The sequence below is a fragment of the Eleftheria terrae genome (genome assembly GCF_030419005.1).
Lineage (GTDB): Bacteria > Pseudomonadota > Gammaproteobacteria > Burkholderiales > Burkholderiaceae_C > Caldimonas > Caldimonas terrae.
Genome location: NZ_CP106951.1, coordinates 742,542 through 857,884, shown reverse-complemented (window position 1 = coordinate 857,884; position 115,343 = coordinate 742,542). Strand labels below are relative to the sequence as shown.

Annotated in this window: 83 protein-coding genes and 1 riboswitch (2 of these 84 cut by a window edge); of the genes, 42 read left to right on the top strand and 41 right to left on the bottom strand. The window is 69.0% G+C overall.

What is annotated here, in order from left to right; genetic code table 11:
* The 3 genes from N7L95_RS03855 to N7L95_RS03845 form a co-directional block, all read left to right on the top strand.
* Positions 1–1,260 carry the 3' portion of a bifunctional diguanylate cyclase/phosphodiesterase gene (locus N7L95_RS03855; RefSeq protein WP_301258503.1) on the top strand. It extends 669 nt beyond the left edge of the window, so 1,260 of the gene's 1,929 nt are visible here — the last part of the coding sequence; the start codon falls outside the window, past its left edge; it ends in the stop codon at positions 1,258–1,260.
* 405 nt (positions 1,261–1,665) lie between these two features.
* Positions 1,666–1,809, top strand: coding sequence for a hypothetical protein (locus N7L95_RS03850; protein ID WP_301258502.1), 144 nt, complete (start codon positions 1,666–1,668; stop codon positions 1,807–1,809).
* On the top strand, positions 1,806–2,027 hold the full coding sequence (locus N7L95_RS03845; RefSeq protein WP_301258501.1) for a hypothetical protein: 222 nt from the start codon (positions 1,806–1,808) through the stop codon (positions 2,025–2,027). Before N7L95_RS03850 ends, N7L95_RS03845 begins: the two co-directional genes overlap by 4 nt.
* Positions 2,028–2,208: 181 nt before the next feature.
* Here the strand turns inward: N7L95_RS03845 and N7L95_RS03840 are convergent, their stop codons facing one another.
* The 4 genes from N7L95_RS03840 to N7L95_RS03825 form a co-directional block, all read right to left on the bottom strand.
* A complete protein-coding gene (locus N7L95_RS03840; RefSeq protein ID WP_301258500.1) occupies positions 2,209–27,549 on the bottom strand; it encodes an Ig-like domain-containing protein in 25,341 nt (8,446 codons plus the stop codon).
* A 506-nt stretch (positions 27,550–28,055) separates the two neighbouring features.
* Entirely contained in the window at positions 28,056–29,504 is a 1,449-nt protein-coding gene (locus N7L95_RS03835; protein ID WP_301258499.1) for an HlyD family type I secretion periplasmic adaptor subunit, read from the bottom strand.
* Positions 29,501–31,693, bottom strand: coding sequence for a type I secretion system permease/ATPase (locus N7L95_RS03830; RefSeq protein WP_301258498.1), 2,193 nt, complete (start codon positions 31,691–31,693; stop codon positions 29,501–29,503). Before N7L95_RS03830 ends, N7L95_RS03835 begins: the two co-directional genes overlap by 4 nt.
* 48 nt (positions 31,694–31,741) lie before the next feature.
* Positions 31,742–32,287, bottom strand: coding sequence for an NUDIX hydrolase (locus N7L95_RS03825; RefSeq protein WP_301258497.1), 546 nt, complete (start codon positions 32,285–32,287; stop codon positions 31,742–31,744).
* Between the two features lie 90 nt (positions 32,288–32,377).
* On the opposite strand from N7L95_RS03825, the gene N7L95_RS03820 reads away from it, so the two are divergent.
* Positions 32,378–33,076, top strand: a complete 699-nt coding sequence (locus N7L95_RS03820) for a fumarylacetoacetate hydrolase family protein (protein ID WP_301258496.1) — start codon at positions 32,378–32,380, stop codon at positions 33,074–33,076.
* Here the strand turns inward: N7L95_RS03820 and N7L95_RS03815 are convergent.
* Positions 33,045–33,617 carry a chorismate--pyruvate lyase family protein gene (locus N7L95_RS03815; RefSeq protein WP_301258495.1) on the bottom strand — a complete coding sequence of 191 codons (573 nt, stop codon included), beginning with the start codon at positions 33,615–33,617 and terminating at the stop codon, positions 33,045–33,047. The two genes, N7L95_RS03820 and N7L95_RS03815, sit on opposite strands and share 32 nt — an antisense overlap.
* A gap of 95 nt (positions 33,618–33,712) precedes the next feature.
* Between N7L95_RS03815 and maiA the strand changes: the two genes are divergently transcribed.
* Together maiA and pgeF are read left to right on the top strand one after the other, a co-directional pair.
* Positions 33,713–34,354, top strand: coding sequence for a maleylacetoacetate isomerase (gene maiA, locus N7L95_RS03810; protein WP_301260059.1), 642 nt, complete (start codon positions 33,713–33,715; stop codon positions 34,352–34,354).
* 80 nt (positions 34,355–34,434) lie between these two features.
* The gene (pgeF, locus tag N7L95_RS03805; RefSeq protein ID WP_301258494.1) at positions 34,435–35,190 is read left to right on the top strand and encodes a peptidoglycan editing factor PgeF; all 756 of its coding nucleotides are present in this window, start codon (positions 34,435–34,437) and stop codon (positions 35,188–35,190) included.
* Here the strand turns inward: pgeF and N7L95_RS03800 are convergent.
* A complete protein-coding gene (locus N7L95_RS03800) occupies positions 35,110–35,406 on the bottom strand; it encodes a hypothetical protein (RefSeq protein WP_301258493.1) in 297 nt (98 codons plus the stop codon). The two genes, pgeF and N7L95_RS03800, sit on opposite strands and share 81 nt — an antisense overlap.
* A 181-nt stretch (positions 35,407–35,587) precedes the next feature.
* Here N7L95_RS03800 and phaC point away from each other — a divergent pair, with 181 nt between their 5' ends.
* The 3 genes from phaC to phbB all read left to right on the top strand — a co-directional run bounded on the left by phaC (position 35,588) and on the right by phbB (position 39,393).
* Positions 35,588–37,300, top strand: coding sequence for a class I poly(R)-hydroxyalkanoic acid synthase (phaC, locus tag N7L95_RS03795; protein ID WP_435870085.1), 1,713 nt, complete (start codon positions 35,588–35,590; stop codon positions 37,298–37,300).
* Between the two features lie 67 nt (positions 37,301–37,367).
* Positions 37,368–38,549 carry an acetyl-CoA C-acetyltransferase gene (locus N7L95_RS03790; RefSeq protein ID WP_301258491.1) on the top strand — a complete coding sequence of 394 codons (1,182 nt, stop codon included), beginning with the start codon at positions 37,368–37,370 and terminating at the stop codon, positions 38,547–38,549.
* A 106-nt stretch (positions 38,550–38,655) separates the two neighbouring features.
* Entirely contained in the window at positions 38,656–39,393 is a 738-nt protein-coding gene (gene phbB / locus N7L95_RS03785) for an acetoacetyl-CoA reductase (protein ID WP_301258490.1), read from the top strand.
* 154 nt (positions 39,394–39,547) lie between these two features.
* On the opposite strand, the gene N7L95_RS03780 is transcribed toward phbB, so the two are convergent.
* Positions 39,548–40,204, bottom strand: a complete 657-nt coding sequence (locus N7L95_RS03780; RefSeq protein WP_301258489.1) for an arylesterase — start codon at positions 40,202–40,204, stop codon at positions 39,548–39,550.
* Between N7L95_RS03780 and N7L95_RS03775 the strand changes: the two genes are divergently transcribed.
* The 6 genes from N7L95_RS03775 to N7L95_RS03750 all read left to right on the top strand — a co-directional run bounded on the left by N7L95_RS03775 (position 40,203) and on the right by N7L95_RS03750 (position 45,087).
* Entirely contained in the window at positions 40,203–40,892 is a 690-nt protein-coding gene (locus tag N7L95_RS03775) for an ABC transporter ATP-binding protein (protein ID WP_301258488.1), read from the top strand. The genes N7L95_RS03780 and N7L95_RS03775 overlap by 2 nt on opposite strands.
* A 19-nt stretch (positions 40,893–40,911) precedes the next feature.
* On the top strand, positions 40,912–41,643 hold the full coding sequence (gene rlmB / locus N7L95_RS03770) for a 23S rRNA (guanosine(2251)-2'-O)-methyltransferase RlmB (protein WP_301258487.1): 732 nt from the start codon (positions 40,912–40,914) through the stop codon (positions 41,641–41,643).
* 10 nt (positions 41,644–41,653) lie between these two features.
* Positions 41,654–42,400: an SIR2 family NAD-dependent protein deacylase gene (locus tag N7L95_RS03765; protein ID WP_301258486.1), complete on the top strand. Its 747-nt coding sequence runs from the start codon at positions 41,654–41,656 to the stop codon at positions 42,398–42,400.
* A gap of 79 nt (positions 42,401–42,479) precedes the next feature.
* Positions 42,480–43,112 carry a uracil phosphoribosyltransferase gene (gene upp / locus N7L95_RS03760; RefSeq protein ID WP_301258485.1) on the top strand — a complete coding sequence of 211 codons (633 nt, stop codon included), beginning with the start codon at positions 42,480–42,482 and terminating at the stop codon, positions 43,110–43,112.
* A gap of 194 nt (positions 43,113–43,306) precedes the next feature.
* Complete coding sequence (locus N7L95_RS03755; RefSeq protein WP_301258484.1) at positions 43,307–44,521, top strand: glycerophosphodiester phosphodiesterase; 1,215 nt, start codon at positions 43,307–43,309, stop codon at positions 44,519–44,521.
* Between the two features lie 110 nt (positions 44,522–44,631).
* Positions 44,632–45,087, top strand: coding sequence for a DUF302 domain-containing protein (locus N7L95_RS03750; protein ID WP_301258483.1), 456 nt, complete (start codon positions 44,632–44,634; stop codon positions 45,085–45,087).
* Positions 45,088–45,118: 31 nt separating this feature from the next.
* Here N7L95_RS03750 and N7L95_RS03745 read toward each other — a convergent pair whose 3' ends face one another.
* The 3 genes from N7L95_RS03745 to N7L95_RS03735 form a co-directional block, all read right to left on the bottom strand.
* The gene (locus tag N7L95_RS03745) at positions 45,119–45,652 is read right to left on the bottom strand and encodes a chromate transporter (protein WP_301258482.1); all 534 of its coding nucleotides are present in this window, start codon (positions 45,650–45,652) and stop codon (positions 45,119–45,121) included.
* Positions 45,649–46,281, bottom strand: a complete 633-nt coding sequence (locus N7L95_RS03740) for a chromate transporter (RefSeq protein WP_301258481.1) — start codon at positions 46,279–46,281, stop codon at positions 45,649–45,651. Before N7L95_RS03740 ends, N7L95_RS03745 begins: the two co-directional genes overlap by 4 nt.
* 62 nt (positions 46,282–46,343) lie before the next feature.
* Positions 46,344–47,354 (bottom strand): D-2-hydroxyacid dehydrogenase family protein, encoded by a 1,011-nt coding sequence (locus tag N7L95_RS03735; protein ID WP_301258480.1) that lies wholly within the window; start codon positions 47,352–47,354, stop codon positions 46,344–46,346.
* Between the two features lie 200 nt (positions 47,355–47,554).
* On the opposite strand from N7L95_RS03735, the gene N7L95_RS03730 reads away from it, so the two are divergent.
* Entirely contained in the window at positions 47,555–49,960 is a 2,406-nt protein-coding gene (locus N7L95_RS03730) for a penicillin acylase family protein (protein WP_301258479.1), read from the top strand.
* Positions 49,961–49,988: 28 nt separating this feature from the next.
* Here the strand turns inward: N7L95_RS03730 and N7L95_RS03725 are convergent, their stop codons facing one another.
* Genes N7L95_RS03725 through metE form a run of 3 tightly spaced genes read right to left on the bottom strand, consistent with a single transcriptional unit; the run spans position 49,989 to position 54,179 of the window.
* Entirely contained in the window at positions 49,989–50,705 is a 717-nt protein-coding gene (locus N7L95_RS03725) for a hypothetical protein (protein WP_301258478.1), read from the bottom strand.
* A gap of 42 nt (positions 50,706–50,747) precedes the next feature.
* Entirely contained in the window at positions 50,748–51,833 is a 1,086-nt protein-coding gene (locus N7L95_RS03720; protein ID WP_301258477.1) for a DUF72 domain-containing protein, read from the bottom strand.
* Between the two features lie 60 nt (positions 51,834–51,893).
* Positions 51,894–54,179 (bottom strand): 5-methyltetrahydropteroyltriglutamate--homocysteine S-methyltransferase, encoded by a 2,286-nt coding sequence (gene metE / locus N7L95_RS03715; RefSeq protein ID WP_301258476.1) that lies wholly within the window; start codon positions 54,177–54,179, stop codon positions 51,894–51,896.
* 126 nt (positions 54,180–54,305) lie between these two features.
* Here metE and N7L95_RS03710 point away from each other — a divergent pair, with 126 nt between their 5' ends.
* The 4 genes from N7L95_RS03710 to N7L95_RS03695 all read left to right on the top strand — a co-directional run bounded on the left by N7L95_RS03710 (position 54,306) and on the right by N7L95_RS03695 (position 58,712).
* On the top strand, positions 54,306–55,232 hold the full coding sequence (locus N7L95_RS03710; RefSeq protein WP_301258475.1) for a LysR family transcriptional regulator: 927 nt from the start codon (positions 54,306–54,308) through the stop codon (positions 55,230–55,232).
* Between the two features lie 181 nt (positions 55,233–55,413).
* Positions 55,414–56,313, top strand: a complete 900-nt coding sequence (locus N7L95_RS03705) for a FecR family protein (RefSeq protein ID WP_301258474.1) — start codon at positions 55,414–55,416, stop codon at positions 56,311–56,313.
* A gap of 38 nt (positions 56,314–56,351) precedes the next feature.
* Positions 56,352–57,224, top strand: coding sequence for a c-type heme family protein (locus N7L95_RS03700; RefSeq protein ID WP_301258473.1), 873 nt, complete (start codon positions 56,352–56,354; stop codon positions 57,222–57,224).
* Between the two features lie 6 nt (positions 57,225–57,230).
* A complete protein-coding gene (locus tag N7L95_RS03695) occupies positions 57,231–58,712 on the top strand; it encodes a serine/threonine-protein kinase (RefSeq protein WP_301258472.1) in 1,482 nt (493 codons plus the stop codon).
* A 35-nt stretch (positions 58,713–58,747) separates the two neighbouring features.
* Here the strand turns inward: N7L95_RS03695 and N7L95_RS03690 are convergent, their stop codons facing one another.
* The 10 genes from N7L95_RS03690 to N7L95_RS03645 form a co-directional block, all read right to left on the bottom strand.
* Positions 58,748–61,579 (bottom strand): response regulator, encoded by a 2,832-nt coding sequence (locus N7L95_RS03690; protein ID WP_301258471.1) that lies wholly within the window; start codon positions 61,577–61,579, stop codon positions 58,748–58,750.
* Positions 61,576–62,034 (bottom strand): response regulator, encoded by a 459-nt coding sequence (locus N7L95_RS03685; RefSeq protein ID WP_301258470.1) that lies wholly within the window; start codon positions 62,032–62,034, stop codon positions 61,576–61,578. The genes N7L95_RS03690 and N7L95_RS03685 overlap by 4 nt, the downstream gene beginning before the upstream one ends.
* Entirely contained in the window at positions 62,027–64,276 is a 2,250-nt protein-coding gene (locus N7L95_RS03680; RefSeq protein WP_301258469.1) for an ATP-binding protein, read from the bottom strand. Before N7L95_RS03680 ends, N7L95_RS03685 begins: the two co-directional genes overlap by 8 nt.
* Entirely contained in the window at positions 64,273–64,917 is a 645-nt protein-coding gene (locus tag N7L95_RS03675) for a biliverdin-producing heme oxygenase (RefSeq protein ID WP_301258468.1), read from the bottom strand. The genes N7L95_RS03680 and N7L95_RS03675 overlap by 4 nt, the downstream gene beginning before the upstream one ends.
* Before the next feature lie 352 nt (positions 64,918–65,269).
* On the bottom strand, positions 65,270–67,555 hold the full coding sequence (gene mdoH, locus N7L95_RS03670; protein WP_301258467.1) for a glucans biosynthesis glucosyltransferase MdoH: 2,286 nt from the start codon (positions 67,553–67,555) through the stop codon (positions 65,270–65,272).
* Entirely contained in the window at positions 67,528–69,045 is a 1,518-nt protein-coding gene (locus N7L95_RS03665) for a glucan biosynthesis protein G (protein WP_301260058.1), read from the bottom strand. The genes mdoH and N7L95_RS03665 overlap by 28 nt, the downstream gene beginning before the upstream one ends.
* A 352-nt stretch (positions 69,046–69,397) precedes the next feature.
* Positions 69,398–70,756 (bottom strand): sigma 54-interacting transcriptional regulator, encoded by a 1,359-nt coding sequence (locus N7L95_RS03660; RefSeq protein WP_301258466.1) that lies wholly within the window; start codon positions 70,754–70,756, stop codon positions 69,398–69,400.
* 24 nt (positions 70,757–70,780) lie between these two features.
* Complete coding sequence (locus N7L95_RS03655; protein WP_301258465.1) at positions 70,781–71,383, bottom strand: DUF3450 domain-containing protein; 603 nt, start codon at positions 71,381–71,383, stop codon at positions 70,781–70,783.
* 39 nt (positions 71,384–71,422) lie between these two features.
* Positions 71,423–72,844, bottom strand: coding sequence for a sensor histidine kinase (locus N7L95_RS03650; protein ID WP_301258464.1), 1,422 nt, complete (start codon positions 72,842–72,844; stop codon positions 71,423–71,425).
* Between the two features lie 155 nt (positions 72,845–72,999).
* Positions 73,000–75,171, bottom strand: a complete 2,172-nt coding sequence (locus N7L95_RS03645; RefSeq protein WP_301258463.1) for a VTT domain-containing protein — start codon at positions 75,169–75,171, stop codon at positions 73,000–73,002.
* Positions 75,172–75,279: 108 nt separating this feature from the next.
* Positions 75,280–75,411, top strand: a riboswitch (TPP riboswitch).
* 91 nt (positions 75,412–75,502) lie between these two features.
* Here N7L95_RS03645 and thiC point away from each other — a divergent pair.
* The 7 genes from thiC to N7L95_RS03610 all read left to right on the top strand — a co-directional run bounded on the left by thiC (position 75,503) and on the right by N7L95_RS03610 (position 83,102).
* The gene (gene thiC / locus N7L95_RS03640) at positions 75,503–77,404 is read left to right on the top strand and encodes a phosphomethylpyrimidine synthase ThiC (RefSeq protein ID WP_301258462.1); all 1,902 of its coding nucleotides are present in this window, start codon (positions 75,503–75,505) and stop codon (positions 77,402–77,404) included.
* Between the two features lie 14 nt (positions 77,405–77,418).
* Positions 77,419–78,507 (top strand): FAD-dependent oxidoreductase, encoded by a 1,089-nt coding sequence (locus N7L95_RS03635; RefSeq protein WP_301258461.1) that lies wholly within the window; start codon positions 77,419–77,421, stop codon positions 78,505–78,507.
* Entirely contained in the window at positions 78,504–78,764 is a 261-nt protein-coding gene (thiS, locus tag N7L95_RS03630; RefSeq protein ID WP_301258460.1) for a sulfur carrier protein ThiS, read from the top strand. The genes N7L95_RS03635 and thiS overlap by 4 nt, the downstream gene beginning before the upstream one ends.
* Before the next feature lie 6 nt (positions 78,765–78,770).
* Positions 78,771–79,559 carry a thiazole synthase gene (locus N7L95_RS03625; RefSeq protein ID WP_301258459.1) on the top strand — a complete coding sequence of 263 codons (789 nt, stop codon included), beginning with the start codon at positions 78,771–78,773 and terminating at the stop codon, positions 79,557–79,559.
* 3 nt (positions 79,560–79,562) lie between these two features.
* On the top strand, positions 79,563–81,131 hold the full coding sequence (thiD, locus tag N7L95_RS03620; RefSeq protein ID WP_301258458.1) for a bifunctional hydroxymethylpyrimidine kinase/phosphomethylpyrimidine kinase: 1,569 nt from the start codon (positions 79,563–79,565) through the stop codon (positions 81,129–81,131).
* 30 nt (positions 81,132–81,161) lie between these two features.
* Positions 81,162–82,157, top strand: coding sequence for a biotin synthase BioB (bioB, locus tag N7L95_RS03615; RefSeq protein WP_301258457.1), 996 nt, complete (start codon positions 81,162–81,164; stop codon positions 82,155–82,157).
* An 84-nt stretch (positions 82,158–82,241) separates the two neighbouring features.
* A complete protein-coding gene (locus N7L95_RS03610) occupies positions 82,242–83,102 on the top strand; it encodes an SDR family oxidoreductase (RefSeq protein ID WP_301258456.1) in 861 nt (286 codons plus the stop codon).
* Between the two features lie 75 nt (positions 83,103–83,177).
* Here the strand turns inward: N7L95_RS03610 and egtB are convergent, their stop codons facing one another.
* The 3 genes from egtB to N7L95_RS03595 all read right to left on the bottom strand — a co-directional run bounded on the left by egtB (position 83,178) and on the right by N7L95_RS03595 (position 86,154).
* Positions 83,178–84,488 (bottom strand): ergothioneine biosynthesis protein EgtB, encoded by a 1,311-nt coding sequence (egtB, locus tag N7L95_RS03605; protein ID WP_435870056.1) that lies wholly within the window; start codon positions 84,486–84,488, stop codon positions 83,178–83,180.
* A complete protein-coding gene (gene egtD, locus N7L95_RS03600; protein WP_301258455.1) occupies positions 84,466–85,509 on the bottom strand; it encodes an L-histidine N(alpha)-methyltransferase in 1,044 nt (347 codons plus the stop codon). The genes egtB and egtD overlap by 23 nt, the downstream gene beginning before the upstream one ends.
* Before the next feature lie 210 nt (positions 85,510–85,719).
* Positions 85,720–86,154 carry a CBS domain-containing protein gene (locus N7L95_RS03595; RefSeq protein WP_301258453.1) on the bottom strand — a complete coding sequence of 145 codons (435 nt, stop codon included), beginning with the start codon at positions 86,152–86,154 and terminating at the stop codon, positions 85,720–85,722.
* 360 nt (positions 86,155–86,514) lie between these two features.
* Here N7L95_RS03595 and N7L95_RS03590 point away from each other — a divergent pair, with 360 nt between their 5' ends.
* Both N7L95_RS03590 and N7L95_RS03585 read left to right on the top strand, forming a co-directional pair.
* Positions 86,515–87,999: a S8 family serine peptidase gene (locus tag N7L95_RS03590; protein WP_301258451.1), complete on the top strand. Its 1,485-nt coding sequence runs from the start codon at positions 86,515–86,517 to the stop codon at positions 87,997–87,999.
* A gap of 7 nt (positions 88,000–88,006) precedes the next feature.
* Positions 88,007–88,255: a hypothetical protein gene (locus tag N7L95_RS03585; protein WP_301258450.1), complete on the top strand. Its 249-nt coding sequence runs from the start codon at positions 88,007–88,009 to the stop codon at positions 88,253–88,255.
* 19 nt (positions 88,256–88,274) lie between these two features.
* On the opposite strand, the gene N7L95_RS03580 is transcribed toward N7L95_RS03585, so the two are convergent.
* Positions 88,275–88,697 (bottom strand): four-helix bundle copper-binding protein, encoded by a 423-nt coding sequence (locus N7L95_RS03580; RefSeq protein WP_301258449.1) that lies wholly within the window; start codon positions 88,695–88,697, stop codon positions 88,275–88,277.
* A 134-nt stretch (positions 88,698–88,831) separates the two neighbouring features.
* On the opposite strand from N7L95_RS03580, the gene N7L95_RS03575 reads away from it, so the two are divergent.
* The gene (locus N7L95_RS03575; RefSeq protein WP_301258448.1) at positions 88,832–89,299 is read left to right on the top strand and encodes a hypothetical protein; all 468 of its coding nucleotides are present in this window, start codon (positions 88,832–88,834) and stop codon (positions 89,297–89,299) included.
* A 127-nt stretch (positions 89,300–89,426) separates the two neighbouring features.
* Here N7L95_RS03575 and flhC read toward each other — a convergent pair whose 3' ends face one another.
* The 7 genes from flhC to N7L95_RS03540 form a co-directional block, all read right to left on the bottom strand.
* Positions 89,427–89,966: a flagellar transcriptional regulator FlhC gene (flhC, locus tag N7L95_RS03570; protein WP_301258447.1), complete on the bottom strand. Its 540-nt coding sequence runs from the start codon at positions 89,964–89,966 to the stop codon at positions 89,427–89,429.
* Between the two features lie 65 nt (positions 89,967–90,031).
* Entirely contained in the window at positions 90,032–90,361 is a 330-nt protein-coding gene (gene flhD, locus N7L95_RS03565) for a flagellar transcriptional regulator FlhD (RefSeq protein WP_301258445.1), read from the bottom strand.
* Positions 90,362–90,676: 315 nt separating this feature from the next.
* Entirely contained in the window at positions 90,677–90,856 is a 180-nt protein-coding gene (locus tag N7L95_RS03560; protein ID WP_301258443.1) for a hypothetical protein, read from the bottom strand.
* A gap of 135 nt (positions 90,857–90,991) precedes the next feature.
* Positions 90,992–91,384: a TraR/DksA family transcriptional regulator gene (locus tag N7L95_RS03555; protein WP_301258442.1), complete on the bottom strand. Its 393-nt coding sequence runs from the start codon at positions 91,382–91,384 to the stop codon at positions 90,992–90,994.
* 111 nt (positions 91,385–91,495) lie between these two features.
* The gene (locus N7L95_RS03550) at positions 91,496–93,406 is read right to left on the bottom strand and encodes a serine/threonine protein kinase (RefSeq protein ID WP_301258440.1); all 1,911 of its coding nucleotides are present in this window, start codon (positions 93,404–93,406) and stop codon (positions 91,496–91,498) included.
* Positions 93,407–93,719: 313 nt separating this feature from the next.
* Positions 93,720–94,103, bottom strand: a complete 384-nt coding sequence (locus N7L95_RS03545) for a hypothetical protein (protein ID WP_301258439.1) — start codon at positions 94,101–94,103, stop codon at positions 93,720–93,722.
* A gap of 365 nt (positions 94,104–94,468) precedes the next feature.
* Positions 94,469–95,287 carry an N-acetylmuramoyl-L-alanine amidase gene (locus N7L95_RS03540; RefSeq protein WP_301258438.1) on the bottom strand — a complete coding sequence of 273 codons (819 nt, stop codon included), beginning with the start codon at positions 95,285–95,287 and terminating at the stop codon, positions 94,469–94,471.
* A 255-nt stretch (positions 95,288–95,542) separates the two neighbouring features.
* Here N7L95_RS03540 and N7L95_RS03535 point away from each other — a divergent pair, with 255 nt between their 5' ends.
* From N7L95_RS03535 to N7L95_RS03525, 3 genes are all read left to right on the top strand, one after another.
* Positions 95,543–96,157, top strand: coding sequence for a hemerythrin domain-containing protein (locus tag N7L95_RS03535; protein ID WP_301258437.1), 615 nt, complete (start codon positions 95,543–95,545; stop codon positions 96,155–96,157).
* A gap of 39 nt (positions 96,158–96,196) precedes the next feature.
* Positions 96,197–96,841 carry a phosphoribosyltransferase gene (locus N7L95_RS03530; protein WP_301258436.1) on the top strand — a complete coding sequence of 215 codons (645 nt, stop codon included), beginning with the start codon at positions 96,197–96,199 and terminating at the stop codon, positions 96,839–96,841.
* Between the two features lie 458 nt (positions 96,842–97,299).
* Complete coding sequence (locus tag N7L95_RS03525; protein ID WP_301258435.1) at positions 97,300–98,949, top strand: glycerol-3-phosphate dehydrogenase/oxidase; 1,650 nt, start codon at positions 97,300–97,302, stop codon at positions 98,947–98,949.
* A gap of 28 nt (positions 98,950–98,977) precedes the next feature.
* Here the strand turns inward: N7L95_RS03525 and fghA are convergent, their stop codons facing one another.
* Both fghA and N7L95_RS03515 read right to left on the bottom strand, forming a co-directional pair.
* Positions 98,978–99,841, bottom strand: coding sequence for an S-formylglutathione hydrolase (fghA, locus tag N7L95_RS03520; RefSeq protein WP_301258434.1), 864 nt, complete (start codon positions 99,839–99,841; stop codon positions 98,978–98,980).
* Between the two features lies 1 nt (position 99,842).
* The gene (locus N7L95_RS03515) at positions 99,843–100,949 is read right to left on the bottom strand and encodes an S-(hydroxymethyl)glutathione dehydrogenase/class III alcohol dehydrogenase (protein ID WP_301258432.1); all 1,107 of its coding nucleotides are present in this window, start codon (positions 100,947–100,949) and stop codon (positions 99,843–99,845) included.
* A 1,035-nt stretch (positions 100,950–101,984) separates the two neighbouring features.
* Between N7L95_RS03515 and N7L95_RS03510 the strand changes: the two genes are divergently transcribed.
* The 5 genes from N7L95_RS03510 to N7L95_RS03490 are packed head-to-tail and all read left to right on the top strand — an operon-like array spanning position 101,985 to position 106,638.
* Positions 101,985–102,692 (top strand): ABC transporter ATP-binding protein, encoded by a 708-nt coding sequence (locus tag N7L95_RS03510; protein ID WP_301258431.1) that lies wholly within the window; start codon positions 101,985–101,987, stop codon positions 102,690–102,692.
* A complete protein-coding gene (locus tag N7L95_RS03505; protein ID WP_301258430.1) occupies positions 102,689–104,098 on the top strand; it encodes an ABC transporter permease in 1,410 nt (469 codons plus the stop codon). The genes N7L95_RS03510 and N7L95_RS03505 overlap by 4 nt, the downstream gene beginning before the upstream one ends.
* 16 nt (positions 104,099–104,114) lie before the next feature.
* The gene (locus tag N7L95_RS03500) at positions 104,115–104,918 is read left to right on the top strand and encodes an outer membrane lipoprotein-sorting protein (protein WP_301258429.1); all 804 of its coding nucleotides are present in this window, start codon (positions 104,115–104,117) and stop codon (positions 104,916–104,918) included.
* Positions 104,919–104,925: 7 nt separating this feature from the next.
* Positions 104,926–106,197, top strand: coding sequence for a hypothetical protein (locus N7L95_RS03495; protein WP_301258428.1), 1,272 nt, complete (start codon positions 104,926–104,928; stop codon positions 106,195–106,197).
* A 39-nt stretch (positions 106,198–106,236) separates the two neighbouring features.
* Entirely contained in the window at positions 106,237–106,638 is a 402-nt protein-coding gene (locus tag N7L95_RS03490) for a RidA family protein (RefSeq protein ID WP_301258427.1), read from the top strand.
* A gap of 25 nt (positions 106,639–106,663) precedes the next feature.
* Here N7L95_RS03490 and N7L95_RS03485 read toward each other — a convergent pair whose 3' ends face one another.
* The 3 genes from N7L95_RS03485 to N7L95_RS03475 are packed head-to-tail and all read right to left on the bottom strand — an operon-like array spanning position 106,664 to position 109,312.
* Complete coding sequence (locus N7L95_RS03485; protein ID WP_301258426.1) at positions 106,664–107,620, bottom strand: amidohydrolase family protein; 957 nt, start codon at positions 107,618–107,620, stop codon at positions 106,664–106,666.
* Complete coding sequence (locus tag N7L95_RS03480; protein WP_301258425.1) at positions 107,617–108,264, bottom strand: N-acetyltransferase; 648 nt, start codon at positions 108,262–108,264, stop codon at positions 107,617–107,619. The genes N7L95_RS03485 and N7L95_RS03480 overlap by 4 nt, the downstream gene beginning before the upstream one ends.
* 28 nt (positions 108,265–108,292) lie before the next feature.
* Complete coding sequence (locus N7L95_RS03475; protein ID WP_301258424.1) at positions 108,293–109,312, bottom strand: PLP-dependent cysteine synthase family protein; 1,020 nt, start codon at positions 109,310–109,312, stop codon at positions 108,293–108,295.
* 35 nt (positions 109,313–109,347) lie between these two features.
* Between N7L95_RS03475 and N7L95_RS03470 the strand changes: the two genes are divergently transcribed.
* Positions 109,348–109,497, top strand: a complete 150-nt coding sequence (locus N7L95_RS03470) for a hypothetical protein (protein ID WP_301258423.1) — start codon at positions 109,348–109,350, stop codon at positions 109,495–109,497.
* A gap of 32 nt (positions 109,498–109,529) precedes the next feature.
* Here the strand turns inward: N7L95_RS03470 and N7L95_RS03465 are convergent, their stop codons facing one another.
* Together N7L95_RS03465 and N7L95_RS03460 are read right to left on the bottom strand one after the other, a co-directional pair.
* Positions 109,530–111,440 (bottom strand): alpha/beta fold hydrolase, encoded by a 1,911-nt coding sequence (locus tag N7L95_RS03465; protein ID WP_301258422.1) that lies wholly within the window; start codon positions 111,438–111,440, stop codon positions 109,530–109,532.
* 78 nt (positions 111,441–111,518) lie between these two features.
* Positions 111,519–111,785 (bottom strand): acyl carrier protein, encoded by a 267-nt coding sequence (locus N7L95_RS03460; protein WP_301258421.1) that lies wholly within the window; start codon positions 111,783–111,785, stop codon positions 111,519–111,521.
* 304 nt (positions 111,786–112,089) lie between these two features.
* On the opposite strand from N7L95_RS03460, the gene N7L95_RS03455 reads away from it, so the two are divergent.
* The 3 genes from N7L95_RS03455 to N7L95_RS03445 form a co-directional block, all read left to right on the top strand.
* A complete protein-coding gene (locus N7L95_RS03455) occupies positions 112,090–112,854 on the top strand; it encodes an iron-containing redox enzyme family protein (protein ID WP_301258420.1) in 765 nt (254 codons plus the stop codon).
* A 25-nt stretch (positions 112,855–112,879) separates the two neighbouring features.
* Complete coding sequence (locus tag N7L95_RS03450) at positions 112,880–114,376, top strand: AMP-binding protein (RefSeq protein WP_301258419.1); 1,497 nt, start codon at positions 112,880–112,882, stop codon at positions 114,374–114,376.
* A gap of 77 nt (positions 114,377–114,453) precedes the next feature.
* Positions 114,454–115,343, top strand: the 5' end (the start) of a protein-coding gene (locus N7L95_RS03445; protein ID WP_301258418.1) for an AMP-binding protein. 1,303 nt of this gene lie beyond the right edge of the window; only the first 890 of its 2,193 coding nucleotides appear in the window; it begins with the start codon at positions 114,454–114,456; its stop codon lies beyond the right edge, outside the window.

The window sequence follows — 115,343 nt, the reverse complement described above, 5'->3', positions numbered from 1 at the left end:
GGCCAGGTGGAAGCCCTGCGCCGGCAAGCCAACTGCGACCCGGCCACCGGCGTCTCGCACCGCCGGCATTTCATGACGCGGCTGGAATCGGAGCTGGAGCGCGAGGATGCTGCACCACGTGGGGTGCTGGTGATGGTGCGCATCGTGGAGCTGGCGCGTGTCAACGCGGAGCTCGGCCGGCGTGAGACCGATCGGTTGATCCAGCAGGTGGCGCAGGTGTTGCAGGACGGCGCGCACCGCTGCCCCGGTGCCTGGGTGGGCCGGCTGAACGGCTCGGACTTCGCCCTGTGCCTGCCGGCGCCGGAGGCGGCCGGCGCCGAGGGGGGCGTGACAGCCGAAGCGCTGGCGAACGAGCTGGCGCAGGCCTGCCGGCCTTTTGGCGAAGCCCAGGGGGTGGTGCTGGGGGCGGTGGACTACCGCAGCGGCACGCCGATGTCGCAACTGCTCTCGGCCGCCGACGAGGCACTGGCGCGGGCCGAGGCGCAAGGCCTGTTCGCCTGCGTGGTGCAAGGCGGCCCGGACGCCACGCATGCGGCCGAGGGCGAGGAGGGCTGGAAGCGGCGCATCGAGGCGGCCTTGCAGCAAGGCCGGGTGCAGCTGGCCCGGTACCCGCTGGTGGACCGCCAGGGTGCGCTGGTGCACTCGGAGAGTCCCCTGCGGCTGCAGCTGGAGCCGGGCGGTCCCTACGAGTCGGCCGCGCGCTGGCTGCCGCTGGCGGTGCGCACGCAGACCGTGGCAGCCGTGGACCTGGCAGTGGTTGCCTTGGCGCTGGCCGATATCGGCCGGGGCGCCGGGCCACTGGGCGTGAACCTGTCGGTGGCCTCGGTGCTGGACCCGGGATTCGCCGCGGCCCTGCGCGAGCGACTGGAGAAAGCGCCCCAGGCCGCGCAGCTGTGGCTGGAGGTTCCCGAATCGGCCGCGGTGCGCCACCACGGGCTGGTGCGGGAGCTGTGCCAGCAGGTGCGCCACACCGGGGCCCGCTTCGGCATCGAGCATGCCGGGGAGCAGCTGTCGAGGATCGAGCGCCTGTACGAGATCGGGCTCGACTACATCAAGCTCGATGCGCGCTTCGTGCGCGGAGCGGCCGATGACCAGGCGGTGCGCAACTTCGTGCAGGGCACCGCGGCGATGGCGCACGGCCTCGGCATCCAGCTGTATGCCGAAGGCGTAACCCGGGCGGACGACGCCGAGGCGTTGTGGGCCTGCGGCGTGGACGGCATCACCGGACCCTGGGCCGGCTCCGCGGTGCGGCAGGGCTAGCAGCGCCGCGGCAGCTCGTCGCCATGACCGGTGGCGCTGGAGTGCAGCCTCCCGCAGCGGCTGCCGATGCTGTCGCCTTCCCGCTGCCGGGGCCCGTGAGTCCCCCTGTGACTTTGCGGTATTGCCGCTTCGCGGCGACGGGCTTACCGTGGTTCGGCGACCCTTCGCTTCGAACCGCGGCAAGGCCGGCGGGCCGGCGACCGCTGCCGTTGCCGACCGTTGCCGGTGGCTTGTTTCCCACTGCAAAGGAGGTGAATCATGTCAGTCCTTGATGAGGGCGCCGGTGGAGGTGTGAAGCCTGCGCGATCGCAGGGCTTCGACCCGGTCCTGCTTGCGGCAGGGGGCCGCACCACCTGGTGGTACACCTGAGGAGACAATCGCGGCCCGCAGTATGCGAGCCCCAATGTGACCTCCCCCGGCATCCTGATGTGGGCGCTGCGGCAGGGCAAGCGGCTGGAGCCGAACGGCAGCGCCACCTACTTCGTCGAGATCCTCAACGAAGGGCCGCAGGCGGGCTACCACAACCTCGAGGGAGGGACCTTCGCATGAAGATGACCGTCATCATCGACGCCGGCGGCACGCTGGTGGCCGCCGCGCGGGTCATGGGCCCCGATCCGAAGACCGGCCTGCGAGCCGGTTTGATGGCCGGCCCCGGGCAGCAGGCCCGGGAACTCGATGTGCCGGACCTGTGGTCGTCCTGCACGAGCGCACAGGAGCTGCATGACCAGCTGTGCGCCCACCTGGCGCAGCACCACGCGAAGGGCTGAGCACCAGCGAGGAGGCCGAGGCGCCACCCGGTGCCGCCCGCTGTTCAGCGGCGGCCCAAGGCGCCGCTGCAGGGTTTTGTAGGCGCTTGGCACAGCCGCCGTGACGGCGGCGCAAAAGAAAGAGGCGGGCCATGGCCCGCCTCTTTGCCCTGGAGCGCCGCCGCAGCACGGCGCCAGGCGCTCAGTCGGTCAACAGCTTGCCGCGGTTGATCAGCTCCTCGATGATCTGCTTGTCGGTGGCTGTGCTCGACAGGTTCATGTCGACGCGCAGGTCCACGTTCTCCAGCACGATGCGCTGGTCGGCCACCGTCGCCGAGTTGGTGCCGGTGAACTTGCCGGTGGAGCTGATCAGGATCTCGGTCTGCCCGCTGCTGATGTTGATGTCGATGAAGCCCGTGAGGTTGCCGGCCGTACCGTTGGGGCTGGCATCGCTGGCAGCGCCCTTGACCTCGCCACTGAGCAGGTCCCGCAGGTCCAGCACATCGCCACCGTTGCTCACCGGGTCGACGTTGAAGTCCTTGATGATGTCGTTGGCGGTGGTGGACGCACTGCCGGCCGTGCCACGGTCGGCCAGCTCCCAGCGGAACACGTCGGCGCCCGCATCACCACGCAGCACATCGTTGCCCGAACCGCCGGTGATGACGTCGGCGCCAGCGCCGCCGCGCAGGGCGTCGTTGTCGTTGCCGCCGTGGATGATGTCGTCGCCGGCACCGCCATAGATGAAGTCGGTGCCGCCCTGGCCGAAGATGCGGTCGTTGCCGGTACCGCCGTTGGCGACATCGGCCACTTCATTGATGTCGGACCTGCTCGAGTAGTAGAGCGCGTAGGTCGACAGGCTGCCGTCGGCGTCGAGCATCAAGCTTTCATCGATCGTCATGAACTGGCGAGTCGAGAGCGTGGTCGTGAGGGCATCGGAGTCGCCCATGTAGATCACGTCGGCACCCGCGCCGGCTTCGACATAGTCGTTGCCTTCCTTGGTGTCGAACACCTGTGAGGTGGTGGCGCTGGCGTCGGTGCCCGAGATGGCCGACACGGTGGTGGTGGCGCCGTGCGTGATGGCCACGCTCAGGCCGGTGCCGCTCTCGCTGACGAAGAAGCTGTCATCGCCGGACTTGCCCAGCATGGTGTCTGCACTGAAGGCCAGTGTGGTGGGCAGGGTGGTGGCGACCACCGTCACCGGGATGCTGATGCTGGAGCTTGCCGTGCTGGCGCTCGACGCTTCGCTGCTGGTGGCCTCCGCGGTCAGCGTGAAGCTGCCGCTGTAGCTGGACGGTGCCGTGACCCGCAGGGACGACAGGTTCCAGCCGCTCACGTTGACCGAAGTGACGCCGCCGCTCGCGGTGAAGGTGTTGCTGCCATCGCTCAGCGTGACGCCCACCGGGATGTTGGAGACACGCACGGCCAGGGTTTCGGAACCATCGGTGTCCGCCAGCGCGGCGGTGATGGGCGCCAGCCGCACGGTGCTGCCTTGCATGCCGGTGTTGTAGGCCACCGGGTAGTAGCCGCCTTCACCGGTGGCGACAAAGGCGCCGTGCTGGCCGCCGAGGGCTTCGACCTGGCCGATGCTGCCGTACAGCGGGATGTTGGCGGTCGACACATCGACCGCCGCCTTGCCGTCGATGCTGACGTTGAGGTCGAAATCGCCCGGGCCGCTGGTGTTGTAGACGAAGAACTCCAGCGAATAGTAGCCAGTGGTGGCCACCGTCATCGCGCCGGTGGAGAAAGTGCCGCTGTCGGCCTGGCCGCCGCCGCCCCAGCGGCCGGAGATCAGCGTGTTGCCGCCAATCTCCAGGCGCACCGTGTCGTCCGCGTAGCCGGTGAAGTTGTAGGTGCGGCCGGCTTCCAGGTAGATGAGGCCTTGCACTTTGTAGGCATCGTCGACCGCGACCGTGATGCGGGCGCTGCCGGTTTCGCCTGCATTGCTGACGGCAGCGCTGCTGGTGGGCACCGCGTTCTCGATGGCGGTTTCCATCGAGTCGGGCGCGCTGCTGCTGCTGGTGGAGCCGATGCCGGGCAGGGCCTTGAAGTAGTCGCGCATCAGGGTGCCGGCGCCGCCTGGCACCAGCACGGTGCCCGGGTTGACGGCCGAGCTCTGCGTGAGCGTCGGTGTGTCGGCCACGGGGGTGATGTTGATCACCGCCGTTTGCGTGCTGCCGGCGGCCGAACCGTCCGTGGGCGTGAAGTTGAAGCGGGCGTAGTCCGACTGCCGGTTGCCAGCGGCGCTGCCGCCGTAGGCGTCGGCGCCGCTTTCGTTGCTGTCTGGCACGAAGCGGAAGTGGCCGGCATCGATGGCTGCCTTGCTGATCACCGAGTTGACGGTGACGGCTGTCCAGGTGCTGCCGTTGGTGGACATCTGCAGCGTGCCGTCGGCCGGCAGGCTGGTGATGGTGATGCCGAGCGTGGTCGCTGCGCTGTCGACGTCCGTCACGCCGAACTGGGCCCAGGTGAGCGTGAGCGGAGTGTCTTCGGTGCCGGTGACGGCCACCGGCGTGGCAACCGGCGCGTCGTTGACGGCGCTCACCGCGATGCTGGCCGTGTTGGGCGTGGCATCGACCAGGCCGAGGTGGTCCTTGGCGGCGTACTGGAAGCTGGTGTTGCCGTTCCAGTCGGCAGTGGGACGGAAGTACAGCGTCAACGAGCCATTGGTGGCGCTGAGGTCGGTGTTGGCGGTGACCACTTGGGTCATGCCGGCATCGAGGTACAGCGTGCCGTTGGCCGGCAGCGCGGAGACCCGGAAGCTGGCCACGGTGCCGTCCACATCGGTGGCGGAGAGGGTGACCGGGATGGTGCTGTCTTCGGCGCCGCTGGCGGTCACGTTCGCGGTGACCGGGGCGTCGTTGACCGCGGTCACCGTGATGGCAGCCGTGTTGGGCGTGGCATCGACCAGGCCGAGCTCGTCCTTGGCGGCGTACTGGAAGCTGGTGTTGCCGTTCCAGTCGGCCGTCGGGCGGAAGTACAGCGTCAGCGAGCCATTGGTGGCGCTGAGGTCGGTGTTGGCGGTGACCGCCTGGGTCATGCCGGCATCGAGGTACAGCGTGCCGTTGGCGGGCAGCGCGGAGACCCGGAAGCTGGCCACGGTGCCGTCCACATCAGTGGCGGTGAGGGTGACCGGGATGGTGCTGTCTTCGGCGCCGCTGGCCGTCACGTTCGCGGTGACCGGGGCGTCGTTGACCGCGGTCACCGTGATGGCAGCCGTGTTGGGCGTGGCATCGACCAGGCCGAGGTGGTCCTTGGCGGCGTACTGGAAGCTGGTGTTGCCGTTCCAGTCGGCGGTCGGGCGGAAGTACAGCGTCAGCGAGCCATTGGTGGCGCTGAGATCGGTGTTGGCAGTGACTACTTGGGTCATGCCGGCATCGAGGTACAGCGTGCCGTTGGCCGGCAGCGCGGAAACCCGGAAGCTGGCCACGGTGCCGTCCACATCAGTGGCGGTGAGGGTGACCGGGATGGTGCTGTCCTCGGCGCCGGTGGCTGTGACGTCGGTGGTGACCGGGGCGTCGTTGACGGCGGTCACCGTGATGGCGGCCGTGTTGGGCGTGGCATCGACCAGGCCGAGGTGGTCCTTGGCGGCGTACTGGAAGCTGGTGTTGCCGTTCCAGTCGGCGGTGGGACGGAAGTACAGCGTCAGCGAGCCATTGGTGGCGCTGAGATCGGTGTTGGCAGTGACTACTTGGGTCATGCCGGCATCGAGGTACAGCGTGCCGTTGGCCGGCAGCGCGGAAACCCGGAAGCTGGCCACGGTGCCGTCCACATCAGTGGCGGTGAGGGTGACCGGGATGGTGCTGTCCTCGGCGCCGGTGGCTGTGACGTCGGTGGTGACCGGGGCGTCGTTGACGGCGGTCACCGTGATGGCAGCCGTGTTGGGCGTGGCATCGACCAGGCCGAGGTGGTCCTTGGCGGCGTACTGGAAGCTGGTGTTGCCGTTCCAGTCGGCGGTGGGACGGAAGTACAGCGTCAGCGAGCCATTGGTGGCGCTGAGATCGGTGTTGGCAGTGACTACTTGGGTCATGCCGGCATCGAGGTACAGCGTGCCGTTGGCCGGCAGCGCGGAAACCCGGAAGCTGGCCACGGTGCCGTCCACATCAGTGGCGGTGAGGGTGACCGGGATGGTGCTGTCCTCGGCGCCGGTGGCTGTGACGTCGGTGGTGACCGGGGCGTCGTTGACGGCGGTCACCGTGATGCTGGCCGTGTTGGGCGTGGCATCGACCAGGCCGAGGTGGTCCTTGGCGGCGTACTGGAAGCTGGTGTTGCCGTTCCAGTCGGCGGTGGGACGGAAGTACAGCGTCAGCGAGCCATTGGTGGCGCTGAGATCGGTGTTGGCAGTGACTACTTGGGTCATGCCGGCATCGAGGTACAGCGTGCCGTTGGCGGGCAGCGCGGAAACCCGGAAGCTGGCCACGGTGCCGTCCACATCAGTGGCGGTGAGGGTGACCGGGATGGTGCTGTCCTCGGCGCCGGTGGCTGTGACGTCGGTGGTGACCGGGGCGTCGTTGACGGCGGTCACCGTGATGGCAGCCGTGTTGGGCGTGGCATCGACCAGGCCGAGGTGGTCCTTGGCGGCGTACTGGAAGCTGGTGTTGCCGTTCCAGTCGGCGGTGGGACGGAAGTACAGCGTCAGCGAGCCATTGGTGGCGCTGAGATCGGTGTTGGCAGTGACTACTTGGGTCATGCCGGCATCGAGGTACAGCGTGCCGTTGGCCGGCAGCGCGGAAACCCGGAAGCTGGCCACGGTGCCGTCCACATCGGTGGCGGTGAGGGTGACCGGGATGGTGCTGTCCTCGGCGCCGGTGGCTGTGACGTCGGTGGTGACCGGGGCGTCGTTGACGGCGGTCACCGTGATGGCGGCCGTGTTGGGCGTGGCATCGACCAGGCCGAGGTGGTCCTTGGCGGCGTACTGGAAGCTGGTGTTGCCGTTCCAGTCGGCAGTGGGACGGAAGTACAGCGTCAGCGAGCCATTGGTGGCGCTGAGATCGGTGTTGGCAGTGACTACTTGGGTCATGCCGGCATCGAGGTACAGCGTGCCGTTGGCCGGCAGCGCAGAGACCCGGAAGCTGGCCACGGTGCCGTCCACATCGGTGGCGGAGAGGGTGACCGGGATGGTGCTGTCTTCGGCGCCGCTGGCGGTCACGTTCGCGGTGACCGGGGCGTCGTTGACCGCGGTCACCGTGATGGCGGCCGTGTTGGGCGTGGCATCGACCAGGCCGAGGTGGTCCTTGGCGGCGTACTGGAAGCTGGTGTTGCCGTTCCAGTCGGCCGTCGGGCGGAAGTACAGCGTCAGCGAGCCATTGGTGGCGCTGAGGTCGGTGTTGGCGGTGACCGCCTGGGTCATGCCGGCATCGAGGTACAGCGTGCCGTTGGCGGGCAGCGCGGAGACCCGGAAGCTGGCCACGGTGCCGTCCACATCAGTGGCGGTGAGGGTGACCGGGATGGTGCTGTCTTCGGCGCCGCTGGCCGTCACGTCGGTGGTGACCGGGGCGTCGTTGACCGCAGTGACATTCACCGTGGTGGTGGCGGTGTTGCTGGTGGTCTGGCCATCGGTCACCGACACCGTGATGGTGCGGGGCGTCGTGGCCGGCGTGTCGCTGTCGTTGGCGAAGGTGATGGCGCGGATGGCGTTCTGGTAGTTAGCCAGGCTGGCGGTGCCGGTGAGCGTGACGACCACCTGGCCGGACGTGACCGACAGGCTACCGGTGACGCCGGACGGCAAGGTGCCCAGGGCCAGCGAGTCACCGGCCTGGCGGTTGCCCAGGGTGATCGTGGCGCCGCTCAGCGAGGTGTGGTCGACATCGCTGAGGCCGAGGTCGATGTCGGCGATGGCAACGCCGGGGGCCTGCTCGGTGTAGGCGACGACGTAGCCGCTGCCGCTTGCACCGCTCGAATTGTCTGCATCCAGGTCAAGCACCGGCGCATCGTTGACTGCCGCGACATTGACCGTGACGGTTGCGGTCTCGGTGTTGCCGCCCGAGCTGACCGTGTAGGTGAAGCTGGTGCTGCCGTTGTAGTTGGCGGTCGGCGTGAAGATGAGCTGGCCACTGGCGTTGAGGCTGACGCTGCCGTTGGCCACGCCGACCGCGGCGCCACCGGCCGTGATGGTGGTGCCATCGATGGCGGTGATGGTGCGGCCGGCGTTCTCGAAGCTGTCGTTGCTCAGCACCGGCAGGGTGATCGTGGTGTCTTCGCTCGCGTTTGCCGTGTCGGCCGTGATGTCGGCCACCGGGGTGAGCGTCAGGTCCACGCTGTCGGTGTCGGTGGTGCTGCCGTCGGAGGTGGTGACACGCAGGCTGACCGTGCCCGTGGCGTCTGCCACCGGCGTGTAGGTCGTGCCGTTGAGTGCGGCGTTGATTGCAGCTGCGCTGCCGACCAGGGTGACGCTGCCCGTGCCGTTGCCGCTCACGGTGACGCCCGAGGTCGCGCCCAGGGTCAGCACGCCGGAGCCGACGCTGAGCGTGGTGGTCAGGGTGGTGCCGGCATCGACATCGGCCACCGTGATGGCATTGCCGTTGGCGGACGAGAACACCCGGGTCTGGTCTTCGGCGAAGCTTTGTGCGCCGGGCAGGGTATTCACGGGGGCGTCGTTGACGGCACCCACGGTGATGTTGGCGGTGGCTGTGGCGGTACCGCCGTGGCCGTCGGACACGGTGTAGGTGAAGGATGCGGCGCCGTTGTAGTTGGCGGCTGGCGTGAACACCACCTGGCCATTGACGAGGGCGACGGTGCCGTTCACCGGGGCCTGCACCGAGATGATGGACAGCTTGTCGCCATCGGCATCGGTGTCGTTGGCGAGCAGGGCTGCGGGGGTGATCACCAGCGGGTTGTCCTCGCGGGTGGTGAAGCTCTCATGCGCCAGCGGCAGGGTGCCGAGGGGGCGGTAGGTGGCGCCGCCGTCGCTGCTGATGCTGGGTTGGAAAACGGCATTGCCGCCCTGGTCCCAGTAGATGATCTCGACCACATGCGCGCCACCGCTCACGGTGAATGCGGCATGGGTGGTCGTGGTGGGGGACTGGTTGTTCGGCACTTCGGCAACGACCACGCCATCGACACGGATGGAGTAACCGTCGTCAGCCAGGACCCGCAGGTTGTACGTGCCGGCTTCGAGTTGAACCGTGCCGCTCATGCGAAGGATGGCGCCCCGACTGTTGGCCGGGTCGAGGTTCAACGACGCCGCGTCACTGCCGAGGAAGGTTTGCAGGGCGTTGTCGCCACCGAGGTTGCCGCTGACGCCACTGTAGTTCACCGTGGTGGCGACGAAGGTGGCATTTGCGGCTCGGGTGGCGATGTAGTCGCGCGCCTCGGCCAGCGAGTCGATGACATCGCTGGAGCTGAGTCCGTTGAACGCGAAGTACTCGCCCCGCAGGCCGGCGAGCGCGGTGGGGCCGTCGACGATGGCCACGGGGGCGTCGTTGACGGGGTTGACGGTCACGTTGACGGTGACGGTGTCGGTGCCGCCCTGGCCATCGTCCACCTTGACGGTGAAGCTGTCGCTGCCGTTGAAGTTGGGCTTGGCCGTGTAGGTGTAGCTGCCGTCCTTGTTGACAGTGACGGTGCCGTTGGTGGGGTCGCTGGCCTTGGTGAAGACGAGGGTGTCGTTGTCGGCGTCCGCGGCAGTGACGGTGCCCGTCAGGATCTGGTCTTCATTGACAGAGACGGTTTGGTCAGTGCCTTCGGGAGCCGGGTTGTTGACGGCCAGCTCGAAGGTTTGGCTGGCAGTCGCCTTGGCGCTGTCCGTTGCCGTGACCGTGATGCGGTACGGGCCGGAGAGGCTGGCATCGGACGACAGGGTGCCAGAGATGACGCCCGTGTTGGCGTCGATGCTCAGCCCTGCCGGCAGGCCGGTGGCGGTATAGGTCAGCTTGTCGCCCGCGTCGATATCGGTGAAGCCGCCAGCGGTGGCGATGGAGACCGGAGCGGCATCGGTGCCCGTGCGGTCAGCCAGGTTGCCAACGATCACCGGAGCATCGTTGCCGGCAGAGACAGTGACCTTGACGGTCAGCGTGTCCACACCACCTTGGCCGTCGTCGACCTTGACAGTGAAGCTGTCGGTGCCGTTGAAGTCCGCCTTGGGCGTGTAGGTGTAGCTGCCGTTGCTGTTGACGGTGACGGTGCCGTTGGCCGGATCGGTGGCCTTGGTGAAGACGAGGGTGTCGTTGTCGGCGTCCGTGGCAGTGACGGTGCCAGTCAGGACCTGGTCTTCATTGACAGAGACGGTTTGGTCTGCGCCTTCGGGAGCCGGGTTGTTGACGGCCAGCTCGAAGGTTTGAGTTGCGGTGGCGTTGGCGCTGTCCGTCGCCGTGACGGTGATGCGGTACGGGCCGGAGACGCTGGCATCCGACGACAGGGTGCCAGAGATGACGCCCGTGTTGGCGTCGATGCTCAGGCTCGCCGGCAAGCCGGTGGCGGTGTAGGTCAGCTGGTCGCCCGCGTCGATGTCGGCGAAGCCGCCAGCTGTGGCGATGGAGACCGGAGCAGCATCGGTGCCCGTGCTGTTCGCCAGGTTGCCAACGATCACCGGAGCATCGTTGCCAGCAGAGACGGTGACCTTGACGGTCAACGTGTCCACACCGCCTTGGCCGTCGTCGACCTTGACAGTGAAGCTGTCGGTGCCGTTGAAGTCCGCCTTGGGCGTGTAGGTGTAGCTGCCGTTGCTGTTGACGGTGACGGTGCCGTTGGCCGGATCGGTGGCCTTGGTGAAGACGAGGGTGTCGTTGTCAGCGTCGGTAGCGGTTACCGAGCCCGTCAGCACTTGGTCTTCCGTCGCGGTGACGGCTTGGTCCGCACCTTCAGGGGCCGGGTTGTTCACGGCCAGTTCGAAGGTTTGGCTGGCAGTCGCCTTGGCGCTGTCCGTTGCCGTGACCGTGATGCGGTACGGGCCGGAAACGCTGGCGTCCGACGACAGCGTGCCAGAGATGACGCCGGTGTTGGCATCAATGCTCAGGCCCGCCGGCAGGCCGGTGGCGGTATAGGTAAGCTTGTCGCCCGCGTCGATATCGGCGAAGCCGCCTGCAGTCGGAATGGAGACCGGAGCAGCGTCGGTGCCCGTGCTGTTGGCCAGGTTGCCAACGATCACCGGAGCATCGTTGCCAGCAGAGACGGTGACCTTGACGGTCAACGTGTCCACACCGCCTTGGCCGTCGTCGACCTTGACAGTGAAGCTGTCAATGCCGTTGAAGTCCGCCTTGGGCGTGTAGGTGTAGCTGCCGTTGCTGTTGACGGTGACAGTGCCGTTGGCCGGGTCGGTGGCCTTGGTGAACACCAGCGTGTCGTTGTCAACATCGGTCGCGGTCACGGTGCCGTTGAGCACTTGGTCTTCCGCCACGGTGACGGCTTGGTCCGCGCCTTCCGGCGCCGGGTTGTTGACGGCCAGCTCGAAGGTCTGAGTTGCAGTGGCCTTGGCGCTGTCCGTCGCCGTGACGGTGATGCGATACGGGCCGGAGACGCTGGCATCCGACGACAGCGTGCCAGAGATGACGCCCGTGTTGGCGTCGATGCTCAGGCCTGCGGGCAAGCCGGTGGCGGTATAGGTGAGCTGGTCGCCCGCGTCGATATCGGTGAAGCCGCCTGCAGTCGGAATGGAGACCGGAGCGGCATCGGTGCCCGTGCGGTCAGCCAGGTTGCCAACGATCACCGGAGCATCGTTGCCGGCAGAGACGGTGACCTTGACGGTCAAGGTGTCCACACCACCTTGGCCGTCATCGACCTTGACAGTGAAGCTGTCGGCGCCGTTGAAATCAGCCTTAGGCGTGTAGGTGTAGCTGCCGTTGCTGTTGACAGTGACGGTGCCGTTGGCCGGGTCGGTGGCCTTGGTGAAGACGAGGGTGTCGTTGTCGGCGTCCGTGGCAGTGACGGTGCCAGTCAGGACCTGGTCTTCATTGACAGAGACGGTTTGGTCTGCGCCTTCGGGAGCCGGGTTGTTCACGGCCAGCTCGAACGTCTGGCTGGTAGTCGCCTTGGCGCTGTCCGTTGCCGTGACCGTGATGCGATACGGGCCGGAGACGCTGGCATCCGACGCCAGCGTGCCAGAGATGACACCGGTGTTGGCGTCGATGCTCAGGCCCGCCGGCAGGCCGGTGGCGGTGTAGGTTAGCTTGTCGCCCGCGTCGATATCGGCGAAGCCGCCAGCGGTGGCGATGGAGACGGGGGCAGCGTCGGTGCCCGTGCTGTTGGCCAGGTTGCCAATGATCACCGGAGCATCGTTGCCAGCAGAGACGGTGACCTTGACGGTCAAGGTGTCCACACCACCTTGGCCGTCGTCGACCTTGACAGTGAAGCTGTCAATGCCGTTGAAGTCAGCCTTGGGCGTGTAGGTGTAGCTGCCGTTGCTGTTGACGGTGACAGTGCCGTTGGCCGGATCGGTGGCCTTGGTGAACACCAGCGTGTCGTTGTCGACGTCGGTCGCGGTCACGGTGCCGTTGAGCACTTGGTCTTCCGCCACGGTGACAGCTTGGTCCGCGCCTTCGGGAGCCGGGTTGTTGACGGCCAGCTCGAAGGTCTGAGTTGCAGTGGCGTTGGCGCTATCAGTGGCGGTGACGGTGATGCGGTACGGGCCCGCAACGCTGGCATCCGACGCCAGCGTGCCAGAGATGACACCGGTGTTGGCGTCGATGCTCAGGCCCGCCGGCAGGCCGGTGGCGGTGTAGGTGAGCTTGTCGCCCGCGTCGATATCGGCGAAGCCGCCAGCGGTGGCGATGGAGACGGGGGCAGCGTCGGTGCCCGTGCTGTTGGCCAGGTTGCCAATGATCACCGGAGCATCGTTGCCAGCAGAGACGGTGACCTTGACGGTCAAGGTGTCCACACCACCTTGGCCGTCGTCGACCTTGACAGTGAAGCTGTCAGTGCCGTTGAAGTCAGCCTTGGGCGTGTAGGTGTAGCTGCCGTTGCTGTTGACGGTGACAGTGCCGTTGGCCGGATCGGTGGCCTTGGTGAAGACGAGGGTGTCGTTGTCGGCATCGGTCGCGGTCAGGGTGCCGGTCAGCACTTGGTCTTCGGCAACGGTAGCTGTCTGATCCGCACCTTCGGGAGCCGGGTTGTTGACGGCCAGCTCGAAGGTCTGAGTTGCGGTGGCGTTGGCGCTATCGGTGGCGGTGACGGTGATGCGGTACGGGCCGGAGACGCTGGCATCCGACGAGAGCGTGCCGGAGATGACACCGGTAGTGGCGTCAATACTCAGGCCCGCCGGCAGGCCGGTGGCGGTATAGGTGAGCTGGTCGCCCGCGTCGATATCGGTGAAGCCGCCTGCAGTCGGAATGGAGACCGGAGCGGCATCGGTGCCCGTGCGGTCAGCCAGGTTGCCAACGATCACCGGAGCATCGTTGCCAGCAGAGACGGTGACCTTGACGGTCAGCGTATCCACACCGCCTTGGCCGTCGTCGACCTTGACGGTGAAGCTGTCGGTGCCGTTGAAGTCAGCTTTGGGCGTGTAGGTGTAGCTGCCGTTGCTGTTGACGGTGACGGTGCCGTTGGCCGGATCGGTGGCCTTGGTGAACACCAGCGTGTCGTTGTCGGCATCGGTCGCGGTCACGGTGCCGGTCAGCACTTGGTCTTCCGTCGCGGTGACAGCTTGGTCCGCACCTTCGGGAGCCGGGTTGTTAACGGCCAGCTCAAAGGTCTGAGTTGCAGTGGCCTTGGCGCTGTCGGTAGCGGTGACGGTGATGCGGTACGGACCCGCAATGCTGGCATCCGACGACAGCGTGCCAGAGATGACACCGGTGTTGGTGTCGATGCTCAAGCCCGCCGGCAGGCCGGTGGCGGTGTAAGTCAGCTTGTCGCCCGCGTCGATGTCGGCGAAACCCCCAGCGGTGGCGATGGAGACCGGAGCAGCGTCGGTGCCCGTGCTGTTGGACAGGTTGCCAACGATCACCGGAGCATCGTTGCCGGCAGAGACAGTGACCTTGACGGTCAGCGTGTCCACACCACCTTGGCCGTCGTCGACCTTGACAGTGAAGCTGTCAGTGCCGTTGAAGTCCGCCTTGGGCGTGTAGGTGTAGCTGCCGTTGCTGTTGACGGTGACGGTGCCGTTGGCCGGGTCGCTGGCCTTGGTGAAGACGAGGGTGTCGTTGTCGGCGTCCGTGGCAGTGACGGTGCCAGTCAGGACTTGGTCTTCATTGACAGAGACGGTTTGGTCAGTGCCTTCGGGAGCCGGGTTGTTGACGGCCAGCTCGAAGGTTTGGCTGGCAGTCGCCTTGGCGCTGTCGGTGGCCGTGACGGTGATGCGGTACGGGCCGGAGACGCTGGCATCGGACGACAGGGTGCCAGAGATGACACCGGTGTTGGTGTCGATGCTCAAGCCCGCCGGCAGGCCGGTCGCGGTATAGGTGAGCTGGTCGCCCGCGTCGATATCGGCGAAGCCGCCAGCGGTGGCGATGGAGACGGGGGCAGCGTCGGTGCCCGTGCTGTTGGCCAGGTTGCCAATGATCACCGGAGCATCGTTGCCAGCAGAGACGGTGACCTTGACGGTCAACGTATCCACACCGCCTTGGCCGTCGTCGACCTTGACGGTGAAGCTGTCGGTGCCGTTGAAGTCAGCCTTGGGCGTGTAGGTGTAGCTGCCGTTGCTGTTGACGGTGACGGTGCCGTTGGCCGGGTCGGTCGCCTTGCTGAAGACGAGGGTGTCGTTGTCAGCGTCGGTAGCGGTTACCGAGCCCGTCAGCACTTGGTCTTCGGCCACGGTGACGGCTTGATCCGCACCTTCCGGCGCCGGGTTGTTGACAGCCAGCTCGAAGGTCTGAGTTGCGGTGGCGTTGGCGCTGTCGGTGGCGGTGACGGTGATGCGGTACGGACCCGCAACGCTGGCATCCGACGACAGCGTGCCAGAGATGACGCCGGTGTTGGCGTCGATGCTCAGGCCTGCGGGCAAGCCGGTGGCGGTATAGGTGAGCTGGTCGCCCGCGTCGATATCGGTGAAGCCGCCTGCAGTCGGAATGGAGACCGGAGCAGCATCGGTGCCCGTGCGGTCAGCCAGGTTGCCAACGATCACCGGAGCATCGTTGCCGGCAGAGACAGTGACCTTGACGGTCAGCGTGTCCACACCACCTTGGCCGTCGTCGACCTTGACAGTGAAGCTGTCAGTGCCGTTGAAGTCCGCCTTAGGCGTGTAGGTGTAGCTGCCGTTGCTGTTGACGGTGACGGTGCCGTTGGCCGGGTCAGTCGCCTTGCTGAAGACGAGGGTGTCGTTGTCAGCGTCGATAGCGGTTACCGAGCCCGTCAGCACTTGGTCTTCCGTCGCGGTGACGGCTTGGTCCGCACCTTCAGGAGCCGGGTTGTTGACAGCCAGCTCGAAGGTCTGAGTTGCGGTGGCGTTGGCGCTGTCGGTGGCGGTGACGGTGATGCGGTACGGGCCCGCAACGCTGGCATCCGACGACAGCGTGCCAGAGATGACGCCGGTGTTGGCATCAATGCTCAGGCCCGCCGGCAGGCCGGTGGCGGTATAGGTCAGCTGGTCGCCCGCGTCGATGTCGGCGAAGCCGCCAGCGGTGGCGATGGAGACCGGAGCAGCGTCGGTGCCCGTGCTGTTGGCCAGGTTGCCAACGATCACCGGAGCATCGTTGCCAGCAGAGACGGTGACCTTGACGGTCAACGTGTCCACACCGCCTTGGCCGTCGTCGACCTTGACAGTGAAGCTGTCAGTGCCGTTGAAGTCAGCCTTGGGCGTGTAGGTGTAGCTGCCGTTGCTGTTGACGGTGACGGTGCCGTTGGCCGGGTCAGTCGCCTTGCTGAAGACGAGGGTGTCGTTGTCAGCGTCGGTAGCGGTTACCGAGCCCGTCAGCACTTGGTCTTCCGTCGCGGTGACGGCTTGGTCCGCACCTTCAGGAGCCGGGTTGTTGACAGCCAGCTCGAAGGTCTGAGTTGCGGTGGCGTTGGCGCTGTCGGTGGCGGTGACGGTGATGCGGTACGGGCCCGCAACGCTGGCATCCGACGACAGCGTGCCAGAGATGACGCCGGTGTTGGCATCAATGCTCAGGCCCGCCGGCAAGCCGGTGGCGGTGTAGGTCAGCTGGTCGCCCGCGTCGATGTCGGCGAAGCCGCCAGCGGTGGCAATGGAGACCGGAGCGGCATCGGTGCCCGTGCGGTCAGCCAGGTTGCCAACGATCACCGGAGCATCGTTGCCAGCAGAGACGGTGACCTTGACGGTCAACGTGTCCACACCGCCTTGGCCGTCGTCGACCTTGACGGTGAAGCTGTCGGTGCCGTTGAAGTCCGCCTTGGGCGTGTAGGTGTAGCTGCCGTTGCTGTTGACGGTGACGGTGCCGTTGGCCGGATCGGTGGCCTTGGTGAAGACGAGGGTGTCGTTGTCGGCATCGGTCGCGGTCAGGGTGCCGGTCAGCACTTGGTCTTCGGCAACGGTAGCTGTCTGATCCGCACCTTCGGGAGCCGGGTTGTTGACAGCCAGCTCGAAGGTCTGAGTCGCGGTGGCTTTGGCGCTGTCCGTCGCCGTGACCGTGATGCGGTACGGGCCGGAGACGCTGGCATCCGACGACAGCGTGCCGGAGATGACGCCGGTGTTGGCGTCGATGCTCAGGCCCGCCGGCAGGCCGGTGGCGGTATAGGTCAGCTGGTCGCCCGCGTCGATGTCGGCGAAGCCGCCAGCGGTGGCGATGGAGACCGGAGCGGCATCGGTGCCCGTGCGGTCAGCCAGGTTGCCAACGATCACCGGAGCATCGTTGCCAGCAGAGACGGTGACCTTGACGGTCAAGGTGTCCACACCGCCTTGGCCGTCGTCGACCTTGACAGTGAAGCTGTCGGTGCCGTTGAAGTCCGCCTTGGGCGTGTAGGTGTAGCTGCCGTTGCTGTTGACGGTGACGGTGCCGTTGGCCGGGTCAGTCGCCTTGCTGAAGACGAGGGTGTCGTTGTCAGCGTCGGTAGCGGTTACCGAGCCCGTCAGCACTTGGTCTTCCGTCGCGGTGACGGCTTGGTCCGCACCTTCAGGAGCCGGGTTGTTGACAGCCAGCTCGAAGGTCTGAGTTGCGGTGGCGTTGGCGCTGTCGGTGGCGGTGACGGTGATGCGGTACGGGCCGGAGACGCTGGCATCCGACGACAGCGTGCCAGAGATGACGCCGGTGTTGGCATCAATGCTCAGGCCCGCCGGCAAGCCGGTGGCGGTGTAGGTCAGCTGGTCGCCCGCGTCGATATCGGCGAAGCCGCCAGCGGTGGCAATGGAGACCGGAGCGGCATCGGTGCCCGTGCGGTCAGCCAGGTTGCCAACGATCACCGGAGCATCGTTGCCAGCAGAGACGGTGACCTTGACGGTCAACGTGTCCACACCGCCTTGGCCGTCGTCGACCTTGACGGTGAAGCTGTCAGTGCCGTTGAAGTCCGCCTTGGGCGTGTAGGTGTAGCTGCCGTTGCTGTTGACGGTGACGGTGCCGTTGGCCGGGTCAGTCGCCTTGCTGAAGACGAGGGTGTCGTTGTCAGCGTCGGTAGCGGTTACTGAGCCCGTCAGCACTTGGTCTTCCGTCGCGGTGACGGCTTGGTCCGCACCTTCAGGAGCCGGGTTGTTCACGGCCAGCTCGAAGGTTTGGCTGGCAGTCGCCTTGGCGCTGTCCGTTGCCGTGACCGTGATGCGGTACGGGCCGGAGACGCTGGCATCGGACGACAGGGTGCCAGAGATGACACCGGTGTTGGTGTCGATGCTCAAGCCCGCCGGCAGGCCGGTGGCGGTGTAGGTCAGCTGGTCGCCCGCGTCGATGTCGGCGAAGCCGCCAGCGGTGGCAATGGAGACCGGAGCGGCATCGGTGCCCGTGCGGTCAGCCAGGTTGCCAACGATCACCGGAGCATCGTTGCCGGCAGAGACGGTGACCTTGACGGTCAGCGTGTCCACACCACCTTGGCCGTCGTCGACCTTGACAGTGAAGCTGTCGGTGCCGTTGAAGTCCGCCTTGGGCGTGTAGGTGTAGCTGCCGTTGCTGTTGACGGTGGCGGTGCCGTTGGCCGGATCGGTGGCCTTGGTGAAGACGAGGGTGTCGTTGTCAGCGTCGGTAGCGGTTACCGAGCCCGTCAGCACTTGGTCTTCCGTCGCGGTGACGGCTTGGTCCGCACCTTCAGGGGCCGGGTTGTTCACGGCCAGTTCGAAGGTTTGGCTGGCAGTCGCCTTGGCGCTGTCCGTTGCCGTGACCGTGATGCGGTACGGGCCGGAAACGCTGGCGTCCGACGACAGCGTGCCGGAGATGACGCCGGTGTTGGCGTCGATGCTCAGGCCCGCCGGCAGGCCGGTGGCGGTGTAGGTCAGCTGGTCGCCCGCGTCGATGTCGGTGAAGCCGCCAGCGGTGGCGATGGAGACGGGGGCAGCGTCGGTGCCCGTGCGGTCAGCCAGGTTGCCAACGATCACCGGAGCATCGTTGCCAGCAGAGACGGTGACCTTGACGGTCAGCGTGTCCACACCGCCTTGGCCGTCGTCGACCTTGACGGTGAAGCTGTCGGCGCCGTTGAAGTCCGCCTTGGGCGTGTAGGTGTAGCTGCCGTTGCTGTTGACGGTGACGGTGCCGTTGGCCGGGTCGCTGGCCTTGGTGAAGACGAGGGTGTCGTTGTCGGCGTCCGTGGCAGTGACGGTGCCAGTCAGGACCTGGTCTTCATTGACAGAGACGGTTTGGTCAGTGCCTTCGGGAGCCGGGTTGTTGACGGCCAGCTCGAAGGTTTGGCTGGCAGTCGCCTTGGCGCTGTCGGTGGCCGTGACGGTGATGCGGTACGGGCCGGAGACGCTGGCATCCGACGACAGGGTGCCAGAGATGACACCGGTGTTGGTGTCGATGCTCAAGCCCGCCGGCAGGCCGGTCGCGGTATAGGTGAGCCTGTCGCCCGCGTCGATATCGGCGAAGCCGCCAGCGGTGGCGATGGAGACGGGGGCAGCGTCGGTGCCCGTGCTGTTGGCCAGGTTGCCAACGATCACCGGAGCATCGTTGCCAGCAGAGACGGTGACCTTGACGGTCAGCGTGTCCACACCGCCTTGGCCGTCGTCGACCTTGACGGTGAAGCTGTCGGCGCCGTTGAAGTCCGCCTTGGGCGTGTAGGTGTAGCTGCCGTTGCTGTTGACGGTGACGGTGCCGTTGGCCGGGTCGGTGGCCTTGGTGAACACCAGCGTGTCGTTGTCGGCGTCGGTAGCGGTTACCGAGCCGGTCAGCACTTGGTCTTCCGTCGCGGTGACGGCTTGGTCCGCACCTTCAGGAGCCGGGTTGTTGACGGCCAGTTCGAACGTCTGGCTGGCAGTGGCCTTGGCGCTGTCCGTCGCCGTGACCGTGATTCGGTACGGGCCGGAGACGCTGGCATCGGACGACAGCGTGCCAGAGATGACGCCGGTGTTGGCGTCGATGCTCAGGCCCGCCGGCAGGCCGATGGCGGTATAGGTGAGCTGGTCGCCCGCGTCGATATCGGTGAAGCCGCCTGCAGTCGGAATGGAGACCGGAGCAGCGTCGGTGCCCGTGCTGTTGGCCAGGTTGCCAACGATCACCGGAGCATCGTTGCCGGCAGAGACAGTGACCTTGACGGTCAGCGTGTCCACACCACCTTGACCGTCGTCGACCTTGACAGTGAAGCTGTCAGTGCCGTTGAAGTCCGCCTTGGGCGTGTAGGTGTAGCTGCCGTTGCTGTTGACGGTGACGGTGCCGTTGGCCGGATCGGTGGCCTTGGTGAACACCAGCGTGTCGTTGTCGGCATCGGTCGCGGTCACGGTGCCGGTCAGCACTTGGTCTTCGGCAACGGTCGCGGTCTGATCCGCACCTTCGGGAGCCGGGTTGTTAACGGCCAGCTCAAAGGTCTGAGTTGCAGTGGCCTTGGCGCTGTCGGTAGCGGTGACGGTGATGCGGTACGGACCCGCAACGCTGGCATCCGACGACAGGGTGCCAGAGATGACGCCCGTGTTGGCGTCGATGCTCAGGCTCGCCGGCAAGCCGGTGGCGGTGTAGGTCAGCTGGTCGCCCGCGTCGATGTCGGCGAAGCCGCCAGCTGTGGCGATGGAGACCGGAGCAGCATCGGTGCCCGTGCTGTTCGCCAGGTTGCCAACGATCACCGGAGCATCGTTGCCAGCAGAGACGGTGACCTTGACGGTCAACGTGTCCACACCGCCTTGGCCGTCGTCGACCTTGACGGTGAAGCTGTCGGTGCCGTTGAAGTCCGCCTTGGGCGTGTAGGTGTAGCTGCCGTTGCTGTTGACGGTGACGGTGCCGTTGGCCGGATCGGTGGCCTTGGTGAACACCAGCGTGTCGTTGTCGGCGTCGGTAGCGGTTACCGAGCCCGTCAGCACTTGGTCTTCCGTCGCGGTGACGGCTTGGTCCGCACCTTCAGGGGCCGGGTTGTTCACGGCCAGTTCGAAGGTTTGGCTGGCAGTCGCCTTGGCGCTGTCCGTTGCCGTGACCGTGATGCGGTACGGGCCGGAAACGCTGGCGTCCGACGACAGCGTGCCAGAGATGACGCCGGTGTTGGCATCAATGCTCAGGCCCGCCGGCAGGCCGGTGGCGGTATAGGTAAGCTTGTCGCCCGCGTCGATATCGGCGAAGCCGCCTGCAGTCGGAATGGAGACCGGAGCAGCGTCGGTGCCCGTGCTGTTGGCCAGGTTGCCAACGATCACCGGAGCATCGTTGCCAGCAGAGACGGTGACCTTGACGGTCAACGTGTCCACACCGCCTTGGCCGTCGTCGACCTTGACAGTGAAGCTGTCAATGCCGTTGAAGTCCGCCTTGGGCGTGTAGGTGTAGCTGCCGTTGCTGTTGACGGTGACAGTGCCGTTGGCCGGGTCGGTGGCCTTGGTGAACACCAGCGTGTCGTTGTCAACATCGGTCGCGGTCACGGTGCCGTTGAGCACTTGGTCTTCCGCCACGGTGACGGCTTGGTCCGCGCCTTCCGGCGCCGGGTTGTTGACGGCCAGCTCGAAGGTCTGAGTTGCAGTGGCCTTGGCGCTGTCCGTCGCCGTGACGGTGATGCGATACGGGCCGGAGACGCTGGCATCCGACGACAGCGTGCCAGAGATGACGCCCGTGTTGGCGTCGATGCTCAGGCCTGCGGGCAAGCCGGTGGCGGTATAGGTGAGCTGGTCGCCCGCGTCGATATCGGTGAAGCCGCCTGCAGTCGGAATGGAGACCGGAGCGGCATCGGTGCCCGTGCGGTCAGCCAGGTTGCCAACGATCACCGGAGCATCGTTGCCGGCAGAGACGGTGACCTTGACGGTCAAGGTGTCCACACCACCTTGGCCGTCATCGACCTTGACAGTGAAGCTGTCGGCGCCGTTGAAATCAGCCTTAGGCGTGTAGGTGTAGCTGCCGTTGCTGTTGACAGTGACGGTGCCGTTGGCCGGGTCGGTGGCCTTGGTGAACACCAGCGTGTCGTTGTCGGCATCGGTCGCGGTCACGGTGCCGGTCAGCACTTGGTCTTCGGCAACGGTCGCGGTCTGATCCGCACCTTCGGGAGCCGGGTTGTTAACGGCCAGCTCAAAGGTCTGAGTTGCAGTGGCCTTGGCGCTGTCGGTAGCGGTGACGGTGATGCGGTACGGACCCGCAACGCTGGCATCCGACGACAGCGTGCCAGAGATGACGCCGGTGTTGGCGTCGATGCTCAGGCCCGCCGGCAAGCCGGTGGCGGTGTAGGTCAGCTGGTCGCCCGCGTCGATATCGGTGAAGCCGCCAGCGGTGGCAATGGAGACCGGAGCGGCATCGGTGCCCGTGCGGTCAGCCAGGTTGCCGACGATCACCGGAGCATCGTTGCCAGCAGAGACGGTGACCTTGACGGTCAAGGTGTCCACACCGCCTTGGCCGTCGTCGACCTTGACGGTGAAGCTGTCGGTGCCGTTGAAGTCCGCCTTGGGCGTGTAGGTGTAGCTGCCGTTGCTGTTGACGGTGACGGTGCCGTTGGCCGGATCGGTGGCCTTGGTGAACACCAGCGTGTCGTTGTCGGCGTCGGTGGCGGTCACGGTGCCGGTCAGCACTTGGTCTTCCGTCGCGGTGACGGCTTGGTCCGCACCTTCAGGAGCCGGGTTGTTCACGGCCAGTTCGAAGGTTTGGCTGGCAGTCGCCTTGGCGCTGTCTGTCGCCGTGACCGTGATGCGGTACGGGCCGGAGACGCTGGCATCCGACGACAGCGTGCCGGAGATGACGCCGGTGTTGGCGTCGATGCTCAGGCCCGCCGGCAGGCCGGTGGCGGTATAGGTGAGCTTGTCGCCCGCGTCGATATCGGTGAAGCCGCTTGCAGTCGGAATGGAGACCGGAGCAGCATCGGTGCCCGTGCGGTCAGCCAGGTTGCCAACGATCACCGGAGCATCGTTGCCAGCAGAGACGGTGACCTTGACGGTCAACGTGTCCACACCACCTTGGCCGTCGTCGACCTTGACGGTGAAGCTGTCAGTGCCGTTGAAGTCCGCCTTGGGCGTGTAGGTGTAGCTGCCGTTGCTGTTGACGGTGACAGTGCCGTTGGCCGGGTCGGTGGCCTTGGTGAACACCAGCGTGTCGTTGTCGGCGTCGGTGGCGGTCACGGTGCCGGTCAGCACTTGGTCTTCCGCCACGGTGACGGCTTGATCCGCACCTTCCGGCGCCGGGTTGTTGACAGCCAGCTCGAAGGTCTGAGTTGCGGTGGCGTTGGCGCTATCGGTAGCGGTGACGGTGATGCGGTACGGGCCCACAACGCTGGCGTCCGACGACAGCGTGCCGGAGATGACACCGGTAGTGGCGTCAATGCTCAGGCCCGCCGGCAGGCCGGTGGCGGTATAGGTGAGCTGGTCGCCCGCGTCGATATCGGTGAAGCCGCCAGCGGTGGCGATGGAGACCGGAGCAGCGTCGGTGCCCGTGCTGTTGGCCAGGTTGCCAACGATCACCGGAGCATCGTTGCCAGCAGAGACGGTGACCTTGACGGTCAACGTGTCCACACCACCTTGGCCGTCATCGACCTTGACAGTGAAGCTGTCGGCGCCGTTGAAATCAGCCTTAGGCGTGTAGGTGTAGCTGCCGTTGCTGTTGACGGTGACGGTGCCGTTGGCCGGGTCGCTGGCCTTGGTGAAGACGAGGGTGTCGTTGTCGGCGTCCGTGGCAGTGACGGTGCCAGTCAGGACCTGGTCTTCATTGACAGAGACGGTTTGGTCAGTGCCTTCGGGAGCCGGGTTGTTGACGGCCAGCTCGAAGGTTTGGCTGGCAGTCGCCTTGGCGCTGTCGGTGGCCGTGACGGTGATGCGGTACGGGCCGGAGACGCTGGCATCCGACGACAGGGTGCCAGAGATGACACCGGTGTTGGTGTCGATGCTCAAGCCCGCCGGCAGGCCGGTCGCGGTGTAGGTCAGCTGGTCGCCCGTGTCGATATCGGCGAAGCCGCCTGCAGTCGGAATGGAGACCGGAGCAGCGTCGGTGCCTGTGCGGTCAGCCAGGTTGCCAACGATCACCGGAGCATCGTTGCCAGCAGAGACGGTGACCTTGACGGTCAAGGTGTCCACACCACCTTGGCCGTCATCGACCTTGACAGTGAAGCTGTCGGCGCCGTTGAAATCAGCCTTAGGCGTGTAGGTGTAGCTGCCGTTGCTGTTGACGGTAACGGTGCCGTTGGCCGGGTCGGTGGCCTTGGTGAAGACGAGGGTGTCGTTGTCGGCGTCCGTGGCAGTGACGGTGCCAGTCAGGACTTGGTCTTCGGCAACGGTCGCGGTCTGATCCGCACCTTCAGGAGCCGGGTTGTTGACGGCCAGCTCAAAGGTCTGAGTTGCAGTGGCCTTGGCGCTGTCGGTAGCGGTGACGGTGATGCGGTAAGGACCCGCAACGCTGGCATCCGACGACAGCGTGCCAGAGATGACGCCCGTGTTGGCGTCGATGCTCAGGCCCGCCGGCAAGCCGGTGGCGGTGTAGGTCAGCTGGTCGCCCGCGTCGATATCGGTGAAGCCGCCTGCAGTCGGAATGGAGACCGGAGCAGCATCGGTGCCCGTGCGGTCAGCCAGGTTGCCAACGATCACCGGAGCATCGTTGCCGGCAGAGACGGTGACCTTGACGGTCAACGTATCCACACCACCTTGGCCGTCATCGACCTTGACGGTGAAGCTGTCAGTGCCGTTGAAGTCAGCCTTGGGCGTGTAGGTGTAGCTGCCGTTGCTGTTGACGGTGACGGTGCCGTTGGCCGGGTCGGTGGCCTTGGTGAACACCAGCGTGTCGTTGTCGGCGTCGGTGGCGGTCACGGTGCCGGTCAGCACTTGGTCTTCGGCAACGGTCGCGGTCTGATCCGCACCTTCGGGAGCCGGGTTGTTGACGGCCAGCTCGAAGGTCTGAGTTGCAGTGGCCTTGGCGCTGTCCGTCGCCGTGACCGTGATGCGGTACGGGCCGGAGACGCTGGCATCCGACGACAGCGTGCCGGAGATGACACCGGTAGTGGCGTCAATACTCAGGCCCGCCGGCAAGCCGGTGGCGGTATAGGTGAGCTGGTCGCCCGCGTCGATATCGGTGAAGCCGCCAGCGGTGGCGATGGAGACCGGAGCGGCATCGGTGCCCGTGCGGTCAGCCAGGTTGCCGACGATCACCGGAGCATCGTTGCCAGCAGAGACGGTGACCTTGACGGTCAAGGTGTCCACACCACCTTGGCCGTCGTCGACCTTGACGGTGAAGCTGTCGGTGCCGTTGAAGTCCGCCTTGGGCGTGTAGGTGTAGCTGCCGTTGCTGTTGACGGTGACGGTGCCGTTGGCCGGATCGATGGCCTTGGTGAACACCAGCGTGTCGTTGTCGGCGTCGGTGGCGGTCACGGTGCCGGTCAGCACTTGGTCTTCGGCAACGGTCGCGGTCTGATCCGCACCTTCGGGAGCCGGGTTGTTAACGGCCAGCTCAAAGGTCTGAGTTGCAGTGGCCTTGGCGCTGTCGGTGGCCGTGACGGTGATGCGGTACGGGCCGGAGACGCTGGCATCCGACGACAGGGTGCCAGAGATGACACCGGTGTTGGTGTCGATGCTCAAGCCCGCCGGCAGGCCGGTCGCGGTGTAGGTCAGCTGGTCGCCCGTGTCGATATCGGCGAAGCCGCCTGCAGTCGGAATGGAGACCGGAGCAGCGTCGGTGCCTGTGCGGTCAGCCAGGTTGCCAACGATCACCGGAGCATCGTTGCCAGCAGAGACGGTGACCTTGACGGTCAACGTGTCCACACCACCTTGGCCGTCGTCGACCTTGACGGTGAAGCTGTCAGTGCCGTTGAAGTCCGCCTTGGGCGTGTAGGTGTAGCTGCCGTTGCTGTTGACGGTGACAGTGCCGTTGGCCGGGTCGGTGGCCTTGGTGAACACCAGCGTGTCGTTGTCGGCGTCCGTGGCAGTGACGGTGCCAGTCAGGACTTGGTCTTCGGCAACGGTCGCGGTCTGATCCGCACCTTCAGGAGTCGGGTTGTTGACGGCCAGCTCAAAGGTCTGAGTTGCAGTGGCCTTGGCGCTGTCGGTAGCGGTGACGGTGATGCGGTACGGACCCGCAACGCTGGCATCCGACGACAGCGTGCCAGAGATGACGCCCGTGTTGGCGTCGATGCTCAGGCCCGCCGGCAAGCCGGTGGCGGTGTAGGTCAGCTGGTCGCCCGCGTCGATATCGGTGAAGCCGCCTGCAGTCGGAATGGAGACCGGAGCAGCATCGGTGCCCGTGCGGTCAGCCAGGTTGCCAACGATCACCGGAGCATCGTTGCCGGCAGAGACGGTGACCTTGACGGTCAACGTATCCACACCACCTTGGCCGTCATCGACCTTGACGGTGAAGCTGTCAGTGCCGTTGAAGTCCGCCTTGGGCGTGTAGGTGTAGCTGCCGTTGCTGTTGACGGTGACGGTGCCGTTGGCCGGGTCGGTGGCCTTGGTGAACACCAGCGTGTCGTTGTCGGCGTCGGTGGCGGTCACGGTGCCGGTCAGCACTTGGTCTTCCGCCACGGTGACGGCTTGATCCGCACCTTCCGGCGCCGGATTGTTGACAGCCAGCTCGAAGGTCTGAGTTGCGGTGGCGTTGGCGCTATCGGTAGCGGTGACGGTGATGCGGTACGGGCCCGCAACGCTGGCGTCCGACGACAGCGTGCCGGAGATGACACCGGTAGTGGCGTCAATGCTCAGGCCCGCCGGCAGGCCGGTGGCGGTATAGGTGAGCTTGTCGCCCGCGTCGATATCAGCGAAGCCGCCTGCAGTCGGAATCGAGACCGGAGCGGCATCGGTGCCCGTGCGGTCACCCAGGCTGCCGACGATCACCGGCACATCGTTGGACGGCGACACCGTCACCCTCACGGTCATCGTGTCGGTGCCACCTTGGCCGTCGCTCACCCGCACCGTGAAGCTGTCGGTACCGTGGAAATTTGCGTTCGGCGTATAGACATAGCGGCCGTCGGCATTCACCACCACACTGCCATGCGCCGGCTCGGCCGTCTTGGCGAAGCTCAGGCTGTCGCCGTCGGCGTCGCTGGCGGTCACCGTCCCGGCCACGGCTTGGTCCTCCACCGTCGTCGCGCTGGCGTCGGCACCGACCGGCGCCACGTTGCCCACCGCGAGTTCAAACGACTGACTGGTCGCCGCGCCGCTGCGATCGGTCGCCGTCACGGTCACGGCATACGGCCCGGCCCCACTCGCGTCGCTGGCGAGCGTGCCGGAAATGACGCCCGTCACCGGATCGATGCTCAGCCCGGCCGGCAAGCCGTCCGCGCTGTAGGCCAGCACGTCGCCGTTGTCGACGTCGGTGAAAGCGGCTCCAGTGTCAAAGCGCACCGCACCACCGTCGACGCCGCTGACGCCGGGCAGGCCACCCACCACGGTGGGACCGTCGTTGGTGCCGGCCACGGTCACGGTCACCGTCGTCGACGAGCCGTTGTTCAAGGCCACAGTGAAACTCTCGGTGCGCACCTCGCCTGCCGCCAGGCCTTGCGCCGATGAGTTGTCCAGCTGGTAGTCCCAGCGACCGTCGCTTGCCACGCTCAGCGTGCCGAGGGCGCCAGCCGTGCGCTGCGGCAGGAATGCCAGGCCCGGATTGTCGGCGTCTGTCGCCGTCAGCGTGCCGCCGGCCGCGAGCGTCAGGTCTTCCTGCACCCCTCCCGTACCGGACGAAATGCTGGGCGCCGTCGCAGTCGGCGTCCCGGTCGAACCGGTGGCGTCGGCCTGCTGCGCCTGGTCAGCAGGGCTTGTTTGCGTCACCGGGAGGTCGGTGCCCGCCGTGTCGGCCGGCGTCTCCAGCGCTGCGGGCGTCACCGATTCGCTCACCCGCTCCACCCGCAGGCCGGGGCCGAAGCCATCGCTCGACCCGTCGCCGCTCAGCCCGGCCGCCGGCGCTTCGTCGGGATTGGTGCCCGCATCCACCGCCGAGATGATGCGGTCGATGTCCGCGGCGGACGCCGGCTCCAGCGCGCGCGCACGATCCGCCGCCTGCGCCGTCTCCAGCCCGTCCAGCGTCAGCGCCTCGCCGCTGCGTGGCACATACACCGCCCCGGCTTCGTCGGTGATCTCCACCCGGCCGTTGTCGGCCACCACCACCACGTCCCCCTCACGGATGACGTCGCCCACCTTCAGCTCCCGCATGCCGCCGTCAGGCAGCCGCAGATACGCCTTGCCGACAATCGCGGAAACCTTGCCGAGCAGGGTGGGGGAGGCGGTGGCCATAAGAACTTCCTTGAGGCAGAAACGCAGGCGGATGCCTGCTGGATACAGTCAGCTACAGAATAGTGAACTTCGCCGCCCCGCAGGGGCTTGCCATCAGCCAGTTTTCGTGATCGGGTCCACGAAACTGGGGGCTTTTCCCGTCGAAACACGGCAGCGCCAGGGATGGAGTCGATGCTGGCGTGCCGTGTTCCGGCGGCAGCGACAAGTTCAGCCGGAAATACGGCGGTTTTCGTGAGATCTTTAGGAAAACGAGCGGTCCACTGCCGCCTTGCGGCTGGGCGCCGATGGACTCGCGCCGGGCCTGCGCACGCCACCGCGCAAGGGGCGCTGAGGCGGGCGGGGCGGTGGCAGCGACAATCCCCAACCCGCGCCGGGCGGGCGCAGCTGGTCTGCACACAGAAGCCGCTGCTGCGCGCGAATGTGCCAACAAGTTGGCAGCCGGGGCTGCACCAGGCGCCGCCGAACCCACGGAGACTGGCGCGCGGCGGCAGGGCGTCAGCGCCAGGCTACCGCTCGCTCAAGGCCACCGACTTGCCGCGCAGGATGGGCTTCAACAGGTAGGACAGCACCGTCTTGCGACCGGTCTGGATGTCCACCTCCGCCGTCATGCCGGGAATGATCGGCAGTTTCTCGTTGAAATTCGGCTTGTCTGTGCGCACCCGCACCACATAGAAGGCGTTGCCACGCTCGTCCACCACGGTGTCCGGGCTGATGTTCTCAACCCGGCCGTCGAGCCCGCCGTAGATCGAGAAGTCGTAGGCGGTCAGCTTCACCTTGGCCCGCTGGCCTGGATGGATGAAGGCAATGTCCTTCGGAAGCACCCGGGCCTCCAGTAGCAGGGCGTCGTCCAGCGGCACGATCTCCACGATGTCCTTGCCCGGCTGCACCACGCCGCCCACGGTGTTGGCCAGCAGGCGCTGCACCCGCCCGCGCACCGGCGAGCGCACCGCGGCTTTCTCGACCTTGTCGGCCAGTGCCACCGCGCCCTGGTTCAGGCCGTTGAGCTTGGCCATCACGTCCGACAACTCCTTGCGCGCGTCATTGCGGAAGGTGATCTCGGTTTCCTGGATCTTGCGCTGGGCCTCGCCGATCGCGGCCTGCACCCGGGCGATCTGGGCGCCCGACTGCTCCACCTCGCCCCGGAAGCGGATCACGTCGCGTTCCAGGCGCAGGATCTCCACCTCCGACACCGCCCCGGACGCCAGCAGTGGGCGGGTCTTGTTCAGCTCCTGCTGCGCCAGATCCAGGCTGCGCTCGGCCGAACCGCGCCGTGCCCGGGCCTCGCTCAGCTCCTGCTGCCGCTGCGCCAGCTGCTGGCGGCTGATCGAGAGCAGGGTGTCCAGCTCCGACACCCGCGACTCATAGAGCCGCCGCTCTTCCTCGATGGTGCGCAATTCGTCGGGCGACCCGTCCAGCGGCTTGGGCGGCACGAAGGGCGAGCCCTCGGCGAGCGCCTTCAGCCGGGCCGCGCGTGCCTGCAAGGCGCTGGTCTGCGACTGGCTCTCAGCCACGCCCGAGACGGCCCGCGTCTCGTCGATGCGCAGCAGCAACTGGTTCGGCTCCACCAGCTGGCCTTCGCGCACCAGGATCTCGGCCACCACGCCGCCGTCCAGCGACTGCAGCACCTGCAACTGCCGCGAGGGGATGACCTTGCCTTCGCCGCGCGTCATCTCGTCCACCTGGGCGAGCGCCGCCCAGACGATGAACAGCAGCACCACGATCACGGCCGCCCGCACGATGCGCTGGGCTCGCTGGGTGTCACGCCGCGCCATCACTTCGTCGGCCTCGAACTCGAAGCCACGGTAGGCGGCGCGCTCTTCCTCGGCTTCCAGGCTCACCTTGCCCAGCACCCGGTCGGCCAGGCCCGTGAGCACTCCGCCCAGCCGCCCGGCAAGACCGATGAGCCGCCCGCCGGCCGGCCCGGGGCGGGAGGAGGGCTGCGCCTTGTCCGTCATGCCGCCCTCGCGATCTTGCCGGTGGACAGCGCTTCCAGGATGCGGTCGCGCGGGCCGTCGGCCACGATCTTGCCGCCATCCACCACGATCACGCGGTTGACCAGCGACAGCAGCGAGGTGCGGTGCGTCACCAGCACCACCGTCTTGCCCTCGGCATACCGGGCCAGCCGCTGGTTGATGTGCGCTTCGGTCGAGAAGTCCATGGCGCTGGTCGGCTCGTCCAGCAACAGCAGCGGCGCGTTGTGCAGCACCGCCCGCGCGATGCCCACGCTCTGCCGCTGCCCGCCGGACAGTGATTCGCCGCGCTCGCCCACCATCATGTCGAAGCCGCGCGGATGGCGGTTGATGAATTCGCTCAGGCCGGCCACCTCGGCCGCCGCCACCACCGCGGAGTCGTCGGCGAAAGGCAGGCCGAAGGTGATGTTCTCGCGCAGCGTGCCGTAGAACAGCGTCACGTCCTGGGAAACGCAGCCCACGTTGGCTCGCACGTCGGCCGGGTCGAGCTGGCGCAGGTCGATGCCGTCGAGCAGCACCGACCCTTCGGTGGGCGCATAGAGGCCCAGGATCAGCTTCTCGATCGTGCTCTTGCCCGAGCCCACCTTGCCGATCAACGCCACCCGGTCGCCCGGGTTGATCTTGAAGCTGACGCCTTCCAGCGCCGCGTCCTGCCGGTTGGGGTAGGCAAAGCGCACGTTGCGAAACTCGATCTCGCCGCTGAATTCCTTGCGCTGCACGAAGGTGCTGCCCAGCGGCCGCTCCACCGGTTGCTCCATGATGCGGTCCAGCGACGCCATGGCGGTACGCACGCCCTGGTACTGCATCAGCAGCCCGATGATCTGGCTGGCCGGGGCCAGCGCACGGCCCGACAGCATGGTGCAGGCGATCAGCCCGCCCATGGTCAGCTGGCGTTCCGAGATCAGGTACACGCCGGCAAAGATCAGCACCACCGACACCAGCTGCTGCGCCGAGGCGGTGCTGTACATGGCCGCCGCCGACAAGCCGCGCATGCGCACGTTGATGCCCGCCAGGAAGGTGTTGGCCCGCTCCCACTTGCGCTGGATGACGCCCTCGGCGCCCTGCGACTTGATGGTCTCCAGCCCGGTCAGGCTCTCGATCAGGGTGGCGTTGCGCATCGCGCTGGCGCGGTAGGTCGTCTCGGACAGCGAATGCAGCCGGTGCTGCAGGATGTAGCCCGCCACCAGCACCAGCACGAAGACCGCCACCACCGGCAGCGCCAGCCAGGGCGAGATCCAGGCGATGGTGGCGATGAACAGCAGGGCAAACGGCAGGTCAATCAGCGCCGTGACGGTGGACGAGGCAATGAAGTCCCGCACCTGCTCGAAGCCGCGCAGGTTGGACGCGAAGGAGCCGACCGACTCGGGCCGGCTTTCCATGCGCAGGCCCAGCACGCGCTCCATCAAAGCGGCGGAAATCTGCACGTCGATGCGGGCACTGGCCTCGTCGACGAAGCGGCCGCGCAACAGCCGCATGGCCAGGTCGGCGCCGATGACCAGCACCACGCCGACGCCGAGGGCCCACAGCGTCTCGACCGCGTTGTTCGGCACCACCCGGTCGTAGACGTTCATCGAGAACAGCGGGAAGGCGAGGGCGAACACGTTCACGAGCAGGGCCGCCCACATCACGTCGCGGTAGATGAAGCGCTGCTCGCCAAAGGCACTCCAGAACCAGTGGCGGGCCCGCTCCTGGCGCACCTGCGGCGTGCGCTGGTCGAAGCGGAAATGCGGCCGCACGAACAGCGCCAGCCCGGCATGTCGGCGCGCCAGCTCCTCCCGGCCCAGCGTCACGGAACCCTGGCCGCCCGCCGGCAACAGCACCCGCGCCGCGCCGTCGGGGCCGTCCCAGCCCAGCAGCACGCAGGCTTCGTCGTCATGCAGGATCAGGATGGCCGGCAGCAGTGCCGGGTCGATCTTGTCGAGCGCGCAGCGCTGCAGCTTGCACGCCATGCCCGCGCGCGCCGCAGCGCGCTCGGCCAGGCCCAGCGTGAGCCGCCCCTTCACCAGCGGCAGTCCGGCCGACAGCGAGGCCCGGGACGCTGAGTGCCCATGCAGCCGGCACACCTCCATCAGGCAGTCGAGCAGGGGATCGGGGTGGATCAGGTCTTCACGCTGCCGCGCGGCCGTGCCCGGCGGACGCTCGGGGACGGCAGGGGACGCTGGGTTGGACTGCATGAGGCGGAGTGTGGCCGAAGGCCCGTGCGAAGGATGTCGGAGGAACTCCTAGGCGATATCGGCAGTGTGGATCGGAAATTGACCCCTCGCCCTGTCGGCAAAATACAGCCTCAGCGTCTCGCGCACGGTGTTGAAGGCCAGCTCGTCCCAGGGCACCTCGTCCTCGGTGAACAGGCGGGCCTCGATCGTCTCGGGCCCGGGGTTGAAGTGGGTGTTGAGCAGCCGGGCGCGGTAGAACAGGTGGACCTGGCCGACCCGCACCACGTTCATCAGCGCGAACAGGCCCTCGAGCTCGATGCTGGCGCCGGCCTCTTCCTCGGTCTCGCGCAGCGCGCCCTGCTCGGTGGTCTCGCCAAGCTCCATGAAGCCGGCGGGCAAGGTCCACAGCCCGTACCGCGGCTCGATGTTGCGGCGACACAGCAGCACCTGGTCCTGCCATACCGGCACGGTGCCCACCACATTCAGCGGGTTCTCATAGTGGATGGTGGCGCAGGAGGTGCAGACCGCCCGGTCGCGGTTGTCGTCCGCCGGCACGGTGTACTGGACGGCCGCGCCGCAGGCTCGGCAATGCTTGATTTGTCGGGCGTGGAGCATGGCGGGCAGTGTAGCGTGAGGCGCCCCGCATCAAGGCTCGCGCAAGGTTGGGGCGGTAGCATGGACGGGTCTGCTGATCAGGAGAAACCCTTGGATGACGTCATTCCGGCGCCCCTGGTGCCCCGTGTCCCGGTGGCTGGCGGTGCCGGCGCCTTCCCGGTGCACCGCATCTACTGCGTGGGCCGCAACTATGTCGAGCATGCGATCGAGATGGGCCACACCGGTCGCGAGGCGCCGTTTTTCTTCATGAAGCCGGCCGACGCGGTGCTGGTGGTGGCCGACGGCCAGGCCGGCGAGCTGCCGTACCCGCCGCTCACCAGCAACCTGCACCACGAACTGGAGCTGGTGGTGGCCATCGGCAAGGGCGGCCGCGACATTGCGCCGGCCGACGCACTGGCCCATGTGTGGGGCTATGCGGTGGGGCTGGATATGACGCGGCGCGACCTGCAGAACGAGATGAAGAAGCAGGGCCGGCCCTGGTGCATCGGCAAGGCCTTCGAGGCCTCCGCGCCGATCGGCCCGATCACGCCGGCGGCCGCCGTGCCGGGCATCCACGACGCGGCCATCGAGCTGCGGGTGAACGGCGAGCTGCGCCAGAGCAGCCGCACCGGCAAGCTCATCTGGAGCGTGGCCGAGGTCATTGCCCATCTGTCGGCCGCCTGGACCCTGGCACCCGGCGACCTGATCTTCTCCGGCACGCCGGAGGGCGTCGGCGCGGTGGTCGCCGGCGACCGGCTGGAGGGCCGCATCGACGGTCTCAGCCCGCTGCAGCTCCAGGTCGTCGCCTGAGCGGCGCGCGCCGCTCGGCCAGCCGCGGCGAGAACACCTCCATCAGCCACAGCGGCGCGCGCTGCTTGGTGAACAGCGAGCGGCGGGCCCACAGCCCGGCAGGGGGCAGCGGGCTGTCGGTGGCGGCTTGCCAGGCGGCGGCAATGTGCCGCCGCAGCGGCCCGCACCGCGGCACCCGGGCATAGGCCAGCGGCGAACGGGCGATGTGCGGCTGCTGAAACAGCAGCTGGGCCAGCGGCCGGCTGCCCAGCCCGGCCAGCGCGCGCCACGGGCCGTGCACCCGGTGCGCGGCCACCACGCTGCGGGCATAGACGACCGGCTCGGCATCGCAACGCAGCACCACTTCTCGCGCATGCGCGCGGCGCTGGCGCTCGCGGCGCAGCGCGTGCGCCTCGTCGCGCCGCATCGGGCTCGCGCCCTGGTGCAGGCGTTGCACCGTCACCTGCCGGCAGGCGCGCTGCAGGTGGGCGGTCAGCGAGCCGCCGGCCGTGACCCAGCGGCGCAGGCGCCGGTCCAGGGGCGGATGGGGAAGCCAATGCACGATGGCCAGAGGTCCTTGGTACAGACAGGGGCGCCATCATAACGATGGGGTCGCACATCGAAACGACATGCAGTCTGGCTACACTGCCGCGCATGATGAAGCTTCATAACTACTTTCGCAGTTCCGCTTCCTTCCGCGTGCGCATCGCGCTGCAGCTCAAGCACCTGAGCTATGACTACCTGCCGGTCCATCTGGCGAAGGGCGAGCAGCTGCAGCCGGCCTTTGCCGCCTTGTCGCCGGAGCGGCTGGTGCCCGTGCTCGAGCATGAAGGCAAGGTGCTGACGCAATCGCTGGCCATCATCGAATACCTCGACGAGGTGCATCCCGAGCCCCGGCTGTTGCCGGCCGCGCCGGCCGAGCGGGCCAGGGTGCGGGCACTGGCGCTGGACATCGCCTGTGAGATCCATCCGCTGAACAACCTGCGGGTGCTGAAGTACCTGACGCAGGACCTCGGCCTGTCGGAAGAGCAGAAGAACGGCTGGTACCGACACTGGGTGGAATCCGGCCTCGAGGCGGTGGAGCGCCAGCTGGCTGGCCACCCGGCCACCGGCCCCTATTGCCATGGCGATACGCCCACGCTGGCCGATTGCGTGCTGGTGCCTCAGATCTTCAATGCACAGCGGTTCGACTGCCGCCTCGACCACGTGCCCACCGTCATGAAGGTGTTCGACCACTGCATGCAGCAGCCGGCCTTCATCGAGGCCCAGCCCTCGAACTGCCCGGACGCGCCGGCGTGAGCCACGGCGCCGGCCTCCCGTCGGCGGCGGCCGGCTGGCTGCGGCCCGAGTGGCCCGCTCCGGCCGGCGTGGGCGCTGTCATGTCCACCCGCACCGGCGGCTGCAGTGCGGCACCCTATGACAGCATGAACCTCGGCAGCCATGTCGGCGATGGACCCGCCGACGTGGCCCGCAACCGCGACCGCTTCGCTGCCGTGCTCGGCGCGCGGCCGGTGTTCCTGAACCAGGTGCACGGCACCCGGGTGGTTCGCCTGCAGGCGGCCGACGCCGCTGCCTCCGCCGCCACGATCGATGCCGACGCTGCCTTCACCACCGAAGCCGGCCTGGCCTGCACCGTGATGGTGGCCGACTGTCTGCCGGTGCTGTTCGCGGCGCCGGGCGGCCGCGGGGTGGCCGCCGCGCATGCCGGCTGGCGCGGGCTGGCCGGCGGGGTGCTGGAGGCGACGATTGCCGCCCTCTGCCAGGCCGCAGCCTGCCGCCCTGGCGAGCTGGTTGCCTGGTTGGGTGCGTGCATCGGCCCGCGGCATTTCGAGGTGGGCGACGACGTGCGCACCGCTTTCCTCGGCGAGGCCGTCGCGCCCCTTGGGTGCGAAGTGCCGCAAGCCGCCGGGGAGGGGGGCGCTGCGTCGCGCTTCACCGCGGGGGGGCGTCCCGGCAAGTGGCTGGCCGACCTGGCCGGGCTGGCCCGTGACCGCCTCGCTGTCGCCGGCGTGCAGCAGGTCAGTGGCGGCCACTGGTGCACGGTGGAGGAGGGCTCACGCTTCTTCTCGTTCCGGCGCGACCGGGTCACCGGGCGCATGGCCGCGGCCGTCTGGATCGGAGGCAGCCCCGGATGACGCCGCCCGCGCCGCGTCACGCGCCTCGCGTTCAGCCTGCAGGCGCTCCTTGCGGCGCTGCGGCGTGCCCAGCAGGTAGGTCACGAGCGCCACTGGGCCCACGCCATACAGCAGGAAGGTGAAGATCGCCCCGAGCACCGTGCCCTGCGTGCTGGTCGCTTCCGCGATCGACATCATCAGGACGACATACAGCCAGGTGATAGGAATCAGATACATCAAAAGCACCGCGCAGCGGCCTGCTGGTTTCGGCAGACTGGGTTGACACGCCCCAGGGAGGCGACACGATTATGAAGCCGCCGCGCCCGATTGCCGGGCCACGGTGTACAAACTGGGCGTGAGCCGCCCGATTCCAGCCATCCCCATTCCCGAGGAGACGATGAAGCAAAGCGCAAGCCCCATGCAGCCCGCCACATCCCCCTTTGGCGGGCCTTTCGGCGCCCTGTTCGGCACGCCACCCGGCGGCTTCGGTGCCGGCAGCCTGGCCACCCCCTTCGGGGAGGCCTTCGCCGCCCTGGGCCAGCTGAAACTGCCGCTGAACGGCTGGGCCGAGCTGCAGGCCGACTACCTGCGGGAGGCGGCGCGGATCTGGAACGACGCCGTGGCCCAGCCCGGCGCCTCGCCCCAGCCGTTGCGGGACCGGCGCTTCGCCGCCGCCGACTGGTCGGGCAGCCCTGGCGCGGCCTATGTCGCCGCGATGTACCTCCTCAATGCCCGCACCCTGCTCAAGCTGGCCGACAGTGTCGAAGCCGACGAGAAGACGCGCCAGCGCGTGCGCTTCGCGGTGCAGCAGTGGATCGACGCTTCGGCGCCCAGCAATTTCCTGGCCTTCAACCCCGAGGCGCAGCGCAAGGCGCTGGAAACCGGCGGCGAGAGCATCGCCCAGGGGCTGCGCCACCTGCTGCAGGACCTGAAGCAAGGCCATTTGTCGCAGACCGACGAGAGCGTCTTCGAGGTGGGACGCAACGTCGCCACCACCGAGGGCAGCGTGGTGTTCGAGAACGAGCTGTTCCAGCTGATCGAATACAAGCCGCTCACCGCCGAGGTCCACGAGCGGCCGTTGCTCATCGTGCCGCCGTGCATCAACAAGTACTACATCCTCGACCTGCAGCCGGACAATTCGCTGGTGCGCTATGCCGCCGAGCAGGGCCTGCGGGTCTTCCTGATGAGCTGGCGCAATGCCGACGAGAGCATGGCCCACCTCGGCTGGGACGACTACATCGAGCAGGGCGTGATCCAGGCCATCCACCTGGCGCAGGAGATCAGCGGCAGTGAACGCATCAACACCCTCGGCTTCTGCATCGGCGGCACCCTGCTCGGCACCGCACTGGCCGTGCTCGACGCACGAGGCGAGAAGGCCGCCAGCAGCATGACGCTGCTGACTGCCTTCCTGGACTTTGCCAACACCGGCGTGCTGGACCTGTTCATCGACGAGGCCGGCGTGCAGGTGCGCGAGCGGTCCATCGGCGCGCAGAGCCCCACGGGCGGCGGCCTGCTGCGAGGCCAGGAGCTGGCTGCCACGTTCTCCTTCCTGCGCCCCAACGACCTGGTGTGGAACTATGTCGTCGGCAACTACCTGAAGGGAGAGACGCCACCGCCTTTCGACCTGCTGTACTGGAACTCCGACAGCACCAACCTGCCGGGGCCCATGTACTGCTGGTATCTGCGCAACGCCTACCTCGAAAACCGGCTGCGCGAGCCCGGACGGCTGCAGGTCTGCGGCGTGCCGCTGGACCTGGGCCGCATCGACGCACCGGCCTTCGTCTACGGCTCGCGTGAAGACCACATCGTGCCGTGGGACGGCGCCTATGCCGCCACCCGGCTGCTCAAGGGAGACCGCCGCTTTGTGCTGGGCGCCTCCGGCCACATTGCCGGCGTCATCAACCACCCTGCCAAGAAGAAGCGCAGCTACTGGAGCAACGACCAGCTGCCGGACCAGTCCGCCGACTGGCTGGCCGGCGCCACCGAGCATCCTGGCAGCTGGTGGACGATGTGGGCGGACTGGATCCGCCCGCACTCTGGCAAGCTAGTTGCAGCCCCCCGCGCCCAGGGCAATGCGAATCATCCACCGATCGAAGCCGCGCCCGGCCGCTACGTCAAACAGAAAGCCTGACCGCGGCCGGCCGGCGCCCCGGCGGGCGCCGCGCGATCGCCAACCGACTCACCAAGGAGCCCAAGCCATGACAACCGATATCGTGATCGTTTCCGCTGCCCGTACCGCCGTTGGCAAGTTCGGCGGAGCGCTGTCCAAGACGCCGGCCGCCGAGCTGGGTGCCACCGTCATCACCGAGGTGCTCAAGCGCGCCGGCCTGCAGGGCGAGCAGGTCGACGACGTGATCCTCGGCCAGGTGCTGCAAGCGGGCTGCGGGCAGAACCCGGCGCGTCAAGCTGTGATTAGAGCCGGCTTGCCGCACAGCGTGCCTGCGATGACCATCAACAAGGTCTGCGGTTCCGGCCTGAAAGCCGTGATGCTCGCAGCGCAGGCCATCCGCGACGGCGATTCCGACATCGTCATCGCCGGGGGCCAGGAGAACATGAGCCTGTCGCCTCACGTGCTGCTCAACTCCCGCGAGGGCCAGCGCATGGGTGACTGGAAGATGATCGATTCCATGATCACCGACGGTCTTTGGGACGTGTACAACCAGTACCACATGGGCATCACCGCCGAAAACGTGGCCAAGCAATATGGCATCACCCGGGAGCAGCAGGACGAGCTGGCCCTGGCCTCGCAGATGAAGGCCGCGGCCGCCCAGGAGGCCGGCCGCTTCAAGGACGAGATCGTGCCGGTCACCATCCCTCAGAAGAAGGGTGACCCGCTGCGCTTCGAGGCCGACGAATTCATCAACCGCAAGACCAACGCCGAAGCACTCGCAGGCCTGCGGCCGGCCTTTGACAAGGCGGGCAGCGTGACGGCCGGCAATGCCTCGGGCATCAACGACGGTGCGGCCGCGGTGGTGCTGATGACGGCGGCCAAGGCGCAGGCGCTGGGCCTGAAGCCGCTGGCTCGCATCGCGTCCTATGCAAGCGCAGGTGTGGACCCGGCCTACATGGGCATGGGCCCGGTGCCGGCGGCCCGCAAGGCGCTGCAGCGGGCCGGCTGGCAGGCGGCCGACCTCGACCTGCTGGAGATCAACGAAGCGTTCGCGGCCCAGGCCTGTGCAGTGCACAAGGAAATGGGCTGGGATACGAGCAAGGTCAACGTCAACGGCGGGGCCATCGCGATCGGCCACCCCATCGGCGCCTCGGGCTGCCGCATCCTGGTCACGCTGCTGCACGAGATGCAGCGCCGCGATGCCAAGAAGGGCATTGCCTCTCTGTGCATCGGTGGTGGCATGGGCGTCGCACTGACCGTCGAGCGTTGAACCCCGACACAGACGCCGGAGCCAGGCAGGGAGAACACCGGTTGACCGGCCCCGCCCCCGGAGCGAGCCTGGCCCTCGGCACCCGCTTTTCACCAAGGAGTAGGACATGACTCAGAAGGTTGCTTACGTCACCGGCGGCATGGGTGGCATCGGCACCGCGATCTGCCAGCGCCTGCACAGGGATGGCTTCACCGTGATCGCCGGATGCGGCCCCAGCCGCGACTACGTGAAGTGGCTCGACCAGCAGAAGGAGCTCGGCTACAGCTTCCATGCCTCGGTCGGCAATGTGGCCGACTGGGAGTCCACGGTCGCCGCGTTTTCGAAGGCGCGCGCCGAGCATGGACCGATCGACGTGCTGGTCAACAACGCTGGCATCACCCGGGACCGCATGTTCCTGAAGATGAGCCGTGAGGACTGGGATGCGGTGATCGACACCAACCTCAACAGCATGTTCAACGTCACCAAGCAGGTGGTGGGCGACATGGTGGAGCGGGGCTGGGGCCGCATCGTGCAGATCTCCTCCGTCAATGGCGAGAAGGGCCAGGCCGGGCAGACCAACTATTCCGCCGCCAAGGCCGGCATGCACGGCTTCACCATGGCGCTGGCGCAGGAGCTGGCGGCCAGGGGTGTCACGGTCAACACCGTCAGCCCCGGCTATATCGGCACGGACATGGTGCGCGCCATCAAGCCCGAGGTGCTGGACAAGATCGTGGCCACCATCCCGGTCAAGCGGCTCGGCACGCCGGACGAGATCGCGTCCATCGTGTCCTGGGTGGTCTCGGAAGAGGCGGGTTTTGCCACCGGCGCCGATTTCTCGGTCAACGGTGGCCTGCACATGGGCTGACATCGGCTGGGGCGGCTGGCGGTCCGCCGCGAGGCAAGGCGGGCCGGTCTGCCTGCCGCGTCCTCACGCAAGGCCGTCTGCCCCAGCAGGGCAGGCGGCCTTCTTCGTCATGGGGCCTGGATCGGCAGCGCGACGGGCTGCGCCGGCGTGCTGCCTAAGGTTCCAGCAGGCGCTGCAGGGCCGGCCAGACGTTGTCCAACATCAAGGCCTGGGCGCGCTCATTGGGGTGGATGCGGTCCGCCTGGAACAGCTCGGTGCTGTTGGCGGCATCCCCCACACCTTTGAGAAAAAACGGCACCAGGGCCGCCTGCCGGGCCTGCGCCACCTTGGCATAGACCGCTGCGAAGCTCTCGGCATAGGCCCGGCCGTAGTTGGGCGGCATCTGCATGCCCAGCAGCAGCACCTTGGCGCCCGCCTCTTGTGCGTCGCGGGTCATTTCGCCGAGGTTGGCCTCGGTCATGCTCATCGGCAGGCCGCGCAGGGCGTCGTTGCCGCCGAGCTCGAGCACCACGTGCGTCGGCCGGTGCTGCTTCAGCAGGGCCGGCAGGCGGGAGCGGCCACCGGAGGTCGTGTCGCCACTGATGCTGGCGTTGATCACGCTGGCCTGCGGGCGGGCGGCCGCCAGCTGGCGCTCGAGCAGGGCCACCCAGCCTTTGCCGCGGGTCAGGCCATACTCGGCCGACAGGCTGTCGCCCACGACCAGCACCTTCACCGGGGCGGCGGCTCGTGCCCCTGCAGGGCTTTGCGCCAGCACCGCGCTGGCCAGGCCAAGCAGGATAAAGTGGCGGCGTTGCTGGAAGACTGGAACCATGAGTGAACCCATCATTGAGGTGGAGCGTGTCACCAAGCAGGTGCGCGACTCCACCGGTGTGCTGACGATTCTGCACGATATCGACTTCACGCTGGCCCGCAAGGAATCGGTGGCCATCGTCGGCGCCTCGGGCTCCGGCAAGTCCACCTTGCTCGGCATCATTGCCGGCCTGGACACGCCGAGCCAGGGCACGGTGCGCCTGGCCGGCCGCGACCTCTTCGCCATCGACGAGGACGCACGAGCCGCCTTGCGGGCCGAGCAGGTCGGCTTCGTGTTCCAGAGCTTCCAGCTGATGGGCAACCTTACCGCGCTGGAGAACGTCATGCTGCCGCTGGAGCTGCAAGGCCGGGCCGACGCTCGCAAGGCGGCGGCCGAGATGCTGCAGCGGGTCGGCCTGGGCGAGCGGCTGGGCCACTATCCGCGGGTGCTGTCCGGCGGCGAGCAGCAGCGGGTGGCTCTGGCCCGCGCTTTCGTCGTGCAGCCGGCGGTGCTGCTGGCCGACGAGCCGACCGGCAGCCTGGACTTTGCCACCGGCGAGAAGGTCATGCAGCTGATGTTCGACCTCAACCGGGAGCACGACACCACCTTGGTGCTGGTGACGCACGATCGCACCATCGCGGCGCGCTGCGACCGCCAGATCCGCATCGAAGCCGGGCGGGTCGCCGCAGCGGCTACCATCGCGGCATGAAATTGCCGAGTTCCCCCCGATGAGCGCCAAGGTCCTGTTTGGCTTCCATGCCGTCACCGTGCGGCTGAAGACTGCGCCCCAGTCCATCCATGAGATTTATGTCGACGCCGGCCGGCGCGACCAGCGCATGCGCCAGTTTGTCGCCCGTGCGCAGGAAGCCGGCGCCCGCCTGGTCGACAGCGACGACGACCGCCTGCACAAGCTGTGCGGCACGCACCGCCACCAGGGTGTGGTGGCCAAGGTCGAGCCGGTCGCGCAGGTCAAGTCGCTGGACGACCTGCTCGACAGCATCGAGGAGCCGCCCCTGCTGCTGGTGCTGGACGGCGTGACCGACCCCCACAACCTGGGCGCCTGCCTGCGCGTGGCCGACGGTGCCGGCGCCCATGCCGTGATCGCTCCCAAGGACCACGCCGTCGGCATCAACGCCACGGTGGCCAAGGTGGCCAGCGGTGCGGCCGAGACCATGCCCTACTTCATGGTGACCAACCTCGCCCGCACGCTGAAGGAACTGCAGGAGCGCAACATCTGGGTCATCGGCACCTCCGACGATGCACCCAAGACCCTCTACCAGGTGGAGTTGAAGGGGCCGGTCGCGCTGGTGCTCGGTGCCGAAGGCGCCGGCATGCGGCAACTCACCCGCAAGACCTGCGACGAGCTGGTGAGCCTGCCGATGCGCGGGGCGGTCGAGAGCTTGAACGTCTCGGTGGCCAGCGGCATCTGCCTGTACGAGGCGCTGCGCCAGCGTGCTTGAGGCCACGCCCATGTCCGCCCTGGAAACCGCCCGCGGCTGGCTGCAGCAGGCCCGCCGCCTGTGCGTGCTGACCGGCGCCGGCATGTCGGCCGAGAGCGGCGTGCCGACCTTTCGCGATGCGCTGGGCGGCCTGTGGGCTCGCTACGACCCGCAGCAGCTCGCCACCGAGGCGGGCTTTCGCGCTGACCCACAGCTGGTGTGGGACTGGTACGCCGCGCGCCGCGAAGGCGTGGCCCGTGCCGAGCCGAATGCCGGCCACCGCGCGCTGGCCGACTGGCAGGCCCGGCACCCCGGCCGCCTGAGCCTGGTGACCCAGAATGTGGACGACCTGCACCAGCGCGCTGGCAGCAGCGACGTCATCTGCCTGCACGGCGCGCTGTTCGCCAACCGCTGGCTGGACGCCTGCCGCCACCTGCCCGCCGGCGCCGAGGCGGAGGACACCCGGCGCGCGGAGCCCGGGCGTCCACCGCGCTGCGGCGTCTGCGGCAACCTGGTGCGGCCCGGGGTGGTGTGGTTCGGCGAGGCCTTGCCCGGCCAGGCGCTACAGGCGGCCGAGGATGCGGCCGGCGACTGTGACCTGATGCTGGTCGTCGGCACCGCCGGCGCCGTCTATCCCGCAGCGGGGCTGCCGGCGCTGGCACGCCAGGCGCAGGCCCGGGTGGTGATCATCAACCCCGCGCCGAGCGAGCTCGACGGACTGGCACACCTGGTGATCCGTGCGAAGGCCGCCGAGGCCTTGCCGCCGCTGCTCGCCTGATCAGGGCCTACACTGCCGGTATCCACCGATCCATTTCATTTGTTCTGCCGGGCCGCATCCGCGGACCGGCCCATGCACCATGCCTGTCATTGAAGTCAAGCACCCCCTCGTCAAGCACAAAGTCGGCCTGATGCGCGAGGCGGAGATGTCCACCAAGAAGTTTCGCGAGCTGACCGCCGAAGTGGCCCGCCTGCTGGCCTACGAGGCCACCGCCGACTTCCCGCTCGAAAAGACGCTGATCGACTGCTGGAGTGGTCCCACCCAGGTCGATCAGATCAAGGGCAAGAAGGTCACCGTGGTGCCGATCCTGCGCGCCGGCCTCGGCATGCTCGACGGTGTGCTCGACATGATCCCCAACGCCAAGATCAGCGTGGTCGGCCTGTCGCGCAACCACGATACCCTGCAGCCTGAGCATTACTTCGAGAACTTCGTCGGTGACCTGGGGGCCCGCACGGCCCTCATCATCGATCCGATGCTCGCCACGGCCGGCTCCATGATCGCGACGGTGGACCTGCTCAAGCGCAAGGGCTGCCAGGACATTCGCGCACTGGTCCTGGTGGCGGCGCCCGAGGGCGTGCGTGCGCTGGACCAGGCGCATCCGGACGTGCGCTGCTGGACCGCCGCCATCGACAGTCATCTGAACGAGCAGGGCTACATCATTCCGGGCCTGGGCGACGCCGGCGACAAGATCTTCGGCACCAAGCAGGAATGACTGCCGCCCGGCGCCGGCCGGTGCCCGGGCGCTGAAGCGGGTCCTGCACATCGCAAGAAACACCGGGCCGGCAGGCGCCCGACGGCGATCGCCCGGGCGGGCGGCAAGCCTTGTGCGCAGTGCGCGCGGTCAACACACTGTCACTATCCGCCGTCACACTACTGTCTCCAGGCAAAACCCAAGGAGACAACACAGTGCGCCAGCTCACGTTCGCCGCCGTCCTCGGCCTCACCACACTCACGCTGCTTGCCTGCGGCGGTGGTGGCAGCAGCGGTGACAAGGATCCCGGCACGCCCGTGCCCGGCATGCAGCCCCAGTCCTACCCCCTCGTCACCGGCCACCGCGGCGCAAGCGGCTACCTGCCCGAGCACACGCTGGAAGCCTATGCGAAGGCCATCGAGATGGGGGCCGACTTCATCGAGCCGGACCTGGTGTCCACCAAGGACGGTGTGCTGGTGGCCCGCCACGAGCCGAATATCACCGACACCACCGACGTGGCCGACCACCCGGAGTTCGCCGCGCGCAAGCGCACGGTGGCGGTGGACGGCGTCGACGTCACCGGCTGGTTCGTGAGCGACTTCAACTTGGCCGAGCTGCGCACGCTGCGCGCCCGCCAGGCCATGGCCGACCGCGACCAGAGCCACAACGACCTATATCGCATCCCCACCTTCGACGAAGTGATCGAGCTGGCGAAGGCCAAGGGCCGCGAGACCGGCCGCACCGTTGGCGTCTACCCGGAAACCAAGCACCCGACCTGGCACCAGCAGCAGGGCCTGCCGCTGGAAGACAAGCTGCTCGACTCGCTGCAGAAGGCCGGCTGGAACCATGGCGACGCGCCGGTGTTCATCCAGTCCTTCGAGCAGGGCAATCTGAAGGCGCTGCACGCGAAGACGAGCGTGAAGCTGGTGCAGCTGGTCGACGCCAACGACCAGAACCCCGACACCGGTGAGATGGACCTCAGTGCGCCTTACGACCGGCCTTATGACTGGACCGCCAGCGGCCGCACCGGCAGCCAGGACACCTTTGCCTGGCTGCTGACGGACCAGGGCCTGGACGAGGTGAAGACCTATGCCTACGCCATCGCGCCATGGAAGCGCTACCTGGTGAAGGTGCGCTCGACCCTCGACAGCCAGGGGCGCAAGGTGGACGTCAACGGGGATGGCCGCTACACCGATGCCGACTACACCGCGGTGGCCGACGACCGCATCGTCAAGGCGGCCAAGGCCCGCGGGCTGCAGGTGCACACCTGGACCTTCCGCAGCGAGCCTTACCGCCTGTCGGCGAGCTACCAGGGCGACCCGGCGGCCGAATACCGGCAGTTCTTCGAGCTGGGCGTGGACGCGGTGTTCAGCGATTTCCCGGACCAGGCGGTGAAGGCGCGCGATGCCTTTGTGGCCGGGCGACGCTGAGCTCCGGGTTTCCATGGGGCCGTGGTTCACACAGCTTTACACGGCCTGGCTTGAAACGCCGAGGCCGCCAGCAGATCCTAGTTCAGACCATCTCACTTGGAGCGTCCCGCATGAGCAAGACCTTCCGTTTCTGGATGACGGGCTGCGTGGCTGTGGTGATGGCCGCGGTCAGTGCCGAGCTGGCCGGCGCGAAGTCACTGCGGCCGCTGGCCGCGATCGAGAGCAAGTACGGCACCTCCGAGACCCTGCGCAAGATCGAGTCCGCGGCCGAGGGCAGGGGCTATACCGTCTTTGCCCGCGTGGCAGGGCGCGGGCCGGCTGGTGAGGCGCTGCCGTCCACTGCGCTGGTTCTGGGCTCTGTGGACGGTGTTACGCCGGTGTTGGTGGACGAGTCGGGCCGCTCGATCGATGCTCCGCTCTCGCTGCTCATCGTGGGCTTGCCGGACGGGCGCACCGAGGTCCGCTTCTTCGACGCGAGCCGCTATGGCCAGCTGGCGCCCGGCAGCGACCCGGCACTGGCCGAGGTCGCCCGGCTGCGCAGCGTGCTCGACAGCGCACTGGCGTGAGCCCGCCGCCGCAGGAGGCAGCCCTGCCGCCTCAGACCCAGCCGGCCATGCCGACCACCGCGCCGGCGGCCACCATCCACATCGGGCTCAGCCGGGTCTTCAGCATCACGCCGACCGTCAGCAGGACCATGGCCACCGCGCCAAGGTCGTGGCGGCTCGGCTCGGAGAGGATCCAGCCGGTGGCCAGCAGCAGGCCCACGGTGATCGGTGTCATGCCTTCGGTGAAGGCCCGCACGCCTCGGGTGTCGCGCCGCTGATGGCGCCAGCGCGTGGCCCACAGCGCCAGCGTGGTGGACGGCAGCAGCATGCCGAGCATCGTGGTCGCCGCACCAGCGGCGCCGGCCACGTTCCATCCGAGCACCGCCACGAAAAGGATGTTGGGCCCCGGTGCCGCTTGCGCCAGGGCGATGGAGGTGGTGAACTGCGCATCGCTGAGCCAGCCGCGCTCGAGCACCAGATAGCGGTGCATGTCGGGCGCGGTCGTGATGCCGCCTCCCACGGCCAGCAGCGACAGCACCAGGAAGTGACCGAACAGGCCCAGCAGGTCGGAGGCTGGCAGGCTCATGGCTTGGACCTCCGCCAGGCCAGCACCATCGCCAGCGGGCCCAGGCAACCCAGCACCCACAGCAGCGGCCAGTGCAGGACGGCCACCAGCAGCACCGTCAGTGCCGCCAGGCCGAAGGCGAGTTCGCGCCCCAGCGCCGACTGCTTCAGGGTGCCGACCAGCTTGATGCCGGTGGCGAGGATCAGGCCCGCAGCCACCGCCCCCATGCCGCGCAGCGCCCCGGCGACCAAGGGGTGCCGGGCCAGCTCGGCATATACCGCGGCCGCCGCGAGCACCACAATGAGCGGCGCGGCCAGCATGCCGGCGAGCGAGGCGAAGGCCCCGCGGGCGCCGAAGAACCGGTCGCCGATCATCAGCGAGAGGTTCACGATGTTCGGGCCTGGCAGCACCTGGGCCACCGACAGCAGTTCGACGAATTCCTGCTTGGCAAGCCAGCGCCGCCGTTCCACCAGTTCCCGCTGGGCCACCGGCAGCACGCCGCCGAAGCCCTGTAGCGCGAGCCGAGTGAAGGCCCAGAACAGCTCGGCCGGCGAAGCCGGGCGGGGGGGCGGTGTGCCCCCGGGGGCCGGGGACTCGGGGTGGGGCGGTGCAGCAGAGGCAGCGTCCTGGGCAACTTCTGGGACGGGCATCCCGTCAGTGTAGCCAGGGCCGAGCCGGCCGTCTGCCGGGCCGGGGCGGTCCAGGGCGAGGCTCAATGGCGGATGACTTTCAGCGCATCGGGGTTGACGATGTTGCTGGGCGTGCCGTTGATGAAGTTGATGACGTTCTCGAAGGCGGCGTTGAAGTACAGCTCGTAGCTGTCCTGCTCGACATAGCCGATATGCGGGGTGCACACCGCGTTTTCCAGCCTCAGCAGGGGATGGCCTTGCAGGATCGGCTCGCTTTCGAAGACATCGACCGCCGCCATGCCGGGGCGGCCGCGGTTGAGGGCGCTGACCAGGGCGTTCTCTTCCAGCAGCTCGGCCCGCGAGGTGTTGACGAAGAGGGCGTTCGGCTTCATGCGCAGCAGGTCGTCGAGCCGCACCAGGCCGCGGGTCGAGTCCACCAGGCGCAGGTGCAGCGAGACGACGTCGCTGGCTTCGAACAGGGCTTCGCGGGTGAAGGCGGCGTCATAGCCGTCCGCCTGCGCTTTGGCGCGCGAGCTTTCGCTGCCCCAGACCAGCACCTTCATGCCAAAGGCCCGGCCGTAGCTGGCCACCAGCTGCCCGATCTTGCCGTAGCCCCACAGGCCCAGCGTCTTGCCGCGCAGCACCATGCCGAGCCCGAAGTTGGGCGGCATGGAGGCGGACTTCAGGCCGGACTGCTGCCAGGCCCCGTGCTTGAGGTTGCCGATGTACTGCGGCAGCCGCCGCATGGCGGCCATGATGAGTGCCCAGGTCAGTTCGGCCGGCGCCACCGGTGAGCCGACCCCGTCGGCCACCGCGATGCCCATGCGGGTGCAGGCTTCCACGTCGATATGGGCGCCGACCCGCCCGGTCTGCGCGATCAGCTTCAGCTTCGGCAGCTTCTCCAGCAACTGGCGGGGAAAGTGGGTGCGTTCGCGAATGAGGACCAGCACGTCGGCGTCGCGCAGCCGGACCGACAGCTGGCCGATGCCCTTGACCGTGTTGGTGAAGACCTTGGCGTTGTAGCGTTCGAGCTGGGCGGCGCATCTGAGCTTGCGCACTGCGTCCTGATAGTCGTCCAGGATGATGATGTTCATGGCACTTCTTGCGGAGCACGCCCCCCGCCCGGTGGCGAGGCGGCGGCCCGAGTGGGCCTCATTCTGCATCTTTCCGCGCGGGCTGCCACCCGGAGGCAGCCTTGACCGCAGGGCCTGGCCCGGACTGGCCCGCCGGCCTGGCCATGAGGTACCCTCGCTGGTCCGAAGAACAAGCACCAGGAGGCTTGCCGGTGAAATGGATGCGCAGAGTGCTCTGGGCCATCGTCGCCCTGGTCGTGCTGGTCATTGGCGGCCTGTGGCTCTATATCCACCGGGCGCTGCCGCAGCAGGAAGGTGTGGTGGCGGTGCCTCGTCAGGCCCTGAAGGCGCCGGTGCGCATCACCCGGGATGCGCATGGCATCCCGACCATCGAGGGCGAGACGATGGCCGACGTGATGTGGGGCCTCGGCTTCGTGCACGCACAAGACCGGCTCTGGCAGCTGGAGCTGCACCGCCGCATTGGTGCCGGCCGGCTGGCCGAGGCGTTCGGTGAAACCGCCCTGGGCACCGACATCTTCCTGCGCAGCCTTGGCGTGCGCCGGGTGGCGCAGCAGCAGCTGCAAAGCGTCAGCGGCGAAGGCCGCGAGGCGCTGGAGGCCTATGCCGCCGGCGTGAACGCCTATGTGTCGCAGCACCTGAAGGCCCGTCCGCCCGAATTCCTGCTGCTGGGGCTGCAGCCGGGCCGCTGGGAGCCGGCCGACAGCCTGGCCTGGATGACCATGATGGCCTGGGACCTGGGCGCCAACTGGAACAACGAATTGCTGCGCTTGCGCCTGGCCCTGAAGCTGCCGCTGGAGCGCATCAACCAGTTGCTGCCGCCGTACCGCGGCGAGGCCCCGTTGCCGACCACCGACTACACCGAGCTCTTTCGCAGCCTGAAGGTCGATGCCGGCCTGGGCGAGCAGGCGCAGCGCTTCGCGCCGGAATCGGGCATCGAGGGGGTGGGCTCCAACAACTGGGTGGTGGCCGGCTCGCACACCACGTCCGGCCGGCCCCTGCTGGCCAATGACCCGCATTTGCGGCTGTCGGCGCCCGCTTTATGGTATTTCGCGCGGCTGCAGGCGCCGGGCTGGAAGGTGGCGGGGGCCACCATGCCGGGCGTGCCGGCGGTGGTGCTCGGCCAGAACGAGCACATCGCCTGGGGCTACACCAACACCGGCCCGGACGTGCAGGACCTGTACCTGGAGCAGCTGCACCCCGACGACCCGCAGCAATACCTGACGCCCACCGGCTGGGCCCGCTTCGACACGCACGAGGAGCAAATCGCCGTCAAGGGCGGCATGCCGCGGACCATCACGGTGCGCAGCAGCCGCCACGGCCCGGTGATCTCCGACGCGCCGGGGGCGGCAGAGGGCCTGACCGGCCCGCCGGCCCGGCCGGCCTTTGCACTGGCGATGCGCTGGACCGCGCTGGACGTGCCCAACACCACCTTCGAGGCCGGCCTGGCGATGAACCGGGCCCGCACGGTGGACGAATTCGTGGCCGCCTCCGCGCGGCACCTGGCGCCGATGCAAAACATGGTGGTGGCCGATGTGTCGGGCCGCATTGGCATGGTGGCCGCCGGTCGGGTGCCGGTGCGCGGGGCCCGGCATGACCTGCGCGGGCTGGTGCCGGCGCCCGGGTGGGACGCCAAGTACGACTGGACCGGCTACCTCGATGCGAGCCTGACGCCGCGCGAATTCGATCCGCCGCGCGGCTGGATCGCCACCGCGAACCAGCGCATCCACCCGCCGGACTATCCCCACTTCCTGACGAGCGAATGGACCGCCCCGTATCGGGCCGAGCGCATCGAGCAGTTGCTGGGCGAGCCCGGTCGTCATGACGTGGACAGCATGGCCGCCTTGCAGGCGGACGAGGTGTCGCTGGCCGCGCGCCAGTTGTTGCCGCTGCTGCTGCAGGCCCGCTCCAGCCATCCACTGGCGGCGCGAGTGCGTGCGCTGCTGCAGCGCTTCGATGGCCGCATGGCGGCGGACCGGGCCGAGCCGCTCATCCTGTGGGCCTGGACGCGCCAGGCGACCGAGCTGATGGTGGCCGATGAACTGGGCCCCGCGCTCTGGACGCAGTACCGCACCCGTTCCTTCTACGACGCGGTGGAGCGCATGCTGCTGGACCGCCAGGCCTGGTGGTGCGACAACAAGACCACGCCAGCCGTCGAAACCTGCCAGCAGCTGATGGACAGTGCGCTCGATCGTGCGCTTGACGAATTGCAGGCCGCCTACGGCGCCGACCCGCAACGCTGGCAATGGGGCCAGGCCCATCAGGCGCGGTCCGAGCACCGGCCCTTCAGCAAGGTGAAATCGCTGGCACGCTGGTTCGAGCTGCGCGTGCCGGTGGGCGGCGACACCCACACCGTCAATGCCAGCCGGGTGGGGCTGCGGGAGGACGAACTCACGGGCCGCTTCTACCTCAACGAGCACGGGCCCAGCCTGCGGGCCATCTACGACCTCGGCACGCCGGGACAGTCGCGCTTCATGCAGTCCACCGGGCAGTCAGGGCTGCCGTTCTCGCGCGCTTACCGCAGCTTCCTGCAACCGTGGGCCGAAGGGCAGTATGTGCCGCTCTGGGCTGCCGAAGCCGGCCCGACCCTGGTGCTGCAGCCGCGCTAGCCGGGGCGGCAGTCAGGGGGATGCAGTTTCAAGGGCTCAGCGCCATGCACAGGCCCGCCAGCAGGGCGCCGAGGCCGGCCAGGCCGAAGCCCAGCGACAGATGGCGGCCACCGCGCCGACGCCCCAGGAAGAGGCCGATGCCAAACAGCAGCACCACCACGGTGGTGTGCACCAGGCGCAAGGCCGCGTCGGCATCGGCGATCCACAGCAGCGGCAGCGCGGTGAGGAAGGTGGCCCAGAACACCAGGGCGAAGATGGCCGCCGCCCCCAGCAGGTCGAGCGGATGACCCAGCACGGCGCGGGGGCGGGCCTCGCCGGTCCGTGGCAGCAGGGCGCGCAGCCGGGCCAGCTCGTGCGGCGCCAGGTTGCGCACCAGGCTGTCCGGCAGTTCGCGAGCCAGCCGCTGTGAAAACGCCGCATCGGTGTCGGCGCTGCGCAGGTCGTCCAGCAGCCGCTGCTGGCCATGGCGTGCCTGGGCCGCCCGCCGCAGGTACATCACGGCGCACATCAGGCTCCAGGCAAAGCTCGAGGACAGCGCGCTCAGCAAGACGGTGCGGGCATCGCGCCCCAGAATCGCGAAGGCGCCGGTGAAGATGACGAGCACGAGCAAGCCGCCAGCCACTTCACCCGCCCGGTCGAGCGGATTGAACAGCTGGCGCGTGGACGCACGCAGATGCCCCAGCACGTGCGCATGGTCGGCGCTGCCGGGGGGGTGCTTGCTGTCGTGGAGCTTGCTTCCGGGCATGACCAGACCAGTATGGTCCGCTTTGCCGGCCCGGCATAGACCTCAGCCCCGCGCCAGCACGGTTTTTGCCAGTTCCCAAATGGACAGTGGCGCACTGCCTTCCGCTTTGTTGTTAACGGTTACGAATACCGCATGGCCGCCGATCGCGGTGGCAGCGATGACCTTGGCCAGCACCTCCCGAGTGGCGGGGTCCGGGGCGACCAGCGCGTTAAACGGTGCGAAGCGCTCCCTGGCCGGCTCGTACTTGAAGCCCCGCTGGAGGTTCCAGCGGCAGACCAGCGGGCCGGGCCACAGCGCGCGCAGCAGGGGCAACTGGGCCTCGATGTCGGGCATGCGGTCGTGCAGGCCCAGGCAATACCGCACGCCATGGCGCTTGAGCAGCGTGGCGAGGGCCGGCGTGAGCAGTTCCGGGTCGCGAACTTCGAGGGCCAGCAGCGCGGGGTGGCCCGCCTGCGCCAGCGCCGCGGTGGCCGCCTCGAAAAGCCGCTCCAGCGCCTGCAGCCAGCGTTGCGGCTCGGCCAGCCAGGCCAGCGGCAGCGGCGACACCTGGAACACCAGCACGCCCAGGGTGGCTCCCAGCCCTTGCACCGCCGGCTCGATGCACTGGGTGACGGCCGCGGCGGGATCGAGGAACAGCGGGTTGGGCTCGACGCCACGGCCGTCGCTGGCCCGCACCAGCGCATCGGTGACGAGCGACGGAGCCTTGACGACAAAACGGAAATCGGCCGGTACCTGGGCGGCCAGCGCCGCATAGGCCGACACCTCCATCGGCCGGTAGAAGCTGCGGTCCAGGCTGACGCAGCGCAGCAGCGGATGCTGGGTATAGGCCGTCAGGCCGCGGCGCGACAGCGTCGATTCGGCGTACTCGCGGCCCCACACCAGGCCATGCCAGCCGGGAAAGTTCCAGGACGAGGTGCCGAAGCGAATCAGCGGGTTGAGGGACGCAGCGGCTGCTGCCATTTCAGGTGGCACAACCGCGGCTTCCAGTTGGGCCGGCTCGCTGGCCGGAGGCCGTGCGGCGCGCCGCGGGGCGGCTGGCGGCGGCGCGTCCGCCGCGGCCGGCGGCGGCTGGCCGGGGCCGGGCTCGAGGGCGAACAGGTCGGACTGCTGGGGGGCGTTGCGGGGCACGGGCTCAGGGACGGGCGGCGTCAGACAGGCCGACACTGTAGCGGCCCCGGGCCGGGCGGCTCATGTCGAAGTTGCCAGGCGTCGGCGCACCGCGCGGGCGGCGCTCACCATCTGGCCCAGCGCCGCCAGGGTTTCCGGCCAGTGGCGGGTCTTCAGGCCGCAGTCGGGATTGACCCAGAGCCGGCGTGGGTCCACCACGCGGCAGGCGCGGTCGAGCAGCGCCTCCATCTCGCTGGCGCCAGGCACCCGCGGCGAGTGGATGTCATAGACGCCGGGGCCGATCTCGTTCGGGTAGTCGAAAGCACCGAAGCCGTCGAGCAGCTCCATGCGGGAACGCGATGTCTCGATGGTGATGACGTCGGCGTCCAGTGCCGCGATGGCCGGCAGGATGTCGTTGAACTCGGAATAGCACATGTGGGTGTGGATCTGCGTGTCGTCGAGCACGCCGCAGGAGGCGAGCTTGAAGGCGTGGACCGCCCAATCGAGATAGTGCTGCCAGTCCTGCCGGCGCAGCGGCAGGCCTTCGCGGAAGGCGGGCTCGTCGATCTGGATGATGCGGATGCCGGCCCGTTCCAGGTCGTTCACCTCGTCACGAATGGCCAGCGCCAGCTGGCGGGCGGTGGCCTCGCGTGGCTGGTCGTCACGCACGAAGGACCACTGCAGCAAGGTCACCGGCCCGGTCAACATGCCTTTCACCGGACGCTCGGTGAGCGACTGGGCATAGCGGGCGGTGTCCACCGTGATCGGGTCGGGCCGCCAGACGTCGCCGTAGATGATGGGCGGCTTGACGCAGCGCGAGCCGTAGCTCTGGACCCAGCCGTTGTCGGTGATCGCGAAGCCGAACAGGTGTTCGGCGAAATGCTCCACCATGTCGTTGCGCTCCGGTTCCCCGTGCACCAGCACGTCCAGGCCGAGTTGCTCCTGCTGCTCGATGGCATGGCGGATTTCCTCGCGCATGGCCTTGAGGTAGTCGTAGGCGTTCATGTCCCCGCGCTTGCGGGCCGCCCGGGCCGCCCGGATCCTGGGTGTCTGCGGGAAGGAGCCGATGGTGGTGGTGGGCAGCAGCGGCAGCTGCAGGCGGGCGCGCTGGCGGGCGCTGCGCTCGGGGAAGGCGTGGCGCCGCTGCACCATGTCGGCATCGATGCCGCTCAGCCGCTTGCCGACATAGGCATTGCGGACCAGGGCCGAGCCGCGCCGCTCGGCCAGCGCCGCATCGCTCTCAGCCAGGGCGTCGGCCACGCTGGCCTCGCCGTCCTGCAGGCCGCGCCGCAGCACCTCCAGTTCGGCCAGTTTCTCGTCGGCGCCGGCGAGCCAGTGCCGCACGGTCGCTTCCAGCCGCGGGTCGCGGGCCAGGGAGCAGGGCACGTGCAGCAGTGAGCAGGAGCTGGCGATCCAGAGCCGGTCAGCCAGCTGGTCCTGCAGCGGGCGCAGTGCCTGCAGCACCTGGCGGAGGTCGGTGCGCCAGACGTTGCGGCCGTCCACGACACCGACCGACAGCACCCGTCCCGCCGGCAGCGAGGCAAGCACCGCCGGCAGCTGCGCTGCACCGCGCACGGCATCGATGTGCAGCCCATCGACCGGCAGCGCATTGAGGAGCGGCAGGTGGTGGTCCACCGGGCCGAAATAGGTGGTCAGCAGCAGGCGGGGCCGCTCGCCGCCGGCCAGTTGCCGGTAGGCCTGGGTGACGGCCGCCTGCCACGGCGCGTCAAGGTCGGTGGCGAGCACCGGCTCGTCGATCTGCACCCACTCGATGCCGCGGCGGCGCAGCTCGGCGAGCAATTCTGCGTAGACCCGCAGCAGCCCCGGCAGCAGGGACAGGCGCTCCTGCGGTCGCGCCGACTTGGCCAGCCGCAGGAAGGTGACCGGGCCGATGAGCACCGGCTTCACCGGCCGGCCGCCGGCCTGCGCCTGTGCCCGGGCCACCTGCGCGAGGTAGCGGCCGGCATGCAGCGAGAAGGCCTGGCCAGCGGCCAGCTCGGGGACCAGGTAGTGGTAGTTGGTGTCGAACCACTTGGTCATCTCCAGGGCCGGCTGGGCTGCAGTGCCGCGTGCCAGCTGGAAGCTGCCGTCCAGCTCCAGGGCGGCGGGGTCCAGGCCGAAGCGGGCGGGCAGGGCGCCGAACATCGCGGCATGGTCGAGCATCAGGTCGTAGTAGGCGAAGTCGCCGGTGGTGAGCCAGTGCAGGCCGGCGTCGACCTGGCGCTGCTGGCGGTCGGCGCAGAGGCGCTCGCCCACCTGCTGCAGCTCTGCCAGGCTGCCCTGGCCTTGCCAATGTGATTCGAGGGCGAACTTCAGCTCGCGGCGTTCGCCGATGCGGGGGTAACCGAGGATGTGGGTGTGGGCCATGAGACTCCGCCGTGGTGGTGAGGTTGACCCACGGCAGTCTGGTTTGCGACACTGCATCAAACAAGCGAAACGTTTTCAGCCAGGCTTGAATTTGATTCATGTCCGGCGCCTACCTCGGAAGGCTGCATGCTCGAACTCCGCCACCTGCGCTCCCTGATGGCCATTGCCGAGACCGGCAAGATGGCGCTGGCGGCGGAGCGGGTGCACCTGACGCAATCCGCGCTGTCGCACCAGGTGCGTGCCATCGAGACGCACTACGGCTTGCCGCTCTTTCACCGCACCAGCACCGGGCTGCGCTTCACGCCGGCCGGCGAGCGGCTGCTCGCGCTCGCGCGTGATCTGCTGCCCCAGGTGGCCGAAGCCGAACGAGACCTGGCCCGGGCATCGAGCGACACCCGGGGCGAGCTGCGCATCGCGCTCGAATGCCACACCTGCTTTGACTGGCTGATGCCGGTGATGGACGAGTTCCGCCGCCGCTGGCCGGAGGTGGAAGTGGATCTGGTGGCCGGCTTCCATGCCGACCCGATGGCGCTGCTGGCCGACGACAAATGCGAGCTGGTGATCGGGTCGCCGCCGGGGCGCCAGGCGCCGGCGCGGCGCAAGCTGGCGAGCTGGCCGCTGTTTCGCTTCGAGATCCTGGCGGTGCTGCCGGTCGAGCATGCGCTGCGGAACCGGCGCCGCCTGCTGGCCCAGGATTTCGAGGGCGAGACGCTGATCACCTATCCAGTGCCGGAGGAACGTATCGATGTGATACGAGAATTGCTGCGCCCGGCTGGAGTGAACTTCGGGCGGCGCACGGCAGAGCTGACCATTGCGATCCTGCAGCTGGTCGCCAGCCGGCGGGGCGTGGCGGCCCTGCCGAACTGGGGCGTGAAAAGCTACGTCGACTACGACTACGTGGTCGCCAAACGGCTCGGCGCCAGCGGTTTGTGGAGTGAGTTGCATGCCACTGCGCCGCAGGCGCTGGCCGGCAAACCGTACCTCAGTGACCTGCTGGGCATCATCCGGCAACAATGTGCGAAGCAGCTGGCCGGCATAGAACTGCTGAGTTGACCCCAAAATCCGTGCCTGGCAGTGACATAGTTGGCGGCCGGCCCGAAAAAAATGTGGGGGGGTCGCCCTTGGATGCGGGCGGATGCGAACAGAAAAGCAAGGCCAGTGAAACAATGCGCCGTGCAGCGCGTGACGCATGACACATCAGGGGGAGCCGGAGCGCTCCAAGACAAGGAGAAACATGTTCTGGCGGGTGATCTGTCTGATCTTCTGCAGCCTGGCGGCGTGGCCCGCCGCGGCCGAATCGCCGGTCGCCGTGCTCACCATCCTGGATGGCGAAGCCTTGCTGATCCGCGGCAGTGCCAAGTTCGCGCTGACCGAGGGCGTGCGGCTGCAGCGTGACGACATCGTGGAGTCCGGTGCCACCACCGGCCTGCTGCGCCTCGAGTACAAGGATGGCGTGATCGCCGACCTCGGCCCCGGCAGCCGCGCGCTGCTGGCACCGACGCTGCCAGGCGAGCGCGGCCGGGCACCGGTGCAGCTGTACCTGCAGCAGGGCTGGCTGAAGCTCTCGCCGCCGCCGGTCGTTGCTGGCAAGCCGGCGATCGCGGCCGGTTTCGGCTCGGCGGTGCTGGATGCTGCGCCGGACGGCGTGCTGGTGGCCCACCTGGGCGATCGGCGCGTTTTCGCATTTGCCGAGGCGGGTGCGGTGCGCCTCACCGAGCGGCTGGACGGCAAGGCGCAGCGCGCCCTGGGGTTGAAGGCCGGCGAATCCTTCCTGCGCGAAGCCGATGGATCGGGCACCGTGGCGGCGCGGCCGCCGGCCGCGATGCTGGAGCGCATGCCGCGCGCATTCCGTGACACACTGCCGCCCCTGGCCGACCGCTACCAGTCGCGCGAGGCAGCGCCGAAGCCGCTCGGTGCAGTGGCCTACCAGGACGTGCAATCCTGGCTGCAGGCCGAGCGAACACTGCGGCCGCGCTTCGTCACCCGCTGGAAGGCGAGGGCGAGCGACACCGATTTCCGCGCCGGCCTGGTCACCAACCTGCGGGCGCACCCGGAGTGGGACCGCGTGTTGTACCCCGAGAAATACTTGCCGCGCCCGCCGGTTCCGCGTCCGCCGGCGGCTTCGCGTCCCTGACTTCTTTGCGCCGCAACCCGGCGCCGCTTGAGACTCGTATGAAACTGCTCGTCAAGTTCAACCTGGTGTTCGTGCTCGTGTTCGTGCTCGGCCTGGGGGTCACCGGCTACATCAGCCGCGACCTGCTGCAGCGCAACGCGCAGCAGGAAGTGCTGGACCATGCCCGCCTGCTGATGGAGAAGGCGCTGGCGGTGCGGGCCTACACCTCCGGTCAGATCGGCCCGCTGCTCGAGACCCAGATGAAGTACAGCTTCCTGCCCCAGTCGGTGCCGGCCTACTCGGCCACCGAGGTGCTGGCCACGCTGCACAAGAAGTACCCTGACTACGCCTACAAGGAAGCGACGCTGAACCCGACCAACCCGCGCGACCGGGCGGTCGAATGGGAGGTCGACATCGTCAACCAGTTCCGCAACTCGCCCGATGTGAAGGAGTTCGTCGGACAGCGCGACACACCCAGCGGCCGCTCGCTCTACATCGCCCGCCCGATCCAGATCAAGGACCCCGCCTGCCTGCGCTGCCACAGCACGGTGGACGCGGCACCCAAGCCGATGGTGGACCGCTACGGCCCGGCCAACGGTTTCGGCTGGAACTTCAACGAGATCATCGGCGCCCAGGTGGTGTCGGTGCCGATGACGGTGCCGCTGCAGCGCGCGGCCAGCGCCTTCAACGTGTTCATGGGCATGCTGACGGCGGTGTTCGTCGTCATCGGGCTGGCGCTCAACCTGATGCTGTGGAAGCTGGTGATCCAGCCGGTCAGCCGCCTGTCGGCCATCGCCGACCGGGTCAGCCTGGGCGAGATGGATGCTCCCGAGTTCAAGGCCAGCAGCAAGGACGAGATCGGCACGCTGGCCGAGTCGTTCACCCGCATGCGCAAGAGCCTGGTGCAGGCCATGAAGATGCTGGACGGCTGAGGCCGCATGAAACATCCTGAGCGTCTCGGCAAATACCCCATCACGGCCGTCCTCGGCGAGGGCGCCATGGGCGTGGTCTACAAGGCCTACGACCCGGACATCAAGCGCCTCGTCGCGATCAAGACCATCCGCAAGCAGCTGGTCGAGGACAGCCCGCAGGCCGCCTCCATCGCGGAGCGCTTCCGCAACGAGGCGCAGGCGGCTGGCCGCCTGCTGCACCCGGGCATCGTCGCCGTCTACGAGTACGGCGAGGACCGGGAGCGCGCCTTTATCGCGATGGAGTATGTCGAGGGGCACAGCGTCGCCCACTACCTGGGCCGCAAGATCCTGTTCCCCGAGCAGGACATCCTGAGCATCATGGTGCAGCTGCTGAGCGCGCTGGACCATGCGCACCAGCAGGGCGTGTGGCACCGCGACATCAAGCCGGCCAATCTCATCATCACCCGCCATGGCAAGCTCAAGATCGCCGACTTCGGCATCGCGCGGGTCGATGCCGGCGGGCTGACGCAGCTGAACGCCATCGTCGGCACGCCTGGCTACATGGCGCCCGAGCAATACACCGGGGAGAAGCTCGACCACCGGGTGGACCTGTGGGCGGCCGGCGTGCTGCTCTACCAGCTGCTGACGGGGCAGCTGCCCTTCAACGGCACGGCCGAGTCGCTGATGTATCGCATCCTGCACGAGGAGCCGGTGCGGCCGTCGCAGCACGTCGGGTCCTCGCGGCCGGAGCACTACGACCGGGTGGTGGCGCTGGCCCTGGCCAAGCGGCCGTCGGCCCGCTATGCGAGCGCGCTGGCCTTCCGAGACGACCTGCTGACCCATTGCAGCTCGCCGGTGAGTGCCACCGTGTCGGAAGAGACCGTCATCATGGAGATGGTGCGGCCCGGCATGCCGCTGCCGTCCGGCTCGCCGGGTCCGCAGAGCCTGCCGGCGGCGGGCAGCGTGATCTCGGTGGGCTCGCTCGATGCGGCGGCTGCCAGTGCGCCGACGCCCACCACCGCGCCGCCCACCCACTGGGACGCGGCCACCTTGTCGCAGCTGGAAACCACGCTGGCGAAGTTCGTGGGGCCCATGGCGAAGGTGCTGGTGCGTCGCGCCGCACGGGAATGCGCCGACCTCGACACCCTGCGTCACCGCCTGGCCGAGCACCTGCAGACCGAGCGCGAGCGCACCACCTTCATCGGCCAGCCGCTCACCACCGGCGGCTCCCCGCTGCGCCCGACCGGTACGCCGGCGCCGGGCACCACGGGCGCGCCGGCTCCCGGCACCTCACCGCGGCCGGCCAGCGGCATCGCGCTGACGCCGGACTTCGTGGAGCGGGCGCAGCGGGTGCTGGCCAGCCACATCGGCCCGATCGCTCGCATCGTGGCCAAGAAGGCAGCCGCCCAGGCCGGCACGCGGGAACAGTTCATCCAGCTGCTGGGCCAGCACCTGGATGACGAGGCCGCTCGCGGCCGATTGCTGAACCAGCTGCAGCACCTGGCCTGACCGAGGCGCCGTGCCGCCCGGCGGGCAGCACGGGCTCAAGGCTGGGTGGCCAGCCGCCGGCTGGCCGGCGTCGCCAGCACGCGCTGCAGGCGGCTGGCCATTTCGCTATGCGGTAGCGGCTTTTGCAGCACGTAGTCTTCGTGCACGTCGCGCAGGGCAGCCAGGTCGGCAAAGCCGGTCACGTAGAGCACCGGCAGCGCCGGATGCGAGCGTTGCAGCGCCCGGCCCAGTTCTGCGCCGTTCATGCCGGGCATCGCGAAGTCGGCAATGACGGCATCGATGTCGCGGCAGCGCGCCACCATCTCCAGGGCCGCGGCCCCGTTGCGGGCCTGCAGCACGGTGTAGCCGTCCAGCTCCAGCAGGGCGGCGGTCACTTCGCGCACGTCCTCATCGTCGTCGACCAGCAACACCGTGTGCGTGGGCTGCGGCGGCTGCTGCGCGGTGGCGCCGGTGTTCTCCGGCTCGGTGCTGCCCGGGCGACTGGCCGCGGACGCCGGAGCGCGCGGCATGTAGACGTGCACCGAGGTGCCGCGGCCCGGCTCGGTCTCGATGCGCACGCCACCCCCCGACTGCTTGGCGAAGCCATACACCTGGGCCAGCCCCAGCCCGGAGCCTTTGCCGACCTCCTTGGTGGTGAAGAAGGGCTCGAAGGCCTTGGCCAGCACCTCGTCGCTCATGCCGCTGCCGGTGTCGCTGACGGTCAGCGAGACATAGTCGCCGGGCTCCGGCTCTTCGGGCCGCGCGGGCCGCTGCTGCAGGGTGACGTTGCCGGTGCGCACGGTGAGGGTGCCGCCGACCTCCATCGCGTCGCGCGCGTTAATGGCCAGGTTGAGGATGATGAGCTCCAGCTGCGTCGGGTCCACCAGGGCCGGCCACAGACGCGGGGCCAGGGCGGTTTCGATGGCGACGCTGCCGCCCATGGTGGTCTGCAGCAGGTCCCGCATGCCGGCCACCACGTCGTTGAAGTCCACCTCCTGCGGCTCCAGCCGCTGCCGCCGGGAGAAGGCCAGCAGCTGGGTGGTGAGCGTGGCACCGCGCTGGGCCGCGTTGCGCATGGAGTCGAGCCGCTGCACGACACGTTCGTCGACCGACTCCGGGCGCTGCTGCAGCAGCCGTTCGATCAGGCCGATGTTGCTGAGCACCACCGTCAGCAGGTTGTTGAAGTCGTGCGCCACACCCGAGGTGAGCTGGCCGACCGCTTCCAGCCGCTGCATCTGCTGCAGCGTGTTCTCGACGCGGCTGCGTTCGCTGATCTGCGCCTTGAGCTCGCGGTTGGTGGCCGCCAGTTCCTCGGCGGCGGCCCGCTCTTCGGTGACATCGCGCCCGATGGCGTAGACCAGGCCGTTGTCGGCGCTGGCCGTCCAGCGTATCCAGCGCCAGCCGCCGTCGCGGTGGCGCAGCCGGCTGTCCTGCGTGCGCGTGACGCTGCCGTGTGCCAGCGAGCGCAGCCGCTGCCGCGTGTCGGCCACTTCGTCGGGGTGCAGGAAATCGAGCAGGCTGGCTTCCTGCAAGGCCTCGGCTGACCAGCCCAGCACGCTTTCCCAGGCCGGGTTGACGGAGGTGAGCGTCGCGTCCGGCCGGCAGACGGCCATCAGGTCGACACTGAGGTTCCAGATGCGGTCGCGCTCGCGGGTGCGCTGGGCGACGCTGGCCTCCAGGTCGCGGTTGACCTGGCGCAACACTTCGTCGCGGCGGCGCTGTTCGGTCACGTCGCGCGCCGTGCCCACCAGGCGGGGACGGCCGTCGGAGCCGACGATGCGGCGGCCTTTCACCGCCACCCAGCGCATGCGGCCGCCCTGCAGGCCGATCATGCGGTGCTCGTATTCGAGTTCGGGGGGCGCGCCGGGCCGCAGCGCGGCGCGCAGGGAGCGGTCGACTTCGGCCCGGTCGTCGGGATGCACGGCGTTGTGCAGCATGGTGGCGTAGTCGGGGACCGGGCCGTCGGGCACATCGGCCAGCGTGCGCAGGCCGGCATCGAACCACAGCCGGTCGCCTTCGATGTCGAGCTCCCACACGCCGATGCCGGCGGCCTCGGCCGCCAGCCGGAACAGCAGCTCGGTCTGGCGCTGGCGCGCTTCGGCGGCTTTCTGGTCGGTCACGTCCTGCACGACGCCCGAGACCCGGTGGCACCGGCCGCGCTCGAAGAAGGCCTGGCCGCGCATCACCACCCAGCGCTCGCTGCCGTCGGCCGCGTGGGTACGGAACTCGCGCAGCAGCAGGTCTTCGCCGCCGGGTTGCATGGCGGCCTGCATCGCCGAGCGCAGGCCGTCCCGGTCGGCGGGCGACACGCGGGCCAGCAGCTCCTCGTGCCGCACCTGTGGCTGCCCGGGCAGGCCGAACATCAGCTGGCTGCGGCTGTCCCAGCCCAGGCGGTCTTCCGCCGGCACGTAGTGCCACAGCCCCAGCTCCGCGGCGGCCAGGGCCAGCCGCATGTTGGCTTCGCTGTCGCCGAGCGCCGCCTCGGCCTGGCGGCGGCGCTGCCGCTCACGGGCGTCGGCCAGGGCGCGTTCGATGGTGCGCGGCAGCCGCCCCAGGCTGCGCTTGAGCACGTAGTCGGTGGCGCCCTGGCGCAGCGCTTCCACCGCCACGTCCTCACCCAGCACCCCCGAGACGAAGATGAAGGGCACGTCGGGCAACCGTTCCTGCGCCAGCTGCAGGGCGGTGAGGCCGTCGTAGTCCGGCAGCGAGTAGTCGGCCAGGATGAGGTCGAGCTCGCCAGGCCGCAAGGCGGCTTCGTATTCGCTGCGGCGCACGGCACGGATGATTTCGAGCTCCGGCCGGGCCTTCAGCAGGTGGCTGCAGAGCAGCTCGGCGTCGATGTCGCTGTCTTCCAGCAACAGGATGCGGGCAGGAACGGGCGGCTTCACGCGTTGCGGCCTCCACGAGGCGGCGGCTCGTTCAGCACCCCCCAGAACATGCCCAGGTCCTGGATGGCCTGCAGGAAGGCATGAAAGTCCACCGGCTTGACGACGAAGGCGTTGACGCCCAGCTCGTAGCTGTGCACCAGGTCGCGCTCCTCGCGCGAGGACGTCAGCATGACCACCGGCACCTGGCGCAGCAGCGGGTCGCTCTTGACCCGTTCGAGCACTTCCAGGCCGTCGATCTTCGGCAGCTTCAGATCGAGCAGCACCACCGCCGGGTCGCCGGCCACCCGGTTGAGCCAGCGGCCGCGGCCATAGAGGTAGTCGAGCGCTTCCGCGCCGTCGCGGGCGACCTCGACCGGGTTGGCCAGCTGGCAGCGCTGCAGGGCGGCCAGGGCCAGTTCGAGGTCCTTCGGGTTGTCCTCCACCAGGAGGATGGGCCTGAGCTTGTTGTTATGCATCTGCGGAGTTTTCATGCGGGGTGGCGGGCAGGCCGAAACGGAACACGGCTCCCTGGTCGAGGCGGCCATCGGCGCTGATCCAGCCGCCGTGGCGCTCCAGGATGCGCCGCGCCAGCGCGAGGCCGATGCCGCTGCCTTCGAAATCTTCAGCCCGGTGCAGGCGCTGGAACACGCCGAACAGCTTGCCGGCATATGCCATGTCGAAGCCGACGCCGTTGTCGCGCACCGAGTACACGGTCTCGCCGTCGCGCTGCTCACCGGTGATCTCGATCACCGCGCACTCGCGAGGCCGGGTGTACTTGAGCGCGTTGCCGATCAGGTTGCTGAGCGCCTGGCGCAGCAGGGCAGCGTCGCCCCAGGCCGGCGGCAGCGGGCCGGTGCGCCACTCCACCTGGCGATTGCCCTGGTCGATGCGCACCGAGCGGCGCACTTCGTCGAGCAGCTTGTCCATGTCGACCGCCGTCATCGACAGCGTGGAGCGCCCCAGCTGCGAGAAGGCCAGCAGGTCGTCGACCAGCTGTCCGGCCGCCAGGGCTGATTCGACGATGGAGTCGAGGTAGTGGCGCGAGCGCGTGTCCAGCGCTGCCTCGCGCTCGCCCAGCAGCTGGGCATAGCCGACGATGTGCCGGAAGGGGGCACGCAGGTCGTGCGAGATGGAGTACGAGAAGGCTTCCAGCTCACGGTTGCTGGCTTCCAGCCGTTCGCTGAGCTGGGCGCGCTCTTCGGCACGGCGCAGCACGAAGCTCACCACCGCGTTGCGGAAGGACTGCACCACCTCGAGCTGTGCGGCGCTCCAGCGCGCCGAGCTGCCGCGCACCTGTTCGGTCCACATCGAGAAGGAGCGCCGGGGATGCAGCCGGCCGTCTTCGCCGGGTGCGGGCTTGTCCGGTGGGCCACCCCACCGCACGGTGTGGACCAGCTCGGGACGGAACCACAGGATGTAGTGAGGGTGGAGCGCCGAGATCGACACCGCCAGCACGCCACAGCCGCTGTCCGCCCAGGCCTGGGCCGGCGGGTACAGCGCGGGTAGCTCATGCGTTGCGAACACCGCCGGCTTGCCCTGCTGGTGCAGCCAGGCGGCCAGGGCCTGGAGCTGCGTTTCATCTGGCGTGCGGCCGGTGCGGCTCACGCCGTGCTCGCGCAGCACCGCGGCGCCCTGGGCGCTGGCGAGGGCCAGCCAGGCATCGGGTTGATCGAGCAGGCCGTCCTGCACGGAGGGGGCCTGGGCCACGCGGGCCAGCAGCCCGGCCTCCAGCTCCTTCAGCTTCAGGCGCTCGGCGGCTTCGGCCCCCTGCGCGCGCGCCGCCAGCTGCAGCGCGAGGATCTGCGCCAGGAAGTCGCAGGCGCTGCGGATCTGCGGGCCGACCTGGCGGGGGCCGGCATGGTGGCACGAGACCAAGCCCCAGAGCCGGCCATCGACCAGGATGGACACCGACATCGACGCCGCGGTGCCCATGTTGCGCATGTACTCCAGGTGCACCGGCGACACGCTGCGCAGTGCCGCGGCCGAGAGGTCGAGCGGGCGGCCGTCGAGCGGGCTCAGGGCCGGCTCCACCGGTACCGGCAGGTAGCCGGCGTCGGGAATCAGGCGCAGGCGGTTGCGGCGGTACAGCTCGCGCGCCTGTGGCGGAATGTCGGAAGCCGGGAAGCGCAGGTCGAGGTAGGAGGGCAGGCTGCCATCGCCGTCCTCCGCGATCACCGTGCCGTGCCAGTCCTCGTCGAAGCGGTAGACCAGCACGCGATGGAAGCCCGTGATGCGACGCACCTCGCAGGCGGCCAGCTGGGCCAGCGCTGCAATGTCGGCCTCGGCTTCCAGCTGGTCGACGAACCGGCGCAGGTGCGGGTAGAGCGCGTCCAGCGATTCCAGCTCCCCCGGAAGCGCAGGCTCGAATTCGAGCAGCAGGCCTTGCGGGCCCAGGTGGCCGCTGAGCTGGAACTGGCGCTGGCCCAGTGCCACCGTGTGCAACGGCGCCGCGCCGGGTGCCAGGAGCCAGTCGCCCAGGACGGCGCGCAGCGTGTCGCCCAGGGCAGCGGGCGCTCCTGGCGGTGTGGCGCCGGTGGGCCAGATGGGCAGTCCCAGCAGTTCTGCCGCATTGCGGCTGGCCTGCAGCACCTCCAGCGTGTCGGGCCGCAACACCAGCAAGGCCCCATGCGGCTGGATGCTGCCGGGCAGGTGGATGGGCTCCCGGGCGCAGTCGCTCAGGTCGACCGGTTGGCCGGACAGGGGGGCGGGCACCGTCATGCGTTGTGCACCTTGTGGTTGTCGGGGCGCGGTAATGCGGCGGCCGGGCGGGGCTGGGCATGCGGCAGCCAGTGCAGCAGCAGCTCGAAGGTTCGCGCCGCGCCGTCGACGACCTCTGCGGCCCAGGGCGCCGGCAACCCGGCCAGGCAGTGGAGGGTCTGTTGCCAGCGCGCCCCGGTGTCCGGGCCGTAGGGATGGAAGTAGCGCAGGCCTTGCGCGGGCCACCAGGCGGCAGCCTGCAACTGCCGCGTGATCAACTGGCCGCCCAGCGTGGAGCCTTCCAGCACGTAGAGCGATCCCCAAGCCGCGGCAGTCGTGTTGCACAGGGTGCGGGCGGCCGCGCAGTCGGGGAGGGCCTCGATGTCCGCGGGGGCGCTGCCCAGGGCCGCCAGATCGTGGCGCAACAGCGCCAGGCGCCGGCGTGGCTGCAGGAAGTCGGGCGCGTCGATGGCGGCAGCCAAGGCCGGTTCCCACGCCCGGTGGAAGCCGAAGAAGCCCTGCAGCAAGGCCAGGCAGGCTTCGCGCCGTTGTCCCAGCGCGGGCAGGTCCAGGGCGGCTTCGAGGCGGGCATGGGCATTGGCGGTGCCCTCGCGCAGGCGCTGCCGCAGGGCCGCCTCAGCTCGCAAGGGCGCTGCCGTCATGGGCCTCGGCAGGAGTGGGGAAGATGCGCCCGCAGGGGCGCCGGATCGGTCTCAATGCAGTACGACTCGGCATGACGACAAACGCACGGCAGGCGCGCAGGAAGGAACGCCAAACTGTACCTCAAGCCTCTGTCAGCCCGGGTGGCAGGCGAGCACTTCGCGGGAGACCCGCACGCTAGCGCAGCAGGGCTGCGCCACCCAGCTGCGGTGGCGGCGGGCAAGGCTGCCCGCGCCGGCTCCTGCCGCGAGCGACTGGCTCGACATGGCGCCACGGTTGTCGCAAACGTTGCCATGGGGCGCGCAAAAAAAAACGCCGGCATAAGCCGGCGTGGAGATGGAGCAAACGGGCAACTCAGGCATTTGCGGTGCGCGTGGCAGCCCGTGGACTGGGCGCCAGCGCATGGGCGGCGATCATGGTGCCGGCGCGGGTCAGGCGGCGGCCGAAGGCCTGGCCCTTGAGCACGCTGTGCTTGGCGCGCAGTTGCTCGAGGCTTTGAGGCTCGCTGAGGAAGAGCATGCGCTCGGTCGGCGACAGGCTGTCGGTGTCGCCGTCGGTGGCCAGGCGGTTCATCAGCTGCCGGCGGGCACGACCACGCGGGCCCTGGTCGGTACGACGTTCACCCATGGCCTTGACGACCAGGTTGAACAGCCAGCTGTCGCTGAGCACGTCGGCCCAGCGCGGTGCGGCCGACGGGCGCTTGGCATAGGCCCAGGCCTGGCGCAGCACCGCGGGCGTCCAGCTTTCTTCCGGAATCAGCAGCAACTTGCGGCTGCGGATGCGCTCGCCCAGGCCTTCCTGGCTGCTGAGCACCGACAGTGGCACCACCAGCAGCAGCGGCAGGCCGATGGGCGCCAGCATCAGCAGCGCGGCCGGGTTGACCAACGCGATGCCGGCCGCCGCGGCGGCGACGGTGGCGCAAATCGGTGCGAAGCGGCGGGTGGCGTCGGCCCAGCCGATCGCCTCGGCTTCCCGCGGGGGCGACTTCCATTCGATCTTCCAGCCGGTGAGGGCGCCGACGACGAACAGGGTGTGGGCCACCATGCGCACCGGGGCTTGCAGGACCGACAGGCCGGCTTCCAGCACCGCGCCCTTGATCAGCGCGGCAGTGCCGCCGAAGTGGCGCTGCTCGTCCTTCATCAGCACGCAGGCAATGCCCAGCACACGCGGCAGCACCAGCATGGTGAGGGTGCCGATCCACAGGCCGGTCATGGCGGTGGGCACCAGGCTGCCGGCTTCGGCCGACAGGCCGCCGCTCAGCCACAGCGCCGCGCCGAGCACCACGAAGGCCAGCCACAGCGGGGCCGAGGCGTAGGCCATGGCGCCGGTGGCCAGCATGGCGCGGTGCACGCCGTGCAGGCCGGGCTCGGCGATCAGGCGGGCGTTCTGCAGGTTGCCCTGGCACCAGCGGCGGTCGCGTTGCAGCTCCTCGACCAGGTTGGGCGGCGACTGCTCATAGCTGCCTTGCAGGTCGCCCACCAGCCAGACGTGGTAGCCGGCGCGGCGCATCAGCGCGGCTTCGACGAAGTCGTGCGACAGGATCTCGCCGCCCAAGGCACCGGTGCCCGACAGCGGGGCCAGGCCGCAATGCGTCATGAAGGGCTCGACACGGATGATGGCGTTGTGGCCCCAGTAGTGCGACTCGCCCAGCTGCCAGTACTGCATGCCCAGCGTGAACAGCCGGCCGGTGACGCGGCTGGCGAACTGCTGCGCACGGGCATGCAGGGTGGCATGGCCGGCGGCCTGCGGCGCGGTCTGGATGATGCCGGCCTTCGGGTTGGCTTCCATCAGGCGAACCATGTTGAGCAGGCAGTCGCCGCTCATCACGCTGTCGGCATCCAGCACCACCATGTAGCGGTAGTTGCGGCCCCAGCGGCGGCAGAAGTCGGCCACGTTGCCGGCCTTGCGCTTGGTGCGGCGCTGGCGCCAGCGATAGTAGACGCGGGCGCCGTCACCCAGGGTGGAGCGCAGTTCGGCCCAGGCGGCCAGCTCGGCGCTGCGGATGTCCGGGTCGTTGCTGTCCGACAGGATGTAGATGTCGAACAGGCGCTGCGCCCCGGTGGTGGCGATGGACTCGCAGGTTGCGCGCAGCCCCGCGAAGACGGTCGGCACGTGCTCGTTGCAGATCGGCATGATGATGGCGGTGCGCGCATCGGCATGCACCGGGCGGTGCATCACGTCGTTCTTGGACAGCGAGTGCTTGTCGCCGCGCAGCTGCACGACGAAGCCCATCATCGCGGTGAAGAAGCCCGCCGAGACCCAGGCGAACAGCAGCGCGAACAAGGCCATCTGCCCGTACTGCAGGGCACCGCTGCTCGACTCGGGCTGGGTTTGCGCCATCAGGCCGGTGGCGATGGCGGTGGACAGCATGATCAGGGCCAGGAACACCCGGCGCCGCGCGACCGCGGCCCGTTCCCACGGCGCGCGCTCGGCCGCCGGGGTGGCGGAGCTGACCGCACGGCCGCTCACGATGGCCGCCAGGCCGGCCCAGAAGCCGCTCCAGGGGCGGGCCACCATGGACCCTCGGTTGATCGGCGGCGCGCTGGCGCCCGAGTCCTTGGCGGGCACGCGCACGCGCGCGGCCGATTCGGAGCGAGACCAGCGGGGCCGGCTCACTGGGGAGGAATGATGTTGCTCCATGTTTCCGTCAGGATGTCGTTGCCGTGTTGGAGATACGCGCGCAGCTCTAGCGGCTGCGTGCCCTGGAGGTGTTGAACGCGCACTGCCATCCGCCATGCGCCGGTGGCGTCGTTGCGGTAGGCATTGCGCTCGACGATGCGGCCGCTGGGGCCGGCCGTGACAACCGCCTTGACAGGCGCGTCGCTGGCCAGCTTCTCGAGCGATGGGCCGGTGAAGTCGACGATGAACTGGTGCTCGTTCGCTGCGAGCGCCGCATAGCCCCGGCCGGTGCGGGTCTGGCTGACCCAGGCACCCGGCGGGCGTTGTTGCTCGGATCCCTGCCAGCGCATCTGGTAGGCAAGCTCCAGGGGCTGGCCGGGGGCGGGGGTCTTTTCGGGCACCCAGTAGGCGACGATGTTGTCGTGGCCTTCGTCGGGTGCGGGCAGTTGGAACAGCTCGACGCGGCCCGGGCCCCAGCTGCCGCGCGGCTCGATCCAGGCGCTGGGACGGCGCTCGTAGCGTGCCTCGGTGTCTTCATAGCTGGAGAAGGCACGGTCGCGCTGCATCAGGCCGAAGCCGCGCAGCTCGCGCACCGCGAAGGAGGTGGCCAGCGGCCGCTGCGGCCGCAGCAGCGGGCGCCACAGCCATTCACCCTGGCCGGTGGCGACCATCAGGCCGTCGGAGTCGTGCACTTCGGGGCGGAAATCGGCCGCATTGGGCTGGTTCTCGCCCGACATGAACATGCTGGTCAGCGGTGCGATCCCCAGCGTTGTCACGCCGGCACGCAGGAACAGCCGCGAGCGCACGTCCACCACGGTGGCGGAGCCCGGCTTCAGCTCGAACTGGAAGGCGCCGGTGGACCGCGGGGAATCGAGCAGGGCGTAGATGGTCAGCGAGGTGGCGTCGGGTGCCGGCCGCTGGATCCAGAACTCACGGAAGCGCGGGAACTCCTCGCGCTCGCCGCCCACCGTGTCGATGGCCAGGCCGCGGGCCGACAGGCCGTAGTGCTGCCCGGCGCCCAGCGCGCGGAAGTAGCTGGCGCCGAGGAAGACCACCAGCTCATCCTTGTAGTCCGGGCGGTTCAGCGGGTAGTGCACCCGGAAGCCGCCGAAGCCGACGTCGCCCCAGGTCTCGGGCGACAGACGGTTCTTGCCGTAGTCGAAATCGCTGCGGTTGAAGGGGATGTGGCGGATCTCGCCGCTGGCGGTGATTTCGTTGATCAGCACCGGCTCGGCCTGCAGCTTGCCGAGGTGGAAGAACATCAGCTCGAACGGCAGCTTGTCGCCGCGCCACAACGCGCGCTCGGGGCGGAAGCGGATGTCGCGGTACTGGTCGTAGTCGAGTGCCTGGAGTTCGGCGGGCAGCGTGGAGGCTGCGGGGCGGTGGGGGGCGGCGGCCAGGCGGCGGGCCTGGGCGCTCAGCTGTTCGAAATCGAAGCTCGCCTTGGCGGTCGCGGCGCCGGCCGCGCCGAGCAGCAGGCCGAGGGCCACCAGACGCTGCAGCACCGGCATCCCGGACGGCCGCGGGCCGGCGCCACGCGGCGCGCCAAAGGCGCCGACGAAGCGGGGGCGGGGGCCGATCTGGAAGCTGAGGGGCACTGGCAAGTCCTTGTTCCTGGTTCAGACGACGTCTCTTCGGAGGCGCCACGCAAGGCCCGAAAGGGCCGTTTCGTGACGTCTTCCGCAACGTCCGTGCCAACAGGAAAAAGACCTTGCAAAACAAGCACTTGGGAGTGCTTACAAGGGGTTTCACGGGGGTGGGGGCCGGAATGGCCGCCCGCCCCAGGCTCAACCGTCGCCGGGCAGCGACAAGAATTCGAGCCTTTTAGCTAAGTGATTGATATCAAAAGGAAATGTCTTGTCGCTATTCAGCGACAGGGGCATCGGAGCGGAAGGAGCCGGGCGCGAGCCCATGCTTCTGCAGGAGCCGATAGAACTCGGTGCGATTGCGTTGCGCGAGGCGCGCGGCATCGGCGACGTTGCCGTCGGTGAGCTTGAGCAGGCCCACCAGGTAGTCGCGCTCGAAGCGCTGCCGCGCTTCGGCGTAGCTCAGCACCTCGACGCTCGGCACCCGCAACGCCCGTTGCACCAGCACGAGGGGAATCAGCGGGGTGGTGGCGAGCGCACAGACCTGTTCGACCACGTTGTAGAGCTGCCGCACGTTTCCCGGCCAGGAGGCGGTGGCCAACGCCTTCAGCGCTTCGGGCGCGAAGCCGTTGAGCCGCTTGCCGTACTTGACGGCCAGGCGCGAGAGGAAGTGGTTGGCCAGCAGTGGGATGTCCTCGCGCCGCTCGGCCAGTGGCGGCAACACCAGCGTGACGACGTTGAGCCGGTAGTAGAGGTCCTCGCGGAACTGGCCCTGCGCCATGGCCTCGTCGAGGTTGCGGTGGGTGGCCGAGAGGATGCGCACGTCCACCGGCACCGCTTGCGTCGCGCCCACCGGACGCACCGAGCGCTCCTGCAGCACGCGCAGGAGCTTCACCTGCAGCGGCGGCGGCATGTCGCCGATTTCGTCGAGGAAGAGCGTGCCGCCGTCGGCCGCCTGGAACAAGCCGCGATGGTTCGACACTGCGCCGGTGAACGCGCCCTTCACATGGCCGAACAGCTCGGATTCGAGCAAGGCCTCGGGGATGGCGCCGCAGTTCACCGCGACAAAGGGCCGCTGGGCGCGGGCACTGGCTTGGTGGATGGCCTGGGCCAGCAGTTCCTTGCCGCTGCCGCTTTCGCCGCGGATCAGCACGCTTGCGTCGGAGCCGGCCACCAGCTTGGCTTCCGCCAGCAGTTCGGCCATGCGGGTGGAGCGGCTGACGATGGCCTCGCGCCAGCGATCGTCGGCCTGCTGGCCTTCGCTGGCCGGTGCCGCGAGCTGCAGGGCCTGGGCGATCTTGTCGAGCAGGGCCTTGCCGTCGAAGGGCTTGGTGAGATAGGTGAAGACGCCGCGCGAGGTGGCCTCCACCGCGTCGGGTATGGTGCCGTGCGCCGTCAGCAGGATCACCGGCAGGGCCGGATGGCGGGCCCGGATGTCGTCGAACAGCGCCAGGCCGTCCTTGCCGGGCAGCTGCACGTCGCTCACCACCAGTTGCGGCCGCTCCAGCGCGATCTGCGTCAGCGCCGCCTCCGCGCTCTCGACCGCGGTGACCCGGTAGCCGGCCGCGCCGAGCCGCATCGACAGCAGCCGCAGCATGTCGGGATCGTCGTCGACGACAAGCACATGGGCGGTCATCAGCAGTCCTTCTTCGGGAGGGGGTCAGGGAAGCGCCGGCTTGCTGCCGGGAATGGCCGGTGTCGGCGACGGCATGGCGCGTGGCGCCAGGCTGCGCTCGATCGCCTTGAGTGCCTCCAGCTTCTCGTTCAGCTGGTCCAGGCGACGCTGGCTGTCACGCAGCTGCTGGTTCTGCTTGTCCAGCTGTTCTTCCAGCCGGCGCACCTCGGTGTAGCGGGGCAGCAGCAGCCGGGCCAGGGGCTGCCAGGCAGTGGCCTGCGGGGCGGTGGAGCGCAGCAGGCCGTCGAGCGCGGCGATGGCCTTGGCCATGTCGCCGGGCGCCCGTGTCTGGCCCAGCACCAGGGCCAGCTCCAGCGCGGCCGCTGGCGAGGCCTGCGGGTCGCCGATGCGGGTGATCTCGGCCTGCAGCTCCGGCGCCGGCAGGTTGCGCACCCGCTCGGCATAGCGCAGCACGTGGCGGGTGGCTTCGTCGCCCGGGTCGACCACCACCACCGGCACACGCACCGGCACCTTGACCTGTCTCACCTCGGTCACTTCAGGCAAGGGGGCGCAGGCGCCCAGCAGCAGCACCAGGGCAGCGGCCAGGCCGCGCAACATCGAGGTCGTGAGGGGAGGGTTCAGTCCCATTTGTTTCTTGTCGGATAAGCAGGCCGCGCCGGCGCGGCATCAGCTGGCATGGGGCAATTCGATACGGAAATGAGCGCCGGGCGCATTGGGCAGCAACTCGACGCTGCCGCCGTGGGCCGCCACGTACTCCTGCACGATGGACAGGCCGACACCGGTGCCGCGGCTGGCGCCCTCCGGCTGCCGCTCGCCGCGGTAGAAGGGCTCGAAGACGCGGGCCCGGTCGGCCGCAGCGACACCGGGCCCCTGGTCCATCACGTCGATGCAGGCCCGGTCGGTGCGGCGCACGAGCAGGAAGCGAATGGTAGCGCCGTGCGGGCTGAAGCGGATGGCGTTGGACAAGAGGTTGCCCAGCGCGGTGCCAAGCTTGTCCTGGTCGACCTCGGCATACAAGGGGCCGCCGTCGATGGCCACCGTCAGCTGCTTGGCCTGCCACTGGAGCTTTTGTTCCTCGACCAGCCGGCGCAGCAGCTCGCTCAGCTCGGTGCGCCGGCGCACCAGGCGGCGGGCTTCGAAGGCGGCAGCGTTGAAGCGCAGCAGGTCTTCGATCTGGCGCTGCAGCACCACCGTGTTGTGCTGCAGGATGCGGGCGATCTCGCGCTGGTTGTCGGTCAGCGCACCGGCCACGCCGTCTTCCAGCAGGGCCACGCCCTCGCGCAGCGCGGCCAGCGGGGTCTTCAGCTCATGCGAGACGTGGCGCAGGAAGCGCGCCTTGTCGGCGTCCAGCTCGGCCAGGCGCAGGCGCAGCCAGTCGAGGCGGCGGCCCACGTCACGCACGTCGGCCGGGCCGCGGATTTCAATGGGCTGGTCGAGCCGGTTCTCGCCCAGGCCGATGATGGCGCGCTCCAGCCGCTTCATCGGCCGCGCCAGCCAGAGACCGAAGCCCAAGGCCAGCAACACGGCGGCGACGATGGCGCCGAGCACCTGGCGGGCCAGGTCCAGCCGGCTGGCCTCCAGCTCTTCCTGCAGTTCGCTGTTGCGGGCCTCGTTGGCACGGCGCATCTGCTCGGCGATGGCGGTGTTGAGGTCGGCCAGCTCGCGAAAGGCCAGGCTCAGGGTGAGTTCGCGCTGGCGGGCGGTGGCGCGCGGCCCGCGCATCTGTTCCCGGATGGCGTCCAGCCGCTGGCGCCACTCGCTGGCCTGTGGCGGCGGCAGGCGGTTGGCGACCAGCCGGGTCAGCACCGCCTCGGCTTCGGCCGCCGCTTCCTCGAAGCGCTGGCGCAGTGCCAGGTCGTCGAGCACCACGTACTGGCGCGCGGCCCGCTCCATCGTGACGCTGCGGTCGGCCAGCGCTTGAGCTTCCGCGCTGATCTGCACCGCCCGCTCGGCCCCGGCGCGCGCCTGGCCCATCAGCCGCTCCAGCGTGAACAGCCCGCGCAGCGACGCGCCGCCCAGCAGAGCGGCGATCAGCAGGAAGGCGACCAGCAGCAGCTGGCGAAAGGAGGCGCGGTGCAAGGTGAACATGGTGGCGGTCGGGGGGGCGCATCGCCCCCGAGGCGGCGGCGCGAACTATAACTGGGCCGGCGTGCTTCCGGCTCCGGCGGCGGGCCCGGCGGCGGCTTCCCGCCGTCCGAGCGGGCGCTGTCCCGCAGCGGCCGGGTGCCTTCAGGACGCTGCCTTCAGGACGCCGCCTCCTCGGCGCGCACCAACCGCTGCCGGATCAGGATGGCGGCGGCCACCACCAGGGCCACCACCACGGCCAGCAAGGTGAAGCTGCCCAGGCCGGGCTCCCGCACCGCTTCGGCGATGCGGTCGATGAACAGCACCGTCATGCAGATGCCCGGGGCCATGCCGAGGAAAGTGCCGAGCAGGAAGTCGCGCAGGCTGATCTGGGAGGCGCCGGCCACCACATTGATCAGCGAGAACGGCGCCACCGGCAGCAGCCGCACCACCGTCATCGCCACCACGCCGCGCCGGGCCAGCAGCCGGCTCAGGCGGTTGATGCGAGCCCCCGCGAAGCGCCGCACCAGGTCACGGCCGAGGGCCCGGCCGACGCCGTAGGTGGCGGCCGCACTGAGCAGCGAGCCGGTGATGGCGTACAGCAGTCCGAGCGCCGGGCCGAACACCATGCCGGTGACCGCGATCAAGGCCGTCACCGGCATGGCGAGCAGGCCGGCCACCACATACGCGACCAGTGCCAACAGTGGCGCAAACGGCTGCTCACGCACCCGCTCCGCGGCATGCATCAGGGTGTCGAGGTCGAGCAGCTCCTGCAAGGGCGTGAAGCGCCAGGCCGCGGCCACGGTGCCAAGGCCGAACACCACCGCGGCCATCGCCAGCGTGCGGCGCGAGACGCGGGGCTTGGCCTCGCGAGGGACGAACTCGGCCACGAAACGCTCGGGCTCCAGCGGCGCCTCGGGATCGATGAAGGCCTGTTCCGGCAGCAGGGCCTCCAGCTCGGGCGGCACTTCGGGGTGTGAATGGCCGAGGGTGCGCTGGCCTTCTCGTCGCAGGCTCTCGATGGCGGCGGTCAGGCGGCCATGCTCCCGCAAGGCGGCGGCCACCACGTCGGGAGCCACGTCCAGGTGCTCGCCGAGCAGGCGATGGCGCAGCAGGGCGACCGCCCCGCGCACCCGCTCGACCGCGCCGGGGTTGTCCTGGGCGGCGGCCTCGACGACCAGGTTGCATTCGGTGTCGAAGCCCATCGAGCGGTTGGAGATGTTGGCCGAGCCGATGGTGAACAACTCGTCATCGACCGTCATCACCTTGCTGTGGACGTTCAGGCACTTCTCGCCGAGATCGGGAATCTGCGGGCAGTAGGCACGAAAGCGGCCATGCTGGTCGGCCGCCAGCAGGCGGCGGTGCAGCCGGGAACGCAGCACGCCCATCGTGCTTTCTTCCAGCCAGCCGCTTTCGCGTTGCGGCGTCACCACCACCACGTCGGGGCCGTCCGCCTCGGCCAGCCGCTGCGCCAGCGCGTTGCCGACACTCGAGGCGCTGAAGTACTGGTTCTCGATGAACACCTCGCGGCGCGCAGCGGCGATGGCGTCCAGATGCAGCTGGCGGATCTCCTCCACCGATTCGAAGCGGTCGAAGCGCGGCTCGGTGCGGGCGATGGCCACCTGTACCTCGGTCAGGTCCGGCGCCAGCCGGGCCGGCCAGGGGCCCGGCCCTTCGCTGGGCGGATGGGGCGGCTTGAGCCTGACTCCGGTGGCACGACACCAACGTTCCCGGGCCAACTCGCCGAGCGCGGCGGCCACCGGCCCTTCGACGATGGCGGCCACGTCGTGGAAGGGGCCGTAGGGCTTGCCGTCGGGGTCGATGCGCAGCGGCTCGCCGCAGGCATGCTCGGAGGTGTCCCAGCGGCAGCGTGTCAGGTCGAATCCGCCGACGAAGGCGACCCGGTCGTCCACCACCACCACCTTCTGGTGGTGCGAAGCGCCGAAGGGATGGCGATCGTCGAGCCGGAAGCGCAGGTGGCGGTGGGTCCGCCAGTCCATCTTGTAGGTGGTCATCCATTCGCGCTCAAGCGCGAACAGCATGGCGAAGTCCCAGCTCAGCACATGGGCCTTGATGCCGCGGCCGCGGGCCACCACCGCGTCGAGAAACTCGCCCAGGGGTTCGGGAAAGCCGTCGTTGGCGCCCTCGGGCACCAGGCGCATGCGGCTGTCGATGTCCCAGCCAAGGATGAAGATGGACTGTCGGGCCTGTGCAATGGCGGCGCGCACAGCACTGAAATAGGCCTGCCCGTCGATCAGGAAGGCCAGTCGTCGCGCCGGCTCGATGCGCAAGCAATTGCGGCCCGGCTGCAGCAGCGACGGCGCCGCGCGAGCGGGGGTGGGTGCATTCATGCTTGTGTTGTATGGAGGTCTGCAGATGCGATGGACCTGCCCAAGCAAGCGCCGATCCCGGGCCGCCACGGCCTGTCTTGACGTGCCACCGGCAAGCCCCATACACTCATTGCCGCTCCGGGGTGCACCGGGCAGGGAACTGCGAGACAGGGAACTGCAAGGGTGCTGAGATGGCTGGCCAGCCGAACCCGCGAACTTGATCCGGTTCATACCGGCGGAAGAAGAGCTGAATGTGTTCCTCGTCTTTGCTCCCCGTGCCGGGGAGTGGCGCCGCCCGGCGCAGGCAGGGCCACTTTCCGGAGCATTGCCCGTCCACCGGAAAGGAGCCCTGATGAACGCCCCCGACAAACTCACCCAGCTGCTGGCACTGACCCGCGAGCCGTTTCCTGCTTCCCGCAAGGTCTATGTTGCTGGCGAGCGGCATCCGCAGCTGCGGGTGCCGATGCGTGAGGTGACGCTGACCAACGGCGAGGTGATCTCGCTCTACGACACCTCCGGCCCCTACACCGACCCCGAGGCGCAGATCGACGTGCGGCGCGGCCTGCCGGCGCTGCGGGCCGAATGGATCGCCGCCCGCGGCGACACCGAGTCCTACGAGGGCCGTGTTCGCCAGGCGCTGGACGATGGTGGCAAGCATGAGCAGCGCGATGGCGAGCGGCTGGAGCAGCTGCGCCAGGAAGCGGCCGCACTGCAACGCCAGCCGCGTCGGGCACGCAGCGGCGGCAATGTCACCCAGATGCACTATGCGCGGCGCGGCATCGTCACACCCGAGATGGAATACGTCGCCATCCGCGAGAACCAGAAGCGCCGCGACCGCGAGGACTGGGCCGCCCCCTACCTGGCCGACGCCGAGCGTGAGCAGCGCCTGCGCGGCAACCCGATGGGCGCCACCATTCCCGGCTTCATCACGCCCGAGTTCGTGCGCGACGAGGTGGCCCGCGGGCGCGCCATCATCCCGGCCAACATCAACCACCCGGAGGTCGAGCCGATGGCGATCGGCCGCAACTTCCTGGTCAAGATCAACGCCAACATCGGCAACTCCGCCGTCACCTCCAGCATCGAGGAAGAGGTCGAGAAGCTGGTGTGGGCCATCCGCTGGGGGGCCGACAACGTGATGGACCTCTCCACCGGCCGCAACATCCACACCACCCGCGACTGGATCCTGCGCAACTCGCCGGTGCCCATCGGCACCGTGCCGATCTACCAGGCGCTGGAGAAGGTGGGCGGCGTGGCGGAGGACCTCAGCTGGGAGGTCTTCCGCGACACGCTGATCGAGCAGGCAGAGCAGGGCGTCGACTACTTCACCATCCATGCGGGCGTGCGGCTGCCCTTCATCCCGATGACGGCGCGCCGGCGCACCGGCATCGTCTCGCGCGGGGGCTCCATCATGGCGAAGTGGTGCATCGCGCACCACCGCGAGAGCTTCCTGTACACGCACTTCGAAGAGATCTGCGAGATCATGAAGGCCTACGACGTGAGCTTCTCGCTCGGTGACGGCCTGCGCCCCGGCTCGGCCGCCGATGCGAACGACGAAGCCCAGTTCGCCGAGCTGCGCACGCTCGGCGAGCTGACGCAGCTGGCCTGGAAGCACGACGTGCAGACCATGATCGAAGGCCCCGGCCACGTGCCGATGCACATGATCCAGGCCAACATGCAGGAGCAGCTCAAGCACTGCCACGAGGCGCCGTTCTACACGCTCGGCCCGCTGACCATCGACATCGCGCCGGGCTACGACCACATCGCCAGTGCCATTGGCGCGGCCATGATCGGCTGGTTCGGCACCGCCATGCTGTGCTACGTGACACCCAAGGAACACCTCGGCCTGCCCGACCGCGACGATGTGAAGCAGGGCATCATCGCCTACAAGATTGCCGCCCATGCGGCAGACGTTGCCAAGGGCCACCCAGCCGCCCGGGCACGCGACGATGCGCTGTCGAACGCGCGCTTCGAGTTCCGCTGGCACGACCAGTTCAACCTCTCGCTCGACCCGGACACCGCGCGCGATTTCCATGACGAGACGCTGCCCAAGGAGTCGAGCAAGGTGGCGCACTTCTGCTCGATGTGCGGCCCCAAGTTCTGCTCGATGAAGATCACCCAGGAAGTGCGCGACTTCGCTGCCCGCCAGGGCCTGAGCGAAGAGCGCGCGCTGGCCGAGGGGTTGCAGGCCAAGTCCGAGGAGTTCAAGCGCGGCGGCGGCGAGATCTACATCCCGATCCAGCCACAACAATCCTGAGCGGCAGCGCCTCCATGTTCCCGCTCCACAAGCACGGCAAGGCGCCACGCGGCGCCGCCCATGCCGGCATTGCAGGCGCCGGCCTGCTGGGCCGGCTGCTGGCCTGGTCGCTGGCTGGTGCCGGCTGGCGAGTCACCGTGTTCGACCCGGCCGACGGCCCGCAGGCCCGCGGCGCCGCTGGCTGGACGGCGGCCGGCATGCTGAGTCCCTTTGCCGAACTGGAATGCGCCGATGCCCGGGTGGCAGCGCTCGGGCTGCGTTCGCTGCAGCTATGGCGCGACATCGTCGCCCGCCTGCCCGGCGAGGTGGACTTCCACCATCGCGGCAGCCTGCTGCTCGCGCACGGGCCGGACGCGGGGGCGGCGCAGCGCCTGATCGACGTGCTGCGCGCCAAGTCGCCGGTGGCGGCCCACCCGCGGGTGCTCACGCCGCCCGAGTTGCGCAGCCTGGAGCCGGCCATCCACGGCCCGGCGCATGCGTGGCTGCTGGAGGGCGAAGGCCAGATCCACACGGTGCAGGCCATGCAGGCCCTGGCCGCCGGCGCCACGCAGCGGGGCGTCGCCTGGCGCTGGGGCCAGGCCGTGCGCGAGCTTGCGCCGGGGCGGCTGGTGTGCGAGGACGGCGAGCACCGCTTCGACTGGGTCTTCGATGTGCGCGGCGTCGGCGCTCGGCCCCAGCTGCCGGTGCGCGGGGTGCGAGGCGAGCTGTTCTGGCTGCATGCGCCTGGCCTGGTGCTGGGCCGGCCGGTGCGGCTGTTGCACCCGCGCTGGCGTGTCTACCTGGTGCCGCGGCCGGGCGACCTGCTGGTGGTCGGCGCCAGCGAGATCGAGTCGGAAGACCGTTCGCCGGTGTCGGTGCGCAGCACGCTGGGCCTGCTGAGCGCGGCCCACAGCGTGCTGCCCGAGCTTGCCGAGGCCCGGGTGGTGCACAGCGAAGCGAACCTGCGGCCGGCGCTGCCCGACAACCTGCCGGCGCTGGAGACACAGGCGGGACTGACCCGCATCAACGGCCTGTTTCGCCATGGCTGGCTGATTGCGCCGGCGCTGGTGGAGCAGGCCCTGGCCGGCGTCGAGCTGGCCCAGCCCGAGGAGCAAGTGCCATGAACGGTTTTGGAGATGCAGCCACGGACGCCTATGTGTGTGCCTCGGCACCGGGCGCACTGCGGGTCACGGTCAACGGCGCGCCGCGCCATGTCGACAGCGGCACCACCCTGGAGGGGTTGCTGCAGCGCCTGGGGCACGCACCGACCTCGGTGGCGACCGCCGTCAACGGCAGCTTCGTGCCACGCGCGGCGCGTGCCAGCTGCCGGCTGCAGGCCGGCGACAGCATCACCTGTTTCGAACCCATCGTCGGAGGCTGAACCGCCATGACAAGCACCCGCGACTTCGTCCTCGGTGGCCTGCCCCTGCAGAGCCGCTTCCTGCTCGGCACCGCCGGCTATCCCTCGCCCGAGGTGCTGCGCCAGGCCATTGCCGCTTCGGGCAGCCAGGTCGTCACGCTGGGGCTGAAGCGCCAGCTGGCCGGTGGCAGCGGCGACAACGGCTTCATCGAGATCATCCGCGGCTGCGGTGCCCACCTGCTGCCCAACACCGCTGGCTGCCGCACGGCCCGGGAGGCAGTGACATTGGCCCACATGGCGCGCGAGCTGTTGCAGACCCACTGGATCAAGCTGGAGGTGGTGGGCGACGAGCACACCTTGCAGCCCGATCCCTTCGAGCTGGTGGAGGCGGCTGCCCAGCTGGTCAAGGACGGCTTCGAGGTGCTGCCCTACTGCACCGATGACCTGGTCAGCTGCCAGCGCCTGCTGGACGTGGGGTGCCGGGTGCTGATGCCGTGGGGGGCCCCCATCGGCTCGGCCCAGGGGCTGCTGAATCCCTGGGCATTGCGCACCCTGCGGGCGCGGCTGCCGCAGGCCACGCTGATCGTTGATGCCGGCATCGGCGCGCCTTCGCATGCCGCGCTGGCGATGGAACTGGGTTTCGACGCCGTGCTGTTGAACTCCGCGGTGGCCCAGGCGGGCGACCCGGTCGGCATGGCGGCCGCCTTCCGGCTGGCGATCGAGGGCGGGCATCTGGCGCATGCCAGCGGCCTGCTGGCGCCGCAGCCGATGGCGGTTGCTTCGACGCCCGTCACCGGCCGGCCGTTCGAGGTCTGAACGATGCGCCCTCCCATCGTCTGGAGCGTGGCGGGATCGGACAGCGGCGGCGGTGCCGGCCTGCAGGCCGACCTGAGGGCCTTCGACGCCCTGGAGGTGCACGGCTGCACTGCCGTGGCGGCACTCACGGCACAGAACTCCACCGCGGTACAGCGCATCGAGGCCGTGTCGCCGGCCATGCTGGACGCCCAGCTTGCCGCACTGGCGCAAGACCTGGCGCCGCGTGCCATCAAGACCGGCATGCTGGGCGGTGCCGAGCAGGTGCACTGCCTGGTGGGCTGGGTGGACCGCCTGCGCCAACAGCAGCCGCTTGCCCTGGTGGTGGACCCGGTGTGGCGCGCCAGCAGCGGCGCGGCCCTGGGGGTGGGCGCCTGGCGCGAGGCGGTGATCGGCCAACTGCTGCCGCGGGCCACGGTGATCACCCCCAACCGTGCCGAAGCTGCCTGGCTGCTGGGTCGCGAGGCGCCGCTGGCCGATGCAGAGGTGCCGGCGGCGGCAGCGGCGCTGCGCCGGCTGGGGCCCGCCGCGGTGGTGGTGACGGGCGGCGACGCCAGCCGTGAAGTGTCGCTCGACTGGCTGGACAGCGCGCAGGCCCGCGGCTGGCTCAGCCTGCCCCGGGTCAACACGCAGCATCACCATGGCACTGGGTGCGTGTTCGCCGCCTCGATGGCGGCGGCCCTGGCCCATGGCTTTTGCGAGGCCGATGCCAGCGTGCTCGGCAAGATGGCCACCACGGCGGCCTTGCAGCATGGCTACGCCGCCGGGCAGGGCGCCGGGCCGGTGCGGCCCATGCGCGGCTTTGCGCGGCGGGCAGGCGCCTTGCCCGGTCTGCATGCCGAGTGGCCCGGCCCGGCAGCGGCGTTTGCACCCTTGCAGGACCGGCGGCTTGGCCTGTATGCGGTGGTTGACAGTGCCGACTGGGTCGAGCGGGTGCTGCGCGCCGGGGTGCGCACGGTGCAGCTGCGCATCAAGGAGGCGCCGCGCGAGCGGCTGTCGCGCGAAGTGGAACGCGCGGTGCGCGCGGCCCGTTCGGTGCAGGCGCAGCTGTTCATCAACGACCACTGGGCGCTGGCCATCGAGCACGGCGCCTACGGCGTTCACCTGGGCCAGGAAGACCTGGAGGCCTTGAGCCACAGCGGGCTGGAGATGCTGCGCCAGGCCGGGCTGCGGCTCGGGCTGAGCACCCACAGCTACTGGGAGGTGTGTCGGGCACAGGCGCTGTCGCCCAGCTACATCGCCTGCGGGCCCATCCACGCCACCACGACCAAGGACATGCCCTGGCTCCCGCAGGGGCCGGACAACCTGGCTTACTGGTGCCATGTGCTCGCGTCGCCGGTGGTGGCCATTGCCGGCATGGACGAAGCGCGCAGCCACGAAGCGGTGCGCTGCGGCGCAGCCGGTGTGGCGGTGCTGCGTGGCGTCACCCAGGCCACCGACCCGGAGGCCGCGATCGCCGGGCTGCAGCAGGCCATCGCTTCGGCCGCGGCGCAGCCGCCCTGGCCGGTGCCGGCGCTGCCTCGCAGCACCTTGCCGGGGCCGGTGGCGGCCGGGGCGCCGGGCCCGATACACTGACGCGCTGTTTCGAACGCAAAACCGCCATCAATGACCAACGCCATTGCCCAGCCTGTCCAGGTGATCCGCCGTCCTGCAGAGTGCTCTGCCACCGAAGGACGCTGGCCTCTCGAAGCGGTCGAGGCCTTGTTCGCACGGCCGTTCAACGACCTGTTGTTCGAGGCCCAGCGCGTGCACCGGGACCACTTCCAGCCCAACGAGGTGCAGCTCTCCACCCTGTTGTCGATCAAGACCGGCGGCTGCCCCGAGGACTGCGCCTACTGCCCGCAGTCGGTCCACTACGACACTGGCGTGGAGGCCGGCAAGCTGATGGACAGCGCGGAAGTGCTTGCGGCCGTCACCGCCGCCCGAGAGCAGGGCGCCACCCGCTTCTGCATGGGTGCCGCCTGGCGTGCACCGAAGGACCGCGACGTCGAGAAGGTGGCCGAGCTGGTGCGTGTGGTGAAGGAGGCCGGCCTGGAAGCCTGCTGCACCCTGGGCATGCTCAGCGACGGGCAGGCCCAGACGCTGAAGGAGGCCGGCCTGGACTACTACAACCACAACCTTGACACCGCGCCCGAGGCCTACGGCCGCATCATCTCGACGCGCGACTACCAGGACCGGCTGGACACGCTGGAGCGCGTGCGCTCGGCCGGCATGCACGTCTGCAGCGGCGGCATCGTCGGCATGGGCGAGTCCCGCCGCGAGCGCGCCGGCCTGATTGCGCAACTGGCCAACATGGACCCCTACCCGGAGTCGGTGCCCATCAACCACCTGGTGCAGGTGGAAGGCACGCCCCTGCACGGCCTGGAGCCGCTGGACCCGCTGGAATTCGTCCGCACCATTGCCGTCGCGCGGATCACGATGCCGACGGCACGGGTGCGCCTGTCGGCCGGCCGCCAGCAGATGAGCGACGCCGTGCAAGCCCTGTGCTTCATGGCCGGCGCCAACTCCATCTTCTATGGCGAGAAGCTGCTGACCACCGGCAACCCGGACTGGGAACGCGACCAGGCCTTGTTTGCCAAGCTGGGGCTGCAGGCCGGCTGAGCGGCGCCGCGGGTGCACCTGCCGCCACGCGGGGCACGACGTTTGCCGGAACCGGAAGGACCGCATCACCTTCTGGAGTACCGCATGCCGCAAGACAAGAGGACCCTGCCGCCGCAGCACCAGGACATCCAGCCGGGCCGCGAAGGGGCGATGCATCCCGCGCCCGATTCAGATGCCGAGCAGTACACCGGCAACGGCAAGCTGCGCGACAAGGTCGCCATCGTCACCGGTGGCGACAGCGGCATCGGCCGATCGGTGGCCATCTCCTTCGCCAAGGAGGGGGCCCACGTCGTCATCGTCTACCTGAACGAACACCAGGATGCCGCGCACACCATCCAGAAGGTGGAGGCGCAAGGCGTGCGTTGCCTGGCGCTGGCCGGCGACCTGGGTGACGAGGCCTTTGCCACGCAGGTGGTGCGCTCCACGCTGGAGACCTTTGGCCGGGTCGACGTACTGGTGAACAATGCGGCCGAGCAACATCCCAAGGACAAGATCGAGGACATCACCAGCACCCAGCTGGAGCAGACCTTCCGCACCAACTTCTTCTCGATGTTCAACCTGACGCGGCTGGTGGTGCCGCATCTGCCGGAGGGCGGCTGCATCGTCAACAGCACGTCCGTCACCGCCTACCGGGGCTCGGCGCACCTGGTGGACTACGCCTCGTCCAAGGGGGCGATCGTGGCCTTCACGCGCTCGCTGGCCCAGCAGCTGGCCAAGCGCAAGATCCGCGTCAACGCGGTGGCGCCCGGGCCGGTGTGGACGCCGCTGATCCCGTCCACCTTCGACGAAGAGGAGGTGGAGAGTTTCGGTGCCAAGGTGCCGATGGGCCGCCCGGCGCAGCCGGACGAGATCTCGCCCAGCTATGTGTTCCTCGCCACCCGCGATGCCAGCTACATGACCGGCCAGGTGCTGCATCCCAACGGTGGCGAGGTGATCAACGGCTGAGTCGGCCCGTGCAGGCAGGGGGGCGGTGTCGCCCCCACCCTGCGCGGTGGGCGCGGCGAGCGCGTCGCCCCGGCCTTACTTGGCCAGGCGGATTCCGCTGAACTGCCAGCGGGCGTGCGGCGGGAAGAAGTTGCGATAGCTGGGTCGCAGGTGCGAGCCCGGCGTGGCGCAGGAGCCGCCGCGCAACACCATCTGGTTGATCATGAACTTGCCGTTGTACTCGCCCACCGCGCCCGGGGCGGTGCGAAAACCGGGATAGGGCAGGTAAGCGCTCTGCGTCCACTCCCAGGTGTCGCCGAACACCTGCGCCAGCGGCTCGGGACCGGCCGGCCTCGGATGGAAGCTGCCGTCCTCCAGCAGGCTCCCGTGGCCCGGCCGGGGGCCGGCACCACTGGCGGCGAACTCCCATTCCGCCTCGGTAGGCAGCCGGGCGCCGGCCCAGCGGGCGTAGGCATCGGCCTCGTAGTAGCTCACGTGGCAGACCGGCTCCGCGTGCGACACCGGGCGCAATCCGTGCAGCGTGTAGTGCTGCCAGCCGCCATCGTCGTCGCTGCGCTGCCAGTACAGCGGGGCCTGCCAGCCTTCGCGCTGGCGGCAGTCCCAGCCGTCCGAGAGCCACAGCTCGGGCCGCTGGTAGCCGCCGTCCTCGATGAAGGCCAGGAAGTCGCCATTGCTCACCAGCCGAGATGCCAGCTCGAAGGGGGCCAGCCAGATGCGGTGCCGCGGCAATTCGTTGTCGAACGCGAAGCTGCGCGCGCCATGGCCGAGCTCCGCCTCGCCGGCCTCGAAGCCGAGGAAGCGCAGCGCCGCAGCGGCTGCCGGTGCGCCCGTGCCGCCGGGGCGGTAAGCCGGCAGCATGGGGTTGCGCGAGAAGTGGTGCTTCAGGTCGGTGAGGATCAGCTCCTGGTGCTGCTGCTCGTGGTGCACGCCCAGCTCGACCAGGGCCAGCAGGTCCGGCCCCAGGGCATGAGCCTGCAACAGCGCCGCCACCCGCTGCTCGACGGCCCGCCGGTAGTCCAGCACTTCGGCCAGCCCGGGGCGGGAGAGCAGCCCGCGCTCGGGCCGCGGGTGGCGCTCGCCGACACCCACGTAATAGCTGTTGAACAACTGCCGGTAGGCCGGGTTCACCGGCTGGTAGCCGGCTTCAGCCCGTTCGAGCACGAAGGTGTCGAAGAACCAGCTGGTGTGCGCCAGGTGCCACTTCACCGGGCTGGCGTCCGGCATGGACTGCAGCATGCAGTCCTCCGGGGTCAGCCCTTCGACCAGCGCCGCGGTCTGGCGACGGACTTCGGTGAAGCGCTTCAGCAAGCTGCCGGCATCCAGCGGGGGAGTGGGGGCAGGGGGCATCCAGGCCATGTTCACCTCACGCGCTGGCAACGAAGACATGGAACCAGCCGCGCTCGTCGCTCCAGTGCTGGGCACTGCCGAAGCCGGCCTCGCGCAGCAAGGCAGCGAAGCTCTCGCGGGTGTACTTGTAGGAGTATTCGGTGACGATCACCTCGTCGCGCTCGAAGCGCCGCTCGGCGTCGCCAATGCGCACGTCCTGGGCCTGCTGCGAGACCAGCTGCATCTCGATGCGGCTGGCCTCCCGGTTGAAGACCGCCCGGTGGGTGAAGCGCCGCGGGTCGAAATAGGCGTCGAGTTCGCGGTTCACCACGCGCAGCACGTTGCGGTTGAAGGCCGCCGTGACCCCGATCGCGTCGTCGTAGGCCGCTTCGAGGATGGCCCGGTCCTTCAACCCGTCCACGCCGATCAGCAGCCGTCCGTCGCTGCCCAGGTGATCACGCACCGAGTGCAGCAGCTCGAGGGCGTCGGACGGAGCGAAGTTGCCGATCGACGAGCCGGGATAGAAGAACACCCGCGGCCAGTGCGGGCGCTGTCCCAGCACATGGTGCAGTTGCAGCGGCCGGGTGAAGTCGGTCGCCACGCCGACGAACTCCACGTCCGAGAAGCGCTGTGCGCCCCCCTGTAGCGAGAGGGACAGCCACTGCGGCGAGATGTCCACCCCGACCCAGCGGCGCGCCGCCACGGGCTTGAGCCACGGCCAGGACTTGGCGCCGTCGCCGCAGCCCAGGTCGATCCATTGCACCTCCCGCGGCAGCCGCCGGGCAATCGCGTCGCGGTGGCGTTCGAAGATGGCGGCTTCAGTGCGCGTGGGGTAGTACTCGGCCAGCTCGCAAATGGCGCTGTAGAGCGCGCAGCCCTGTGCGTCGTAGAAGAACTTCGGTGAGATGTGCGCCTGCGGCTCGAACAGCCCGCGGCGCAGGTCCTCCAGTCGCTGGTCCGCATCTTCGGTGTCACCTACCGCGATCCACGCCGGCACGCCATGGCGGGCTGGACCGGCTTGCGGGTGCAGGGAGGGAGGCAAGGCGCCGGTAGGCCCCACGCTGTGCAGTTGCGGCTTCATGGGCGTCCCTCGGCGCGGTTGCCTGGCAAGGCGAAGCAGGCGGCATCGATGCGCTCGACGCCGCGCGGGCGGTCTCCGCTGTTTTTGGTGTTCACGTCACTCCCTTCGTTGACAAGGCGGGGGGCGGTCGCGCCTCGAAGGCGCACAGGCCAGCCTGCCAGGCCCGCAGGCCCGGCAGGCGGCGAAGGCGGCGTGGCCGGCCGCGCGGGTTCAATGCTGGCGGTCGGGGGTGGAGGGCGAAGAGATCCGTTCCAGCGTGCCTTCCACGTCCTCCGGGTGCTTGGTCGCCAGGTCACCCAGCGAGACGATGCCGACGAGGCGGTTGTCACGATCCACCACCGGCACGCGGCGGATCTGCACGTCGCTCATCTGCTTCATCACCTCGTCGACCGGCTGGTCCTCGAAGCACCAGCGGACCTGGTCTGTCATGACGTCGCCCACATGGGTGCCGTCGGCCGACAGGCCGGCGGCCACGGCCCGCACGGTGATGTCGCGGTCGGTGATCATGCCGACCAGGCGCTCGCCGTTGCACACCGGCACCGCGCCCACGTTCAGTTCGTCCATCACCTGGGCAGCGGCTTGCAGCGTGTCGTCGGGGGAGACGACACGAACCCGCCGGGTCATCACTTCGGAAATCTGTTGCATGGTGTTCTCTCCTTGGCGCCTGCCGTGGCACCGGGGCACTGCATCGGGCGGGCCGGGCGGCCGCTTGCGGGCGGGGTACCGGCCGGTTCGCGCACTGCCGGGGCAGCGCGCCCTGCAGCGGTTCGCAAGCGACGTGCCTGCTGCCCCAGGCAGCGCTGCCCACCCGGCCAGCTGGCAGGGCACCTCGGCGGCGGCCCGGCGCGCCGGTAAAAAGTGGCGACGGCCATGTAGATAGGACCGGTCATGACCACCTCGCAGCTCGCCTGGCGGTTGGAAAAAAGTCGTCACCGTTCGACATGACGAGGGATTCAGAATGGGACACGCCTCACGTTGAGCGCGTCACTGCTTGACAGGACCACCATGCCCCCGAATTCGCCTTCCCCCTCGCGCTACCTCATCCTGCCCACCGCCGGCTTCGTCACCCAAGGTCTGGCCCTGCCCGCCACCGAGCGGATGCTTCGGCAACTGGATCCACAGCAGCCGGAAGGCCGGGTGGCGCTCGCGGGTGTCAATATCCGCGTGATTGCCTCGGCCGCGAGCGACGGCACCAAGGTGGTCAGCCTGACCGCGGACGAAGCAGCGTTGCTGCAGTCCCAGCTGCCCGGCTTGCGCATGGTGCCCGAGCAGCGCTACACGCCTGCTCGGGCGCCGCGCCTGCAGGTGGAACACAAGGTGCGCAGCACCGCGGAGGCGCCGCTGCAGGAGATCACCGTGCGTGTCCTGGCTTCCGGCGAAGCGCCGGTGCCCCTGGAAGATGTGATGGTGGTCGTGCTGACCGATCCGGCCCGCCGCACCGGTGCGCAAGGTGTCACCAACGCGCAGGGCGAGGTGAAGCTGCGGCTGCCCTCCGGGCCGGCGCGGGCGCCGCTGGTGGCGGCCTACCCGCTGCACGGGGGCTGGCCGCGCCAGTGGCGCAACGTCGCGCTGGAGCCGGTGACCACGCTGACCGTCACTGGCATTGGCGCCGGTTTCGCCGACGCACGCCGCCGCCTCTATGGCGAGCCGGATGCGGCGGCGGGGGCCGGTGTCAAGGTGGCCGTCATCGACACCGGGGTGGGGCCGCACGGCAACCTGCCGGTGGTCGTCGGCCGCAACACCACCCTGGTCGAGCCGGTGGACGAATGGCACGACGAGGACGGCCACGGCACCCATGTCGCGGGCGTCATCGCCGCCCGGGCGTCGGAGGGCGGTTTCGGCCTGCAGGGCGAAGCCCCCCAGGTCGCCCTGCATGCCTACCGGGTGTTCGAGCGGGGCGAGGGCGGCGCGTCGAACGCCGCCATCCGCGAGGCGATCCGCCAGGCGGTGCTCGATGGCTGCGACATCATCAATATGAGCCTGGGCGGCGGCGGCAGCGACGCGGCGATTTCCGAGGCCATCCAGTTCGCCCGCCTCAGCGGCGCCGTTTGCGTGGTGGCCGCCGGCAATGAGGGCGGCCCGGTGAGCTACCCGGCCAACGACCCGCTGTCGCTCGCGGTGTCGGCCATCGGTGTCAGGGACGCCTGGCCGGAGGAGTCGGCGCAGGCCGGCCACTTCACCGAGCCGCTGGGTAAGTACGACACCTTCGTCGCCCGCTTCTCCAACCGTGGCCCGCAGGTGCGCCTCGCCTCGCCGGGGGTGGGCATCGTGTCCACCATTCCGCGCGACCGCTATGGCGTGATGGACGGCACCTCGATGGCCAGCCCCGTGGCGGCCGGTATCCTGGCGCGGGCGCTGGCCGGCAATGCGCAGTTGCTCAACGCGCCCCGTGATGCCAAGCGCTCGGAAGCCATCCTCGCGCTGGCCGCGGAGCGGGCCGAAGACCTCGGCTTCGCACCGACTTTGCAGGGCAGGGGGCTGGCGAGATAATGGGGCCATGGGCCGCTACGTCCTCTACAGCCGCAACCTCGAGTCGGCCGCGCCTGCACCGGTCGCGGCCGAGGCGGCGGCCGCCGCCGCCCGCGCCTGCGGTGCCAGGGTGCTGGGGCAAGGCAGCGGCACCGTCGTCATCGAGGCCGATGCGGCACTGGCCGAGCGCATTGCCAGCCAGCTGCCCGGCTGGGCCCTGACCGCCGAGACCCGCGCGATGCGGGTGCCGACGCCGCCTCGCTTCAAGGCGCTCTGATGCCGGGGCGCCGCGCGGCTCAGCCGTAGGCGCCTTGGCGCGCCGGCCCGCCCGGCAGGCCGGTGGTCGGAAGACGATCATCGGTCTGCGTGGCCGGCATGCCGGTGCCGGCCACCTCCTTGCAGCTGTCGGCGCAGCGCCGGCAGGCATCTTCGCAGTCCTGCAACTGGCCGAGCTGGCGGCAGCTTTGGGCGCAGGCGCCACACACCTTGGCGCACACGGCGCACACCTCGCTATGCAGGGTGGAGCCGCTGAGCATGAAGTTGGCGGTGGCCTGGCAAAGGTCGGCGCAGTTCATCATCAGGCTCAGGTGGTCCTGCTCGGCATGCGGCCCGCCCAGGTCGAGGCATTGCCGCAACGCGGCGCCCCGGCATGCGGCCCAGCATTGCAGGCAGTCCTGAATGCACTGCTGCACCTTCGGGTCGTTCACGATACCTGTCACTGTGGTGCTCCTGCTGACTGATGTAGCCCAGCTGGCAAGCGTCGTTCCCAGGTGGGAACACCGCTTGCACAAGCCGTCTCGTGCGGGGCCGTGGCCCCGCCTTCCCTTCAACAGACAGGAAAGCGAGGCTTCTCATGAGCACCTGGACTGGAGCGCTCAAGGACGCGATGGTGTCCGGCGGCGCGGCAAGCATCACCTCGGCGGCGCTCCTGGCGCTGCGCGGCCGCAAGGACACGGGCAGCGCCGTGGCGCCACTCAATGCCACCAGCCACATCGTCTACGGAGACGAAGCCTTGCGGGTGAACCGGCCCACCGCCCGCCATACCGTGGTCGGCGCCGCCTTGCATGCCGCCTCGGGGGTGTTCTGGGGCGTGCTGTTCGAGAAGCTGCTGCGCCGCGAACGTCGCCCAGCCAGCGCCGGCGCGGTGGCCCGCAATGCGATCAAGGCGACTGCGGTGGCGGCCTTGGTGGACTTGGTCGTGGTGCCCAAGCGGCTGACGCCCGGGTTCGAGCGCCGGCTCTCCGGCCGCAGCCTCTGGATGATGTATGGCGGCCTGGCGGCGGGCATGGCGGTGGGTGCGCTGCTGTGGCGCCGCCGCTGAGGGAAAGCGATTCCGCAAAGAAAAACGGGCCCCGAGGGGCCCGTGTTAAGGCACAGCGGACTGTGCTTCTCTCAGGAGGAAACCAACGACGTCGAAAAAAGAAGACGAAACAAGTTCGGCGAGCGACTCAATGGCCGGTTTGCAGGCTGCCGGCCGCCTTGCCCTTGCCGGCGCGCGCCGGCGGGTTGCACATGCCGCAGACGAAATGCTTGGCGATCTCGTGCGGATGGGTCACGAAATGGCCGCCACACTTGGAGCACTTGGTCATCGTCAGCATGCCGTTGTCGATGAATTTCACCAGGCGCCACGCGCGGGTGACGGACAGCAGCGGCTCCAGGCCCTGGGCCTGCGTCTGCTCGAGGTAGAGTCGATACGCCTTGATGATGGTGTCGATCTCGTCGATCTCTGCCACCTTGTTCAGGTATTCGTGGATGTTCAGGAACAGCGAAGCGTGGATGTTCGGCTGCCAGGTCATGAACCAGTCGGTCGAGAACGGCAGCTGGCCTTTCGACGGCGACTTGCCCGAGACCTCCTTGTACAAGCGCAGCAGGCGCTCGTAGGACAGGTCGGTTTCCGACTCCAGCACCTGCAGCCGGGCTCCCAGCTGGATCAGCGTGACGGCGCGTTCGATCTGCTTGGCTTCGGTGAGGATGCTTTTGCTGCGCATGGTGCTGACTCCTTGAAATGAGGGGAGGGGCGGTGTAGCCGGGGTCGGGCGGGCGACCGGCCGCCTCAGGCGGCTTCCTGGTGCCGGCCGGCCATCACGATGGCGGCGTGCAGGCGCGAGGTGGCGTCGTTCGCCGCGGCCTTGCCGTGGTTGGTGAGCAGGCCCCAGACCAGTTCGTCGTCGAAGCGGAAGCGGCACAGCAGCGTGTTGCCCGAGGCAATCTTCAGCATCTGCGCCGGGCTCAGCACCTCCAGCAGATCAGCGGTGTCTTCCGAGACGCCCAGCCGATACAGGGCCTGTTCGCGGTCGGTGCGGATCAGGTTTTGCGCCAGCATCAGGTAGGACAGGTTGGCTTCGCGGATCTCTGCGAGGATCTGGTCTGCGGTGGTGCTCATCTGTGTCTCCTGCTTCGGTCCTGAACTGCTTTGGAAAGTTGCTAGCCGTGGCTTGCTCGATGGAATGAATTCTGGCGAAGCTTGAGGGCGGGAAACATCAGGTTGCTTCTGTGCGACCTGTCGCCTTCGTCTGATGCCCTTGTCAGACAAATTCCTACAAGCCGGCCGGGAAGGCCCCTCAATTTCCACTCAAGTAGCGTGCCTGCCCGCCGTCACGCGGCATGCGGGCTGGCTTCAGGGTGCAGAGCGGCACCGGGGAGAACAAGGGCGGGAAGAGTCGGGAACGAGGAAGCGAGCGCGGCGGCTGCTTGCCCCTCACTCCATGATGGGTACAACCTTGCAGACGTCGGCTTCTGGCCACCGCTGCGCCGCCAACTGGCGGGCCAGGGCGAGCGCTTCTTCGCGCTCGGGTTGCTTGACTTCGAGCCACTGCGGGCCGCTGTCGCTTGCCGGGTATTTGAAGGCCACCAGCCAGCCTGTGATGTCGCCGAACATGAAGTTTGCCTGCTGCCGTGAAAAAGCGGGAAAAGGGAGCAGGTCATGGTAGCGAGCGCGGCAGGCCGGGCATCAGGCCTTGCCTGTGCCGGCGAGCAATAGTGCCGGGAAGGTAACAAAACGCGGGTCGCTGCCTCAGCCCGGGTCGCGCAGGATGGTGGGGTGGACTCGTTCGAAGTCCGTCTGGCAGTCGGCACACCGCAGCGCGGTGGGTTGCGCCTGAAGTCGGGCAAAGGCAATCGCCTGGCCACAGTCCACGCATTCGCCGTAGCTGCCGTCGTCCAGCCGGGCGCGCGCGGCATCGATGTCGCGGAGTTCCTCGATATCGCGCTCGGTCTCGACGTGGCGAATGCCTTCCTGCAGGTGAGTGGCGGCCGCATCGCCATGATCGCCGACCTGGCCGGCTTGCTCGATGGAACGGTCGGCCCTCGCCTCGCGTTCCTCGCGCACTTCGGCCTGCAGCTGCTTCTCGCGTTCGTCCAGCTGGGCCCTCAGGGTGGAGCGCTGAGCGTCTGTCAATGTCGTCATGTTGGCCTCTCCTCGGTCTGCGTTCGTCGGATGGCAGTCGCAACGGCCGTGGGCCGTTCCGAGCCGCCTGCCTCCTGCGTAGCAAACGCGAAGCCGGCCGCGCGCCTTACCTCACTCCACCTCGTCGCGATCGCGCAGGCGCTTGCACAGGGGATGGTTCACATATTGGGGCCGCTTGCACTGCGTCTGCATGCAGTAGTACAGGGCGAAGTTGGTCCTCGGCTCGCACAAGGCGCGCGGATTGGTCGGCTCCGCGCTGGCGGCGCTGCGCCGGGACGAGCGCTCGTCGGGCGCCTCCTCCGCCACTGCGGGGGGCGGGGAAGCCGCCACGCTTGATGGGACGGTGGTTGTCGCAGCCGCCGGTGCCGGCACAGCAGCAGTGGCAGGCGGGGCAGCCGGCGCCGCAGTCGCTGCTGCCTGCGGCGCCTGTTCCTCAGGCACTGCCGCTGCGGTCGCCGGCGGCGGTGCGGGGGGCAGCGCCTGGGAGGCGGCCGCCGCAACCACTGGCGCCGAAGCGGGCCGCGGCGGGCTGCTCAGTGCGTCGCCGCGTGGGGCCTGAGCGTCCTCGCTGAAAGAACTGTCGGCGAGCTGGCGCAGCACGGCCTCGGCATTGCGGCTGTCGTTCCACTTCCAGCCGCCCAGCCCGATGGCGACCAGCACCGCCAGCCCGATGCCCCAGCGCACCAGCGAGCCGCCGGCCTTGGCGGCGCGGCGCTCGTCCTCGTCCAGGGGGCGGGTGGCGGTCCAGCGCTCGCTGTCGGTCTTGGCATCGGGGAGCGACCCCAGGGCCATGCTGAGCGCCGCCATCACTGCTTCGTCGGATGGCGCTTCTTCCTGCTTGGGCGCCGGCGCCCCGGTGGTCGGCTTGCCGGGTGGGCGCGCATCGGGCCCGGGAAACACGGTGAACAGGGTCGGAACGTCCTGCAGGGGCGGCTGCGTCTGGCGGCCGGGAGGAACCCGGGCTGCTGCGGCTGCCGCCGCAGCAGCAGCGATGCTGGCGGCGTCGGAGGTTGCCGAGGCGGCGCGCGCAGGCGGCGCAGCGGCGCCGGCCGGCTTGTTGAGCGCCTGCCGGAACTGCTCGACGTTCTGGGGCCGGTCCTGCGGTCGGACGGCGAGTGCCCAATCGATGGCCGACAGGAAACTCGGGCTGTAATGCAGTTCCGGAAAGTTGAGCTTCAGGCCTTGCACCACCTCGGCCAGGGGCTTGAGCTGGTCGTCGACCGCACGGACGGTGGACGGCAGCGGGGAGCGCCCGCTGATGCAGTAGTAGATGACCGCGGCCAGGGCATACAGGTCGGTCCAGGGGCCCTGTTGCAGGTGGCCCGCTTCGGCGTACTGCTCGATCGGTGCGAAGGCCGGCTTCAGGATGGCCGTGAGCGTCTGGGTCTTGTCACCGATGACGCGGCGGGCGGCACCGAAGTCGAGCAGCACTGGCCGGCCGTCCGGCAGCAGCAGGATGTTGTCGGGCGCGATGTCGCGGTGGTAGCAGGAACCGTCGTGCAGCACCTCCAGCGCGCCCATCAGCGAATGCAGCAGGCGGCGCAGCCAGGCTTCGTCCGGCGGTGCCTTCATGCTCATGCGCGCCTCGGCCAGCGTCGGGCCTTCGTAGTAGGGCATCACCATGTAGGCGGTGCCGTTGGCCTCCCAGAAGCGGTAGACGCGCACCAGCGACGGGTGGTCGAAGCGCGCGAGCAAGCGCGCCTCGTTGACGAAGGACCGCAGCCCCAGAGCGAAGGTCTCCGCATGCGAGGAGGCGCGCAAGGTCACCTGCGAGCGGGCCCCGCGCGAGGCCAGCGCGGCGGGCAGGTATTCCTTCACTGCCACATGCCGCTGCAGGTCGTGGTCGGTGGCGAGATAGACGATGCCGAAGCCCCCTTCGCCCAGCACTCGTTGCACCTCGTACTCGGCGACCCGGCTCCCCGGGCCGAGCGCGTCCTGGCTGGGCGCCGCCGTTGCCTGCGTGGGTTCGAACCCCGGCGGGGGACGTTCTGTGGAGACGGACTGTTGAGATGGATAGGTCATCGAATCAAGCGCGGTGAGTTGAGTCGCTCATGAAGCAGGGCGCAAGTGCAACTCGGCAATGATTGTGACCGTTTATAGACGAAAGACGTGGCGAAACCGTTGCCAAGGGTGACCCCATGCGACCGGCGGCGCCCTTCAAGCAGGGCCTGCCGATGCCGAGATCCCGCCTCGCCGCCTGCAATGGTGCGGGATGGCGCCGCGTGCGCCGGGCCACCCGCAGTTTGTAACGACGTGCGGCCTCCTGCTGTGCGGCCACGCTCGCATGCCAGAGTAGGCCGGTGCAGAAGCCGGCGCGACGGTGGTGCGGCTCCGCCTAGAGCGAGGCCGCGTCGCGCCCGTCGCTGCCCACGGCGGCCGCCCCGAGCAAGCCCGCCACGTCACCGGCACGCAGGCCGCGGCTGGGATACTCGGCAGATGGGGCGAGGTCAGCGCCGGCCTCGGCGGGCTGTTCGAGCTGCGCCGGCTGGCGCCGGGCGTCGTAGGCGAGTTGCGCAACCACCACCAGCACCGTCGACGCCAGAATCAGGTGCAGCAGTGCTGCGCTGGGCAGACGGCTGGTGGCTTCGGGAATCAGCAGCAGGATGCCCAAGGCGCCCCAGGACACGGCGCGCTGCTGCCGCCAATGCACGGTTGCCACGCAGGACAAGACCGCCAACATGGCAGCCACCGTCAACGCTTCCAAAGAATCCTGTTCCATCACAGCCTCCCTCGCACCGCCCCTCGGCGGCCGGTGAGCTGGCTGGGCAAATTCAGTGCCCGCCCCTGGCTGGAGCGCGTGCGCCCGGGCCGTGTTCGTGGTGGCTGGGCTCCCGGCGCGCTGCCGGGCAGCCTGCCGGCAGGTGCGGCGCCTCGGGCGGAAGATCTTGCACACCCGCAGCGCAAATGCGGCTGCTGATGCGCCTTCCGGGCGCCCGCCTTGCTGCGGCGCCGGTCGGCATGGCGCGTTTTCCAGCCGGCTGTCGGCTTTGCCCCTTCGCCGCCCCTGTCCGGTTCCTGCTTCAGGCTGCCGCGTGTCTGCTCCCGAGGTCCTGCTTTCCGTCCATGAACCCGCCACGGCGGCCCTCAGCCGGGGAGCGGCGCCGCCCACGGGGTGATGAAGCGGTTGTTGACCCAGCCTTCGACGTCGCTTTGCGCCTCGGCTTCCACATGGCTCCATCGGTCGCCCGGCTCCACCAGCAGCAGCACCGCACCCTTGTGCAGCGGTGCCGCCGCGGGCGCAAACTGGAAACCCGGGCCCTGCCGCACGGGCAGGCTGTCGGCCGTCACGATGTAGCGGGCGGGCTGGTCCTCGCTGCGGCCGAGGGCGCGGCTGCGCACGCTGGCCATCGGAAACGCCGGGCCGGGATCGAGCTTGCGTCCGCGAGCCACGTCGTCATGGCCTCGCACATCTTCCAGCGCGTAGTGGCTGACGAGCAGTTCGGCGACTTCCCGCACGCGCTCGATCTGCACTTCGGTATAGGTGTGCCAGGGCATCACCCCACCGCCGTGCTGGTGCTCGGCCAGCAGCACCTCGTTCTCGCTATAGACCTTGCCAAACCATGACACATACCCCTGGCCGACCCGGCGCAACTGGCCGGCGTTGTCCAGTTCGATGCCGATGGCGTGCTGGTTGAGGCCGCTCAGGCCCATCCATTGGCTCACTCCCGCATGCCATGCGACCACATCGAAGGGCAGCAACTGATAGATGTGACCGTCTCGCGCAATGACGAGATGGGCCGAGGACTTGGAGGCCGGGTTGCACAGCGTGGCTACCGCGCTTTCGGCCGAGCGTCCCGCGGTGTAGTGCAGGAGGAGCAGGCGAGGGCGCAGCACGCCGCCCCGGTTGGGCGAATCGCGGTAGACCACCGCCTCGTCGACCAGCCGATGATGTTCGATCTTCATGGTGTCCTCCTGGGTCGTGGGGGCGCGAGACGAGGGGCGGTGCAGAAGCCGCCGGCGTGGCCTGCGGGACGTGGCAGGAAGCCTGCCTGCATTGACCCTGCCGGCCATTGCGAATTCCCGGTGGCGCCAAAAGGCAAACTCCTATAGTGTGGACGGCGGTACTTCCGATGCGCCAAGTGGCTGTCTGTGCGACCGCCGGCACGGCGCGCGCCACCCACGGTCCCGGCTGCGTCGGACCGGCAACAGGAGACCGGTATGCTGGCTGCCCAATGCGTGTGTTCGCTGCTGCAAGCCGAGCACGCGGTGATTCGTCAGACGCTCGCGACGCTGGACGAAATGCTGCAAGTCCAGGCGTGGTGGCAGCCGGCTGGCTCGCTTCCCCGTATGAGGTCCTTGATGGCGTTCCTCAGGAGCTTCGAGGACACCAACCACCTGCCGAAGGAGCGTGGCCACCTGTTGCCCGCCATGCGGGGCCGCTCGGCAGATGCCGACCGCCTGATCGCCACCCTCGAGGATGCCCGCGGCCACACGAGCCGCCTGTTGCGGCAGGCCACGCACGTGGCCGACAGCGTGGCCGAAGGCGATGTGCGCCGAGCCGGTGAGCTGTCGGCGCTGTTGCGGGAGCACCGGGCCGCGCTGCTGCGCCAGCTCCACGACGAAGACACCCAGCTGCTTGCCTTGGCGAGGCAGCTGCTCGGTGATGAGGAATGGTCGCGCATCGCCTCAGCGATGTCGCGCATGCCGGCCCATCCTGGCACGCCGGTGGACGGGCTGGCACGCAAGGACGAGACCGGCCTCGATGAAGCACTGTGGCAGCGCGTTGCCGCGCGTGGGGGTCGCGGGCGCGGCTCCGAGTTGCGACTGCGCTGATTGCCGCGTCCTGCGCCCCACCGCCTGAAGGGACGCGACATGGCCCAGCTTTTCACCGATCGCATCGAAGCCGGACGCGTCCTGGCCGAACAAGTGGCGGCGCTGTCGCTGCACGATGCGGTGGTGCTGGCCTTGCCGCGCGGCGGCGTGCCCGTGGCGGCCGAGATCGCCTGGCGGCTGCATGCGCCGCTGGATTTGCTGATCGTTCGCAAGATCGGCTTGCCCTGGCACCCTGAGCTGGCAGTGGCGGCGGTGGTCGATGCTCAGCCGCCGGTGGTGGTGGTGGATCAGCAGACCATGGCCTCCATGGGCGTGGAGCTTTCCTATGTCGAAGAACGCGCCCGCGAGGAAGAAGCCGAGATTGCCCGGCGCCGCGCCCTCTACCTGGGCGGGCGGGCCGCGGTCCCTCTGGTCGGACGGACGGTGGTCGTGGTGGATGACGGCATTGCGACCGGCACCACCGTCCGTGCCGCGCTGAAGGCGCTGCGCACGCGGCACCCGGCGCGCTTGGTGCTGGCAGTGCCGGTGGCGGCCCCGAGCAGCGCGGAAGCGCTGAAGGAAGAGGTGGACGACCTGGTCTGCCTGGCGCAGCCGCCGGAATTCATGGCGGTGGGCGCCTATTACCATGACTTCCATCAGGTCAGCGATGAAGAAGTCATTGCGGTGCTGGCGCAGCTCGCCTGACGGGCGATAGGCGGCCGGATGCCGCCGGGTGGGCTCGGCAGGCCAGGCCGCAGCGCTGCGGCATCCGATTCCCAGCAGCAGCACCGGGCCCCGGGCCGGTCGGCAAACGCGCACCGCGCAGCGAAGCAGGCGCACGTCAGCGGCTTTGCATGGCACTGAGAGCCGGCCCTCGGAGGCCTCTCGCGATGGTCCGCTGTCCGCTCGGCCGCCTGTCGGGTGGCCCGACGCGTTCCCCGCCTCATCGGGGCCGACCCCGCTTCCCCCGTTCCAAGCTCTCGTGGTCTTGCTGCTTGCCCGGCCTCAGGCTCGCACCAATGTTCGTTTCTTTTCCTTTTTTGGCATTAATGAATTCGCTTTGATTCGTTTTTGTTGACTTTGGCATCTTTTGAGCCGACACTGCGCTCAGGCCGGCTCGATGCCGGTGTTTCAGTCATCCACCGTCCTGCCCCCCGCCCACCATGCAGCTCCGCTCCACCTGCCTGTCCGAGTTGAAAACCGCCGTGTTCGACACCCTGGTGATTGGCGGTGGCATCAACGGGGCGGTCACTGCGGCGGCCCTGTCGGCCCGGGGTGCCCGAACGGCGCTGATCGACGCGCGCGATTTCGCGGGCGGCTCCAGCCAGCAGTCGTCCAACCTGGCCTGGGGCGGCATCAAGTACATGGAGACCTTCGAATTCGGGCTGGTCAACCAGCTGTGCGCCTCGCGAAACCACCTGATCCGCAGCTTCCCGTCCTCCGTGCAGGAGATGCGGTTCTTCACGGTGCACGAGAAGGACTTCCGCCACTCGTTGCTGAAGCTGTTCGCCGGCACCTGGCTGTACTGGCTGATCGGCCGCGGTTTCACCCGCACGCCGCGGCTGTTGTCCGTGGCGCAGGTGCGGGCCGAGGAGCCGGTGGTGAAGCTCGACCGATGCGACGGCGGGTTCGAATACTCGGACGCCTACCTGGTCGACAACGACGCCCGATTCGTCTTCCAGTTCGTGCGTTCGGCGATGGACGCCGGCTGTGCTGCGGTCAACTATGTCGAGTCGGAGGGCGCCACGCGGGGGGCTGACGGGCTGTGGAGCGTGCAGGCCTGCGACCGCGTCAGCCGCGAGCGTTTTGTGATCCGGGCGCGCACCCTCGTCAACGCCTGCGGCGCCTTCGTCGACCATCACAACGCCCGCAGCGGGCAGCGGACCGAGCACCATCATGTGCTGTCCAAGGGCATTCACCTGATCGTCAGGCGCATCACCGACAGCCGGCGCATCCTGACCTTCTTCGCTGACGACGGCCGTCTGTTCTTTGCGATCCCGATGGGCGACAAGACCTGCATCGGCACCACCGACACCCGGGTCGACCATGCCACCCCGCATGTCACCGAGGAAGACCGCCGCTTCGTGCTCGACAACATCAACAAGCGTCTGAACCTGGCTGAACCGCTGACGACCGCCGACATCATCTCGGAGCGCTGCGGCGTGCGGCCGCTGGTGGTGAAGGGCAGCGGCAAGGGAACGGCAGACTGGTTGCAGATGTCGCGCAAGCACGTCGTCGAAAGCCGGCCGCAGGACGGCCACGTGAGCATCTTCGGCGGCAAGCTGACCGATTGCCTGAACGTCGGCGAAGAGCTGTGTGCCGAGATCGAGCGCATGGGCGTGACGCTGCCGCAAGGCCGGCGCCGCTGGTACGGCGAGCCGCAGGCGACGCGGCGCACGGATTTCCTGCGCCAGTGCGAGGCGCTGGGCATCGACGCGGCCGCGCCGGTGGCCGGCGACCGCACCAGCGAGCGCCTGTGGCGCTTGTATGGCGAGGAGGCCTTCGGCCTGCTGGAGGAAATCCGCACCGACCGCCGGGCGGCCGAGGTCCTGGTGGAGGGCAGCGGCTACATGCGCTGCGAATTCGCCTACTGCGCCCGGCGCGAGATGATCACCACGCTGGAGGATTTCCTGCGGCGCCGTTCCAAGCTGGAGCTGACGCTCGGCCGCCGGGCGCTGCGTGCCGCGCCCGGGCTGATGGAGGCATGCCGCCTCCTGTTCGGCAGCCAGGCGCAGTTGCAGTACGACGCCTACTTCGCCGTCACGCCGTCATCGGCCGGCTCGACGCTCGCGCCGCTGGCCATGGCGGCCTGAGCGGCGCTCCGGTTGGTGCCGACGCCCGTCAGGCCGTGCCGGCCAGCCGCTCGGCGTGGAAGCGCAGGTGGTCTTCGACGAAGCTGGCGATGAAGTAGTAGCCGTGGTCGAAGCCGGCATGCCGGCGCAGCGTCAGCGGCTGGCCGACCTGGCGGCAGGCTTCCTCCAAGGCCTCTGGGTGGAGTTGCTCCGCCAGGTAGGGGTCGTCCAGGCCCTGGTCGATGAGGATGCCCCGGGGGTAGGGCGCCTCGCTCTGGCGAGCCATCAGGCAGCTGGCGTCGTAGGCTTCCCAGGCCCGGGTGTCGTCGCCCAGGTAGCCGGCGAAGGCCTTGCGGCCCCAGGGGCAGCGCGTGGGCGCCGCGATGGGCGCGAAGGCGGACACCGAACGAAAGCAGCCGGGGTGGCGCAGCGCCAGCGCCAGTGCGCCATGGCCGCCCATGGAGTGACCGAACAGGCCCGCCCGGTGGACGTCCACCGGGAAGTGCTCGCCGACCAGGGTGACGAGCTCGTCCACCAGGTAGCTCTCCATGCGCCAGTGCTTGCGCCAGGGTGAGCGGGTGGCGTCGAGGTAGAAGCCGGCACCGACGCCGAAGTCCCAGGACTCGGCCTCACCCGGCAGCCCGGCGCCCCGCGGGCTGGTGTCCGGCGTGACAAGGGCCAGGCCCAGCTCCGCAGCCGCGCGCTGGGCGCCTGCCTTGATCGCGAAGGTCTCCTCGGTGCAGGTGAGGCCCGCCAGGTAGAAGAGCACCGGCACCTTGCGGGCGCCGTCCAGCGCCTGCGGAGGCAGGTAGAGCCCGAAGCGCATCGGCAGGCCGATGCGGGTGGCGTCGTGGCGGTAGAAGCGCTGCTGGCCGCCAAAGCAGCCGTGGCTGGAAAGCAGTTCGAGTGCCATGTCAGTACACCACCACCGAACGGATGGACTCGCCGCGCTTCATCAGCTCGAAGCCCTCGTTGATCTGCCCCAGGCTGAGGGTGTGGGTGATCATCTCGTCGATCTTCAGCTTGCCTTCCATGTACCAGTCCACGATCCGCGGCACATCGGTGCGCCCGCGCGCACCGCCGAACGCCGAGCCTTTCCAGACGCGGCCCGTGACGAGCTGGAAGGGCCGGGTGGCGATCTCCGCGCCCGCTTCGGCCACCCCGATGATGATGCTCTGGCCCCAGCCCTTGTGGCAGCACTCGAGTGCCTGGCGCATGGTGGTGGTGTTGCCGATGCACTCGAAGCTGTAGTCGGCGCCGCCATCGGTCAGCTGCACGATGGCATCGACGACGTTGTCGACTTCCTTGGGGTTGATGAAGTGCGTCATGCCGAAGCGGCGTGCCATGTCCTCACGCGCGGGGTTGATGTCGACGCCGATGATCCTGTCGGCCCCCACCATGCGGGCACCCTGGATCACGTTCAGCCCGATGCCGCCGAGGCCGAACACCACCACGTTGGCACCCGCTTCCACCTTGGCGGTGAAGATCACCGCGCCGACGCCGGTGGTGACGCCGCAGCCGATGTAGCAGACCTTGTCGAAGGGCGCATCCTCGCGGATCTTGGCCATCGCAATGGCCGGAGCCACGATGTGGTTGGAGAACGTCGAGGTGCCCATGTAGTGGAACAGGGGCTTGCCGCCGAGCGAGAAGCGGGATGTGCCGTCGGGCATCAGGCCCTTGCCCTGGGTGGCGCGGATGGCCTGGCACAGGTTGGTCTTGCGCGACAGGCAGAACTTGCACTGCCGGCATTCGGGCGTGTAGAGCGGGATGACATGGTCGCCCGGCTTGAGCGACGTGACGCCGGGGCCGACATCCACCACCACGCCCGCACCTTCATGGCCCAGGATGGCAGGGAACAGTCCTTCCGGATCGGCGCCCGAGAGGGTGTAGTAGTCGGTGTGGCAGATGCCGGTGGCTTTCACTTCCACCAGCACTTCACCGTCGCGCGGGCCGTCGAGTTCCACGTCTTCGATGGTGAGGGGGGCGCCGGCCTTCCAGGCAACGGCGGCTCGGGTCTTCATGTCGGTTCTCCTTCGGGGCGGCCGCTGCGCACGCGGCGCAGGCCGTGACAATCGCGCTTTCTAGCGCCGAACGGGCCGGCTGGCGCGTGGCGCAGGGCATGTCCCCTTGCCGCGCCGGCACATCGTGCCGCCCGCCTGGCGGCATGCTAAGCGAGGCCGCCCGGGATAGAGGCACTGGCTTTCAAGAAGCAACACCTGCCCAGCGAGGGCACCCTGGGTTGCCGGCGCTGCAGGGCCCGGCCGAACCGGTGCGGCAGGCGGCCGGAGCGCTGCGTTCGAGGCCGCCCGCGGTGGGCTTGGGCAGGCGCTGGCGCTGCGGCCGTGCCAGCGCGCCCGGCCTGTCAGGCGGCATGCGCAGATGACGGACGCAGCTTGGCGGGCGGCAATGTCGGGCGTCCAGGTTTGTCGCAGGGTGTGGCTCCTGCGCCGGCCGGCGTCCTGCGGTTCCGCCAGCACTTCATGGCGCTGCCGGACGCGGCGGCCGGTGGCCAGATGCCGAGCATTTCGCTGACCGAGGTGCCGTGCGAGCCGCTCGACCGAGGCGGCGTGGCCCGAGTCGCCGCGGGACGGCCCCGGGTGCCGACACCGGCGGCCGCATCGAGCTGCGCTGGAAACCGGCCTCGCCCGGTGCCATGGCCGGCCACGCGCCGTGCTGGATGTCGGAGGGCGCCCGCCGCGCACTTGCCGCGCTGCGGCCCTCGGCGATGGAGCGGCTGCACGCGGTGCGCCACATGGAGGCCCCCACCGGGGGCGGCGACCGCAAGCATCGCGACATTGACCAGTGCCTCCGGCGAGCCCCATGGCGCCCGGCTCGCTTCCCCAAGCCAGAGGAGATGCGGCCTGGACAATCGCACAGGTATCTCCGGTTGCAACGGCTGGATATTCTTTCCAGCACGCCGCGAAGCCGGCCCTGATGTCCGGGCTGGCAGGCTGCCGACATCCGGCCGCTGCCTTCGCGACGCCGAGCCTGTGCAATGGCGCGTTTGGCGGCATGGCACGTCCCCAGTTGCTGCCTTGCCATTCCGGCCATCACCCATGAACGTCGTCTCACTTCAAGGCGTCGCGAAGTCCTACCACCTCGATGCGGTCGGCGTGCCCGCACTCGCTGGCGTGGACCTCACCGTGCGCGCGGGCGTGCTCACCGTCATCGCTGGCGCCTCGGGCAGCGGCAAGACCACGCTGCTGAACCTCATCGGCTGCATCGACCGGCCCGATGCCGGGCAGATCGTGGTCGCCGGCGAGCCGGTCGGCCGGCTTTCGGACGACGCGCTGGCCGACTTCCGGGCCCGCCACCTGGGCTTCGTGTTCCAGAACTTCAACCTGCTGCCCGTGCTCTCCGCGGCCGAGAACATCGAGTACCCGCTGCTGTTGAACGGCGTGCCGGCCGCGCAGCGGCGCGAGCGGGTGAGGGCGCTGCTGGCGGCGGTGGGGCTGGAGGACAAGGCGGCGCACCGCCCGGGCCAGCTCTCCGGGGGGCAACGCCAGCGGGTGGCGATCGCGCGGGCCCTGGCCGCCGGGCCGCGGCTGGTGCTGGCCGACGAGCCCACCGCCAACCTCGACAGCCTGACCGGCGCCACCATCATCCACCTGATGCGGCGGCTGCAGCGCGAGCAGGAGGTGTCCTTCGTGATCTCCTCGCACGACCCGCAGATGCTGGCCGAGGCCGACGATGCGGTGCGCATCCACGACGGCCGCATCGTCTCGGTGCAGCGCGGCGGCCGGGTCGAGGAGGCGCGGACATGAAGATGCTGGCCCTGGCCTTGCGCAACCTGCTGCGCAACCGCCGCCGTTCGCTGACCACGATGTTGGCGATGATCGTCGGCGCACACACGGTGCTGCTGTTCGGCGGCTACTGCCGCAACATCACCTACGGGCTGCAGACGGACTACGTCAAGTTCGGCGGCCACCTGCAGATCCAGCGTGCCGGCTACTACCGCTGGGGCAGCGGCGATCCGGCCGCGTATGGCATCGCGGCCTACCGCGACATGCTGGCCACGCTGCGCAGCGACCCGGTGCTGGCGCCCATGCTGGCGGTGGCCACGCCGACGCTGCAGCTGCAGGGCATTGCCGGCAACTTCGCGGCCGGCGTCTCGCGCACGGCGCTGGCCCAGGGCCTGGTGGTGGACGACCAGAACCGCATGCGGGCCTGGAATGACTATGCCTTCCCGGTGCAGCTGGCGCCGCTGGCCCTGACCGGCACCGGGCCCGAGGCGGCCATCGTCGGCCTCGGCCTGGCGCGCGTGCTGCAGCTCTGCGCGCCGCTGCGGCTGGCCGACTGCGCGCCGCCGGCCGCATCCCGCCGTGAAGCCGCCGGCGCCGACCTGCCCGGCGACCTGGTCGCGCTGGCAGGCAGCACCGCAGAGGCGGCCGCTCCGGCGGGCGGCGCGGCGGCGCCGGCCGGTGGTGCCGGCATCGAGCTGCTGGCGGCCACCGCGCGTGGGGCGCCGAACGTCGCCCGGCTCGACGTGGTGAAAGCCGAAGACCAGTTCGTCAAGGAATTCGACGATGTCTACGTCGGCCTGCACCTGGAGCAGGCCCAGCGGCTGGTGTATGGCCGCGAGCCGCCACGGGCGACGGCCATCCTGGTGCAGCTGCGCCATACCTCCCAGCTGCCGGCGGCGCGGGCCCGCATCACCGAACTGCTGGCCAGCCGCTTTCCGGCCGAGCCAACAGAGGTGCTCGACTTCACCGTGCTGAACCCCTTCTACGGGCAGGCGCTGGCGATGTTCGCCACGCTGTTCGGCTTTGTGGCGGTGCTGATCGGGGCCATCGTGCTGTTCACGGTGGGCAACACGATGAGCACCGCGGTGGTGGAGCGCACGGTGGAGATCGGCACGCTGCGCGCTCTTGGGCTGCGGCGTGCCGGGATCCGGCGGCTGTTCCTCTGCGAAGGGTTCCTACTGGGCCTGGCGGGGGCGGTGCTGGGCGTGTTCAGTGCGGCTGCCCTGGCCGGGCTGATCAACCACAGCGGGCTGACCTGGACACCACCGGGGCGCTCTCCGGTGCCGCTGATCATCCGGGTCTGGGGCGAAACCGAGCTGATCGCCGGCACCACGCTCGCCCTGGTGGTGGTCGCCCTGCTGTCGGCCTGGTGGCCGGCGCGGCGGGCGGCGCGCCTGCAGATCGTGGATGCGCTGCGCCATGTTTAACGCAAGGACTGCCGTGATGGCCGAGCTCTCGTGTTCCCGGATTCGGCGACTGGTGGTTTGCACCCTGCTGTGCGCCGGCGCCGTCGCGGCATCCGCGGCCGCGCCGGCCGCCACCGACGCGCAGGCGCTGCTGGCGGCCAGCGATGCCATCCGCAACCCGGGCCAGCCGTTTTCGCTGGCGGTCAGCCTGACCGAATACCGGGCCGGCAAGCAGACCGATGCCAACAGCCTGCAGGTGTATTCGCGGGCCGATCCGCAGGGCGGCCAGTTCCGCACCCTGGTGCGCTTCGTGGCGCCGGCCCGCGACCTCGACAAGCTGATGCTCAAGAGCGGCAATGAGCTGTGGTTCTACGATCCGGCGAGCCGGGCCAGCGTCCGCATCTCGCCGCAGCAGCGGCTGCTGGGCCAGGCCGCCAACGGCGACGTGGTGACGGTGAACTTTGCGCAGGCCTACCGGGCCCGGCTGGAGCAGCAGGAAGAGGTGCAGGACGGTGACCGCCAGTTGCGCCAGTGCGACCGGCTGGCGCTGGAGGCAGCCACGCCCGACGTGACCTACCACTCGGTGCAGATGTGGCTGGACCATGCCAACCAGCGGCCGGTGAAGGCCCGCTTCTTCAGCGAGAGCGGTCGCCTGCTGAAGACGGCCTTCTACCGCCGCTACCGCGAGGAGCTCGGCGTGCAGCGGCCGACCGAGATCGTGATCATCGACGGCCTGGACCCCAGCCTCGTGACCGTGATGCGGTATGGCGAATTCGTCGCGCGCGAGGTGCCCGAGAGCTGGCTGCAGCGGGACTACCTGCCGCGCTTCAGGCCGGAATGAGGCGCCAATGAGACATGCCGCCTGCGGCTGCCTGCTGCTGGCCGCGGCCATCGGCATCGCCCGCGCGCAGGACGCCGATGACGCTGCCCTGCGGCTGGCCGACCAGACCGCGGAAGCGGCGGACCCGGGGAAGCCGGAGCGCCGCCTGAGCGTCGAAGCCGCCGGCGCCTGGGCTGCCCCGCGTGGCGGTGGCCAGCGCGAGCAGGGCCAGCGCCTGTCGCTGGACCTGGCCTGGGAGCGGGCCCTGGCGCCGGGCTGGCGCTTCAGCCTTGCCGACCGCCTGGACCTGCTGGGGCCGGACCGCCTGCCGGGCGAGCGATCTTCGGTCAACACGCTCAAGGAGTTGTTCCTGACCGGGCGGCTGGGCCGCGAGCGCATCGTCGACATCGGCCGCGTCAATCTGCGGCTGGGCGTGGCGATGGGTTACAACCCGACCGACTACTTCCGGGAGCTGGCGGTGCGGCAGGTGGTGTCGGTGGACCCGGCGAGCCTGCGCGAGAACCGCCAGGGCACCGTCATGCTGCGTGGCCAGCAGCTGTGGCAGGGCGGCTCGGCCAGCCTGCTGTACTCGCCCAAGCTGGGCAGCGGCCCCAACCCGGGCAAGCACGCCATCGACGTGGGCGCGACGAACCACCGGCATCGCTGGCTGCTGAGCCTCAGCCAGACGCTGGCCACCGACCTGCAGCCGCAGCTGCTGCTCTACGAGCCGGGTGAGCCGCACAGCTCGCTGCAGCTGGGCCTCAACCTGACGCATCTGCTCAGCCCCGCCTGCGTGGCGCATGCCGAATGGTCCGGCGGGCGCGGGCCCGACCTGCTGGCGCGCTCGCACGGGCAGCCGGGCGAGGGCGACGCCTTCCACTCGCAGCTGGCGGCCGGGCTGACCTGCACGACCGCCCGCAAGCTCAGCCTGACCGCCGAATACGAGCGCAACGGCGCGGCACTGGACGACGCCGGCTGGCGGGCCCTGCGCCGCGGGCCCTTGGCGGCCGAGCTGGCCTACCGCCAGGTGGCGGCCGAGCGGCAGGACCCGCCGACCCGCCACAACCTCTTCCTGCGGGCTGCCTGGCAGGATGCGCTGTGGCCGCGGCTCGACCTGTCGGCCATGCTGCGCGCCAACGCGGCCGACGACAGCCGACAGCTGTGGGCCGAGGCCCGCTACCGTCTGGACAGCACCGACCTGGCGCTGCAATGGCAGGGGCACCACGGTTCACAGCGCAGCGAATTCGGCGCGCTGCCGCAACGCCAGCTGTGGCAGCTGCTGGTCAAGCACTGGTTCTGAACCCGGCCCGAGCGGCCTTCGAGTGAAAGGCAAGACGACATGAGACGCTTCATCACCGCGGCCGAGGGGCTGCCGCAGTGGACTTCGCCGATCAGCCATGCGGTGGTCGTGGACCGGCATTGCTACCTGAGCGGCCAGCTCTCGCTCGATACGCAGGGCCGGCTGCTGCCCGGCACGGCGGCCGAGGAGGCGCACCGGGCCTTCGAGCACCTCTTTCGCGCGCTGGCCGCGGCCGGCTTCGAGCGCAGCGACCTGGTGTTCATCGACATTGCCTTTCTCGACCTGGCCGACCTGCCGCAGGTGAATGCGGTCTACGAACGCCTGTTTCCCGCCGGTCAGCGGCCGGCACGCACGGTGTACCAGGCCGCGGGGTTGCCGTTTGGCGGCAAGGTGAAAGTGCAGGGCGTGGCGGTGCGCGAAGCCGAGGCGGGCGGCGCCTGACGCCAGGCGCGGCCCTGGTGCAGCCTCAGTCCACCCCCAGCAGCCGGCGGATGTTGGCCGACATCAACCAGCTGCGCTGAGGCGCCGAGACACCGGCCAGTGGCCCGGCCGGGCCCAGGAACAGCTCCATGACCTTGCGGTGCCCGCCGGAGTAGCGGAACACCGGCCAGTCGGTGCCGAACAGGATCTTGTGGTTGATGCCTTTGCGGAACAGCTCGGCCAGCGCGCCTTGCCAGCCCTGCGGGTGCGTGGAGGCGATGAAGGCGCTGATGTCGAGATGCACGTTGGGCCGGTAGGCGCACAAGGAGCTGCAGGCGTCGACATGGTGCACGGCGCCATGCGCGAGGATGAAGTTGACATCGGGGAAATCGCGCGCCGCCTCGTCCAGCAGGTCGGGGTGTGACCACCCGAAGTCGAGCGCCGGGCTGGTCGGGCCGATGTGCAGCAACACCGGCAGGCGGTGCTGCCGGCACAGCTCGTAGTAGGGGTAGAGCAGGCGGTCGCTGGGGCTGTAGCCGCAAGGCGGGTAGAGCTTCAGGCCCTTGAAGCCGTGCTGGCGGATGCCGGTCTCGAACAGCGCCAGGCCGTCGCTGCCCCAGCGTGGGTCGACACCGGCGAAGACAAAAAAGCGCCCGCGGTGGCGCTGCAGCACGGCGGCGTGCTGCCGGTGCATCTCGGCGATGTCGAGCTCGCTGGTCATCACATAAGTGAAATCGGGCAGCAGCAGCACGGCTTGGGCAATGCCGGCGCTGTCCATCTCGGCCACCAGCTGGTCGCCTTCATGGTCCTGGTTCTGCCGTCGGTACATCTCCAGCAGCTCGGCCACCGAGCGCCGCACCCCGGTGGCCGCCAGGCGGGCCGCCACGTTGCCGCACAGGCCTTCGAAGAAGGCGGTGGGAATGAAGCGCGTCGAGGCCAGGTGGCAGTGCGCGTCGATGACCGGGCCGTCGTAGACCGGCGGGGCGGCAGCGGCGGTGCTCACGACTGGCCCGTGGCCGTGCTGCGGGTGGCCAGGACGGCGAGGGCGTTGGCTTTCAGGTCGGCCACGCGCTGCATCATGAAGTGGCCTGCGTGGCTCTTGCCGCCGGCCCGGGCATAGTCTGGCAGCAGGCCGTAGGTGGCAAAGCCGAAACGCTCCCAGGCGCGCAGCGCCGGTGTGCCGGCGCGCACGTCCAGGGTCAGCAGGTCCACGCCCTCGCGCTCGCACTCCAGCGCGATCTCGTGGAAGGCGGCCGGCAGCACGGTGCCGCCCCGGAAGCCTTCCCGGATCATGCCCTTGGCCAGGTCGGCGATGTGGCGGTTGTTGGGGTTCAGGTTGCGCCTGAGGGTGCACAGGCCGATCAGCAGCTGGCCGCTCCAGATCGTCAGCAGCCGGCACTTGCCGGCGGCCAGCTGGCCGCGCAGCTCCTCCAGGTAGCCGGCGGCTTCGCCGTCGCTGATGTCGGTCGCGAAGCCGATGATGGGGGCCGTGGCGCTCGTCTCGCGCATCAGCGCCACCACCTGGGTGCCCAGGCCGGCGTCGACCTGCTCCAGCCATCGAAAGGCAATGGGCTCGAGCTGGGCGGTGTCGACCGGCCCTGGCGGGCGGGCTTCCTGCTCGATCTGGCGGGTGGCATTCAAGCTCATGGTGTCTCCTCGGTACATCGGTCGGGCGTCAGGCCGCCATCGGGTCGGCGTTGCGGCCTGCGGTGGGCTGCGCCGGCTGCAGGGCGTCCAGCACCCCGGCAAGGCGGTTGGCGCGCAGCCATTGGTCGTCGTAGACGGTGTCGAGGTACTTGATGCCGCTGTCGGGCAGCACCACGACGATGTTGCAGGGGCCGGTGGCGGCGGCCGCCACGGTGCGTGCCACATGCAGCACGGAGCCAGAGGAGCCGCCCAGCAGCACACCTTCCTCGAGGGCCATGCGGCGGCAGGCCAGGAAGGCGTCGTGGTCGGACACCTTCACCACCTCGTCGACCAGCGATTCGAGGATGTTGCCGGGGCGGAAGCTCAGCCCGGTGCCGTTCTGCAGGAAGGGCTTGAACTGGCCACCGAACACCACCGAACCCTCCGGCTCGACGCCCACCACCCGGGTGCTGCCGCGGCGCTCCTTCAGGTACTTGGCGGTGCCGCTGAGGTGGCTGCCGGTACTGGCGCAGCCGATCAGCACGTCCACCGATCCTTCCAGCTGCTGGAATATCTCCGGCCCGGTGGAAAGATAATGCGCGTCGATGGCCGCCGGATTGTTGTACTGGTCCAGATTCACGCAGTTCGGCAGCCGCTCGGCAATGGCCTTGGCCACGCTGATGCGCTTCTTCTGATAACTGCCGTTCTCGTCAGGCATGTTGACCATTTCCACCTGCCCACCGAACGCCCGCACCAGGTTCACATTGCTTTTCGGCGTCTTGGGGTCCAGCACGCAAATGAAGTGGTAGCGGTGAATGGCGCACAACATGGCCAGCGCGTGGCCCATGTTGCCGGAGGTCGATTCGACGATGGACCAGCCGGGCTGCAGGTGGTGGTCTTCGCGTGCCTGCAGCAGCAGTTGCAGCGCGCTGCGGTCCTTGACGCTGAAGCCCGGGTTGCAGGCTTCCAGCTTGCCGTAGACGCGCACGCCCTGGTCGGGGTCACCCAAGCTGCGGAGCTCCAGCATCGGCGTATTGCCGATCAGCTCCAAGATATTCTTGGCGTACATCGTTGAGATCTCCGTTCCGTACGGTCGGAATGTGAATGAAAAGCAGTGCCTCGTCGGCGCTCCTTATTCTGGAGATCGCAATGACGGTGGGCTGCGGAGGAAGCAAGAGCGTGAATGATTTGCTGATTCAATATATTTTCGAGGTGCGCTTCGTGCCAGCTGTCCGATGGGACATGATGAATTGATTAAGGGTTAATGCGGAGTATTCGGCCGATATTTACAGCTCGCCGCAGGCGAGTATGTCGGCAACCGCTGGTGATTCGTCCTGGTGAACGCGCAGGCGAGGGTGCGGCGGCAACTCCCCGTCGGCACCGGCATGGAAGAAGGTGGCCAGCAGGGCGGCCAGCGCTTCGCTGTTCTGGTCCAGGAAATAGTGACTGCCGTGGCGCACCTCCACCCATCGGGGCCGGCACAGCGTGGCGCAGACGTCGCGCGCGCGTTCGCAGCTGGTGGTGCTGTCGCAATCGCCCGTCACCAGCAACACCGGCTGCGGCAGCGGGGCGCGTGCGCGCAGCGGGCGCAGGTCATGCGCGCGGAAGCTCAGCAGCTGGCGGCTGTACGCCACCATGTGGGCCGCACTGTCGAAAGGCAGCTGGAGCCAGGGCTGGTGTCGCTTGTCGGCCATGCCGAAGATGCTGTGGAGGGCGCCGTCCTGCCCGCCGTCCGCCTCGGCCTCGGCCTTGGCCAGCAGGGCGCGCATGGAGCGGGCCATGCTCTCGGCGGCCGAGGGCATGCGGTCGACCAGCCGGCACATGGTGTGGAGGTTGGTTTCATAGGTGGAGTCGGCGCCGGCGTGGTCGCTCATGCCAGCGAAGGAGGGCGCCAGCAGCGCCAGCGAGCGGACCCGTGCCGGCCAGGCGGCCGCCAGTTCCAACGCCAGCTTGGCGCCGCTGCACCAGCTGGCCACATGGCAACTGGCCACTTGCTCCTGGAGCAGCACGGCGTCAATGGCGGCCAGGTAGTCGGCCACCGGTTGCTCGCTGGCATAGCTGGTCATCGGCAGGCGGACCGGGCTGTCGGGCGTATCGGTCAGCGCCAACAGCGTGAAGTGCCGGGACAAGCCGTGCGCCAAGCTGCTCCAGAAGTCGAGCGGCAGCCCGAAGGCGTTGACGATCAGCAGCACCTGCGGCCCACTGCCGCAGCGCAGGTAGTGCACGGTGGCATGGCCCGCGCGGCACTGCCGTGCCTGCGACATCGCCGCAAATGGCAGTGTGGCGTCCGGCTGGCGGGACGGTGGGAGCAGCAGGGCCCGCAGGTCGAGCGGCGGTTCGGTGGGCAAGGACAGCGAGCGGGCCTCGGTCAGCACGGGCGGCGCGTGCATGCCGAGCTGCCAGTGCGCCTGGCGGTGCTGCAGCGCCTCGATCACCAGGCCGGCGGCGCCCGGGTCGCCGCGGCCGTCCGGAATCGGCGGTCGGTCCGTCAGCGCCCCCAGCAGCGCCGCTGTATCGAACAGAGGCCCCCCCTGCAGCAGGTACCAACCGGGCGGCAGCTCGCTCCAGGCGTTGGCCAGGCAGCGGGCCACACTGTGCGCCCCCAGGCCGCGTAGGGGCCGCTGCCCGGCGGTGGGCGCCGAGAGGGGATGCCGATCGAAATAGCCAGGCAGCCGGCGCTCCAGTTCGAGCAACGGCTGCCGCACCGCATGCACCAGATCGTCCAGGGGTGTGACGGCGGGCTCGAAGGGGCTCGGCTGGCGCGGCAGGTCGGCGATGCCGTCGAGCAGCAGCATCACGTGCCATGGCTGTCCGCCCTGCGGCAGCAGGCCGGCCAGCTGCCGGCGCAGCGCCTGGATGCGCTCTGCCGGCGGGCTTGCTGCCAGGCCAGGCACCGCCAGGTCGGCCACGATCAGCAGCCGGGAGGCGCCAGGCGGCAAGGCGTCGACTCCCGGCAGCGGTGCTTCCTCGTCGCCGACCGACAGGAACCAGACCCGGCCGGCGGCGGATGGCACCGGCCCGCCTGCGGCGGCGACATGCAGTCGCTCGAGGTGGGCCAGGCCCGAGGCGGGCCCGTCTTGCGCCAGTTCGTCGGGTTCGAGCAGCACGGTGGCTCGCCGGTCGGGATGCTGCAGCCAGGCGGAGAGGAAATGAGGCACCAGCGGGTGGCTGGCGCCCAGCAGGGCGAGTTCTTGCATGGCGGGGTCCGGTCGTGGGTCTGGGACGGCGGCGCGCGGAACGGGCGCCCGAACTGGCAGGCGCGCCCGACCACGCGCTCAAACGCGGGCTGGCAGGAGCGACTCGACCAACCCCTGCGCGTCGCCCACCGTGCGCAACTGGGCGACTGCCTCGCCATGCTCGGCGAAGCTGATGCCGAATTGCTCCTCGGCCAGCGCCAGCAGCGAAATCAGGGAAATCGAATCGAGCATCAGGTCGGCCGTCAGGGAGGTATCTGCCGTGATGGTGGCCGGGTCGATATCGATGGCCAGTATGCGCGAAATGAGGTCCACCATTTCGCCTAGCGTCGCGCCGCCGTCATTCATATTGATGATCCTTGGGTAATGGAAATGCAACGGCCGCTGGCGGGCCGGATATATCGCGAGGGAAATTGTGTTGTACAGAGATCGCAAAGGCGACGCCACCTGACCACGCGTACAGGATGATCAGGCATCAACATTGAGGATGTTCCAAGGGACAGGTTTTCCAGCGCCTGTTCACTTCGTACATTTTCGAGCACCCGGGCGATTTGACCACGTGCTCCGGGAATACCCGGAAACACATCCTGACCCGCCTGCCGGCCGCCTCCCATGCGGCCTGGCCGGCGCGCCACACTGGAGGCCACAGGCCATGAGCAGCGCGATGAACACGCAGGCTTTCTCGCTGGAATTGCGGAAGGTCCTGGAAGAACAATTGACCCTCGACCACCCGGTTTTCAAGGAGCTATTTACCGGCGAAAGGAACTGGCCCCTCTTGAAGATCATCACTTTAGAGGGCTACCAGATTACCAAGTACTTCCTCGAATATATTGAGAATCTCTATTTCCGATGCCCCTTGCCGGTGCACAAGCGGCGTCTGCTGTTCAATTTGTTCGAGGAAGAGACAGGTCGCTTTTCCAGGACCAAGAACCATGTGGAACTGATGCAGGACTTCATCCGGGCCCAGGGTATTCCGGACGAGGAGCGGGATGCGTGGCGGCCGTCGCCGCAAACGCAGGAGCTGATAGATTACCGGCTCAATGCAGTGAAGGGCGAGGGCAGTTACCACATCGGCGCGGCCGCGGTGATGATCGCCAGCGAGGGCCAGAGCCTGGAGACCCGGGCCGGCGAGGCGCGTCACCGCATCCTGGGCCAGGTGTACGGCCTGAGCGAACAGGACACCCTGTTCTTCTCGGTGCACCAGAAGGAAGACGTCGGCCACGTGGCCGAAGGCATCGCCCTGGTGTCCGAGTTGTGCACCACCGCCCAGATGCAGCAGGAAGCGCTGCACGCGGTGCGCCACACCTGTCGCCTGTTCTGGAACATGTACGAGAGCGCGGCCCAACGCTGGCAAGCCGTGAAGCAGGCCACGGCCGCCGGCGCCGGCGGTGCCGCGCCGCAACTGGCGCAAGCCTGAAAGCTGGGTAGCACAGGAGCCGGCCATGCGATTCGATGACCTTCTGGCCCGCCTGCGGGGCCGCACCGCCACCACCGTCTGTTTTGTCGATGAGCAGGGCGCTGAAACGCGCAAGACCCTGCAGGAGCTGTACTGCGACACGCAGGCGCTGATGGAGCGCCTGGCCGCCGCCGGCCTGAAGGAAGGCTGCCGCATCGGCATCGCGGCGCCAAGCAGCTATCGCTGGATGGTCTGGGACCTGGCGTGCATCGGTCTCGGCTGCGTGTCGGTGGCGCTGCCCCACGAGCCGCTGCAGGAGCCGGCCGAGCGGCTGCTGGCCCGCTACCAGCTGACGGTGCTCGCGTTGCCGGCCCTGCTGCCCGGCGAGGAGCGGGTGCTGGACATCGACGCGGCCAGCCCCTGGCCGCGCGTGTCGCCGCGGCCGCAACCGCATGCCCCTGGCACGCATTCGCTGGTGTTCAGCTCCGGCACCACCGGCAAGACGAAGGGCTTGATCATCAGCCGCGCCGGCACGGAGAAGCTGGTGACGCTGTACGCCGACGCCTTCGGCGTGCGTGACGGCGAGCGCTGCCTGACCTTCCTGCCTTTCGCCAACTACCAGCAGCGCATGGTCTATTACTTCTGCCTCTATTACGGCGTGGACTTCGTCTACCTGCCGTTCCCGCAGTTGTTCGCCGGGCTCCGGAAGCAGCGACCGACCTTCATGATCGCGCCGCCGGTCTTCTACGAGACGCTGCAGAACCTGGCGCTGGCGGTGCGGCCGGCCGCGGGCATGACCACGGCCGATCGCCTGGCCGAGCTGCTGGGCGGCCGCATCCGCTACATGATCACCGGCATGGCGCCCATCAAGCGCGCCACGCTGGACTTCTTCTGGCGCCATGGCGTGCTGCTGTACGAGGCGTTCGGCATCACCGAGGCGGGCATGGTGGCCTGGAACAAGCCAGGTTGCGTCCGCCTTGGCACCGTGGGCAAGCCGGCGGAGGCCGGCACCGTCTCGCTGTCGGAAGACGGCGAAGTGGTGGTGAGCCGCCAGGCGCTGCTGTCGATGGGCTATTTCGAGGCGTCCGAGGAAGACCTGCGCTCGACCTTCCTGTCACCGCAGTCGGTCGCCACCGGCGACATCGCCGAGTTCGACGTGGACGGTTTCCTGCACATCGTCGGCCGCAAGAAGGATGCGATCGTGGCCCGCAACGGCGAGAAGTTCCATCCCGAGCCGATCGAATCGCTGCTGCACGCCGACCCGCGTGTCACCGTGGCGGTGCTCCTGGGCAGCGACGAGGCGGCCGGGCTCACCGCGGTGCTCGGCACCCGGCAGGTCGACGATGCGCAGGTCACGGCCGAGCTGCGGGCCCATGTGGCACGCATCAACGCCGGCCTGCCGGCGCATCAGCAGATCCGGCGCATTGTCTTCACCGACCAGGACTTCAGCGTCGAGAACGGGCTGCGCACCAAGAACATGAAGCTCAACCGTCGCTCCATCCGGGCCGCCTTCCTGGAGGACGGCGCGGGCCGTTCCTCCTAGCGCCGCCGGCTGCCCGCACCGCCGCCACGGTGCCGCTGGTGCCTTCCCACCCTTCTTCTTCGCCTGTCGCCCTGCCCATGAACACCGACCGCCTGTTCCCCACTGCGCGCCCGCCCGCCAGCGTGATCGACACCCTGGCCGCCCTGAGCGAGCGTCAGCCCGACAAGATGGCCCTCACCGTGCTGCACGACGGCGAGCAGCCGGAAAGCGTCACCAGCTTCAGCGCGCTGCACCGCCAGGTCCAGGCGCTGGCCGCGGTCTTGTGCTCGCGCTGGCCGCAGGGCACGCGGGTGGTGCTGCTGCTGCCGAATGACGCCGACTGCGTCTGCACCTTCCTGGCCTGCCTGGCGGCCGGCATGGTGGCCGTGCCGGCCCATCCGCCGCAGCAGACGCGCAAGCCGGGACCGTGGCGCAAGCTGCAGGGCATCGTCGACAACTGCGGCGCACGCGTCCTCGTGACCACGGCCCGCGCGCTGCCCGCCGTGCAGGCGCTGCAACAGCAGGAAGGGTGGTTCGCCGGCTGCGACGTGGAGAGCAGCGCATCGCTGATGGCAGCTGCAGACCTCGCCGCGCCGGCCGCCTTGCCTCGCCCGCGCGTGGAGGACGTCGCCTTCCTGCAGTACACCTCGGGCTCCACCGGCAGCCCCAAGGGCGTGGTGCTGACGCACGGCAACATCCTGGCCAACCAGCAGCTCATCGGCCAGCTGATGGGCACCACCGAGGCAACGCGCTTCGTCTCGTGGCTGCCGCTGTACCACGACATGGGGCTCTCGCAGGTCTTCCAGATGGCGGCGGTCGGTTGCAGCGTGGTGATGATGCCGCCGGCGGCCTTTGCCCAGAAGCCGCTGCGCTGGCTGCAGGCAGTGTCCGACTACCGGGCCGATGCGTCGGGCGGGCCGAACTTCGCCTACCGGCTGGCCACCGCCGCACTGCAGTCGCCGCAGGCGCAGGGGCTGGACCTGTCGTG

Excerpts from the sequence above, each read along its gene's own strand:
- N7L95_RS03845 (WP_301258501.1), top strand. The coding sequence starts at position 1,806 with ATGAAGATGACCGTCATCATCGACGCCGGCGGCACGCTGGTGGCCGCC.
- N7L95_RS03840 (WP_301258500.1), bottom strand. The coding sequence starts at position 27,549 with ATGGCCACCGCCTCCCCCACCCTGCTCGGCAAGGTTTCCGCGATTGTC.
- N7L95_RS03835 (WP_301258499.1), bottom strand. The coding sequence starts at position 29,504 with ATGACGGACAAGGCGCAGCCCTCCTCCCGCCCCGGGCCGGCCGGCGGG.
- N7L95_RS03830 (WP_301258498.1), bottom strand. The coding sequence starts at position 31,693 with ATGCAGTCCAACCCAGCGTCCCCTGCCGTCCCCGAGCGTCCGCCGGGC.
- N7L95_RS03825 (WP_301258497.1), bottom strand. The coding sequence starts at position 32,287 with ATGCTCCACGCCCGACAAATCAAGCATTGCCGAGCCTGCGGCGCGGCC.
- maiA (WP_301260059.1), top strand. The coding sequence starts at position 33,713 with ATGAAGCTTCATAACTACTTTCGCAGTTCCGCTTCCTTCCGCGTGCGC.
- pgeF (WP_301258494.1), top strand. The coding sequence starts at position 34,435 with ATGTCCACCCGCACCGGCGGCTGCAGTGCGGCACCCTATGACAGCATG.
- N7L95_RS03800 (WP_301258493.1), bottom strand. The coding sequence starts at position 35,406 with ATGTATCTGATTCCTATCACCTGGCTGTATGTCGTCCTGATGATGTCG.
- phaC (WP_435870085.1), top strand. The coding sequence starts at position 35,588 with ATGCAGCCCGCCACATCCCCCTTTGGCGGGCCTTTCGGCGCCCTGTTC.
- N7L95_RS03790 (WP_301258491.1), top strand. The coding sequence starts at position 37,368 with ATGACAACCGATATCGTGATCGTTTCCGCTGCCCGTACCGCCGTTGGC.
- phbB (WP_301258490.1), top strand. The coding sequence starts at position 38,656 with ATGACTCAGAAGGTTGCTTACGTCACCGGCGGCATGGGTGGCATCGGC.
- N7L95_RS03775 (WP_301258488.1), top strand. The coding sequence starts at position 40,203 with ATGAGTGAACCCATCATTGAGGTGGAGCGTGTCACCAAGCAGGTGCGC.
- N7L95_RS03780 (WP_301258489.1), bottom strand. The coding sequence starts at position 40,204 with ATGGTTCCAGTCTTCCAGCAACGCCGCCACTTTATCCTGCTTGGCCTG.
- rlmB (WP_301258487.1), top strand. The coding sequence starts at position 40,912 with ATGAGCGCCAAGGTCCTGTTTGGCTTCCATGCCGTCACCGTGCGGCTG.
- N7L95_RS03765 (WP_301258486.1), top strand. The coding sequence starts at position 41,654 with ATGTCCGCCCTGGAAACCGCCCGCGGCTGGCTGCAGCAGGCCCGCCGC.
- upp (WP_301258485.1), top strand. The coding sequence starts at position 42,480 with ATGCCTGTCATTGAAGTCAAGCACCCCCTCGTCAAGCACAAAGTCGGC.
- N7L95_RS03750 (WP_301258483.1), top strand. The coding sequence starts at position 44,632 with ATGAGCAAGACCTTCCGTTTCTGGATGACGGGCTGCGTGGCTGTGGTG.
- N7L95_RS03745 (WP_301258482.1), bottom strand. The coding sequence starts at position 45,652 with ATGAGCCTGCCAGCCTCCGACCTGCTGGGCCTGTTCGGTCACTTCCTG.
- N7L95_RS03740 (WP_301258481.1), bottom strand. The coding sequence starts at position 46,281 with ATGCCCGTCCCAGAAGTTGCCCAGGACGCTGCCTCTGCTGCACCGCCC.
- N7L95_RS03735 (WP_301258480.1), bottom strand. The coding sequence starts at position 47,354 with ATGAACATCATCATCCTGGACGACTATCAGGACGCAGTGCGCAAGCTC.
- N7L95_RS03730 (WP_301258479.1), top strand. The coding sequence starts at position 47,555 with ATGCGCAGAGTGCTCTGGGCCATCGTCGCCCTGGTCGTGCTGGTCATT.
- N7L95_RS03725 (WP_301258478.1), bottom strand. The coding sequence starts at position 50,705 with ATGCCCGGAAGCAAGCTCCACGACAGCAAGCACCCCCCCGGCAGCGCC.
- metE (WP_301258476.1), bottom strand. The coding sequence starts at position 54,179 with ATGGCCCACACCCACATCCTCGGTTACCCCCGCATCGGCGAACGCCGC.
- N7L95_RS03710 (WP_301258475.1), top strand. The coding sequence starts at position 54,306 with ATGCTCGAACTCCGCCACCTGCGCTCCCTGATGGCCATTGCCGAGACC.
- N7L95_RS03705 (WP_301258474.1), top strand. The coding sequence starts at position 55,414 with ATGTTCTGGCGGGTGATCTGTCTGATCTTCTGCAGCCTGGCGGCGTGG.
- N7L95_RS03700 (WP_301258473.1), top strand. The coding sequence starts at position 56,352 with ATGAAACTGCTCGTCAAGTTCAACCTGGTGTTCGTGCTCGTGTTCGTG.
- N7L95_RS03695 (WP_301258472.1), top strand. The coding sequence starts at position 57,231 with ATGAAACATCCTGAGCGTCTCGGCAAATACCCCATCACGGCCGTCCTC.
- N7L95_RS03685 (WP_301258470.1), bottom strand. The coding sequence starts at position 62,034 with ATGCATAACAACAAGCTCAGGCCCATCCTCCTGGTGGAGGACAACCCG.
- N7L95_RS03680 (WP_301258469.1), bottom strand. The coding sequence starts at position 64,276 with ATGACGGTGCCCGCCCCCCTGTCCGGCCAACCGGTCGACCTGAGCGAC.
- N7L95_RS03675 (WP_301258468.1), bottom strand. The coding sequence starts at position 64,917 with ATGACGGCAGCGCCCTTGCGAGCTGAGGCGGCCCTGCGGCAGCGCCTG.
- mdoH (WP_301258467.1), bottom strand. The coding sequence starts at position 67,555 with ATGGAGCAACATCATTCCTCCCCAGTGAGCCGGCCCCGCTGGTCTCGC.
- N7L95_RS03665 (WP_301260058.1), bottom strand. The coding sequence starts at position 69,045 with ATGCCGGTGCTGCAGCGTCTGGTGGCCCTCGGCCTGCTGCTCGGCGCG.
- N7L95_RS03660 (WP_301258466.1), bottom strand. The coding sequence starts at position 70,756 with ATGACCGCCCATGTGCTTGTCGTCGACGACGATCCCGACATGCTGCGG.
- N7L95_RS03655 (WP_301258465.1), bottom strand. The coding sequence starts at position 71,383 with ATGGGACTGAACCCTCCCCTCACGACCTCGATGTTGCGCGGCCTGGCC.
- N7L95_RS03650 (WP_301258464.1), bottom strand. The coding sequence starts at position 72,844 with ATGTTCACCTTGCACCGCGCCTCCTTTCGCCAGCTGCTGCTGGTCGCC.
- N7L95_RS03645 (WP_301258463.1), bottom strand. The coding sequence starts at position 75,171 with ATGAATGCACCCACCCCCGCTCGCGCGGCGCCGTCGCTGCTGCAGCCG.
- thiC (WP_301258462.1), top strand. The coding sequence starts at position 75,503 with ATGAACGCCCCCGACAAACTCACCCAGCTGCTGGCACTGACCCGCGAG.
- N7L95_RS03635 (WP_301258461.1), top strand. The coding sequence starts at position 77,419 with ATGTTCCCGCTCCACAAGCACGGCAAGGCGCCACGCGGCGCCGCCCAT.
- thiS (WP_301258460.1), top strand. The coding sequence starts at position 78,504 with ATGAACGGTTTTGGAGATGCAGCCACGGACGCCTATGTGTGTGCCTCG.
- N7L95_RS03625 (WP_301258459.1), top strand. The coding sequence starts at position 78,771 with ATGACAAGCACCCGCGACTTCGTCCTCGGTGGCCTGCCCCTGCAGAGC.
- thiD (WP_301258458.1), top strand. The coding sequence starts at position 79,563 with ATGCGCCCTCCCATCGTCTGGAGCGTGGCGGGATCGGACAGCGGCGGC.
- bioB (WP_301258457.1), top strand. The coding sequence starts at position 81,162 with ATGACCAACGCCATTGCCCAGCCTGTCCAGGTGATCCGCCGTCCTGCA.
- N7L95_RS03610 (WP_301258456.1), top strand. The coding sequence starts at position 82,242 with ATGCCGCAAGACAAGAGGACCCTGCCGCCGCAGCACCAGGACATCCAG.
- egtB (WP_435870056.1), bottom strand. The coding sequence starts at position 84,488 with ATGTCTTCGTTGCCAGCGCGTGAGGTGAACATGGCCTGGATGCCCCCT.
- egtD (WP_301258455.1), bottom strand. The coding sequence starts at position 85,509 with ATGAAGCCGCAACTGCACAGCGTGGGGCCTACCGGCGCCTTGCCTCCC.
- N7L95_RS03595 (WP_301258453.1), bottom strand. The coding sequence starts at position 86,154 with ATGCAACAGATTTCCGAAGTGATGACCCGGCGGGTTCGTGTCGTCTCC.
- N7L95_RS03590 (WP_301258451.1), top strand. The coding sequence starts at position 86,515 with ATGCCCCCGAATTCGCCTTCCCCCTCGCGCTACCTCATCCTGCCCACC.
- N7L95_RS03585 (WP_301258450.1), top strand. The coding sequence starts at position 88,007 with ATGGGCCGCTACGTCCTCTACAGCCGCAACCTCGAGTCGGCCGCGCCT.
- N7L95_RS03575 (WP_301258448.1), top strand. The coding sequence starts at position 88,832 with ATGAGCACCTGGACTGGAGCGCTCAAGGACGCGATGGTGTCCGGCGGC.
- flhC (WP_301258447.1), bottom strand. The coding sequence starts at position 89,966 with ATGCGCAGCAAAAGCATCCTCACCGAAGCCAAGCAGATCGAACGCGCC.
- flhD (WP_301258445.1), bottom strand. The coding sequence starts at position 90,361 with ATGAGCACCACCGCAGACCAGATCCTCGCAGAGATCCGCGAAGCCAAC.
- N7L95_RS03560 (WP_301258443.1), bottom strand. The coding sequence starts at position 90,856 with ATGTTCGGCGACATCACAGGCTGGCTGGTGGCCTTCAAATACCCGGCA.
- N7L95_RS03555 (WP_301258442.1), bottom strand. The coding sequence starts at position 91,384 with ATGACGACATTGACAGACGCTCAGCGCTCCACCCTGAGGGCCCAGCTG.
- N7L95_RS03550 (WP_301258440.1), bottom strand. The coding sequence starts at position 93,406 with ATGACCTATCCATCTCAACAGTCCGTCTCCACAGAACGTCCCCCGCCG.
- N7L95_RS03545 (WP_301258439.1), bottom strand. The coding sequence starts at position 94,103 with ATGGAACAGGATTCTTTGGAAGCGTTGACGGTGGCTGCCATGTTGGCG.
- N7L95_RS03540 (WP_301258438.1), bottom strand. The coding sequence starts at position 95,287 with ATGAAGATCGAACATCATCGGCTGGTCGACGAGGCGGTGGTCTACCGC.
- N7L95_RS03535 (WP_301258437.1), top strand. The coding sequence starts at position 95,543 with ATGCTGGCTGCCCAATGCGTGTGTTCGCTGCTGCAAGCCGAGCACGCG.
- N7L95_RS03530 (WP_301258436.1), top strand. The coding sequence starts at position 96,197 with ATGGCCCAGCTTTTCACCGATCGCATCGAAGCCGGACGCGTCCTGGCC.
- N7L95_RS03525 (WP_301258435.1), top strand. The coding sequence starts at position 97,300 with ATGCAGCTCCGCTCCACCTGCCTGTCCGAGTTGAAAACCGCCGTGTTC.
- fghA (WP_301258434.1), bottom strand. The coding sequence starts at position 99,841 with ATGGCACTCGAACTGCTTTCCAGCCACGGCTGCTTTGGCGGCCAGCAG.
- N7L95_RS03515 (WP_301258432.1), bottom strand. The coding sequence starts at position 100,949 with ATGAAGACCCGAGCCGCCGTTGCCTGGAAGGCCGGCGCCCCCCTCACC.
- N7L95_RS03510 (WP_301258431.1), top strand. The coding sequence starts at position 101,985 with ATGAACGTCGTCTCACTTCAAGGCGTCGCGAAGTCCTACCACCTCGAT.
- N7L95_RS03505 (WP_301258430.1), top strand. The coding sequence starts at position 102,689 with ATGAAGATGCTGGCCCTGGCCTTGCGCAACCTGCTGCGCAACCGCCGC.
- N7L95_RS03500 (WP_301258429.1), top strand. The coding sequence starts at position 104,115 with ATGGCCGAGCTCTCGTGTTCCCGGATTCGGCGACTGGTGGTTTGCACC.
- N7L95_RS03495 (WP_301258428.1), top strand. The coding sequence starts at position 104,926 with ATGAGACATGCCGCCTGCGGCTGCCTGCTGCTGGCCGCGGCCATCGGC.
- N7L95_RS03490 (WP_301258427.1), top strand. The coding sequence starts at position 106,237 with ATGAGACGCTTCATCACCGCGGCCGAGGGGCTGCCGCAGTGGACTTCG.
- N7L95_RS03480 (WP_301258425.1), bottom strand. The coding sequence starts at position 108,264 with ATGAGCTTGAATGCCACCCGCCAGATCGAGCAGGAAGCCCGCCCGCCA.
- N7L95_RS03475 (WP_301258424.1), bottom strand. The coding sequence starts at position 109,312 with ATGTACGCCAAGAATATCTTGGAGCTGATCGGCAATACGCCGATGCTG.
- N7L95_RS03470 (WP_301258423.1), top strand. The coding sequence starts at position 109,348 with ATGAAAAGCAGTGCCTCGTCGGCGCTCCTTATTCTGGAGATCGCAATG.
- N7L95_RS03465 (WP_301258422.1), bottom strand. The coding sequence starts at position 111,440 with ATGCAAGAACTCGCCCTGCTGGGCGCCAGCCACCCGCTGGTGCCTCAT.
- N7L95_RS03460 (WP_301258421.1), bottom strand. The coding sequence starts at position 111,785 with ATGAATGACGGCGGCGCGACGCTAGGCGAAATGGTGGACCTCATTTCG.
- N7L95_RS03455 (WP_301258420.1), top strand. The coding sequence starts at position 112,090 with ATGAGCAGCGCGATGAACACGCAGGCTTTCTCGCTGGAATTGCGGAAG.
- N7L95_RS03450 (WP_301258419.1), top strand. The coding sequence starts at position 112,880 with ATGCGATTCGATGACCTTCTGGCCCGCCTGCGGGGCCGCACCGCCACC.